Here is a 113,251-nt window from a genome sequence, read left to right as displayed (position 1 = left end):
ATGCACACCGCCGGGGATGGTACCTTCGGCCTGATGAACGCCAAAGAAGTCGCGCACCTCGCGTAGGACCGAATCGAACGGGCGGGTTTTGTACCCGGTGGCCGATTTGATCGTGTTGCCGTGCATCGGATCGCAAACCCAAGTTACCTTGGCACCCTCTTCCTTGACCGCTTTGACCAGACGCGGCAGATGCTCACCCGCCTTGCCTGCGCCGAAGCGGGCGATCAGGGTCAGACGACCCTCTTCGTTTTCGGGGTTCAGCTTGGACATCAGCACCTTGAGGTCCTCGGCCGTTGTGGTCGGGCCACATTTCAGACCGATCGGGTTCTGAACGCCACGGCAGAATTCCACATGCGCGCCGTCGGGCTGACGGGTGCGGTCGCCGATCCAGATCATGTGACCGGAACCTGCCAGCCAGTTGCCCGAAGTCGAATCCAGACGGGTCAACGCCTCTTCATATTCCAGCAACAGACCTTCGTGGCTGGTGTAGAACTCAACGGTCGAGAACTCATGCGTCGTCTCGGCGGTGATGCCCGCAGCACCCATGAAGTCGATCGTGTCCTGAATGCGGTCGGCGATCTCGGAGTATTTCTGAACGTCCTGTTCATCCGTGAAGCCCAGAGTCCAGGAATGCACGCGGCTCATGTCGGCGAAACCACCGGTCGAGAACGCGCGCAGCAGGTTCAGCGTGGCGGCGGCCTGCGTGTAGGCCTGCAACATCTTGGACGGATTCGGAATTCGCGCCTCGGGTGTAAAGTCCAGCTCGTTGATGATGTCACCGCGGTAGCTGGGCAGTTCAACGCCATCCACAACCTCGGTCGGTGCGCTACGCGGTTTGGCAAACTGCCCCGCCATGCGGCCCACTTTGACCACCGGCACCTTGGCGCCGTAGGTCAAAACCATCGCCATTTGCAGCATCACTTTGAACGTGTCACGGATCGCATCCGCGCTGAATTGTTCAAAGCTTTCAGCACAATCCCCGCCCTGCAACAGGAAAGCCTCGCCGCGACCGGCGGCACCCAGATGTTGCTTGAGACGCCGCGCCTCACCGGCAAAGACCAGCGGGGGATACTGCGAAAGCTGCGCCTCGACTTTGGCCAGCGCGGCCGCGTCGGTATAGTCTGGCATCTGAACCCGGGGCTTGTTGCGCCAGTTCGATTTTTGCCATTCGGTCATAGCCTTGATCTCCGCTGATAGTATTCAGGTGGTCTCTATACAAAAAGCCGGGAAGAGAGACCATATCCGATTTGCGGCTCTTGACGTCGTAAACAAGCTTTGATCATGGTATCTGTCAAATCATGCGCGCCCAAGGCGCATCGGCCACCGAATCAAGGACAAAAACCCATGCAAGAACAACGCCAAGTTGTCAAAGTCGACGGTAACGTCGACAAGCCGATCAATTTTGTATTCGTCTTATTGGATGGATTTTCGCTTTTGTCCTTTGCGTCGGCTCTGGACAGCCTGCGCATTGCCAATCGTATGGCTGATAAGCCTGTCTATACGTGGTCTTTGATCGGTGAAGGTGGCGATACAATTACCTGCTCGGCAGGCACGACTTTCAAGCTGGATCAGGACCTGATTGAGCTGCAGCGTGATGACATCGTTCTGATCTGCGGCGGGGTCGAGGTAAAAACCGCAACCACCAAAAAGATCCTGAACTGGATGCGGCGCGAGGCCCGCAAGGGGCTGCGGATCGGTGGTTTGTGTACGGCAGCCTATTCGCTTGCCAAGGCGGGGCTGCTGGAGGGTAAGCGTGCGACGATCCACTGGGAGAACTCGGACAGCTTCATTGAAGAGTTCGACAATGTGGAACTGACCAAATCCGTGTTTCAGGTCGACGGCAACCGGATGACCACCGCGGGGGGCACCTCATCCATCGATCTTATGCTGAAGCTGATCGCGAATGACTATGGCGAGGGTCTGGCCAGCGCGGTGGCCGATCAGATGATCTATTCTTCGATCCGCACAGATCAGGACACACAGCGCTTGTCTACGCCCACCCGAATTGGGGTCCGGCATCCAAAGCTGAGCCAGGTCATTCTGATGATGGAAAAGAACATTGAAGAGCCGATCTCGCCTTCGATTCTGGCCAAGGATGTCGGCATGTCGACCCGTCAACTGGAGCGTCTGTTCCGTCGCTACCTGAGCCGCTCACCCAAGCGGTACTACATGGAGTTGCGTTTGCACAAAGCCCGCAACCTGCTGATGCAGACGGATATGAGCGTGATCAACGTAGCTCTGGCCTGCGGATTTGCCTCTCCGAGCCATTTCTCGAAATGCTACCGGGCGCATTACAACACCACGCCTTACCGTGAGCGTGGGGCTCAATCGGGGCGGCTGTCCGTCTGACGCGGGCTAAAGAGTTTTTGCAAAATAGTGCAGATGGGGCCTGAGCATGGGCTGATCCAGATAGGTCGTCGTCTCAATGGGTTCGGACAGTTCGACAAATCCCAGTTTCGGATACAGGTCCCTCATTTCGACATTCGGAGTAAGTGTGTCAGCCACAAGGCGTTTTAACCCCAGTGTGCGGGCCGCCTCCTCTCGGGCTTGTATCATGGCACGCCCCGCACCTGTGCCGCGCGCGGTTTCGGTCACGAACACGCGTTTCAATTCGCCGGTGTCCTGATCCAGCCGTTTCATCATGCCACAGCCGATGATCTTACCCGTGCTGTCTCGCGTCAGAACCAGGCACCCGTTTGGCGGCAGATAGTCCTCTGAGTGTGCCCAAAACTCGGCCAGCGCGCTTTGCGGCGCAGCCGGATGGATGTCAAACCCCATGGCCGTCATGCGCTCAACGATCAACGCATAATATTGGGACAGGATGCCGTTCAACTCACCCTGATCTGGCAGCCTGTCACACATTTCAATCGAAAAGTCGCACAATGGACCGTACCCTCAGATGGTTTCTTAGCGCAGAATCAAGCTCGGTTTCTGGACATCAGTCAAGGAGGGCGAGCACTGATCTACCTATCCGGGGAAAGCCGGAAAACCGCTCCATTGCCTACGGAAATGAACCAGATCGACCCGTCCGGGGCCTCAACGATGTCCCGGACCCGCTCTGTTTCGGGGCCTTTGATTTGTTCGACCTCGCGCAACGGGTTGCCGTCCAGCCGGGAGATATAGTCAAACTTCAGCGATCCCACGAAGATGTCGCCTTTCCATTCCGGCCAGAGCGCACCGGAATAGACCATCAAGCCCGAGGGCGCGATGGAGGGGTCCCAATAGTGGCGCGGCTGTTCCATCCCTTCTTTGGCAGTGCCTTCGCCTATCGTCTTGCCCGAGTAGTGCTTGCCATAGGAAATGACGGGCCAACCGTAATTTAGCCCCGGTTGCACGAGGTTGACCTCATCCCCTCCGCGTGCGCCATGCTCGGATGTCCAAAGACGCCCTTGCGCGTCCAGATCGGCACCCTGGGGGTTGCGGTGCCCGTAGGACCAGATCTCGGGCCGAATATCCGCCTGCCCGACAAACGGGTTGTCTGCAGGAACCGAGCCATCGCGGTTGATGCGGATAATCGACCCGATAGGGTTTGAGCGGTTCTGAGCCTCCGGTTGATCCCCCCGATCCCCGATGGTGACAAACAAACTGCCGTCCTCGGCCTCGACCACCCGAGAGCCAAAGTGACGCCCGCCCGACCCTCCGGGCGTGGCCTCGAACAGGATGCGCGTGTTGGTCAGGCGTTTGCCGTTCTCTGACAGGCGCGCGACGGCCAGTGCGGTGCCAGCCCCAGTGCTCTGACGTTTCGAGAAGGTCAGAAAAACCTCGCGCGTCTGTGGGAAATCCCTCGCGACGGTCACGTCCAGCAAGCCGCCCTGCCCTCTGGCGGCCACTTTCGGAACCCCCTTCACTTTTTGAGGTTTCCCGTCCGACACATAAAGCACATCGCCATCCCGTTCGGTCACCAAAAACGATCCATCGGGTAGGATGCCTACAGCCCAGGGCGCATCCAGTCCCTCGATCATCGGCTCGATCTGAACCGGACCTTGGGATGTCTCAAGCTCCTCAGCGCAGGCAAGACCTGCGCTGATCATCAAGGCAAGAATCGCAAAGGCTCTGTGCGTCATGGGTCTTCCTTTCGGACTGACAGCGTTATCACCATGAGAACAAATAGGATTATGGAGCGCAAAAACACGATTGCGTTAGGACTTTTCTTTTCCGGATTGCTTGCCTAGGGTCATGCGCAGAACGAATACGTTCACAATAGGGAGTAACCATATGAAAAAGCTGCTGACTGCAACTGCAGCCTCCGCTCTTCTGGCGGGTACCGCAATGGCCGAAGACGTCAAGCTCGGCGTTCTGTTCGGCTTCACCGGCCCGATTGAATCGCTGGCACCTGCCATGGGTTCGGGCGCCGAGATGGCAATGGCCGAGGTCACCGAATCCGGCAAGCTGCTGGACGGAGCAACCGTGACCGCAACTCGCGCAGATACCGGCTGTATCGACAACGGTCTGTCCACGTCGAACGGCGAGCGCATGATCGCTGACGGCGTTGCTGGCATCATCGGCGGTGACTGTTCGGGCGTGACTGGCGCGATCCTGCAGAACGTCGCGATTCCGAATGGCATGGTGATGATCTCGCCATCGGCCACCTCGCCCGGTCTGTCGACCATGGAAGACAATGGCCTGTTCTTCCGCACCGCTCCGTCGGATGCGCGCGAAGGTCAGGTGATGGCAGACATCCTGAACGATCGCGGCATCAGTTCGATCGCTCTGACCTACACCAACAACGACTACGGCAAGGGTCTGGCGGATGCGATCCAGTCCTCGTTCGAGGCTTCGGGTGGTGAAGTGACCATCGTCGCAGCCCACGAAGACGGCAAGGCCGACTACTCGGCTGAAGTTGGCGCGCTGGCCTCGGCCGGTGGCGACATTCTGGTCGTTGCAGGGTATCTGGACCAAGGCGGTCTGGGCATAATCCAGTCGGCTCTGGACAGCGGCGCGTTTGATACGTTCGGTCTGCCCGGCGGCATGATCGGTGACTCGCTGCCTGCAAATGTCGGTCCGGACCTGAACGGCTCGTTCGGTCAGATCGCTGGCTCGGGCGGTGAAGGTGCTGAGAAGTACTTTGCCATGGCCGAAGCGGCGGGTTTTGACGGCTCGTCGCCATACTCGCCCGAGTCGTATGACGCTGCTGCCTTGTTCATGCTGGCCATGCAGGCCGCAGGTTCCACCAACCCGGCGGACTATGGCTCCAAGATCATGGACGTCGCCAACGAACCTGGTGAGAAGATCTATCCGGGTGAACTGGCCAAGGGTCTGGAACTGCTCGCTGCCGGTCAGGAGATCGACTATGTCGGTGCCTCAGGTGTTGAGTTGATCGGCCCCGGTGAAAGCGCGGGATCCTACCGTGAGATCGAAGTCACCGACGGCGAGAACAAAACCGTCAACTTCCGTTGATCCAAGGTTAACAGTCATAAAAACAAGCAGCCCGGGCCTTGTGTCCGGGCTGTTTCAATGACAAAAGCCCGCACCATTCGTACAGGGACGTGGCAACAACGCCGGAAAACGGCGGCTAGGGGAAAAGATGATCGTCGTCGAAGACGTGCATAAGCATTTCGGCGGGTTTCATGCGGTGGACGGGGCATCGCTGGAAATCCAAAAGGGCTCGATCACCGGTCTGATCGGACCGAACGGGGCCGGAAAAACCACTTTGTTCAATGTGATCGCGGGTGTCTTGCCTCCAACCAGCGGCAAGGTGGTGATGGATGGTGAGGATATCACCGGCCTGCCCCCGCATGAGCTGTTTCATAAGGGCCTACTGCGTACCTTCCAGATCGCGCATGAGTTCTCGTCAATGACCTGCCGCGAGAACCTGATGATGGTGCCCGGCGCGCAATCCGGGGAATCGCTTTGGAACACATGGTTCGGTCGCAAACGGATTGCTGATGAGGAACGCGCGCTTCGGGCCAAGGCTGATGAGGTACTGGAGTTCCTGACAATCGAGCATTTGGCTGACCATAAGGCGGGTCAGGTCTCGGGCGGGCAGAAGAAACTGCTGGAGCTTGGTCGCACCATGATGGTCGACGCCAAGATCGTTTTTTTGGACGAGGTCGGCGCGGGTGTGAACCGGACCCTGCTGATGACCATTGGCGACACGATCCTGCGTCTGAACAAGGAACGCGGCTATACTTTCGTCGTCATCGAGCATGACATGGATTTCATCGGAAAGATCTGCGACCCGGTCATCTGTATGGCCGAGGGCAAGGTGCTGGCCGAGGGCACGCTGGACGAGATCAAAGCCAATGAACACGTGATCGAGGCCTATCTGGGCACCGGACTGAAAAACAAAGACAAGCTGGAGGCCGGAGCGTGAGCGATAATCCTTATCACGACGACAAGGGCAACAAGGACGCGTCGATCACGAACACGCATGGCGTCGGCACCATGACCCCGGCCCATCGCAAAAGCGGCGCGACACAAAAGGTCGATGGTGGGCCGTTTCTGATCGGCGACACGATGACAGGTGGCTACGGCAAAGGGCCGGACATTCTGCACGACTGCACCATCGCCGTCGACCGGGGCGAGATTGCGGTCATCGTTGGGCCCAACGGCGCAGGCAAGTCAACTGCGATGAAGGCCGTTTTCGGAATGCTGGATGTGCGCTCGGGCGCTGTTCGGTTGGACGGTGAGGATATCACCGCGCTCACGCCGCAGGATCGGGTAATGCGTGGTATGGGTTTTGTCCCGCAGACCTCGAATATTTTTACCTCGATGACGGTGGAGGAGAACCTTGAGATGGGTGCCTTTATCCGCCGGGATGATTTCTCGGATACGATGGAGCAGGTCTATGAGCTGTTCCCGATCCTGCGCGACAAACGCCATCAGGCGGCCGGAGAGCTGTCGGGTGGCCAGCGCCAGCAGGTCGCCGTGGGCCGCGCGCTGATGACTCAGCCGAAGGTACTGATGCTGGATGAGCCGACCGCCGGTGTCTCGCCCATCGTGATGGATGAACTGTTTGACCGGATCATCGAAGTCTCACGCACCGGGTTGCCGATCCTGATGGTCGAACAGAATGCCCGCCAGGCCTTGGAGATCGCAGACAAGGGGTACGTGCTGGTTCAGGGGCGGAATGCTTATACCGGCACGGGCAAGGAACTGCTGGCCGATCCCGAAGTGCGTAAGAGTTTCTTGGGAGGGTGAGGATGTTCTTTGTTTATGCTGGCAAGGTCATCGCTTGGCTTGCAATTGCTCTCGGGTTGATACGTATTTCAATGGGGCTTTTTGTGGCAACACAATATGACGGGCACGCCGATGCAATCGCTCGCTATCTCGGAAGCGTAGAGACATCGGGTGACGCGATCGACCAAGGTCTCATTACCTTGGTGATTGGTGTTGTAGTCGGTTTGTTGGCGCATATTGCTGGTCGGCGAAAACACTCGCCTCAACCGGAACTTCATACAGCAAGAGAAGACTAATGGACTTTCTCAACGCCCTTGTGGCGCTTTCCAACTTCGTTCTTGTTCCCGCAATCGCCTATGGCAGCCAGTTGGCGCTTGGTGCTTTGGGGGTGACGCTGATCTACGGCATCCTGCGGTTCTCGAACTTTGCGCATGGCGATACGATGGCCTTTGGCGCGATGATCGCCGTTCTGGTCACGTGGGGCTTGCAAGCCGCAGGGGTCAGCTTTGGGCCGTTGCCGACGGCTCTGCTCGCCCTGCCCTTCGCTATTTTGGGCTGTATCGTTCTGGTGCTGATCACCGATCGGCTGGTCTATCGCTTTTACCGCGAACAAAAAGCCAAACCTGTTATTCTGGTGATCGTGTCCATGGGCGTGATGTTCATCATGAACGGTATCGTCCGGTTTATCATCGGGCCGGATGATCAGAGATTCTCGGACGGTGCTCGTTTCCTGATCAAGGCGCGGGACTTCAAGGCCTGGACAGGGCTTAACGAAGGTCTCGCTATCAAGACTTCTCAGGCCATAACGGTCGTTGTCGCAGTGATTGCCGTGGCCGCTCTGTTTTGGTTTTTGAACAAAACCCGGACCGGCAAGTCGATGCGCGCCTATTCGGACAATGAGGATCTGGCGCTGCTGTCCGGCATCAACCCCGAGCGTGTGGTGATGATCACCTGGATCATCGTGGCCGCGCTGGCGACCACGGCGGGCGTCCTTTACGGCCTCGACAAGAGCTTCAAACCCTTCGTCTATTTCCAGCTTCTGCTGCCGATCTTTGCCTCGGCCATTGTCGGCGGTTTGGGCAACCCTCTGGGCGCCATCGCGGGTGGGTTCATCATCGCGTTTTCCGAGGTGACCATCACTTACGCCTGGAAGAAGGTGCTGACCTATCTGGCTCCGGAAAATCTGGAACCGTCGGGATTGGTTCAGTTCCTCTCTACCGATTACAAATTCGCCGTCAGTTTTGCCATCCTGCTGATTGTGCTTCTGTTTAAGCCCACGGGCCTGTTCAAAGGAAAATCGGTATGAGCGAGGTTACCAAGAACACCCTGCTTTTCGTCACAGTTGGCGCGCTGATCCTTTTGACCGGCTTCACCCAAAGCTGGAACGCCGCGATCCTGATCCTGAACATGGGGTTGATCTCGGCCATCATGTCGATCGGTGTGAACCTGCAATGGGGTTTTGCCGGCCTCTTCAACGTCGGCGTCATGGGCTTTGTGGCTTTGGGCGGGCTGGCGGTTGTCCTGATCTCGACCCCGCCAACGCCCGGAGCATGGTCCGAGGGCGGCTATGGCGTCATTCTGGCGCTTCTTTTGGGGGCCGCGACAGTTGTTGCAACCGTCATGGTTGCGCAGAAGATGCCCAAAGGACGCGCGCGGACGCTGGCTATCGTCGGAATCCTCATCGTCGGTTTCTTTGTTTACCGTGCGATCTTTGACCCGAACGTCGCGGCGATCGAGGCAATTGATCCGGCCGTTGCCGGCAATATTGGCGGTCTGAACCTGCCGGTCTTGCTTGCCTGGCCTGCCGGAGGGTTACTGGCCGCAGGGGCCGCATGGCTGATCGGCAAGACGGCTCTGGGTTTGCGTTCGGACTATCTGGCGATTGCGACCCTTGGTATTGCCGAGATCATCATTGCCGTCATGAAGAACGAGGACTGGCTGGCCCGTGGCGTCAAGAACGTCTATGGCATCCCGCGCCCCTCGCCCGTGGTGGGCTATGAAGTTGAGCTGCAGCAAGACCCTTCATTCCTTGCGCGGGCGGACTGGCTGGGGCTTGATCCGGTGATCGCCTCGACCCTTTCGGTCAAGCTGGGCTATTCGCTGCTGTTCCTGATCGTTCTGCTGGTTCTGCTCTGGATGGCGCAGATGGCGCTCAAAAGCCCATGGGGCCGGATGATGCGCGCCATTCGTGACAATGAAGTCGCGGCTGAGGCGATGGGCAAAGATGTCACCCGCCGCCACCTACAGATCTTTGTGCTTGGCTCTGCCATCTGCGGTATCGCCGGTGCGATGATGACCACGCTGGACGGTCAGCTGACGCCGGGCACCTACAACCCCTTGCGCTTTACCTTCCTTGTCTGGGTAATGGTAATTGTCGGTGGGTCGGGCAACAATTTCGGCGCCGTGCTGGGTGCGTTCCTGATCTGGTTCTTGTGGGTCCAGGTCGAACCGATGGGCCTGTGGCTGATGAACCTGATTACCTCGGGCATGCCGGATGGCAGCGCGCTGAAGGCGCATCTGATCGAAAGCGCGGCGCATATGCGGTTGTTCACCATGGGTCTGGTCTTGCTGATTGTTCTCAGATTCAGCCCCCGAGGGCTAATCCCCGAGAAATAGTCGCATCGCGATCACAATCCAGAAGCCGCGCCCCTCAACCGGCGCGGCTTCTTGATTTTTAAAGAGGTTTCTGAGTACACGAGATTACCGCTCGTTGTTCGGACTTTTGGGGTCCGGCCTATGCTCAGAAGAAACCCGACCGATCTCTACGATCATTCGCACTCAATTGATGAGAGTATCAGACTTGACCAAGAAAACACTGATCACCAAAGCCGTTGTCATGCTGCCGGTTCTGGCCGCGCTGACGGCTTGTATTCCGTCGCCCGAAGACCTTGAGACCACTCCTGTTCAGGTCAACACTCCGCAGGGCGTCGTAACCTGTCAGCTTTACCGACATGATCGTGTGACCTGGGACCGAGCAATTGATTTCCCGGCCACAAAGATGTCGGTCAAACAAGCTGATGCCTATTGCCGTCAGGAAGGCCAGCGCCGCCTGAAGTAAGCCGGTTGGCGCCCTGTGCTGGGCGCCTCCGATCAGCGATTTCGGAACAACCCGCCCAGAATACCCCGCACGATGCGACGGCCGGTTGTTCCCTTCAGCTCCTTGATGACGGCCTCACTCATCGCCGTTGCAAATGTGTCTTTCTTACGCACCACCCGAGACGTTGAACGCCCAACCCGGCTACCTGAATACCGGCGCGCCGAGCTGTATTCGCGCTCCATCGGGGATTGTTGTTCGATGATCTCTTCCGCCTCCGCGGCCTCGGCCTCTTGGGCGGCAGCGTCAGCGCGGGCTTGCAAGATCTCAAAGGCCGATTTGCGATCGACCGGCGTGTCATATTTGGTCGCCATGGGTGAGGCTTGCAGGATACCCTGGCGCTCAGATCCCGAAATCGGCCCAAGCTGCGACCCGGGAGGGCGAATCAACGTCCGCTCGACAATCCCCGGCACGCCTTTCTTCTGCAGCATTGAGGTTACGGCCTCACCAACGCCCACCTCTCGGATCGCGGCCTCGGTGTCGAAGGCGGGATTCTCGCGATAGGTTTCCGCCGCCATACGCAGATTCTTGCGGTCACGCGCGGTGAAGGCGCGCAGCGCGTGTTGTACCCGGTTGCCCAACTGTCCCAAAATGTCTTCGGGAATATCGGCGGGGTTCTGCGTAATGAAGTAAACTCCAACCCCTTTGGAACGGATGAGGCGCGCGACCTGCTCGACCTTGTCGACCAGTGCCTTGGGCGCATCATCAAACAGAAGATGCGCTTCGTCGAAAAAGAAGACCAGCTTCGGCTTCTCCGGATCACCAACTTCGGGCAGTTCTTCGAATAGTTCGCTCAGCAGCCACAACAGGAACGTGGCATAGAGCCGAGGCGCGCCCATCAGCTTGTCCGAGGCCAGTATGTTCACCATCCCCTGCCCGTTTTCATCCGTTCGCATCAGATCTGCCAGATCCAGCGCGGGTTCTCCGAACAGCTTGGTGCCGCCTTGGTTTTCCAACACCAGAAGACGGCGCTGGATGGCTCCAATAGAGGCCGTTGAGACATTGCCATAACGCAGAGACAGCTGCGCCCTGTTCTCACCGATCCACACCAGAAGCGCCTGAAGATCCTTGAGATCCAGAAGCGGCATCCCTTCTTCATCGGCGACCCGGAACGCGATATTAAGAATCCCCTCCTGCGCTTCGCTCAGTTCCATAAGGCGCGACAACAGCAGAGGTCCCATTTCGGTCACGGTGGTACGGACCGGGTGCCCCTGTTCACCGAACAGGTCCCAGAACGTGACCGGACATGCGGCGTAGGAGAAATCAGTAAAGCCAATTCGTTCCGCGCGCTCGGTAAACGCCTGATGCAACTTATGGGTTTCGCTGCCTGCCAGAGCCAAGCCGGACAGGTCTCCTTTGACGTCCGACAGGAAAACAGGCACGCCCGCTTGCGAAAAACCTTCGGCCAGGATCTGGAGAGTGACCGTCTTGCCCGTCCCCGTGGCCCCTGCGATCAGCCCGTGGCGGTTCGCATATTTCAGCGTCAAACCTTGCGGCGTTCCGTATCCGTCTCCCGCACCGCCCAGAAAAATCTCTTTACCCATGTAATTGCAGCCTTTTTTCACTGATCCGCAACCAGCATACAAACTTAACCTTTGGCTGCCATAGTCTATTCGTTCCCTTTGTGGCCCCGGGTTGCCAAGGGGACACTTCCTCCCTGTCGACTGGCCGTGCCTTCGGGCACGGTTTTTTTCACGGAAGTGGGCGAATAAAACTGTGCTGATTAGTGCATTAAATTTTTCTGTTAGCGGTTGACCCCTGCTCCCCCCTTTCGTAACGTCTGCGCATAACTAAGTCGGCCAGTCCGACGGGGAGAAAAATTTTGGGAAGAGGGCTGCTCCACCAGCCCTCTTTTCTTTTGCCTGTATTGGTTCTTGAGCGGGGTTTGGCCCAAGAAAACGCTCACATTGATCTCAGCCATTCGGTTAACGACTGACAGCCGCGGCGAAGGATGCTAGATGAGGCAAAACAAACAGCAAACCGAGGCATTCATGTTCAAGAAACTCCTCTCGTTTAATACTCTGGCAGCCGTTCTGATGTGTGGAGCGGTTAGCGCGCAGGATACGACCTCCGAAGGCACGACCACTGAAGGCACTGGGGCCGATGCGGGCGCGGGCCTCGATTTGGGCCAATCCGGCCCGCGTGTAGGTGAGCAATTTGTCAAAGAAGAATCCGGCGATTGGGATGTCTCTTGTATCAAGGCGCCGGAAGGCGAAGATCCTTGTGCGATCGTGCAGGTTCTGAACGGCCCTCAGGGTGATCCGATTGCAGAAGTGTCCATCGGCAAGTTGCCCGAAGGCGGAGCGGCTGTTGCATGGGCTAATGTGATCGTACCGTTGGAGACTCTGCTACAAGCGCAACTGGCCCTGTCGATCGACGGCGCACCGCGCAAGCTCTATAACTACCACCATTGTCTGCCTGTTGGCTGTGTTGCGCAGCTGGGCCTCAGCCAGGGTGATATTGACGCGATGAAAGCGGGCAGCAAAGCGACCTTTTCGCTGGTTCCCGCGCGCTTCCCCGATCAGGTTATAACAATGGATATGTCCCTGTCGGGCTTCACTTCGGGCTTTGACGGGCTGGCCGTTAACGTCAACTAAGTCAGCTGCGAATAAAGATCGCCGCCGCAGCTTTGTGGCGGCGGTTTTCTTGGCAGATCAAACGCTTTTGAGCGCCAAGACCGCATTCAACCCGCCAAACGCAAACGCATTGCTGAGCGCTACGTCGACTTTGGCTTCGCGCGCGACATTTGGCACCACGTCCAGCGCGCATTCCGGGTCGGGTTCTTCATAACCGATGGTGGGCGCGATCACTCCGTCCCGCAGCGCCATGATACAGGCCAGAAGCTCTACCGCTCCGGTGCCTCCGATCAGGTGGCCGTGCATGGATTTGGTCGATGAGATCATCAAATCATCTGCATGCGGTCCAAACACATCAGCTACGGCGGCACATTCCGTTTTGTCATTCGCGGCGGTGCCTGTGCCATGCGCATTGATGTAGCACACATCGCTGGCATTCAGCTTGGCATCCGCCAACGCGCCCGCCATCGCTCGTGCGGCACCCTGCTTGCTGGGCATCACGATATCCGAGGCGTCCGAAGACATGGCGAATCCCACAACCTCACACAGGATATCAGCGCCGCGGGCGCGGGCATGTTCGTATTCCTCGAACACAAAGACACCGGCACCCTCGCCCTGCACCATCCCGTTGCGGTTGGCGCTGAAGGGGCGGCAGGCATCCTTGGACATCACGCGCAGACCTTCCCAGGCCTTCACACCGCCGAAACACAGCATGGATTCCGATCCACCGGTGATCATGACAGGCGCGGCCCCGCTGCGCACCATCTGAAACGCCTGTGCCATGGCATGGTTCGACGACGCGCAGGCCGTCGAAACCGTAAAGCTGGGGCCTTTCAGGTTATGCTCCATTGAGACATGGCTGGCCGCCGCGTTGTTCATCAGCTTGGGCACAACAAAGGGATGCACCCGGTTCTTGCCGTCTTCGTAGACCGAACGGTAATTGTCATCCCAGGTCGAGACACCTCCGCCCGCCGTACCCAGAACCACGCCGGATCGTGCCGCCAGCTCGCCGTGGAACTGAATGCCCGACTGGTCGATCGCCTCCTTCGCGGCTGTCAGAGTGAACTGCGTAAACCGATCGTAGAGAGACATCTGCTGGCGGTTAAAGCGCCCTTCGGCCTCAAACCCCCGCACCTGACCGCCGATCTTGATCGCCAGACGGTCAACATCGCGGAATTCCAGGTCCGAGATACCACAACGCCCTTCGCGCATGGCCTCGAGCGTGTCGGGGACCGAATGACCCAGCGAGTTGATGGTACCCGCCCCGGTAATGACAACCCGTTTCATTGTTTCGGGTCAGACCTTTTCCGACACAAGCTGTTCGATGCCGGCAATGATCGCGGCCACGTTCGAGATGTCGAAATCATTCGCCTCGGGCTCATTGGCGTTGAAGGGAACCGATATGTCGAACTCTTCCTCGATGGCAAAGATGCTTTCGACCAACCCCAGGCTGTCGATGCCCAGATCCGCAAGTGTGCTGTCGGGTGTGACATCCGATGGCTCCAGAACGGCCTGCTCTGCAATGATTGCGATGACGCGGTCGCTGATGCTCATGTTGATCCCCTGGCTATCAATCTGAGGATGATTTAATCGCTCGGAGACTGTTTGAAAACAGCCTTTTTCAATGCCTCGACGTCGCGAGCCATGCGCGGCAAGCGGCGTTGAGCCTTGTAGATCTCGGTATGGGTTTCCATCTTGACGCCAGGATAGCCCATGATCACACGACCAGCTGGCACGTTGGACAGGATCTTGGTGGCGCCCCCCGCGATCACGCCATCCCCGACGAAGATATTGTCGGCCACGCCAGTCTGACCGCCAAGAACCACGTTGTTTCCGACATCGACTGAGCCGGACAATCCACTTTGGCCGCACAGCAGACAATCGCGCCCTATGCGCGTATTGTGCCCCACATGCACAAGGTTATCGAGCTTCGAACCATCGCCAATCCGCGTGTTTCGGATCGTGCCATTGTCGATCGTACAGTTAGAGCCGACCTCGACATCGTCCCCGATTTCCACTGCGCCCAGAGAATGGATGCGCAGCCAGCTTTGCGCTTTTGCATCGCCCTGATCGCCCAACGTCTTGCGCGCGTTTTCAACACCTGAAATCTCAGGAGTAACAAAGCTGAACCCGTCGGAGCCGATACGCGCGCCGGGTTGGGCGATGAAGCGGTCTCCGATTTGCGCACGCGCACCGATGCTGACCATTTCGCGCAGATGGGCTTGCTCACCCAACACCACGTCCATTCCGATTGTACAGTGCGGACCGATCACCGATCCCGCGCCAATCTTCGCCCGCGCGCCGATAACGGCCAACGGACCGATCGAGACACCCTCAGCAATTTCAGCCGTCGGGTCGATCACAGCCGAGGGGTGGACACTTGGCTCAACGCCCTGCCCCCGGTCCAGCAGTCTCGTGATACCAGCCATCGCCATTCGGGGGCGCGTAACAAAGATCGCAGCGCGCAGGCCCATTGCTTGCCAATCCGCGCCTTCCCACAGCATTGCCGCGCGGGCCTCACCGTTCGAAAGCGTTTCGGCATATTTGGGGGACATTGCCATCGCCAGATCGGTTGGTCCGGCATCACCCGGTTCAGCGGCCCGCAGAATTGTCAGGTCTGTTTCACCCTGACACTCGGCCCCAAGGCTTTCGGCGATCTGTTGGATGGTGAACTGCATAGCGGGCGTCCTCTTGGGCAGGATTTACCCTGAGTGCTTACCCCTGAACGTCCGGCAGGGCCACCCCTGCCTTTTGCAGCGCGTCCCAAATTTTGGCATCGCGGTTATAGACGTCGCGGCGATACTGAACTTCGCCTTTCGGGCCTATATAGGCGGTGCGGTAGATCAGGTGGACGGGCACTTTCTTGTCCAACTTCACTGTCGTTTCCTTGCCGGTATTCAATACACGGTGGAAGAACGCCTTGGGGTCCTCTTCCTGTTTGGACAGCAGCGCATAGGCGAACTCGAAAGGTTGCGCCAGGCGGATGCACCCGTGGGAGAACGCACGAACCTCACGTGCAAACAGAGATTTCTGAGGCGTATCATGCAGATAGATGTTGTACTTGTTGGGGAACATGAACTTCACCAGCCCAAGCGCATTGCTTTTGCTGGGCGGCTGACGCATCGCGAACGGGAAGTTGCGTGCGGTGAACTGGGTGAAATCGACGGCCCCTCGATTGACCTGACGACCACTTCGATCTGTGATCTGGATATGGCCCACCGCGTTCGGGTTCGATTTCAGTTTCGGCAGGTATTCCTTGGTGATGATCGAGCGTGGCACATACCAGCTGGGATTGATCACCATATGTTCCATCTCATCCGAGAATTCTGGGCTGCGGCGATCATGTACGTTTTTACCGATCACGGCGCGGGTCTCGAACGTGACCAGCCCGTCATCCACGATCTTTGCCGAGAAGTCGGCCTGATTGACGAGAATATGCCGCTCGCCCCGCTCGCGCGGGAGCCAACGCTCCCGCTCCAAGGCAACATAGACGGACTTTAAACGGTCCGAAGCCGGTCGGTTCAGCTCGGTGATGGTACCTTGTCCGGCCACACCGTCCGATTCCAGTCCGTGTGCTGTTTGGAACGCTTGAACGGCCGCAAGCAGGGCGTCATCAAACTCTGGACTGGCAGTGGGTTTAAGGTAACCCATCGAAACAAGCCGATTGCGCAGTTTGATCACATTCGGACCGGTATCGCCGTATTCCAGTTTAGCCACTGGAACGGTCGGCCCCCACCCGCCCTGGCGGATCAGGTTCTCCAACGCGATCTTTTGCTTCATCAAAGCGCGATATTGGGCGGTCTGCGGGATCAGAGTTTCAAAATATGCTGCACCTTGGGTGTTGAGTGCCTCAAGATGCTGGTTTGCATCACGGCGTTCAACCTCGCGCACAAGGCCATCATCAATACTGGCTGGTCGCAAGGCGCCGGAATAGATGTCATTTGCATAGGTCAGGAAGACACGGGACAGCTCAGCCTCGACCGTACCCAAATCGCGAACAGATCGCGCCTCAGCCATCTGATCGACCAGGGCCTGCACGTCAAATGCTGCAGGCAATCCATGGCGCTCCATCTCGGATAGGGCTTTGACCAACGCCGAACGGCGTTTGGCGTGTTCTGCTGTATCGCCGACCCATAGAGGGGCAAAGCCATTGCTGCGGTAAAATTCGGCAATCTGATCAGAGGGCGAGGTATTCTCGGCAACCGCCATCCGGAACGCAGTGTTCGAACCTTCGCCTGATGACGCGTTCGCCATAGAAGCCGTCGCCAGAAAACAGGCGGTGAAAACAAAACTGTTAATGGTCCGTAACACTGAGAGCATGGGATGGCCTTGGTTCTTCAATAACTTATGCGATGTCTGCCGAAGCTTTATTTTATATATGGTTTTCAGCCATTGGGCTTGTCTATTCACAAATACCTTACCTTTTTTCTTCTCTTGCACCCTGATGCGCGTTTGCATCTACCCGATGCCGAAAACACTCAGTTGCTCAATAAAATGACTCATTTGCATCACCTGCGCAAAAAACTGCCGAAAATTCCCCCTAACAAAGGTGCATTCCAAAGACTTCTTGGCCGACGATTCCAACTGTGCCATACATTCGCCATCTGGGATGGGAAAATATTAATACAGCGCGCGTAACATCGTGCGCAGGCAGGAACAGTACGGGACGAAACAAAAATGACCAAGAGCAGTACTTCGGGTATTACCCGTCGTGCCCTTCTGGGCGCATTCGCGGCAACTGCCGTGGCGGCAGCACCGACCTATTCCAATGCAGCAGGTTTCCTTCGTGGTGGTGGTGATATTCGCCGTATCCGCATGTATTCCGGTCGCACGGGTGAGCGGATTGATATGGTTTATTGGGTCGACGGCAGATACATCAAAGACGCCGTGAAAGAAGTGAACCACTTCATGCGCGACTGGCGCACCGATCAGTCGAAAGCGATGGATTTGCGCACAATCGACATCATGGCGGCGTCTCACAACCTTCTGGACGCCGATGAGCCCTATATGCTCCTGTCGGGGTATCGCTCGCCGCAAACCAACGCCATGCTGCGGTCCAAATCGCGCCGGGTAGCGCGGAACTCGCTCCATATGCAGGGACAGGCGGCTGACCTGCGCCTTGCATCCCGCTCGGTTTCGCAGATGGCCAAAGCGGCCATGTCCTGTCGTGCAGGCGGTGTTGGACAATACTACCGTTCGAACTTCGTCCATATGGATTGCGGAGTTGTTCGCAGTTGGCGCGGTTAATCATACTATCGTTTATTGAGATGGACTTGGCAGGCCATTAGGTCTGCCTGCACGTTGTTGCAAAACTCGAATTTTGCTGAAACGAGCTACGGGCATCGGCGGCTTTTGCCCTTTGAAGAGGCAGTCATTGTGAGTCTCTCTAGCCTACTGTAGCCAAAGGTGTTTTTCTAAATCCATCATCTAGCGGTTTCGAAGACCGCTACGGCTAGGCTGAACAAATCATCGAAATTGTTGGAAGTGGCGCACCTGAGAGGATTCGAACCTCTGGCCTCTGCCTTCGGAGGGCAGCGCTCTATCCAGCTGAGCTACAGGTGCCTTGGCCGTTAGCTAACCTTGTTCCGAGCCGGGTGCAACTGGAAAACGGACCGGCTCGGCCGAGATTTAGGCAAAGAGATCATGCGCCAGTTCAAGCGCGTCGATCAGGGTGTCGACCTCATCCGTGGTGTTATAGAGGCCAAAGCTGGCACGACAGGTGGCCGTCACCCCAAGGTGATCCATCAAAGGACCGGCGCAATGGTGACCGGCGCGAACCGCAACGCCTTTCTTGTCCAGAATCGTCGAAACATCATGCGCATGTCCCGCCCCATCCAGCGTGAAGCTGAAGATCGCGGCTTTGTCCGGTCGTGTCCCCTGAACCTGCAACCAGTTCAGACCGGTGAGACGCTGCATAGCATAATCGCGCAGACCTGCCTCGTGACTGGCAATATTCGCCATCCCCAGATCCATCATGTAGTCCAGCGCGACGCCTAGACCGATGGTTTGGACGATGCCCGGCGTGCCAGCCTCAAACTTCATCGGTGGATCATTGTAGATAACCTGATCCTTGCTGACCTCTTTGATCATGTCGCCGCCGCCTATGAAGGGGCGCATTTCGGCCATACGCTCGGATTTGATAAAGATCGCGCCGGAACCGGAGGGGCCATAGAGTTTGTGCCCAGTGATGGCATAGAAATCGCAACCGATATCCTGCACGTTGACCGGCATGTGAACCGAACCCTGGCTGCCATCAACCAGAACCGGCACACCCTTTGCATGCGCGCCTTCGGTGATGGCCTTCACATCGACCACAGTGCCCAACACGTTCGAACATTGCGTGACCGCGACCAGTTTGGTTTTGGGGCTGATCGCGTCAATCACGGCCTGCGGATCAAGCCCGCCATCTACATCGACATCGACCCACTTCAGTACGACGCCCTGACGCTCACGCAGGAAATGCCAGGGCACGATGTTGGCATGGTGCTCCATCACGCTGAGGACGATCTCATCCCCGGCTTCAAGCCGTGGCATGGCCCAGCCATAGGCGACCAGATTGATCCCCTCGGTCGTGCCTGAATTCAGGACAATCTCATCCTCATCAGCAACACCTAGAAAACGCGCAACGGTGCCGCGCACGGACTCATATTTCTCGGTCGCGAGGTTCGAGAGGTAGTGAAGCCCGCGATGCACGTTGGAGTATTCCTCGGCATAGGCGCGCGTAACGGCATCAATCACGACCTGAGGTTTCTGCGCCGACGCGCCATTGTCCAGATATGTCAGGGGTTTGCCGTTCACCTGCCGCGACAGGATCGGGAAATCAGACCGGATTTTCTGCACATCATACATGAGAGATCTTTCTAGACAGGACCCAACGGGTTGAGAAATAGGACAAAAGGTACGGCCAGCAACGCCGTCAACAAAATGACACCAAAGGATTTGCCCAGAGATCCAAACTTGTGCGCCTCATTCAGAAAATGAAGCGTTATGTAGAGGCTGTAGATGGCCGTTGCCAGGATCAGAGGGGCCATAAAAGCTACCGCGATCAAGCTCAGCGCGAGGGTCGCGACCAGTGCTGCAATTTGCAGAAACTGCAGCCAGATCGTCAGGATCATCAGATCTTCAAAACGCCCCGTTCCGCCCAGAAAACGCCCGACATAGAGAAAGGCCAGAATGCTGAACAACATGGTTCCGGCAGATCGGATCAGAACAACCGGAATCGACTGGGATACAGTTGGGCCACCCGATGCGGCGATCGACATATCTATGCCCATCTGCGCGATGCAATTGAGGACAACGGCCAGAAAGAATGCCAACCACAGAACCTCTCGCCCTGGGTTGAGGGCCAAAATCTGTCGCGCCGCTTCGGCAGGTTTTCTGAGCGTCAGGCTCGCCAGCGGGCCCAGGGGGGGTATAGTCATTCAGCCGACCTTTGTGCTTGTCGCAATCCGGATAACCAGAACCAGACAAAAACGGCAACCCAAATCAATCCGACCAAAGTTTGAGTCGGACCAGGGCCTATGAACCCAGCGACCAGTCCGTTTAGCAAAACCAAAGGCGCCGAGGACAAGAGCGCCCAGAACAATGCCAGTCTGGCGCCATAGGCACTGCCCTGCCCGCCCACCAGTCGCGCGACCCAATGAGACACCAAAGCCAGCGTGTAGAAGAACAGCGGCAGGATGAAGACCGAGCCCAAAAGCGCTCCACCCAGAAGCATGTTCAACTCGACCTGCTCAAGATGCGCGCGGCGGGCTAAGCTGGGCATTTGCGCGATGAACGCCACCACGCAGAAACCCATGACGAAGATCAGCGCCCGGTCTTCGCGCGGCCCCATATCCAGAAGCCGGCGCACAACGCGCCCCGGCCCCCGGTATGTGGCAACGATATCTGATGAGACCGGCATATTAACTGTGACGCGAAAGCCAGCCTTCCAGACGGGTCACGATCTCTTCGGCCAGTGTCTCGTCCTCGATCTCATCCACCGCCTCGGCAAGAAAAGCCAGCGTCAGCATATTGGTGGCGTCCTTCGTCGGGACTCCGCGCGAGCGCAGGTAGAACAAGGCGGTCTCATCAATCGCGCCCGAGGTCGACCCGTGCGAACAGGCGACATCATCGGCGTAGATTTCAAGCTCGGGCTTGGCGAGAAACTGGCTGTCATCGTCCAACAAAAGCGACTGGCTGATCTGGTAGCCATCGGTTTTCTGCGCGCCTTCCTTCACAAGGATCTTGCCTTGGAACACGCCCGTCGCGCCGTTGCGCAGGACCTTTTTGAACACCTGACGACTTTCGCAATTCACAGCGTCATGAGTTACAAAAACGGTGTCGTCGTGGTGAAAATCACCGTCCCCGACGCAAGCACCGGCCACATGGGCCACGGCATCGTCGCCGGTCAGCTCGATCACCTGCTCGTTACGAGTCAGCACGCCATTGGCGGTCAAGGTGAACGACTTGTAGGTCGATTCCTGACCAAGCCGCGTAAACATATGGGTCGCGGCCCGGCGTTCATGATCCCGGCCCTGAGCACGGACGTGGTGCAAGGTCCCGTTGTTGGCGATGTCGATCTCCATGCATTTGTTGAAGCGCGACGCGGCGGGACCATTCTCGAGGATCGTGGCCTCGGCATCGCCTTCAACACGGATCACGTGATGCAGGATCGCGTCCGAGTCTTCCGACTCGTGACGGTACACCAGATTGATCGGTTTCGACGGTTTGCCGGTCACATGGATGGCAACGCCGTCTGTCGCAAACGCTGTGTTCAAAGCGGCCAAAGGACGCTGAACCGGGGTTTGGCCCCGCTCCTCGAGCTTGCCGTAAAGATCCTTGGCCCAGTGGATATCCTTGCAGCAGATATCCTCCAGCCGGTCGATCTTGACACCTTCTAAGCTCAGATCGTCCGAGGCTTCAGCATCGAACACACCATCGACGAATACGATCTGAAGCCGATCGACATCGTTGAACACCATCGGCTCGCCCGAGTCGAAAATGGCAGCCTTGGGCGCATCGGCCGAGACCAGCGTATCCGGACGCGTATATTTCCAGTACTCATCGCGCCGACTTGGCAGCCCCATTTCTCGCACCCGGGCCAAAGCCCCTTGGCGCGCGGCTTTGGTGCAGCCGGGATCAGGCATTGTCAGCGAGGCCAGACGCTCTTCGGTTGCGGTCTGTTTTGCTTGCGGTAAGGCCATCAGTTCACCTCGGCAAGAATGTCGGAGTAACCGTTGTTTTCAACTTCCAGCGCCAACTCAGGACCACCCGATTTCACGATGCGGCCATCGGCCATGATGTGAACGACATCCGGTTTGATGTGGTCCAGCAGGCGCTGGTAGTGGGTGATGACCAAGAAGCCACGGCCCTCATTCCGAAGCGCGTTCACGCCTTCAGAGACCAGCTTCATCGCATCCACGTCGAGGCCCGAGTCGGTTTCGTCCAGAATGCACATTTTGGGTTCCAGCATCGCCATCTGCAGGATTTCATTGCGCTTTTTCTCACCGCCGGAGAAGCCGACATTGACCGGACGCTTCAGCATGTCCGCGTCGATCTTCAGCGATTTCGCCTTTTCGCGAACGAGTTTCAGGAAGTCAGCGGCCGACAGTTCCTCTTCGCCACGTGCTTTGCGTTGCGCGTTCACAGCGGTGCGCAGGAAGGTCATGTTGCCGACGCCAGGGATCTCAACCGGGTATTGGAACGCAAGGAACACACCAGCTGCGGCGCGCTCTTCCGGCTCCATCTCTAGCAGGTCTTCACCGTCCAGAGTGGCCGAGCCTTCGGTGACCTCATAGCCATCGCGCCCTGACAGCACATAGCTGAGCGTGGACTTGCCCGAGCCGTTTGGCCCCATGATCGCATGCACCTTGCCAGCCTCGACCGTCAGGTCGACACCCTTGAGAATTTGCTTGTCTTCTTCTTCAAGCTGCACGTGCAGGTTCTTGATTTCCAGCATGTTTTGTCCTTTTGCGTATCGCAAGAGGGCGCACGGCCCCCGCGTAAATTCTGATTTCAGAGAAGCTTGGGTTTAACCCACAGACCCTTCGAGACTGATGGCCACCAACTGCTGGGCCTCCATCGCAAATTCCATCGGTAGCGCCTGCAGCACGTCCTTGCAGAACCCGTTGACGACAAGCGCCACGGCCTCTTCCTCGTCCATGCCACGTTGACGGCAGTAAAACAGCTGATCGTCGTCCACCTTCGAGGTCGTCGCCTCATGTTCGACGCGACTCGAGTTGTTCTTGACCTCGATATACGGCACTGTGTGCGCCCCGCATTTGTCGCCGATCAGCAAGCTGTCACACTGGGTGTAGTTGCGGCTGTCTTTGGCCTTCGGGTGCATCGAGACCAGACCACGATAGGTGTTCTGCGCCTTGCCCGCGCTGATGCCCTTGGAAACGATGCGTGACTTGGTGTTCTTGCCCAGATGAACCATCTTGGTGCCGGTGTCGGCCTGCTGATAGTTGTTGGCAATCGCGATCGAGTAGAACTCACCCTGGCTTTCTTCTCCACGCAGGATGCAGGACGGGTATTTCCAAGTCACGGCCGAGCCGGTCTCGACCTGCGTCCACATCACCTTGGAGCGATCCCCACGGCAATCGGCACGCTTGGTCACGAAGTTATAAATACCGCCCTTGCCGTTCTCGTCCCCGGGGAACCAGTTCTGAACGGTCGAGTATTTCACCTCGGCGTCTTCTTCGACGATGATCTCGACCACGGCTGCATGCAGCTGCGCGGTGTCGCGCTGAGGCGCGGTGCAGCCTTCCAGATAAGACACGTAGGAGCCTTTGTCAGCGATGATCAAAGTACGCTCGAACTGGCCGGTGTTTTCCGCGTTGATACGGAAATAGGTGCTCAGCTCCATTGGGCAGCGGACACCCGGCGGGATGTAGACGAACGAGCCATCCGAGAACACAGCCGAATTCAGCGTGGCATAGAAGTTGTCCGACACCGGAACCACGGTGCCCAGATATTTCTTCACCAGCTCAGGATGCTCTTTGATCGCTTCCGAGATCGAGCAGAAGATCACGCCGGCCTTCTTCAACTCGGCTTGGAAAGTTGTGCCGACAGAAACCGAGTCAAACACGGCGTCGACAGCCACTTTGCGACCCTCGGCGGGCATATCCTCGGCGCCTTCCACTCCCGCCAGAATCATCTGTTCTTTCAGAGGGATACCGAGCTTTTCGTAAGTAGCCAGAAGCTTGGGGTCGACATCGTCCAGAGATTTGGGTTTCTCTTCCATAGATTTCGGACGGGCATAGTAATACTGGTCCTGAAAGTCGATCTCAGGGTAGTTGACCATCGCCCATTTCGGCTCTTCCATATTGGTCCAGCGTTCGAAGGCCGACAGACGCCATTCGGTCATCCATTCGGGCTCTTCGTTCTTTTCCGAGATCAGTCGAACGATATCTGGATTCACGCCTTTGGGCGCGTATTCCATCTCGATCTCGGTTTCCCAGCCGTATTTATAAGTGCTGACCTCGCGCACCGCATCCACGGTTTCCTGATCGACACCCTCTTTTACCTGGGTCTGGTCCAAAGCGGCCATTGTTTACCCTCCGTCAGATCACGCGGCCCGCGCGCGATGCTTTTTCTCTTTCTCAAGCCACGTTTCGGCGAAACGCAGCACATCTTCCTTGGTAGTCCGAGGTCCCAGCGACACGCGGATTGCGCTGGCTGCCGTCCCCTCATCAAATCCCATCGCAGTCAGAACAGCGCTGGCGCGGACCTTTCCGCTTGAACAGGCCGAGCCCGCACTGACCGCAAAACCAGACAGGTCCATCTGCATGACCTGCGTTTCACCCTTCCAGCCGGGCGACGCGAAACATGACGTGTTTGGCAGGCGAGTCTGGTCTATCCCGACAAAAATAGGTGATCTTTCACCAGCCTCAAGGGCGTTTTCTAGAATATTTCTAAATTCTTCGACCTGCTCCCAAACGCCATTGGCGAGATCTCTGGCAGCTGCTTCAGCAGCGGCCCCGAACCCCACGATTCCAATGACATTTTCGGTGCCCGAGCGCCGCCCCATCTCTTGCCCGCCACCCTTGATCTGAGCAGGCAGATCCGTGCCACGCTTCATCACGACGGCTCCGATCCCTTTTGGGCCACCCAGCTTGTGCGCAGACACAAGCGCCATCTGAACGTCCATCCAGTTGAACGCAATCGGCAGCTTGCCAAAAGCCTGAGTCGCATCGGTCACCGCCAAGCCCTTGGGTAAGGCCTGAACAATACCCGTTTCCGAGTTAGCAACTTGCAGCGTCGCATTCGCTGGATCGCTCACAGTGGCAGTTCCGTCCGAAGAAACCGAGATATCCTCGACAATCCAAGATCGTACTGCGTCATGCTCAATCGACGCACCGTGCAGGTTCCGACCCGCCAAAGCCAAGGCGGCCCCCTCGGTCGAGCCTGAGGTAAACACGATATCCGCGCCATCAGCCCCAAAAGCCGATGCAACCTGCGCCCGTGCGCGTTCGATCAAAGCCTTCGCCGCGCGCCCCTCGGCATGGACCGACGATGGGTTCCCGCAGACATCCATTGCCGCGATCATCGCGTCCCGCGCTTCGGGCCGCAAAGGCGTGGTGGCGTTATGATCGAGATAAACACGATTCATGGAGTCATCTTTTCCCAGATATTTCTGAAACTTGCATTCAGAGGCTACGGATCACTCATCCACAACGGCAAACAGGCTCGGAACCGCCGGACAGGGCGCGAGGTCATTCTTGATCACATCGGACAGGCGGGTCTGATGCAGGAACACATAGACATGTGCGCTGAGGCTTTCCCAAAGCCGGTTCGTCAGGGATTGCGCCCGGCTGCCCGAGGACGCACCCGAGGCCCCGGCCCCCTTGGCCATTGCATCCACCGTCTCATCTACGGCAGACAAAATCTCGACAACGCGGATCTCCGACGGCTGCCGTGCGAGGCGATACCCACCACCCGGACCTCGGGTTGAAGTCACAAGCTCAGCCCGGCGCAGTTTGACGAACAACTGCTCAAGATACGGCAGCGAGATATCCTGCCGTTCCGAAATTTCACCCAGTGTCACGATCTTGTCCGAGGGCTGCAGCGCAATGTCCGCCAGCGCCACCATGGCATACCGGCCCTTTGTCGACAGCTTCATTGTCATTTCCCTTCGGCAAGTTGGACGCGAAATCATTGACGCCGCCGCCGCCAGTGCGTATCTCCGACTGACAGCGCGTTGCGCAGGATATCACATTTAGAACCGTTCTAAGGTGCCCAACGAATACAGTCAAGTATTTCCCGGCGCCCAAGATAAAGACAGGACCAAAGCACACATGCCCGAGGTGATTTTTCCCGGACCCGAAGGCCGCCTGGAAGGCCGCTACCACCCGCAAAAGGAAAAAGACGCACCGATCGCCATCGTGCTTCACCCGCATCCTCAGTTCGGCGGGACCATGAACAACAAGGTGGTCTACAATCTGCACTACGCGTTCTATAACATGGGCTTCACCGTGTTGCGCTTCAACTTCCGCGGCGTAGGCCGCAGCCAGGGCGAATATGACCAGGGTGTGGGCGAGTTGAGCGATGCCGCCTCGGCGCTCGACTATCTGCAGTCGATGAACAACAACTCCAAGCATTGCTGGGTTGCAGGCTTCTCGTTCGGTGCCTGGATCGGAATGCAGTTGCTGATGCGACGCCCGGAAATCACCGGTTTCATCAGTGTGTCGCCCCCAGCGAATATGTACGATTTCTCGTTCCTCGCACCCTGCCCGTCTTCGGGCCTGATCATCAACGGCTCGTCCGACCGCGTGGCACCTCCGGCGGATACAACCGCGCTGGTCAACAAGCTGCATGAGCAGAAGGGCATCACCATCACGCATAATGAGGTCGAAGGCGCGGATCACTTCTTCCAGGATCAGCACATGGATACGCTCATCACCGATGTCAGCGACTATGTGAAACGCCGCCTGACCGAGAACACGCGCTGATGACAGACACCATCAATACCCTCGCTGCCAAACTGGCCGAGGATACATTGAAGGTCATGGATGAAACCGGCGACGATCGGTTTTACATGGAGGTCGGCAACTTGCTGGCGGCCTCCTCCCAATCTCTGGAAGAGGCCTTTCTGACCGAGATCCGCGTGCGCCTGTCCGAACGTCAAGCCCGCCAATTCGTGATCAAACGCCTGACAGATCACCGCTCCAAGCTGAAAGCGATTGAAAAACAATGAATGATCGACTGTCCGCGCAAATCGCGTTTCTGAAACAAGCGGACAAGTTGAAGACGGTGGATCGGGCAAACACCCTGCTAGATCAATCCCGGCCCGAGAATTCCGCAGAACACAGCTGGCATCTGGCTCTTTGGGCGCTGGTCATGGGGCCTCTGGCCGGGCCGGATGTGTCGATTGATCGAGTCATCCGCATGTTGTTGCTGCATGATCTCGTCGAGATCATTGTGGGCGATCATCCAATCCATCTCGAGACCGACTGGCAGAGCGTCGCCAAGGCCGAACACGCCGCGGCTCTGGATTTGTTCGGTCTATTGCCGCCAGACCAGACCCAGGGTTTTCTGGACCTATGGACGGAATTCGAAGCCGACCAGACGCCCGACGCCAAGTTCGCCAAGATGCTCGACCGGTGTCAGCCCCTGTTTCAGGTGCTGTATGCTTCTCCTAGACGGCCAGATCATATCCAGATTGCGCGCGAGAACCTCGCGACCGGGCGCGCGGCTTACCTGAGTGAGGCGCTGCCTCAGGCCTATGAACACGCGGCTGCGCTGTTGGCGGATGCGCCGACCGAGGAAAACAGTTTTACCCAACGGTTGGCGTTTCTGGTTGAGGCGGATCAGTTGAAATCCGTCATGCGCGCGTCGCGCCTGATGGCGGTTGATCGGTTCGAAAACTCGGCTGAGCACTCGTGGCACATCATGCTGTACGCGTGGGTTCTGGCCGAACATTCCCACGCTGAGGTCCAGTTGAACCGCGTCCTGCACATGCTGCTGCTTCACGATATTGTCGAGATCGACGCGGGAGATCACCCGATCCACGGTCAGGTCGATCACGCCGCCCAAGCCGAAAAGGAAGAGGCCGCAGCGCGACGCCTGTTCGGACTATTGCCCCAGGATCAAACGCAGGCGTTTTCGGATCTCTGGCATGAGTTTGAGAGCGCCAACTCGGCAGATGCGCGGTTCGCCAAGGCTGTTGACCGGTTTCAAACCCCAATTGCCAATCTTGAAACGGGCGGCGGCTCGTGGGTAGACTATGCCGTGACCTACCCTCAGATCGAAGCGCGGGTACGGCCCGCCATCGAACGCGGTGCGCCCGGTCTTTGGGATTGGTTGCAACCGTATTTGGCAGATTACTTTACGGTTTCAGCGAGGGGTTAGGCAAAAGAAAAAGGGCCAATAAGGCCCTTTTCCCTGCTTGGATCTTGATTAACGCCAAAACTACAAAACAAAGAAACCAACTAACATTTGGGCTGCATCAGAACTGACGGACCCCCCGTCTGCAAGCCACCCTAGCGCCGCAATAAGAGTCGAAGCAAAAACGACGTATTTAATAAACACAGTCATTGAAAAACTCGAAAACAAATCAACAAATACTGTTCTGTTATTTGCATAAATTGTGATCAGATCGTAGTCAGGTATACCCGACCTTTATCTTGTGGTGTCACGCACCCAAGCAACCGAATGTGCTTGCCGGGGCGGCCTGTTTCATGTTGAGAATTCGCGCGTGATTTGCATGCAAAAGGTTGAGATCATGCCCAAAGCCTACCTGATCCTGCTGATGGCCGTCTTTGCCGAAACCGTAGGCACAACGGCCTTGCAGGCCAGTCAGCAATTCTCGCGCTTCTGGCCTTCGGTTCTGGTCGTAGTTGCTTACGGAGTGGCGTTCTACCTGTTGGGATTGACGTTGAAATACATGCCAGTGGGCATCGTCTATGCGATCTGGTCCGGGCTTGGGATTTTTTTCATCGCAATCATCGGCTTTGTGGTGTTTGGGCAAAAGCTCGACCTTTGGGCGGTTCTGGGGCTGGCCCTGATATTGGCCGGAATCCTGATCATTCATCTGTTTTCAAAGACCGCAGGTCACTGAACGCCGGTTTGGGCTGGTATATTGCGTCAAGCCGCGCTATGCGCCGGGCAACTTCCCGTTCAAAGGCTGACCTCTCATGGACCTGCGCAATATCGCAATCATCGCTCACGTGGACCACGGTAAAACGACCCTGGTGGATGAGCTGCTCAAACAATCCGGCGCGTTCCGGGAAAATCAGGCCGTGGCGGAACGCGCCATGGACAGCAACGATCTGGAACGCGAGCGCGGCATTACCATTCTGGCCAAAGCGACCTCGGTCGAATGGAAAGGCACGCGCATCAATATCGTCGACACCCCCGGCCACGCCGATTTCGGCGGCGAGGTTGAGCGTATCCTCAGCATGGTGGACGGTGTTGTCCTGCTGGTTGACGCGGCTGAAGGTCCGATGCCTCAGACCAAATTCGTGACTTCCAAAGCACTGGCACTGGGCCTACGCCCCATTGTGGTCCTGAACAAGGTCGACAAACCCGATGCCGAACCCGACCGCGCGCTGGATGAGTGTTTCGACCTCTTCGCCAACCTCGGCGCTGATGATGATCAGCTGGACTTCCCGGCAATGTATGCATCGGGCCGTTCGGGCTGGGCGGATATGGAGCTGGACGGGCCGCGCAAGGACCTGACCGCGCTGTTCGATCTGGTCGTCGATCACGTACCTGCGCCGAAACAGGCCGAAAAGAAAGACGAGCCGTTCCGCATGCTGGCAACGACCTTGGGCAGCGACCCCTTCATCGGTCGTATTCTGACGGGTCGTGTGGAAAGCGGTACTCTGAAAGCGGGCGACAGCCTCAAGGCGCTCAGCCGCGATGGCTCGCTGATCGAGAATTTCCGCGCGTCGAAAATTCTGGCCTTCCGCGGTCTGGCCCAACAGCCGATCGATGTGGCCGAGGCCGGTGACATCGTGACCATCGCAGGTATGAGCAAAGCCACCGTCGCGGACTCGCTGGTGGCCCCTCAGGTCGAAGAGCCCCTGCCTGCGCAGCCCATCGACCCGCCGACCATTACCGTGACCTTTGGCATCAACGACTCGCCTCTGGCTGGTCGTGACGGCAAGAAGGTGCAGTCCCGCGTCATCCGCGACCGCCTGATGAAAGAGGCAGAGTCGAACGTCGCGATCCGCATCACTGACACGCCCGGCGGCGAGGCTTTCGAAGTGGCCGGTCGAGGCGAATTGCAGATGGGCGTTCTGATCGAGAACATGCGCCGCGAAGGGTTCGAGCTCAGCATCTCTCGTCCGCAGGTTCTGTTCCGCGAGGAAGACGGTCAACGGCTGGAGCCTGTCGAAGAAGTCACGATCGACGTGGATGACGAATACTCGGGCGCAGTCATTGAAAAGATCACCGGTGCTCGCAAGGGCGAGTTGGTCGAGATGCGCCCCGCCGGTGCCGGCAAGACCCGGATTATCGCGCATGTGCCGTCCCGTGGCCTGATCGGCTATCACGGAGAGTTCCTGACCGATACCCGCGGCACCGGTGTTCTGAACCGCGTGTTCCATGGCTGGGCCGCACATAAAGGTCAGATCCCGGGCCGCCGCGCAGGCGTTCTGATCTCGATGGAGAATGGCCAGGCCGTCGCTTACGCTCTGTGGAACCTCGAAGAGCGTGGCCGCATGTTCGTTGGCCCTCAGACCGATGTGTATCAGGGCATGGTGATTGGCGAGCATTCCCGCGACAACGATCTGGAAGTGAACCCGCTGAAAGGCAAGAAACTGACCAACGTGCGGGCCAGCGGCTCGGACGACGCGGTGCGCCTGACACCCCACATCCAGTTCTCGCTGGAAGAAGCCATTGCCTATATTGATGACGACGAACTGGTCGAGGTGACGCCCAACGCGATCCGTCTTCGCAAGCGATTCCTTGACCCGCATGAGCGGAAACGGATGGCGAAAGCCGGATAAATCGCCGTTCTCGATTGGGAAACAATGCCATTTTTGTGACATTATTTCCTCAATCTTGAAAAATGGCATTCAAGGAGCGGTCAGCCCTCGGCTGGCCTTTCTTATTGGTTTTAAGTGATTTTTGCGATTTTTCCTGTCTTTTGGCAATCTCGCCAAGTGGGCGGCGACTTGTAAGTTCGACCTTAAAAAGGTGTAATCTTGTCCAAAGTGTGACGTCGTTCATACAAGCCCATTTGGTTTTGGTGCATAAGTTCGACGCAGAGATTAACGAGTACCGAGGAGTTCCATCATGGGCATCCATTCCAGCAAACTAAAAGTAATCGCCGCAGCTGTTGCCGTTCAAATGGTAGGCGTTACAGCCGCACAAGCCGCATGTACTGTCTCAACGGCACGTCAGGCTGCAAGCTCGCCCGAGATCCTCTGCGAATGTGACGCCGTCACATCGGGCATGATCCGTTACATTCAGCGTCGCGCCGATTTCGGTAACTTCCTGGCCCGTACGGGTGCGGAATGCCCGCAACTGGCCGCGCTGCTTTCGGACTTGCCGACCGCATCCACAGGGTTCGCTGATCAAAGATCCGGAGATGGCAAACCTGATGGAAATCCCGGTACTACGGGTGGTCCGTCTGGAAATCCTCCGGGTGACGACGGCGGTCCCGATGACAAAGGCGGCGACGACGGCAAAGGTGGCGACGACGGCAAAGGTGGCGACGACGGCAAAGGCGGCGACGACGGCAAAGGCGGCGACGACGGCAAAGGCGGCGACGACGGCAAAGGTGGCGACGACGGCAAAGGTGGCGACGACGGCAAAGGCGGCGACGACGGCAAAGGTGGCGACGACGGCAAAGGCGGCGACGTCACATAACAAAGTTCTGAGGTTTCTGATCCTGCTTAGAACACAATTCCAGCTGCAGGTTTGTTGTACACTGCGAGAATCAAAAAGGGCGCCCAAGCAGGCGCCCCTACCTATTCAGATTGTAGATTTGGTCAACTATTCCCGTAAACCCCGACCCAACGGCGCGGCTGCTTTGGGTCTTGCATCCTCAGAAACAGATACCGAGTCGCTTTCCACGGTTTGATGCTGTTGGTCAAGTTGTCCAGAACCAGATCGCCCTGAGCTGATCGATACACCAACACAGCATGCGCGTTCCGACGCGTATCCAGTACCGTGGCAATCAAAAGCTTGCTAGGATCTATTCCTGCTTTGATCAGATTGCGCTTTTTCAACAAGGCAAAGTCTTCGCAATCACCGCCCCGTGTCGTCGGCAAGGCCCAAAACTCACGCTGTCGGTATTGAGATTGGTCTGTAATTGCACGGGTGGACGCGTTGACTTGCAAGTTCACTTTCTTGACGATCTGCATTTCCTGCTTGCTCGTCAACGACGCCGCTCGTTGGCCTGAACAGGCCCAGCTGTACTGACGGCAAAGTTGTTGTGCTCCAGACGGCGGCGGAGAGGTTGAAATCGCAGTGATGAACGCCCCCTCGGACGCTTGCGCCACAGAAGCAGTGAAGAACGACGTCAGGACCAAAGCGCAAATCCCAACGGAGCGCCCTGAAAATCTGGCGACCGACCGAAGACCCGCCGAAAAACCTACTGCCGAATATTTCATACCCGTTCCTCAATCCATGTTGCCCGCGTGAGTCCGGCCAATCAGGGTGTCGAAGTTTTCCGACTTTAACCGCAACTGGCTTTGGTGACGCAATCAATGTTGAAGATCAGGGGTAAAAAAGGCGGAAATTCGTCACAATCCGCGGCAATTTCGGGCAAGAATTGAGGGCAATCCGCCACATTTATAACTGGGTTAGAGTGTTTAATCGATGTAATGTATTGTTTTTTAATAAACTTTTAACGCAATCGGGACCCCCGAGAAAGAAATGGAAGCCGCGCGGGATTTTATGTGCTGATTTTCGCTGAGTCCGTCAAACCGACCCGGCTGAAACAGCTGATTCTCAGTCGGTGATCTCAACAATGACCAATTCGCGCTCGCTTGCCCCGCGGGCGTGATCGAGCGCTTCTTGGTATGCGGCGGAGTTATAGCACTCGACCGCGGCCTCAACTGAAGGGAAACGTGCGACCACATTGCGCGGACGCTCCTTACCTTCGAGCTGTACGTAACGCGCGGCACGCGCGATGAACTCTCCGCCGTGCTGTGCGATCGCGGGTCCCGCCAGCTCGGCGTATTTTCCATAAGCTTCAGTGTCAGTTACCGTGACATGTGCAATCCAAAGAGCAGCCATCTTACCTCTCCAATACCTGTTCGGCGGCTTTGATTGCCGCATCTGCGTTGGTCGCGTCCTTGCCGCCACCTTGAGCCATATCCGGGCGACCACCGCCGCCCTTGCCGCCCAGCTCAACCACTGCGGCTTTGACCAGATCAACGGCCGAAACCGTATCGGTCAGATCCGCGGTGACCCCAGCCGCGACAGCCGCTTTGCCGCCTGTGTCCGCGATCAACAGAACCGCGCCAGATCCCAGTCGGCTTTTGTGTTCGTCGATCAATGCAGGAAGATCTTTGCCGGACACACCGCTGAGTGTCTGGGCCAGAAACTTGACGCCGTTGACTTCGGTCGCTTCCGCGCCGCCGCCCTGCCCGGCCCCGCCTGCCATAGCGAGATCGCGGCGCAGCTGAGCAACTTCGTTTTGCAGGGCTTTCCGCTCATCCAGCAGAGATTTCACACGTGTGACCACGTCATCCGGCTGTGCTTTCAACTCTAACGCGACCTGTGCCAAGCGGTGATCTTGCGCGGACAGATAGCGGAAGGCTTCATCGCCCGTGAGCGCCTCAATCCGCCGGACACCTGCACTGCTTGCACTGTCGCCCAGTACAACGAACGTGCCGATATCGCCGGTTTGGCGGACATGCGTGCCACCGCAGAGTTCAATCGACCAAGTCTCGCCATCCTGGCCCTTGCCGGTCGGCGCCTTACCCATCGAAACAACGCGAACTTCGTCGCCGTATTTCTCACCAAACAAAGCCTGAGCACCCAGTTCACGTGCGTCGTCCGGCGTCATGATCCGGGTTTCTACGCTCGAGTTCTGGCGGATGAAATCGTTCACCTCACGCTCGACCTTTTGGATTTCCTCCAGAGTCAGAGCCTTGGAATGGCTGAAATCGAACCGCAAACGATCCGAGGCATTCAAAGAACCCCGCTGAGCTACGTGATTGCCCAAAGTCTCTCGTAGAGCTTCGTGCAAAAGGTGCGTGGCAGAATGATTGGAACGAATGGCCGAACGGCGCGCATGATCCACTTCTAGCTCAACCGCGTCACCTTTGGATAGGGTGCCATGATCCACGGTCACCTTGTGTGCATAGACTTTGCCATCGGCGAATTTCTTGGTGTCTTCAATGCGCGCAATTTCTTCGCGCGCATCGAGGCGGCGTAGCTCACCACTGTCGCCGACCTGACCACCAGCCTCGCCATAGAACGGTGTTTGGTTCACGACGACCCAGCCACTGCCACCCTGTTCGATCTTGTCGACCAGAGCGCCATCGACGATCAGCGCCGCGACCTGAGCCTCGGCTTTTTCGGTGTCATAGCCCAGGAAATCGGTCGCGCCAGCGCTGTCGGCCACGTCAAACCAAACCGCCTGATCCGCAGCCTCGCCGGAACCGGCCCATGCCGCGCGGGCCTTGGCTTTCTGCTCTGCCATGGCCGCATCGAACCCGTCAGTATCGACGGTCCGGCCTTTTTCCCGCAGGGCATCCTGGGTCAAATCGAGTGGGAACCCATAGGTGTCATAGAGCTTGAACGCCGCATCACCGGACAAAGCAGCACCGTCGGGCAGGCCCGCGACCTCGTCATCCAGCAGCTTCAGGCCGCGATCCAGCGTTTGCTTGAACCGTGTTTCTTCCAGCAGCAGAGTCTCTTCGATCAACGCCTGCGCCTGCCCCAGTTCCGAGTATTGCGCGCCCATCAGTTGTACGAGCGAGGGCACCAGCCGGTGCATCACCGGATCCTTGGCGCCCAAAAGGTGTGCGTGACGCATGGCGCGGCGCATGATCCGGCGCAGAACATAGCCACGTCCGTCATTGCTGGGCATCACGCCGTCAGCAATCAGGAACGAGGTTGAGCGCAGGTGGTCCGCGATCACGCGGTGGTGAACGTTCTGATCGCCATAAGGATCAACGCCGGTCGCCTCCGCCGAAGCCTCGATCAGTGTCTTGAACAGGTCGGTGTCGTAGTTGTCATGGCTACCTTGCAGCAGCGCGCCGATCCGCTCCAGCCCCATGCCAGTGTCGATCGACTGCATGTCAAGCTCCACCATCGAGCCGTCCTCGAACTGCTCGTTCTGCATGAAAACGATGTTCCAAATTTCGATGAACCGGTCGCCATCTTCCTCAGCCGATCCCGGAGGGCCGCCCCAGATGTGATCGCCGTGGTCATAAAAAATCTCGGTGCAGGGACCGCAGGGTCCGGTCGGCCCCATCTGCCAGAAATTGTCGCTGGTAGCGATACGGATGATGCGATCCTCGGGAACGCCGACTTTCTTCCAGATTTCAAAGGCTTCGTCGTCGGTGTGATAGACCGTGGTCAGCAGACGGTTTTTGTCGATGCCGAATTCCTTGGTGATCAACTCCCATGCGAAGGGAATCGCGTCGTGCTTGAAATAGTCACCGAAGGAGAAGTTCCCCAGCATCTCAAAGAAAGTGTGGTGGCGCGCGGTATAACCCACATTGTCGAGGTCATTGTGCTTGCCGCCTGCCCGCACACATTTTTGCGCGGTGGTCGCGCGCTGGTAGTCGCGCGTTTCAACACCGGTGAACAGGTTCTTGAACTGCACCATGCCCGAGTTCACGAACATCAAAGTCGGATCGTTGCGCGGCACCAGAGGGCTGGACGCCACCACTTCGTGCCCCTGCTTGGCAAAGTAGTTCAGAAAGGTCGATCGGATGTCGTTCAACGTTGGCATGGGGCTCTCTCAGCGCGCAATCATAATGGTCTGCGCAGGTTTATCGCCGTGCCTGCAGAGTGTCCACAGCATTGACCTTCCAAACGAAACAAGGCGGCCCCGACGGACCGCCCTGTTTAAGTTATTCTCAGCACTGTCGGAGCGCTGGGAGATTTCTGGTGTTCCCTCTCGCGCGTTCCTTAGGCCTCGAGGATATCGTCATCCTCGGCCACTCCGGGCGGCATGTCGAAGTCCAGACCATGGGCCGCGCGGATCTTGTCCTCGATATCCAAAGCGATCCGAGAGTGATCGCGCAGATACTGCTTGGCGTTTTCGCGACCCTGCCCGATCCGTTCGTCCCCGTAGCTGAACCACGAACCCGACTTCTCGACCACACCGGCCTTGACGCCAAGATCCAGCAGCTCACCCATTTTCGAGATGCCTTCGCCGTACATGATGTCAAATTCCACCTGTTTGAACGGAGGGGCCACCTTGTTCTTAACGACTTTGACACGGGTCTGGTTACCGACCACTTCATCTCGATCTTTGATTGCGCCGATACGGCGGATGTCCAGACGAACCGAGCTGTAGAACTTCAGCGCGTTGCCACCGGTCGTGGTTTCCGGGCTGCCAAACATCACGCCGATCTTCATCCGAATCTGGTTGATGAAGATTACCATGCAATTCGAACGGCTGATCGAGCCGGTCAGTTTGCGCATCGCCTGACTCATCAGACGGGCCTGAACGCCGACGTTGCTGTCGCCCATGTCGCCTTCCAATTCGGATTTCGGCGTCAGCGCCGCCACCGAGTCGACCACGACCATGTTCACCGCGCCAGACCGAACCAGTGTGTCGGTGATTTCCAGCGCTTGTTCGCCGGTGTCAGGCTGCGAGATCAGCAGTTCGTCCAGATCAACGCCCAGCTTGCGGGCATATTGCGGGTCAAGCGCATGTTCTGCGTCGACAAACGCGCAGACACCGCCGCGCTTTTGCTGTTCGGCAATACAATGCAGGGTCAGCGTTGTTTTGCCTGAGCTCTCAGGCCCGTAAATCTCAACAATCCGGCCCATCGGCAGACCGCCGATTCCCAGCGCGATATCAAGACCCAGAGACCCGGTCGAGCTTGCCTCGATATCCTGCTTGGCATCCTCGCCCAGCTTCATGATCGAGCCTTTGCCGAATTGCCGTTCGATCTGGGCCAGCGCGCTATCGAGCGCCTTTTGCTTGTCCGCGTTTTTCTTGTCGCTCATCGTCAGAAGATCCGCCATTGTCCTGTCGCCTTCCCTTTTGTCACACCCTTTGCCGGGCGGCAATCGCTGCTTTGTTCGCCTCTTGTTCCTTATGGGACCAAAAAGAGAACATTTCAACTAAAACTTACAGAACTTACTCTTGGCCAATTGTGTTAAAGATCCGTTTACGCCAATCTGTTATCCGAACTATCATCGACGTGGGAACACTAAATGCTTGTTTTCTATAAGGAACGCCTTGCGTTTTTATCTGTTCCCAAAACCGGCAGCACCGCATATAACTCCGCGTTGCGCGCCCGAGCCGATCTTGTGATCACCCACCCGCCGGAGCTTAAACATGCGCCGGTGCGCCGATATGACCGTTTTATTCAGAACATGTTCCGCAAAATGTACGACACCGAGATGGAGATCATGGCCGTTGTCCGTGAACCCATTGATTGGCTGGGCAGCTGGTACAGGTTTCGTCGGCGCGAAGATCGCATAGGTCATCCGCATTCTACGCGCGATGTTAGCTTCGACGCCTTCGTGCAGGCCTATATGCAGACCCCTCAGCCCGAATTTGCCAATGTCGGCAGTCAGAGTCAGTTCTTCCGCCCCCGAAACAACGGCGTTGGGGCCAGTTATGTTTTCAAATACGACCATCAGGACAGAATCGTGGAATTCCTGCAAAGCCGATTGAACTACGACTTCACTTTGCAGCGCGAGAACGTCTCGCCACCCGCAGAGACAATTCTGTCTTCTGAAACCGAAGCGGCATACCGCAAGCATTCTAGGGCCGATTTTGCGGTCTATGACGCGGCGCAATAGGCGTCAGTTCATCTGCTGAAAAACGGCCTCAGTCAGTTGCGTCAAAGAGAATGGTTTGGGCAGAAAGGTCGAGTTCGGAACCTGGGGGCCCGAGTCGCCAAACGCGCCCTCGGTATAGCCCGAGACAAATACGACCCGGACATCGGGCCTTGTCTCCATGGCTTTGGCAACCCAGGTCGGGCCGTCCATTCCGGGCATGACCACATCCGTTACGAACACGTCGACATTCAGGTCGGAATCTTCCAGCAAGGTCAAAGCATCCTCGGCGGATTCCGCCTCGAGCACCGTATAGCCCTTCAGGCGCAACGCGCGGGTTGCGAAGGCGCGCACCGGCGCCTCGTCTTCGACCAAAAGAACAACGCCCTCGCCCTGACGCGCGGTTTTGGAATCTGGAACATCTTCGGGCTGAACCTCGACGGGTTTCGCTTCGACACAAACCGGCAGGAGCAGTGAAAACTCGGTACCGCGACCGACAGCGCTGTCGACAAAGATGAATCCGCCCGTCTGTTTGACGATCCCGTAAACAGTGGAAAGGCCAAGCCCGGTGCCCTCGCCCGTGCGTTTGGTGGTGTAGAACGGCTCAAACACCTTTTGCAGCTTGTCGGCGGGAATACCGACGCCGCTGTCGATCACCTTGACGGTCATGTAATCACCAGGCGGAACCGTGGCCCGGTCTTGGCTTAAGGGCTCGGTCAGGCTCAGCACCTCGGTTTCGATGCGAATCTCACCGCCTTCAGGCATTGCATCGCGCGCATTAACGACGAGATTCATCAACACCTGCTCCAACTGCCGTTTATCAGCACGCACAGGCTTAAGGACAGGATCATGGCTGAGCGTCAATTGAACTTTCTCACCGACCAATCGATTCAATAGGTGGATGAGGTCCGAGATGGTGTCGCGCACGTCCAGAACCTCAGGCCGCAAGGTCTGTTTGCGCGAAAAGGCCAGAAGCTGGCTGACCAGAGCCGCCGCGCGATTGGCATTCTGATTGATTTGAACGAGGTCACCATAGTTGGGATCGTTTTGATCATGGCGCAGCAGCAGCAGATCGCAATGACCTGATATCGCGGTCAATAGATTGTTAAAATCATGCGCAACCCCACCGGCCAACTGGCCGACAGCCTGCATCTTCTGTCCCTGAACAAATTGCGCCTCGAGTGTTTTCAACTCGGTCGCGTCGTTCAGAACCGCGATGAGGTGGGTTTTCCCGTCGATCTGAACACGGTCCAGAGTGACCTGCACAAACAGTTCTTTGTCGTCGCGGGTCAGTCGCTGGAATTCGGATCGGGCGGAATCCTCGCCCGATGCCGTTTGCGCCAGCCACTCGAGAATTGGATGGTTCAGCCCCTGCAGGATCTGGTCAATATTGGTCTCGTTTAGGCAGAGATCACCCAAGAGAGCCAACGCCATCTGGTTTGCCTGCAGTATGGTCCCCTCGGGCGTCATGCAAATGATCGGGACGGGCAGTTCGGCAAGTGAGGATCCATGCTCGGGTTGGACAGGCTGAGAAACCGGCATCAAAACAAGGTGCCGTTCCGCCCCCGACGCCGATACGCCAGTGACCGCGACGCGTCTTTCCCCCTCATAAGCAGGGACCGAGCAGATTTGACCATCATGTGGCAATTCGTTCGGAAAGATATTGTCAATCGAACCCGGTGCCGCGCCGAAAAAGGCCCTTGCGGCGGTATTAAGGTGTAACAGGCGCCCGCCCCGGCCGATGGTCAGCACGGGAAGGGTGATCTTGTCCCATTGCCCTTGGTGGCCAAGCTTAATCCGCCAGCCGAACAGGTGGTCTGCCAATCGAACAACCGAAACCGGGACATTCTCGCCAACTGTGATGATGTCCTCATCCGCTGAGCCATTTGCTTGGGCCAGTGTCTGCAACCTCAGTAGAAGGCTCGACGGGTTGGCGAAGACCGAGCGCAGGACCTCGGGCAGCGTTGCCTCCGGCTCGGCTTTCAACTGTTCGCGCGCAATTGGATTGGCGACCAGAACAGTGCCCTCTTCATCGGCAATAACGCTTGCGCAATCGTCCTGATCCACAAAAACTGCCAGCATATCAAGGGTTTGATGAGCGGCCTTGTCGGCAAAGAGGCCATCGATCAGAATCCAGAGTGTCGCAAAAAGGACCGAGACTCCGACGACGATCATGCCTTGCGTCCAGTCCGCCGGCACCCGACCCGTATATGGCGCGACATATAAAAGGGCGGCCAGTCCAACCAGCGCTAAAACACGTGCAACAGATGGCGTTCTCCGCGAACGGGGATAGGAGAACGAATATGTTGAATCGGACATGAACGACCCGGGTAGCTTTTTTGAGAGCAATAACGATCCAAAATGGTTAATGCCCGCTTAACAAAGTTAAGGGACTAAGAAAACTACCTGAGGTTGTTTTAATGGGTTCCTATCTTATCAGATGCGCCGTGAAAAACCCGTCGACGCCATCCGTAACACGCCAATTCCGTTGAAGCTTCGCCGTCCAATCGGGGTTCTCCGACACAAAGCTTCCAATAACCTGTGTGTTTTCGTCCTGAAGCATCGAACAGGTCGCATAGGCGAGAAGACCTTTGGGATGAACCAGTGGCGCGACCTCACCCAGGATCGTGCGTTGCAGCTGGCTCAATTCAATCAAGCGCTCTTCACTCAGAGCCCATTTTCCGGCCGGAGCGCGCCTCCACGAGCCACTTCCCGAGCAAGGTGCATCGACCAGCACGATGTCAAAGGGCGCGAAACGGGCTAGTTCCGGTGTCTCAAGGCAGGTCACTTTTACGCCCGCACGGTCAGCACGGTTCGGCAGGTCCTGCATGCGTTTGGGGTTGATGTCATGTGCAAACACCTCGACTCCTTGATGGGCCGCGAGGGCCAGTGATTTCCCACCACCGCCGGCACAATAATCAAGAACGCGCAAACCGGGTTTCAGGAGCAAAGCCGCCACAACCGCCTGACTGGCCGCATCCTGTAGCTCGACCAGACCCTCCAGATAAGCCCGGCTTTGCGCAACCTTGCGTGCGCCCTCAATCACAGCAAGAGCCGTCTCGCAGGCGGGATGGAGTTCAGTTTGAACCCCGTCAGCCTCTAAAGCACGGGTCGCGCCTTCCACGTCTGTTTTGTGCAAATTGACCCGAAGATGCACCGGAGCGCGGCTTTGCAGCGCCGCTGCGGCCTCAGTCGCCGCATCCCCAAAAGACGCGGAAAACCGGGGCCAGAGCCAGTCTGGAATATCAAACTGCTCGGCCAGTGACACGAAACCTCGACCCAGCTCAGAGGCTTCAATCGGCGCAGGCGCGTGGCGTTCGCCAGTGAAGAGAGTGCCAGGCGCCTGCCCCGCAGCACGCATCGCTCCGATCATCAGGCCGCGACCCGTCTCAGCCCCCCCAAGCGCCGCAAAGGACCGTTTGCAGCGCAAGGCCGTAAAAACGTGATCCCGCACCGCTGCGCGATCCTTGGAGCCAGCGAACCGGCTGCGCCGCGCCCACCCAGTCAGGGCTTTTTCAACGGGCGCGCCGTCCAGAATTTGGTCAAGGATCTCGATCGAGGCCTGAACACGGGCTGCCGGTGTCATCTTTCCCTCCGTCGGCTTTCCAAGAACGCAAAACGGCGCCCGCGTCGGGGCGCCGCCTGCAACAGATCACCAGATCACATAACCCGGTAGTTCGGGCTTTCGCGCGTGATCTGCACGTCATGCACGTGGCTTTCCTTCAGACCCGCCCCGGTGATTTTGACGAAATTGCAGTTCTTGCGCATCTCTTCGACTGTGGCACAGCCGGTATAGCCCATGGCCGCGCGCAAACCGCCGACCAGCTGGTGAACAACCGCTCCTGCAGAGCCTTTATAGGGCACCTGACCTTCGATCCCCTCCGGCACCAGCTTGTCATTGGCGGCATCCTTCTGGAAATAGCGATCCGCCGAACCGCGCGCCATTGCACCCAAGCTGCCCATGCCGCGATAGGATTTGAAAGAGCGGCCCTGATACAGGATCACCTCACCCGGGCTTTCATCCGTACCCGCGATCATCGAGCCGACCATGGCGCAGGACGCACCCGCCGCGATGGCCTTGGCGAAATCGCCCGAAAACTTGATACCACCATCCGCGATCACCGGCACATCTCCGGCAGCTGAGGCGCAGTCCATGATCGCCGTCAGCTGAGGTACCCCGACACCGGCCACCATCCGAGTGGTACAGATCGAGCCCGGCCCGATACCAACCTTGATCGCATCCGCGCCCGCATCAATCAGCGCTTTGGTGGCGTCAGCCGTTGCGACGTTACCTGCAATGATCTGAACTTCGTTCGAAAGCGTTTTGGCGCGTTTGACCGCCTCCAGAACACCTTCGGAATGGCCGTGAGCGGTATCGACGACGATAATATCGACCCCCGAGTCGACCAACAGTTCCGAGCGCTCAAACCCTGCATCCCCGACCGAGGTCGCGGCGGCGACGCGCAGACGGCCCAGGTGGTCCTTGCAGGCCGTCGGGTTCAGAACGGCTTGTTCAGTGTCTTTCAGGGTCAGCAGACCGGTCAGCTTGCCCTCGCCATCAACGACCAGAAGCTTTTCGATCCGACGGGCGCGCATCAGGGATTTGGCCTCTTCCAGATCGGCAGGCTCTTGCAGCATCGCCAAATTGTCCGAGGTCATCATGGCCTTGATCGGCGTGTCGTCCGACGTGGCAAATCGCATGTCCCGGTTGGTCACGATGCCGACAACGCGGCCCTGCTCGTCCACAACCGGGAAACCCGTGAAGTTGTAGCGCTGCACCAGCGCCTGCGCGTCTGCCAACGTCTGATCGGCGCGCAGCGTCACTGGGTTGTAAACGATGCCCGATTCGAACCGTTTCACCCGGCGTACCTCGCGGGCCTGTTCCTCAACCGATAGGTTCTTGTGGATCACACCGATCCCACCGGCCTGCGCCATGGCGATGGCCATACGCGCCTCGGTCACCGTATCCATGGCCGAGCTGAGCAGCGGGATGTTCATGGAAATCTGACGCGTCACGCGCGTCGTCGTATCCGCTGTTGCCGGCAGCACTGAAGATGCGCCCGGAACAAGAAGTACGTCGTCAAAGGTAAGTGCCTCACGAATCTGCATCATCAAACCCCATGCAAAAGCCCGTTTGGCGGTGACCCTATTGCATGGATTGACCCGAAGGAAAAGCCCCAGAACCCAAGTTGTTTGCCCTTGGGTAGGAATAGCACGTCACAAAACGACGCTCGTTGTACAAAACGTGCCGCTGACAGGGCTTTCCCTTTGTGAATAAACTCATATCTTCCCCGGCATACGCGCGAACACAATTTAGGCAGGCCGACCATGACCACCGATCCCCTTGTCGTCTTTACCCCCTCGGGCAAACGCGGGCACTTTCCCGTTGGCACCCCGATTCTGACCGCCGCCCGACAGCTGGGCGTCGATCTGGATTCGGTTTGCGGAGGGCGCGGCATCTGCTCGAAATGTCAGATCACGCCCAGCTACGGCGAGTTTCCCAAGCACGGCGTTACCGTCTCGGAAGACGCGTTGAGTGAATGGAACGCGGTGGAGCAGCGCTATGATGACAAGCGTGGCCTGAAGCCCGGTCGTCGTTTGGGCTGTCAGGCCTCGGTTCAGGGCGATGTGGTGATCGATGTGCCGCCCGAAAGCCAAGTTCACCGTCAGGTAGTCCGTAAGGCCGCGGCGGTGCGCGCCATCACCATGGACCCGGCCACGCGGCTGTATTTCGTGGTCGTCGAAGAGCCCGACATGCACTCGCCCACCGGCGATCTGGAGCGTCTGGAACGTGCCCTGCGCGAGCAGTGGAAGATCGAGGCTGTTACCGCCGATCTTTCCCTGATGTCCAAGCTGCAACCGGTGCTGCGCAAAGGCAAATGGGAAGTCACTGTCGCCGTTCACAAAGGCCATAAGGACTCGGCGGCCCGCATCGTCGAAATCTGGCCCGGCCTGCACGAAGGGGGCCTTTATGGTCTGGCCATCGACCTCGGCTCGACCACGGTTGCGGCGCATCTGACCGATCTGGAGACGGGTGAGGTCAAGGCCTCATCCGGTCTGATGAACCCTCAGATTCGCTTCGGCGAAGACCTCATGAGCCGAGTTTCCTACGCCATGATGAACCCCGGCGGCGATCAGGAGATGACCAAAGCCGTGCGTGAGGCGATCAATGACCTGACCACCTCGATCGCTGAAGAAGCGGGCATTGACGCCAGCCTAATCGTTGAGACGGTGTTTGTTTGTAACCCGGTCATGCACCACTTGCTGCTGGGTCTGGACCCGGTCGAACTGGGGCAAGCTCCGTTTGCGCTGGCGACTTCGGAAAGCATGTCTCTGCCCGCGCGTGAGATGGACCTGACCACGATGAACCCGCGCGCGCAGATCTACATCCTGCCCTGTATCGCCGGTCACGTGGGTGCCGACTGTGCCGCCGTTGCCCTGTCGGAAGAACCCGGCAAATCCGAAGACCTCGTGCTAATCGTGGACGTGGGCACCAATGCCGAAATCCTGCTGGGCAACACCAGCCGCGTTCTGGCTTGCTCGTCGCCTACTGGGCCCGCATTCGAAGGCGCGCAGATCAGTTCTGGCCAACGCGCCGCCCCCGGCGCGATTGAGCGGATCGAGATTGACCCCGTCACCAAGGAACCCCGCTTCCGCGTGATCGGATCCGAGAAATGGTCCGATGAGGACGGCTTTGATCAGGACATCGCCACCACTGGCATCACCGGCATCTGCGGCTCTGGCATCATCGAGGCGGTGGCCGAGATGCGCATCGCTGGCCTGCTGGACGAAAGCGGCCTGATCGGATCGGCCGAGCAAACCGGCACGCCCCGCTGCGTTCCTGAAGGGCGCACACACGCCTATCTGATCCATGATTCCAGCGCGGAAGGTGGCCCTCGGATCACGGTCACCCAAGGCGATATCCGGGCCATCCAGCTGGCGAAATCGGCACTTTATGCGGGTGCGCGCCTATTGATGGACGAGATGGAGGTCGACCGCGTGGATCGCGTGGTTCTGGCCGGGGCCTTCGGTGCGCATATCTCGACCAAGCACGCGATGGTTCTGGGCATGATCCCGGATGCACCGCTCGATAAGGTCTCTAGCGCGGGCAACGCGGCTGGTACCGGCGCCCGGATTGCACTGTGCAACATCGGCTCGCGCGCCGAGATCGAGCGTGTCGTCCGCGAGATCACCAAGATCGAAACCGCCATCGAGCCGAAGTTCCAGGACCACTTCGTTGCCGCCAACGCGATCCCGCACAAAACGGACCCATTCCCGGAACTCGCACAGGTCGTCACCCTGCCCGCACCGTCCTTCAACACCGGTGGCGGCGATGAGGAAAAGACTGGCCGCCGTCGCCGCCGGAGGTCATAGTTCCCCTCAAAAGGGGGCTGCGATGCTGAACATCAACGGGGATCAGGAAGAGTTCTGGGGCAAGTCTGAAATGGGTACCCGCTGGCTGACCTTTGAAGATCAGCTGGACACCTTGTTTCAGCCCGTCCTGGAACTGGTCCTGAAACGATCTGGCTTGTCACGGGGCATGCGGATTCTTGATATCGGCTGTGGCACTGGCGCATCTGCGCTGGCCGCTGCGCAGCTTGTTGGGGCTGAGGGTGCGGTGCGCGGCATCGACATATCGGAACAGTTTCTAGAGCGCGCGCGCCAGCGGGCCAGCAATGCTGGTCTGGGCAATCTTTCGTTTCAATATGCCGACGCTCAGACCACAGAGCTTTCGCGGGGCGATATTGACGCGATGATCTCAAGGTTCGGCGTCATGTTCTTTGCCGACCCGACCGTCGCCTTCGCCAACATGGCTCGCGCCCTGAAGCCCGGTGCGCAGATGACCTTTGCCGCTTGGGGCGGTCTGTCTGACAACCCTTGGTTCAAAACCCCGCATATCGCTGCCACAGCGCGGTTGGGTCAGCCGCCTAAAGTTGACCGGAATGCCCCTGGGCCGCTCGCCTTCCATGACAAGGACAGAGTCGCTGGCCTGATGCGCGATGCGGGGCTGGTTGATGTTCAGGTCACGACGGTTTCGCTGGTGCTAAACGGACCACTATCGGTCGAAGACGCAGCCCTGCTATGCACCCGTGTGGGACCTGCTGCGCGTGTGATCGCGCATTTCAACGGCACCGAAGAGGATGTGCGCGCGATCGTCGATACTGTTGTGCTACAGTTCGAGGAGTACCTCACTTCGGAAGGAACGCGAGTCCCGGCCGTTATCAACCTGCTGCAAGCGCGCCGTTCACAATAGACATTGAAGTTGGAGCGGGTAGCGGGAATCGAACCCGCGCGTTCAGCTTGGGAAGCTGACAGGCTACCATTACATCATACCCGCCGCGAAATTTGAGATACCATCGCCACCTGAGGAACTGCAAGCGCCTTTCGGTGAGGTTTATGGATTACTCTGTCCTCGCCCGCAGAGAGTCGATCAATGATTGGTCAACATCCAATGCCTCGCAAGCTGCGTCCAAAGTTCGTTTGTCCAAATGCTGTGGGTTTAGATCTATGTCCTTTGAGAACGCATCAACGATGGTTTGCATTGCCTTGATTCTCGCAGATTTTTTGTTGTTAGCCGGAATAACGTGCCACGGTGCAATCGCCGTTGACGTACGCGCCAGCATCTCATCGACGGCGATCCCGGCTTCGTCCCAACGCTCGCGATTGCGGAAATCCTCATAAGTTAGCTTCCAGCGTTTCAACGGGTTGCGCAGGCGTTCTGTGAAACGTGCCATCTGTTCGTCTTGTGAAATATGAAAGAACAGCTTTACGATCCGGGTGCCGTCATCAACGAGCATGCGCTCGAAATCGTTGATCTCTCGATATCCCGCCCGCCACCGTTTCTCCGGTGTGAATTTCTCGATCCGTTCCACCAGAACACGCCCGTACCAACTTCGGTCAAAGGCCGAGATTGCACCTTCTGGCGGCAAACGTTCCCAAAACCGCAGCAGATAGTGGCGATTGAGATAGTAGTTGCGCGGTGCGCCGATCGGCCAGACTTTGAAGCTGCGCGGATCAAGCGCCTGGCTGATACGGCGGATCGTGCCACCTTTGCCAGCGGCATCCCAGCCTTCAAAGACGATTACGCCCTTGGTTCCATGGAATAGAAAAGCTTGCTGAATACGCGCCAGTTTCGCCTGCAGATCGATCAGCTTGTCGAAATAGTCCTTCTTGCCCAACTTCTCACTCAGGTCCGCGTCGGCCAGTTTTGGTGGGTGATGTTTGGACATGAAAGCACCTGATCGTTGCGGAAAAGACCACCCCAGTCTCTACGATATCACGCTTGATGCATTGATCAGGGTCAAACGAAAAAGGCCGGGCGCAGGGCCCGGCCTTTGATCTGATAGTTCAGATAATCAAGCGCGACGGCGACGGCCACCGCCGCGACGACCGCCTGCTCCCCCGGCCGCAGCCGCTTCTTCAGGCGATTTGTTGAACTTAATCCATGCGCCGCCGTGCGGGTCGTTGTTGGTCAGAAGGTTGGCGGCACGGATGGCCTCCATCTCCTTGCCGGCACGCGGCTGGGTCGAGCCCAGACCGAACATCTGAACAAAGGCCTCATCGTCCATGCCTTCGGGCAGGATGATACCAGCTGCGGCAACGGCTTCTTTCTTCTCAGCGATTTTCTTCTGCGTCGTCGGCAGAGCAACCGGGTTCATGATCGCGGACGTCATGCCCGCACCCATTGCCATCGGCAGGAACGCGTTGTTGATGCCGTGGCGGTTCGGCAGACCGAACGAGATGTTGGATGCACCACACGTGGTGTTCACGCCCAGTTCCTCACGCAGACGACGGACCAGAGCGAAGACCTGTTGGCCAGCAGTTGCCATCGCGCCGATCGGCATAACCAGCGGGTCAACCACGATGTCATGCGCTGGGATGCCGAAATCGGCAGCGCGCTCAACGATTTTCTTGGCCACGTCGAAACGCACATCGGGGTCTTCCGAGATGCCGGTATCGTCGTTCGAGATCGCAACAACCGGAACGTTGTATTTCTTGACCAGCGGCAGAACCAGCTCCAGTCGCTCTTCTTCGCCGGTGACCGAGTTCAGCAGCGGACGGCCTTCAGCCGCCTCGAGACCGGCCTCCAGCGCACCGGGAACCGACGAGTCGATGCAGAGCGGGACGTCAACCAGACCCTGAACCAGCTCAACGATTTGGCGCATCAGCGGCGGCTCGGTCTCGTTCGGGTTGGGGTTCGAATTGTAGACAACGCCTGCGTTGATATCCAGAACGGTCGCGCCAGCGGCGACCTGCGCCAGGGCGTCTTTCTCAACGGTTGAAAAGTCGCCTGCCTCAAGCTCAGCGGCCAGTTTCTTGCGGCCCGTGGGGTTGATCCGCTCGCCAATCACGCAGAACGGTTCGTCAAAGCCAAGAACGGCGGTTTTTGTTTTTGATTCTACGACTGTACGGGTCATGTCCGTTCCTTAAGCGTTGGCCGGCTTCGCCGAAGCGCCGCCGTTGTTGATGGCCCAGTTGGCGTTGGTCTTGATGCCGCCAAGGGGGAAGAAGTGTACATTGGTGATGTTGAAATCCGGGTTTGCCGCTTTGTATTCGGCCAGCTCGGTGATCACATCGTTCGGCTCGTAAGGCAGCAGCAGCTTGGAGACATCCATGGCGCGTTTTTGCAGAACTTTCAGTGATGGGCCAACACCACAGGCGATGGCGAACTTGATCAGGGTCTGCAACTTGGCAGGGCCTGCGATACCGATATGAACCGGGATGTCGATCCCCGCCTCTTTCAGCCCGTTCGCCCATTCGATGATCGGTTTTGCGTCGAACGCAAACTGAGTGGCCAGCGCCATCTCGGCGTCGGTGGTTTCGCTGAATTTCTGTTTCCAGCGCAGCGCGTCGTCTACGTTCTTGGTCGAGCCGTCCGGGTCAATGTCCTTGTTACCCTCGGGGTGACCGGCAACGTGCAGGCGCTTGAAACCGGCTTTGTCGAACAGGCCAGACTCCAACAGTTGCATCGAGCTGTCGAAATCACCGTACGGCTTGGCCACGCCACCAGCCAGCAGCAGCGCCTGATCAACGCCCGCTTCGCCCTGATACATCGAGATCCAGTTCTCCAGCGTCGCGGCATCCTTGATGATACGCGCGGGGAAGTGCGGCATGACCGGGTAACCTTCGGCGGCGATGCGCTTGGCGGTTTTCACCATATCTTCGATCGGCGTGCCCTCGATATGGGCGATGTAGACACGGGTGCCTTCGGGCAGCAACGCGCGGAAATCTTCGACCTTTTCGGCGGTGCGCGGCATTACCTCGATCGAGTAGCCCTGCAGAAAGGCTTCGACGGTCGGATTTACAGGGCCGTTTTCGGCGGCATCACGTTTCTTGAAGTTCAGCAAAGCCATTGCGGCCTCCCATATAGATTTCGGGCTCATGCCCAACCGTCATTCGCGATCAGTGCCTTGATGCGGTCCTGATCGTATTCCGTTTCCAGACGCACAGCCTGCGCTTCGGCAATCTCGGACGGGTCGCCCTCAACCGCGAAAGGCTCGGCCTTACGCCATTCGGCCAGGTAGGCATCACTGTCCTTGGCATTCACCTTCATGGCGGCGCGGTCGATGGCCTGTTCAAACCGTTCTTCCAACTGCCGCTTTGCGCCACGACGGCCTTTGCCGACGATGACCTGAGCGGGAATGTCGCGCCAGTACACGATGGTGACGTCAGGCATAGCTGTGATTCCTCCTAACCAATGGGGCGGTTCTAAACGTCTATATTGGGCTAAGGAGGTCGGTTTTCGACACCCAGCGCCTTCCAAGCGACCTTTTTGCCTATGACGGTGTACAGTCGTTTTAGCCGGGTTTCACACAAAACCAGATATCAAAACTTTCAACGCTTGTATGAGGATGGCTCAACACAAGCAAAAACCCCGGGCGGGAATACCGTCCGGGGCTTGTTTTTAAGGCGTTTTTGGCCTTAGCCGACCAAACCACCATCGTCGCGCGTGACCGCGATGATAGCCGAGCGTGGCACGGCATCGCCGCCTTCGGGCCAGTGGCTGTTGCCGTCCTCACCGGGGTGCTGGACGCCCACGAACATGGTGCGGCGATCCGGCGACCAGCTGAGGCCGGTGATCTCACACTCATTCGGGCCGACCAGGAAGCGGCGGATTTCGCCGGTGACCGGGTCACCTGCCAGCATCTGGTTGTTGCCCTGACCTTCGAAATCACCTTCGTTGCCATAGTTGCCGTCGGTCTGGATCCACAGCAGGCCGTTGCTGTCGAATTTCAGACCATCGGGTGAGTTGAACATGTTCTCGGCATTTACGTTGTCCGACCCGCCATAGGTGTCCTGATGGACATTCGGGTTGCCCGCCAGCACATACAGATCCCAGGCAAAGCCGGACGCGGTATGATCGCCACCTTCGGGGCGCCAGCGTACGATCTGGCCATAGTTGTTGGCCTCGCGAGGGTTCGGACCGTTGACCGAGGTGTCATCCCCACCGGCATTCGGCTTGACGCCCCGGTTCTTGTTGTTGGTCAGACAGCAATAGACCTCGGCTACGTTCGGGTTGGCAGCCACCCACTCGGGGCGGTCCATGGTGGTCGCGCCCACAGCAGACGCGCCCTGGCGGGTGTGGATGCTGACTTCGGCCTGTGAGGCCAAACCGGTTGTCTCGGGCGTCAGGTCCAGCCATTCACCGGTACCGTCATCGTTGAATTTTGCAACCGACAGCGTGCCGTTTTCCAGCAGCGCGTTGGTATCGACGCCAGCCGCATAGACACCGTCCGACACGAAGCGGTACAAGAACTCGCCGCGCTCATCATCGCCCATGTAGACAACAACGCGACCGTCATTATTGACCACAGATTCGGCATTTTCGTGCTTGAAACGGCCCAGAGCGGTCAGTTTGCGCGGGGTCGAGGTCGGGTCGGTAGGGTCGATCTCAACCACGTAACCGGCGCGGTTCGGTTCATTGGGGTTCTTCGAGACGTCAAAACGCTCGTCGATCTTGGCCCAGCCATAGCCCCAATCCTTGGATGAGACGCCATAGCGTTTAAGCTCGGCGCTGACTTCGTGGGCTTCGTCTTCCGCCGAGAAGTAGCCGTTGAAGTTTTCTTCACAGGCCAGATAGGTGCCCCAAGGCGTCATACCGTTGCCGCAGTTGTTCCACGTCCCTTTGGAGGTCGTGCCGGTCGGATCAGCGGCGGTTTTCATCAGGTCGTGGCCCGCAGCGGGCCCGGTGATGGTCATATCGGTCTGCGGCGTGATGCGGCGGTTATACGGGCTATCCTTGACGATGCCCCATTTGCCGTCGGTATTGGCAATCTCGACCACTGTCACACCATGGGCCATCATGCCCTTGGCAACATCATCGTCCGAAGCCGCTTTGGCGTCCGGATTGTTGCCCCAAAGGATATCGCGGTTGGTATATTCGTTGTTGACGACCAGCAGAACGTGACCGTCATGGAAGAAAACGTCCTGACCGTCGGTGTTGTCGCCAAAGGCGCGTTCCTGGCTGGCGGCAGTGCCACGGGTCGCAGGATCGAATTCAGGCGCGTCGGACCACAGCGGGTCCCCCCAGCGTACCATGACTTCGGCCTTGTAGCCTGCGGGCACGACCACCTCATCGGCAGTTGAAACCGGAATCGCCTCGAACGAGAACCGATCAGCTGACGCGCGCGCACCCGTAGGCAGAAGCGAGCCGCCTACTGCGGTAAAGCTGCCCATGGCCAAAACGCCCCCAAGAAAGCCACGTCGCGACAAGGCGCGCTCGACCACGCGGTCGAATTCACATTCTTCGGGGCGCGGATTTACGACTTCATCAAATTCGTCGAAGGACAGGGTGCGCTCATCTTTCATGGCAGTCTCCGTATCTGGCTGTAAGCTTGTAGAGAATCCCGAAATGGGGATCGGCACGGGAATTGCATTTCAGTATGAACGCTGTGTGACACTCACGTTAAATTCAAAATTGAAATCACTTGCGCGTCGGCGAGACCCCGCCTAGGGTCAACTTAACTCGAAAATCGGAGGGCGTTACGAATGGCGCCCAAGCGTCCCAAAGGTGCGGGCGCGTTCCCGAAGGCGGTCGAAAGCCCCGCGCCGGCAAGACCCGATCCAGATGCACTCTATGCGGCGTTGGATCTGGGGACAAATAGCTGCCGCATGTTGATAGCCCAACCCAAGGGGAGTGGGTTCCATGTGGTAGACAGTTTCTCCAAATCCGTGCAGTTGGGCGCGGGTTTGGAACGCACGGGACGGTTGTCTCGGGCATCAATGTCGCGCACCGTTCAGGCGCTGCGAATCTGTCAGCAGAAACTGAAGCGAAACAAGGTCAAACGGATGCGTCTGGTCGCAACCGAGGCCTGTCGGCGCGCTAAGAACTCACGCGATTTCATCCGGCAGGTGCGGCGTGAAACCGGCCTGAACCTTGAGATCATCCAGCCCGAGGAAGAGGCCCGTCTGGCCGTCATCTCCTGCGCGCCGCTGGTGTCGACCAAGACCGAGCAGTTGCTGGTCGTGGATATTGGCGGCGGCTCGACCGAACTGGTCTGGATTGACATCTCATCGGTTCCGCGCCGCGATCGGCCAGCGGCGATCATGCGCCTGCATAACGGCTTTCACACCGCCGACAGCCCCTTCCCGGCCGCCAAGGTCGTGGACTGGATCAGCGTCCCGCTGGGCGTCGCAACCTTGCGTGACCAGTTTCATGACGTCGAGGATGACTCGGCCCGGTTTGCCCTCATGAGCTGGTTTTTCGAGGAAAATCTCGCCGATTTCGCCCCCTACAAGGACGAACAGACCCGAGCGGGTTTCCAGATCGTCGGCACCAGCGGTACCGTAACAACCGTTGCGGCCTCCCATCTGGGCCTGAAGCGCTATGACCGGACCAAGGTGGACGGTTTGCGCATGACCAGCGATCAGATTGACAAAGTCATACGCGGGTATTTAGAACTCGGCCCTCACGGGCGACGCCGGGACCCTCGGATTGGGGATGACCGGCAGGCCCTGATCATGTCCGGCTCGGCCATTTTGCAGGCCCTTTTGCGTTGCTGGCCCACCGACCGCCTGTCTGTGGCGGACCGGGGGCTGCGTGAAGGTCTGCTCTATGCGCAGATGAGTGCGGACGGCGTATTGGAAGACGGACCGTTCTGATGGCGAAGACACCGAGTGGAAAAAACACTTCAGGCCGCGGGCAACGCGACCTGAAGGTCAAGGTGAAGACGGCGCGTGGGCGCAAGCTCAGCTCGACCCGGTGGCTCGAGCGGCAGCTGAACGACCCTTATGTCAAACGCGCGAATGCGGAAGGGTATCGCGGGCGGGCGGCATTCAAGATCCTCGAACTGGATGACAAGTTCCGCTTTCTGGTCCCCGGTGCGCGCGTCGTCGATCTGGGCTGTGCCCCCGGTGGCTGGCTGCAGGTCGCCGTCAAGCGTGTGAATGCACTGGGCGAGAAAAGCGGCAAGCGTATCGGCACTGTTCTGGGTGTTGACCTGCAAGAGGTTGAACCGGTTGCAGGCGCGACGGCCCATGTGCTGGATTTCATGGAAGATGACGCGGACCTCAAGGTCAAAGAATGGCTGGGCGGTAAGGCAGACGTTGTGATGTCGGACATGGCCGCCGCGTCCTCGGGTCACAAGCAGACCGACCATTTGCGGATCATGGCCCTGTGCGAAACCGCCGCTTACTTTGCCTTCGATGTGCTGGAGGACGGCGGCACCTTTGTGGCCAAGGTTCTGGCAGGCGGCGCCGAGGGCGATTTGCAAAAGCTGCTCAAGCAGAAGTTCGAAAAAGTGGCAAACGTCAAACCGCCTGCATCGCGTTCGGACAGTTCCGAGAAGTTCGTGGTTGCGACCGGATTCCGAGGCGGCGCCTAGTCCTCAAGTACGATCTGACCAGCCAACCGCTGTTCTCGCAGCGACGCGGCTGCGATGCCTTGCAGCATCAGCCCCTCACCATGATTCAGGTCAACCGGCTTGCGTTCCCGAAGCTCCGCGATCCGCAGATCCGATGAGACCTGCCTGCCCCGTAACGCAAGCTGTTTCAAAACATGTTCCGACATGTGACACCTATTACGACCCGTTGGCCTGACACCCTCGGACACAGGTCTAGCGGTCAAATCTGCCGGGATGATGGCGCGAAACGGGCGCGCAAGGGCCGTTCTTATGGCCCGAGTTGCCGGGACAGCTCTTGCAGGTTCGGATCATTGGGAATGCGCTGCAAGCCCTCCTGCACGACCTCACGCGCGGCCTGCGGCCCGCGATTGATCTGCGCCAGCTGCACCAGCATCGGCCAGGCTTCCAAACGCTGAGGGTCGAGGGTCACAACCTCGCGAAAGGCACGCTCGGCTGCTGGAGCGTTGCGGAAGGTCAGTGCCATTCCGCCTAGCACCATATGGGTTTCAGGGAAATCCAGACGGTTTGCGATTGCCCCTTGCCACTCGGCGGTGGCTTGCCCTGCCAAGATCCGCTGTTTCTCGGTCATCGCCTCGGGCGGGATTGTCAGGACCTCTTTTGCCGCCGAAATCCGAACGTTGCGCAGCGGGTCCGAAAGCAATGGTTCCAACCGCTGCACCTGATCGCGGGGAGAGGCCTGGCGCTGCAACGTCACAGCGTTGGCCCGAACCAGCGGGTCGGTATCCGTCAGCAACTCCGCCGTGGCGTCGGCCACCTGACGCGAGCCGTAGGGCTGCAGGAGATACGCCGCTGTTGCGCGCACGATCCCGGCCTGAGACGGATCGTTGGCAATCGCCAGCAGCCCTTCGGGACTGTCCGCCTGCCCCGCCATTGCCGGAGCGAACACCGAACCGAAATGCGGGCCGCGATGGGTTGAGGTCGGAAACCAGCCCTCGATCTGCACCGCGGCCCATGGCTGGTCTTTGTCGGTGTGGCAATCGGTGCAGGCATCCTGCCCAAGCCCCAGATCAGGGCGCGGCACACGAAAACTGTGATCCCGCCGACCGTCGACGCCCATGTAGACACGCTCGATCATGTGGCAGGTCTTGCATTGCGCACCTGCGCTGTATTCGGGGTGGTGGTGATGATCAGGGGTGTCATAGTCCTTGCGGGCCAGAGTTGGGAAATCCGGATTGCCCGCCGGAGAATGGCATTGCGTACAGACCCCGTTGCCCTCAGCCCTCAGCGTTGCGCTATGGGGTTCGTGGCAGTTCATGCAGCCCACGCCCTGTGCATACATCTTGGATTGCAGGAAGGACCCGTAAACATAGACCTCATCAAGAATCTGGCCGTCGGGGTGATAGGCCCCCGGTCGCAGCAGCGCGAGATTAAAAGCGTCGTGATAGGGCGTTCCGGGCAGAGGGTTGCCCTGCGCATGCGCCTCGCGCCGGGAATGGCAGCCAGCGCATTGCTGAATTTCTGCCTCGGTCTGGCCTTTGCCCCATGACATCGCGAAACCGGCCTCGCCTACCCCTTCGGGCAATATACGGCCATTGACCCAGTCGATATGCGCCGAACCGGGGCCGTGGCAGGCCTCACACCCGACGCCGATCTCAGCCTGGCGAGACTGGTAGCTGCGGGTTTGCGCGTCGTAGTTTTTTTCAAAGCCGGTTGCGTGGCATTCGGCGCAGCGGGCGTTCCAGTTCTTGTAGGGCCCGGTCCAGTGCAGCCCGTCATCGGGCGGCAAATCCTGATCCGGATAGAGGTGATACCAGCGTTCGTTTTCCGTGTCCCAGACCACGTCGAAACTCTGCAATCGACCGGGATCGGTTTCGAACAGGTATTGCTGCAAGGGTTCTATGCCGACGACAGAGTGGACGTCATATTCGGTCATCACACCGTCTTTTTCAGTGACCTGAGCGGTTGGGACCTCGCCGCTATGGTCGAACAGGACCGACATGCCGTCATGCTGAAAACGGGTCCCATCAAAATCGGCAACCATCTTTCCTGCCCCGACCTCGGTCCAGGCCAGCGCGTGGTGAGAGGTTGCCCAGGCCTCGGCCTCCTCCACGTGACAGTCAGTGCATTGATCCGAACCGACATAGGACTGCGCGTTGGCGGCCCCGGCCAATGCAACAAAGAGCAAAACCCACCTCATGCCGAAGCGCTTTCTTGGTCGCGCTGCAAATCCATCAGGGCTCCGTTATACTCGGCACCCAGGATCAGGATCGCCGCGCACAGGTATAGAAAAATCAACGCCGCCATGGCTCCTGCCAACCCGGCATAGGTGGCGCTGTAGCTGGCGAACTGGCCGATATAGATGGAAAACCCCCACCCTCCGGCCCCCAGCAGAACAAGGGTCAGCACAACGCCGGGCAAGATCTGCGTCACCCGATGGCGACCGGTCGGAAGGATCAGATGCGCCAGCAGGATCGTGCCCGCCGGAACCGCAATGGTGAAGGTCCAGCGCAGGCGGTCCACCGACAACCAGTTCGAGACATCTACATCCGTATGCTCGGACACGAGCTGAGTATAGACGGGCAAGACAACCTCGACCGCAGCAATGATCAGGATCGCGGCACCGCCCAGAATAACCAGGCCAATGCACAGCAGCCGCGTTTTCCAGAACGGCCAGCTGTCCTGATCATGATAGGCCTGATTCATTGCCGCCCGCACCGCCGCGACTCCGTTTGAGGCGAAATAGACCGCCAGCAGACCACCGATGGTAATCACGCCCGAGCTGGAGCTTTGCAACACCGCGCGCAACTCGGAGACGATCGGTTCAGCCACATCTTGTGGCCATGCGCCGAAAATCAGCTCGATCAATTCGTCGTTCACATAGCCCTGAGACAAGGCGCCCGCCAGCGCCACGGTAAACAGAACAAAGGGAAAAAGCGCCATCATCATCGACATGGCGACATGGCTGCTCATGACAAAGCCGTTCTTCTCGCCAAAGCGCCGAACGGCCAGGAAAAACGCCTTTATCAAACGGCTTGATATGGGATTCGCAGCACTGGACATAGGGAACTCTACCCTGCGCATCTTACGGGTAGAAGCCACCCAAGCGGAAAATCAATCATATAAATAATTGAGCGCATTGCATAAACTCTTTGCCCTGTGCAGGATCGCATCAAGCACCTTGTCCCAATTAGGTTTGCACATGCCTCTGGACCCGAACACAACCACGGACGTACCCCGCGCCACACTGCCTGTGGTGCGTGACACCTGTATTGTCGCAACCCTTTTGGTTTTGGGGCTATACGCCGGGGCCGCGTTCCTGATCCCGCTGACCATGGCCCTTCTGGTCAACGTGCTGATCATCGCGCTGAGCGACCGGATCGCAGCCCTGACACGTGTCCCCGTCTGGCTCGCCAACGTAGCCGGTGTCACCGTGGTTCTGGCTGGCCTGTTCATGATCATGTATATCCTCGGCAGTCAGGCCACCCAGTTTGCCCGCACCGTCGGCACCTATGAGGAGCAATTCGACAATGCCGTGAACCGCGTCGCCGGATTGGTGGGCAGCGACGTTACTCGCTTTATCCGGGACAATCTGGTCAGCATCGACATGTCCTACGTCGCCCGCATCCTGCTGGGCAGCGCGACATCCCTGTTAAACCAGTTCTTCCTGATCAGCCTCTATGTAGCGTTTCTGATGGCCGAGCGTTTAGCGTTTCGAAAGAAAATCCAGATGGCCGCCGGCAACCCACAAACTGGTCGAGAATTCGCGGCCATGCTGGATGCGATCTCGATCAGTCTGCAACGTTATGTCGGCGTCAAAACCCTGATCAGCCTAATCACGGCTGGCATCAGCTACAGCATTTTTCGCTTGCTGGGCCTTGAGTATGCCGAGACATGGGCGGTGCTGACCTTTGCGCTGAACTTCATCCCCTCGATCGGGTCGATCATTGCCGTCATCTTCCCGGCGATGATCGCTCTGGTTCAATTTGAAAGCATCGCGCCGTTTCTGGTGGTGGTCCTGGGCTGCGGCACCATCCAGTTCCTGATCGGCAATTTCCTCGATCCGGCGTTGCTGGGCCGGTCGCTGAACATGTCGACTTTTCTGGTCATCCTTGCCCTGATGTTCTGGACCACCGTATGGGGCTTGATCGGAGCCTTCCTGAGCGTTCCCCTAACGGTCTGTATCCTAATCGTCTTCAGCCACATCCCCGCGCTGAGGCCCGTCGCGATCCTCATGTCTCTGGATGGCAGGCTTGGGGATGCCAGTAGCGACGCGGTTTCCAGCTAATTCCGGCGACCCGCGAAAACAATCAAATATAAGGAAGTCGGAATTCCTGTTGGTCTGCGTGGTATCGCGCTGATAACATGTTCTCATTACTTGAAAATCCCGAATCCGGGTCCCTGCAGGTACTAGGCTGCACGGCCTGCCTTTCGGGCCGGAACGGGATATTTTTATGAGCGCACTCAATCAGATCATGGATCTCAGATCCCGCATGGCGCAGTCGATCATTGGACAGACCGAGGTGATTAATCGCCTGTTGATCGGTCTTCTGGCCAACGGCAACCTGCTGATCGAAGGGTTGCCGGGACTGGCAAAAACGCGCGCGGTCAAGGCCATGGCCAAGAACATGGACGCTCAGTTCAGCCGTATCCAGTTTACGCCGGACCTGCTACCTTCGGACGTGACCGGGACCGAGATTTATCAGCAAACGGACAAAGGCAGCGAATTCAAATTCGAACCCGGCCCGATATTCGCCAACATCGTCCTCGCCGACGAAATCAACCGTGCACCCGCCAAAGTGCAAGCCGCTCTGCTTGAGGCGATGGAAGAACGCCAGGTCACAGTTTCCGGCACAACCCACAAGATGGAGCCGCTGTTCATCGTCATGGCCACCCAGAACCCGATCGAGCAAGAGGGCACTTACCCTCTGCCCGAGGCGCAGATGGACCGGTTTCTGATGCATGTGCAGATCACCTACCCTCCGGTCGAGGATGAGGTTGAGGTCATCCGTCTGGTGCGCGGTGAGGACATCGCCGCAGGCAAAGCTGCACCCGAGGAGCGTCCGCCAGCGATCCCGCAGGATGCCATCTTTGACGCCCGTACCGAGATCGGACAGATTCACGTCTCAGACGCGATGGATCGCTATATGGCCGATATCGTGCAGGCTACCCGCACGCCCGAGGCGCTCAGTCCCGAGCTGGCCAGTTGGATCGAGATCGGCGCCAGCCCCCGCGCCTCGCTTGCGTTGGACAAATGCGGGCGCACGCATGCGTGGATGAACGAACGCGATTATGTCGACCCCGCAGATATCCGCGCCATTGCCCATGATGTGCTGCGCCATCGCGTGACCCTCAGCTTCGAGGCGCAAGGATCCGGCAAATCCGCAGATGACGTGATCGCCGAGCTGTTACGTTTGGTTGCATTGCCCTGACCCTTAAGGATACCGGCTGCATGAGTCAGACTGCGCCATATTCCAAAGACCCGCGCATCCATGTGGATGCCGACCAGCTTGTGCGTCTTGGCCCGCGCGCCCGAGCGCTCAGCCTGTTGCCCCGTCAACCTGCGCGGTCGATCCTGAATGGCCGCCATGCCTCGCGACTGCGCGGACGTGGCCTGAACTTTGAAGAACTGCGCGGCTATCTGCCCGGTGACGACATCCGGACCATCGACTGGAAGGTTACCGCCCGCACCGGAAACCCCCATGTTAGGGTCTACACCGAAGAGCGCGACCGCCCGGCCCTTTTGCTGGTCGATCAGCGTGTTTCGATGTTCTTTGGGACCGTCGCTTACATGAAATCCGTCATCGCCGCCGAGGCCGCAGCAATTGCAGCGCATCGCGTATTGGGCCAGGGAGACCGTGTAGGCGGCCTCGTCTTCAGCGATACCAGCGTTGCCGAGCATCGCCCTCAGCGCCGCGCGACCGCACTGACCCGGCTTTTGTCTTCCATAGCGGCTGCCAACTCCGCCCTACATGCGGGTCTGACGCCAGAACCAACCGTATCCTTAAACGATATGCTGACCGAGGCCGCGCGTGTCTGCCAAACCAGCGGTTTGATCTGCCTTTTCTCCGACTGCGACGGTCTGGATGACCGGTCGGAGGCCCTGCTCCGCCGTCTTGCGGCGTCGAACGACCTGATTGTGTTCAACGTCGCCGATCCGACATCGCACAGCTTGGCGCCTGACCTCAAACTGACCGTCTCGGACGGGGACGCGCAGATTGAAATTGACAGCTCCGATCCCGAGCTTTCCGCGAAAATCCGCGTCTCAATGGAGGACCGCCTTTCGCAGCTCCACAAGTGGTCGCGCCGATACGGGTTCCCTGTGGTACCTCTAACAACCTCGGAGCCGGCGCTGGACCAGTTGCTGCGCTTGTTCGGACATGGCGGAGCACGGCGATGAGCATCGACACCACCGGGAAATCTCTTGTCGACTTACTGAACATGCTCGAACCCGCGCCCAAGCCTTCGCCTATTTCAATGACGCCTCAGACATGGGGATGGGCTGCTTTGGCAATCCTGCTGTCGATCGTCTTGTTCGCCGCGGTCTCGATAATTCGCAAACACAGACGCGCCAACGCTTATCGACGGGCTGCTCTGGCAGAGCTGTCGGTGCCAGACATCCCGGCAGCAAAGATTGCCGAGGTGTTACGGCGGACTGCTTTGGCCGCATACCCGAGGGACCAGGTCGCAGGTCTATATGGTGGGGATTGGATTAAGTTTCTGAACCAGTCCTCTGATATACAGACATTAAATCAAGAGTTAAGTCATGCGTTGACCGAAGCGCCATACAAGGCAACACCCTCGAACGAAGACCTGAGGCAAATGGCCCGGCACTGGGTCAAGTCTCATAAACCGTATCGGAGCGCATGATGTTTTCCTTCGCTGCTCCCTGGGTCTTTCTCCTGCTGCCGTTGCCCGCAGCCGTGTATTTCCTCGCCCCACCTCGGCGTGTGAAGACGGCCTCAGTCCGCATTCCCTTTTTTCGCCGAGTCGCGCAAGCCGCTGGTGTTGAACCAAAATCCGGCTCCGTGATCCGAAAGCGCGCCAGACTGCAAACAGCCAGTATCATCACTATCTGGGTGCTTCTGGTTTTGGCCCTCGCCAGACCGGAGCGTTTGGGCGAGCCAATTGTGATCGAGAAATCCGCGCGGGATGTTGTTCTTGCCTTGGATATCTCAGGCTCGATGGATCAGCGCGACTTTCAGACTGACTCTGGCGCGCCGATGCAACGACTGGATGCCGTTAAAGGCGTTCTAAAGCAGTTTATTGCCGAACGAGATGGCGACCGGATGGCCCTGATCATCTTTGGAACCCGCGCATTCATTCAAGCCCCGTTCACCGAAGACCTCAATAGTTTGAATGGGTTCTTGGATCAAACGCAAGTCGGCATGGCTGGTCCAAACACGGCGCTTGGCGATGCTATTGGCCTTGGAATACGCACGTTCGAGTCAAGCGAGGTTGACCAGCGCCTGATGATCGTTCTCAGCGATGGGGCCGATACGTCAAGCCGCATGACGCCGGTAAACGCCTCAGGCATTGCTGCCGAGAAAAACGTGGTCATCTACACGATTGGCGTCGGAGACCCGAACGCCTCTGGCGAAGATCGCGTCGACCTGCAGGCCCTGCAAAACATAGCCGACCGGACGGGCGGAGAGTATTTCTTTGCCGACGATACAACAGCTTTGGCGCAGACCTACGCGCGCATTGATGAGTTGAACCCACGAACCGTTGAAACCCAAAGCTATCGACCCCGTCAAAGCTTGTCCCATATTCCTTTGCTGCTGGCGCTGATGACCATTCTGATCAGCACAGCCGGGTTCCATTTCTCCCACCGAAAAAAGGGAGTTATCTGACAATGGACCTTACGGATTTCCATTTTATTCGAGTGTATTACCTGTTGCTCCTCATCCCCATGGCGTTCCTGTGGTGGAGGATCAGACCCAAGCCCACCCGTCAATCTGCTCAGGCGGTCGGGATCGCACCACATCTTGCTGCCGCCCTGCAATTGGGCGCGGAGGAGAACCGTCGAATTCACCCCATCGACGTCGCCATGATCATCGCCACGCTTGTCACTCTCGCGGCGGCGGGGCCAACGTGGTCGCGCGCGCCCAACCCGTTGATCGCGGATACCGCGCCGTTGGTGATCGCCCTCAAAGTCACCGAAAGTATGGAGACCACCGATCTTGCGCCTTCGCGCCTGGACCGGGCCAAGTTTAAAGTCGCCGACCTGATCACCAAACGCGCTGGAGCACGCACCGCCCTGATCGCTTATGCAGGTAGCCCACACCGCGTCGCGCCTTTGACCGAGGATGCCAACATCCTTCGCCCACTGCTTGAGGGTCTGACGCCAGCCGTAATGCCCAAACAAGGTGACGCCGCCGCTGATGCCCTAGCGCTAGCACAATCCATCTTGGACGAAAGCGAGAGCCCGGGCGCAGTTTTGTTTGTTCTGGACGATCTCGATCCGTCTCAGGTTCCTGCTCTAAGCAACTCAACCCATGATCTTTTCTTCCTGACCATGCTGCCCGACGGCGACCGGATTGCGCAGTTGGGAAATGTCCAAGGCGCTTCGACTGTCGCGTTCACGGATGACGACCGGGATATCTCTCGGTTGCAACGCCAAATTCAGTCGGCCTATACCGCAGCGCTGGACGATGATGATCGGCTGGATTGGCAAGATAAGGGTTGGATGCTGGCGTGGCCCGCTGCGCTGCTGTCACTATTGTGGTTCCGAAAGGGTTGGGTGATCCGCTGGGCTCTTTTGGCGATGTTCGTCCTTCCGCCCTCGGGCTTGCGTGCTGAGGGATGGCGGGATTGGTTCCTGACACCGGATCAGCAGGGGCAAATTGCGATGAACCAGAAGCGGTTTGGAGACGCGGCCGAGCTGTTTGAGGACCCATATCACAAGGGCTATGCCTATCTAAAAGACGGTCAATATGAACAGGCCTCTGAGATTTTCGCCGGTTTGAATACGGCCGAGGCCGCTTTTGCCGAAGGTATGGCCCGTATCCGAAATCGCGAATACCGCCCGGCAATCGCGGCGTTCGAAACCGCTCTGGAACGTCGCCCGGATTGGCCAGAGGCGCAACATAACCTTGAGGTCTCCAAGGGCATCTTGGACTATGTCGAAACGACCCGGGAACAGTCGGACACGGGCGAGGAATCTGGCATCGGCGCGGACGATACGGTGTTCGACAATGACGACGCGCGCGGTAGCGAAACCACGGTCCAAGCACCCAAGGACGGACCGCACACGCTGAATGCGGAACAATGGATCAGCACCATTGATACCGACATGCAGGATTTCCTACGCCATCGCTTCCTGTTGGAAAATCAGGAGCGAACAGAATGAGATACGCGCTCCTCTTCATTCTTATCTTCCCCATTTCCGTCTTCGCGCAAGGCAACGAAACAACCGCCCCGCAGATCACTGTGGAGGCGCCGGAAGAACCCGTAATCGTCGGCCAGCCAGCCATTGTTCGGATTAAGGTTCTGGTTCCGACCTTCATGCCACAACCGCCGGAATTTCCCTCTCTGGAGCAGCAGAACCTTTTGGTGCGCCTGCCCGAACGCGCCTCAGGGCCGGTTAGCGAGACCGTGAACGGCGAGACATGGTCGGGTGTTCAGCGTAGCTATCGAGTGTATCCTCTGATCGCCGGCGACATCACCTTCGATGCGCAGAAGGTTGCCGTGACCTATGCCGATCCCGCCACAAACGCCCCTGTTCAAGCTACGGTCGACCTGCCTCCGGTAAAGATCACAGCCGAAATACCTGGTGGAGCCGAAGGCCTTGATCCGTTGATCATCGCAACCGGGCTTTCCCTTGAGCAGAAACTCGAAGGCCCAACCGACATGCAGGCTGGTGACGCCATCACGCGCGAATTGACTGCCCGCATCTCTGGTACAACGCCGCTGTTGATCCCGGTTCTGACACCGCAGCAGCAAAGCCCACTGCTGCGCGCCTATCACAAAGAACCCCGGATTTCTGAATCCGAGGAACGTGGAGTGTTGTCCGGTCAACGTCAGGAAGAGGTCGTTTATATCGCACAGCAAGAAGGTGACGCGCAGTTGCCCGAGGTTTCCATCGACTGGTTCAACCTGCAGACCAACCAGATCGAAACCGCCTCAGTTCCCGCGACAGACCTGACGCTTGCGCCACCAAAATGGCAGCCGCCAAGTCTGGACGCAGTTCTAAAGTTCGTTGCCTTTACCGCAATCGCCCTTTTTGCGACTGGTGCTTTGTGGCGTTTTCTTTCCCCACGCATCCGCGCTCTGAGAGAGGCACACCGTGATCAGTATCTCGCGTCGCGGAGATATGCTGAAGACGCTTTGAAGACCGCCGTACAAGCTCATGATTTAAATGCGACTTATACCGCGTTGGAGCTTTGGAGATCGCGTGGCGAGAACTCCAAAAATGCAGAAAAGCTGGAGGACTGCCTGACCCGTATCGGTGCTGCTCGTTACTCCGGTTGCGATCAATCGGAAGACTGGAGTTCCGCCTTGCAAAGCCTAACCTCCCTGCGAGACGCGGCAGCGCGCGACAAGGATGCTTTGCCGCCGCTCAACCCCTAGATCAACTCTGGCAATTGGCAATCAGTTTGCTGCGGTCGATCAAGCGCAGGCGCCCATAGCCGAGCTCGACCAGACCCAGATCCACCAAACGATGCAGGTTGCGATGCAAGGTCGGCTGAGAAACCGCGACCATCGCGGCCAGCTCCTCTTGCGATACGATGATCCATCCGTCGGCTTTCGCAGCACCCTCGTCCAGATGCAACAGACGCAAAACAAGGCGTTTCTCGGTGCCCGTGACGGCCAGATTGGCCATGATGCGCAGGGATGTTTTCATGTTCTCGCGCGTCAATGCGTAGAAATCGCGTATGTATTCCGGGTTGTCCTGAACCAGCCTCTCGACCCGAGAGGTGGGAAAGAACAAGGCCCGGGTTTTCTGGGTCGCCATCACACTAATGAGGCGTCGCGCTTCGGCGAACAGCGCCAAATCACCAACCCAAAATCCACGTCCATCGCGATGAACGACAAATTCCTGCCCGTCATCAGCCGGTGCGGTGATTTGCACGGCGCCGCTGAGAACCGCGTGAATTCCATTTGCCTCATCGCCGTAGAGATAAAGCGTTTCCCCCGCATCAAAGGTTTTTCGCACGGCGCAGGTCATAAGATCGCTCTGAAATTTGTGGCCGCGCGCGCCAAACCAATCCGACTGGGTCAGCGTTCGGATATCCTCATCAACATCAAACATTAGTATCTTTCAAAGCGATCATATGATAAGTTTTCGATACGTTTCATAGCCTAATCTAGTTCTGTTCGATTCTCGGACCAATAGATAGTTTTTTGTCTGACAATCAACACCTTGCTCGCGGTCTTTTCCTTAAGTCGGCCGCTGCCATTAACGATAAAATTACCGGGCCATTAATTCCCGTTTACTGAGGAGTACTACATGTCACCTCCACGAATGTTTGCTAACAATTGGCGCAGTGCAGTGCGCAGGGTCGCTGTTGCCACTGTAGCCGTTGCCCTTGCCCTGCCGGCTTGGGCGCAGGATCAAAAGCCCAATATTCTTGTGATATGGGGCGATGACATTGGTCAGTCGAATATCTCGGCCTACACGATGGGCCTGATGGGATATCAGACACCCAATATCGACCGCGTCGCCAAAGAAGGCATGATCTTCACCGACTATTACGGTGAGCAATCCTGTACCGCGGGCCGGTCCTCCTACATCATGGGTCAGTCCGTGTTCAGGACCGGTCTGTCCAAGGTTGGCCTTCCCGGTGCTGATCTGGGGATGCAGGTCGAGGATCCGACCATTCCCGGCCTACTGAAAGACCACGGCTATGTGACCGGTCAGTTCGGCAAGAACCACCTGGGTGACAAGGATGAGCACCTACCGACAAACCATGGATTTGATGAGTTTTTCGGGAATCTTTATCACCTGAATGCCGAGGAAGAGCCGGAAAACGAAGACTATCCCGGTGATCGCGTGTTGGCCGATGGCCGCACCTTCCGCGAAGCGTACGGCCCGCGTGGCGTGATCAAATCCAAATCAGATGGCACGATCGAGGACACCGGCCCTCTGACCCGCAAGCGCATGGAAACCGTAGACGATGAGACCGTGGCCGCCGCCATCGACTTCATCACCCGCGCACATGAGCAGGGTCAGCCCTTCTACGTCTGGTGGAACGGTACGCGTATGCACTTCCGGACCCACGTCAAAGACGAAATGCGCACCAAGGCCAACGAAATCTCGGGTCGTGTAGCCGATGAATACACGGCAGGCATGATCGAACATGACATGCATGTGGGGCAACTGCTCGATTTGCTGGACGAGCTTGGCATCGCCGACAATACGATCGTTCACTACTCCACCGACAACGGCCCGCATATGAACACATGGCCGGATGCCGCCGCGACGCCGTTCTGGGGTGAGAAGAACACCAATTGGGAAGGCGGATGGCGTGTGCCTTCGATGGTGCGCTGGCCGGGCCAGATTGAGGCCGGTTCTGTCACCAATGAGATCGTCCACCATATGGATTGGCTGCCCACTTACCTTGCGGTTGCCGGCGATCCGGATATCAAGGAAAAGCTGAAAGCGGGCTATAGTTCGTCCGGTATGGGCCGTGACTACAAGGTGCATCTGGATGGCTACAATATCCTGCCGCTTCTGACCGGTGAATCCACCGAAAGCCCCCGGAAAGAGATCTTCTACTTCTCGGATGATGGCGACCTGACGGCGCTTCGTTTTGAAGACTGGAAGCTGATCTTCCTAGAGCAGAAAGCATGGGCAACCCTGCGCGCCTGGATCGAACCCTGGACCGAGCTGCGCATCCCGTTGATCATCAACCTGCGCCGCGACCCGTATGAGCGCGCCTATCGCACCTCAAACACCTACTATGACTGGCTATTGGATCGGGCCTATTTCCTGGTTCCCGCCCAGCAATATGTCGGTACGTTCCTGAGCACGTTTGAGGAATTCCCACCGCGCCAGAAAGCGGCAAGCTTCAACCTAGATCAGGTTATGGAGAAGCTGACAACGCCGACCAACAACTAATACCGGCGTTCAAATATACCGGGCCGCCCGTCATGGGCGGCCCTTTTCCATTCAAAAACCACCGAGAATTTCATGAAACACGCTGTTCTTAGCGCCCTTTTGTCTGTTGCCCCCTTTGCGTCGCTGGCGGACCCCCTGCCCAGCTGGACGCAAAGTGACTCGAAAGCCGCGATTGTAGAGTTTGTCCAGGCCGTGACCGACCCTGACGGCCCGGATTATGTCACCCCTGCAGATCGGGTCGCGGTCTTTGACAATGATGGCACGCTTTGGGCGGAACAGCCTGTCTATTTCCAGTTCATCTTTGCGATGGACCGGCTGGCCGAGATGGCTGAGCAGGACCCAAGCATCCTGACGACTCCGACCTTGAAAGCTGCCGCAGAGGGTGATCTTACTACCATCCTGGAAGGCGGTCACGACGCGTTGATCGAGGTCGTCAACGCCTCGCATTCCGGCGTCAGCGTCGAGGCGTTTCAGGCGGCGGTAGCCGACTGGCTGGAAAATACGCAGCACCCTGATACCGGTTTACCCTTTGATCAGATGGCCTACCAACCAATGGTCGAGCTGCTGCGTTATCTGCGTGATGAGGGGTTCACGACCTACATCGTCTCAGGCGGCGGTCTTCATTTCATGCGCGTCTTTGCCGAACAGGCCTATGGTATCCCGCCTGAACAGATCCTCGGCACGTATGACACCACCAGCTATGCGCAGGTCGATGGTGTTCCAACCATCGTCAAGGAACCGGGGATCGCCTTTATCGACGACAAGGAGGGCAAGCCGATCAACATCGAACGCACACTCGGCAAACGCCCCATTCTGGCCGGAGGGAACTCGGACGGCGACTTCGCCATGATGGAGTGGACCACGGCCGGTGATGGTCCGCGTCTTGGGGTCCTTGTCCACCACACGGATGCGGAACGGGAATGGGCCTATGACCGCGAAAGCGAAATTGGCCGCTTGGTTGATGGGTTGGATAAGGGCCCCGACATGGGCTGGGTCATTGTGGATATGGCGCAGGACTGGTCTCGCATCTACACTGGCGCTAACTAACCTGCGCCGGAGGCCCTAAGCCCATGTGGACATTGCTTGTTTCTGCCCTCGTTTTTTGTCTCTACGTGACAGCAGGCGTGTTCTCGCTACGCGCGGCGCAAACTGCGCGCACCCCTCAGGGGGCAGTGGGCTGGGTGGTCTTCCTGATCTCGGCGCCCTTCTTTGCGGTACCGATGTATCTGTTTCTGGGCCACCATCGCTTTCGCGGCTACCGCATCGCGCGACAGGAAAGCGAGCGCGTCGTCGAAGGCATCAAGACCTTTGCCGACTATTCGAAACCCGATCCCTCGACTATGACACTCAACCCACGTCCGTTTGAGGTTCTAGCCCACCTGCCCGTCTCACGCGGGAACGGGGCTGAGTTGCTGGTCGATGGGAAGGCCACGTTTGATTCGATTTTCAAGGCGATTGATGCCGCTAAAAACTACATCCTGATCCAGTTCTACATCGTCCGGGATGATACACTTGGGCAAGAGCTGCAGAAAAAGCTGATCGCCGCGGCCAAGCGCGGGGTACACGTTCGGTTCATGACGGATGCCGTCGGCAGCTACGGTCTTCCTCCAACATATCTCGAAACGATGCGCGAGGCTGGGATAGATGTAGCCGACCCCAAAGAACAACGTGGCCCGAACTTCCGGTTTCAGCTGAACTATCGCAATCACCGCAAAACGGTAATCATTGATGGCGAAACCGGATTCATCGGCGGCCACAATGTAGGGGTCGAGTATCTGGGCCAAAGCGAGCGTTTCGGCCATTGGCGAGATACCCACCTGAAGATGACCGGCCACATCGTGCGGCAGCTACAGCTGATTTTCTGCGAAGACTGGCACTGGGCGCGCGATGAGGATCTGATTGACCACCTTGATTGGGCAGGAAGCGAGGCCGAGCAGGACATGAACGCCCTATTGGTGGCAACCGGGCCGGGAGATGACACCGAAACCGGTGCCATGCTGTTCTTTGCTGCGATCGCAGAGGCCAAGGAAAGGCTGTGGATCGCCTCGCCCTATTTCGTGCCGGATATCGACATCATGACCGCCCTGCAGCACGCGGCCATGCGCGGGGTCGACGTCCGTATTCTTTTACCAGACGTGATCGACCACCGCCTGCCCTGGCTGGCTGCCTTCGCCTATTTCGATGAAATTCGAGACTGTGGCGTGCGCGTGTTCCGCTACACTGACGGCTTCATGCATCAAAAAGCGTTTGTGGTCGACGATACCCTGGCTGCGGTTGGAACGACAAATCTGGACAACCGCTCATTCCGGCTGAATTTTGAGGCGATGGCGCTGTTCTTCGACCCACGCGCGGCGGAAGCCGTCAGTGAGATGCTGTCAGCCGATTTCGAGAACTGCTACGAGCTAACGCGATCCATGCCCCAGCAACCAGCCCATATCCGTTTTGGTGCCCCTCTGGCGCGGCTCTTTGCCCCTATTCTTTAAGAGAAAATTCGGTCCTGAAATACGCGCGTCATCATGGCAACCATGTATGCGGTCGACAGGCCAAAGGCCAACAGCCCCGCCACGGAAGCGAAAGACCCGAAAATCCGAAGTGCCTCACCCAGAACAATGTCGCCGTAGCCCAGGGTCGTGAAGGTCACCAAGGAGAAGTAAATCGCGGTGTTCCAATCCGGCAGAACGTCGAGCAACACCCAGACAATCGCCCAAATCCAAACCTGAATTGTGTGGATCGCGACAATGAAAACGAGAGCCACCGCAATCGGCATCGCCGTGCCCATAAACACGCCTCTCTTTTCCAGATTGGTTTCCATCTTCATGATCACCACGGTACACCATGTCAAAAGCAGGATTTCGACCAGAAAACAAAGGCCCAGAAACGTGCTTCCCCAGACAATCTGATGTAGCAAGGTCATGTTTTTACGTCCTGAATCAAGCTGCGGTAAGGTCGTCTCAGCATGACCTTTGCGGCCCGCAAGCACAAGGGCACAGGCCGATGTCAGGTATCAAGACCCAGTCGGCACTGGACAGCGGGTCAAACAGTTGCACATCTAGGACGAAAAGCGAGGCGGATCATGCTGTTGTCGATTGAACATGTTCACAAGACCTATCCCGGTGGACGGCCTGTGCTGCAGGATGTATCGCTGTCGCTGGACCACGGCCAAACCTTGGCGCTAACCGGTGAAAGCGGCAGTGGCAAATCCACCCTGCTGAACCTTTCGGCTGCGCTGGATCATTTTGATGCCGGAGAGATCACGCTGGACGGTATTGCTCTGTCACATCTGGATGATGCCGGGCGCGCCGGGCTACGACGGAAACACGTCTCGCTGGTATTTCAGCAGTTCAACCTGATCCCATCGCTGACGGTCGCCCAGAACCTGTCCTTCCACGCGCGGTTGGCTGAGTGCCACGACCCCGAATGGGAGGTTCATCTAGCTGATCGCCTCGGCCTAAGTGATCTTCTGTCCCGCTTCCCTGAGCGACTGTCCGGCGGTCAACAACAACGCGTCGCCATAGGGCGCGCGATGGCCGTCAGACCCAACCTACTGCTCGCGGATGAGCCAACGGGAAATCTGGATGAAACCGCCAGTGCGGCCGTTCTGGATCTGATGCTGTCCATCGTGACTGAGTCAGGTGCCGCGCTGCTATTGGTGACGCATTCGCAAGATATCGCAGGCCAACTGGATCGCAGAGTTCATCTGGCAGGCGGGCGTATTCAATGACGGCTGCCATAATACAGGCGCTGTTATCTCATTGGCGAAGCCATTGGTTGCAGCTTGCAACGCTTCTAATTGGGATCGCGTTAGCAACCGGGCTTTGGTCGGCGGTTCAGGCGATCAATGCTGAGGCCCGCGCCAGCTACGCCCGTGCCAATGCGCAGCTTGCCCTCGGCCAGTTTGATGAGCTGCGCGATCCTTCGGGCGGGATCCCTTTGGCCCGCTATGCCGACCTGCGCCGCGCCGGTTGGCAGGTCGCAGCGGTGCTCGAGGGGCCCTATCGCATCCACGGCCGAACGCTGCGCGTGTTAGGCGTCGACATGGTCGCCTATCCGGCCCTCCCTGCGATCACCGAGGCTGAGGCCGAAACAGATCCCGCTGATATCCTGACGGCGCCAGGTCGCTTGCTGGCCTCGGCTGAGTTGGCCACCCTATTGCAGGCACAAGACGATCTGCCGCAGGTCCTGATCACAACCGAACTTCCACCCGATGTCATACTGACCGACATTGGAGTTGCCGAAACCTTGCTCGAGGCGCCCGGCCAGATCTCTCGCCTTGTGGTTCTGCCGAACCAGCCCCGCTCGGTTCCTCCACTTTCGGAAATCGCACCCGAGTTGGAGCGGGTCAACCCCGCCTCACAAGTCGATACCGCGCAGCTGACCGACAGTTTCCACCTGAACCTGACGGCGTTTGGAATGCTGTCCTTTGCCGTGGGGCTGTTTATCGTCAACGGCACGGTCGGTTTGGCCTTTGCGCAGCGTCGCGGCATGATCCGAACACTGCGCGCGCTTGGTGTCTCGATGCGTCGGCTGGTGTGGTTGATCCTGGCTGAACTTACCCTGCTGGCCCTGATCGGAGGCATCATCGGCCTGATCCTGGGATTCTTCCTCGCCGGAGCACTTTTGCCAGATGTGGCCGCCACATTGCGCGGTCTCTATGGCGCACCTGTTACCGGGCAATTGACGCTCCAACCCGCATGGGCGTTGGCCGGACTAGGAATGGCGCTCGGAGGCACCCTGATCGCCAGCGCGCAAACCCTTTGGCGCCTGTCACGCATGCCACTGTTGGCGGGTCCAGGCGTGCAGGCTTGGCGCGGCAGCGGGCAAGGCCAACGGCTGGCGGCCTACTGCGGCTTGGCGCTGCTTGTCTTCGGGGGCCTCGCCTACACCACGGTCGGAGGCCTCCTCGGCGGTTTCACACTCTTGGCCGGTCTGTTGACCGGTGCAGCCTTGCTGTTACCACTTTGCCTGTCCATTGCACTCAACCTCTGCGCCCGTCGCGCCCGCGGCCCGGTTGCACAGTGGGTCTGGGCCGACATGCGCGCGCAACTGCCCGGTCTGTCGCTCGCTCTGATGGCGCTGCTGCTGGCCTTGGCGGCGAATATCGGCGTGGGAACCATGGTCTCCAGCTTCCGCCTCACCTTTGTCGGCTGGCTGGATCAACGATTGACCTCCGAGCTATACCTGACGGCTGAAAGCGACCAACAAGGGCGTGAGATCACCCAGTGGCTAGAGCCGCAAGTCACCGCAATCCTCCCCATTCGCAACGTAGAACTGGCGCATGAAACCGGGCCGTTGTTCCTGTATGGCGTGGTCGACGACCCGACCTACCGCCAGTATTGGCCCCTGATCGCGCGCGCAGATGATAGTTGGGATCGGGTCATGTCGGGGGATGCAGTGTTGATCAACGAACAGCTTGCGCGACGCGCGGACCTCTGGCCCGGTCACGTGCTGCGGCTTGGTCCGAACCACCAACTGCCAGTCGCAGGGGTTTACTCGGACTATGGCAACCCGACCGGACAAGCGATCGTTTCGATGGAGCAACTGGACTTGATCGCACCGGGACAAGAGGCGCGCCGGTTCGGCATTCGTCTCGACCCAAACCGCGCAACCGAATTGGCGCAGACCCTGCGCGAGCGGTTCGATCTTGCGCCTCAAACCGTTGTTCAACAAGCCGCGATGAAGGCCCAATCCCGCGCGATTTTTGAGAAGACATTTGTGGTGACCTCGGCCCTCAATGTCCTGACGCTTGGGGTTGCCGGGTTTGCCATCCTCACCAGCCTCCTGACGCTCTGGACGCAGCGTCTGCCCCAGATCGCTCCGGTTTGGGCGCTTGGACTAGACCGAGCACAATTGGCACGGCTGGAGCTGTCGCGCAGTGCCATTCTGGCCGCGATGACGGCTTGCCTTGCGCTGCCACTCGGGTTGATCCTCGCCTGGGTGCTGCTGGCCGTAATCAATGTCGAGGCCTTCGGCTGGCGGCTGCCCATGTATGTCTTCCCATGGGACTGGCTGGTTCTCTTCCTGCTGACCCTCGTTGCCGCGCTGGCCGCGGCCGCCCTGCCCGCCCTGCGTCTGCTACGGCTGCCACCCGCCGACTTGCTGAGAGTATTTGCCAATGAACGCTAAGGCCATTTTTATAACCCTGTTGCTTCTTTTTCCCCTCGGTGCCTTGGCTCAGGGGTATGCAGGGCTTGGCGGTTCCGCCGAAGGATTCGAAGTCCCTCAGCGCGGCTACATGTTCGAATTCCCCGCAGATCATGGCCCTCATCCCGCGTATCGGATCGAATGGTGGTATTTGACGGCTAATCTGAAAGGCGACGACGGGAAGGACTATGGCATTCAATGGACCTTGTTCCGATCAGCCCTGAAACCCTTTGAAACCGAAGGCTGGCAGAGCCCTCAGATCTGGATGGGCCATGCGGCCGTCACCACGCCCGAACGCCATTTCTTTGCGGAACGCCTGTCGCGCGGTGGCGTAGGTCAAGCCGGTGTCATCGCCGAACCATTCGCGGCGTGGATTGACGAATGGCGGATGAGTGGACCTGACTTTGATACTCTGTCCCTGACGGCCAATGGCGCAGATTTTGGCTATGCCCTTGCGCTAAAAGCCCAAGGGCCGTTGGTCTTTCATGGGGACGATGGCTATTCGATAAAATCCGCCGACGGACAGGCGAGCTACTACTACTCGCAACCGTTCTACACAGTCGAGGGCACATTACACCTGCCGGACCGGGACGTCACGGTCACCGGTCAGGCGTGGTTGGATCGTGAGTGGTCCTCGCAACCGCTGGCCGAGGACCAGAGTGGTTGGGATTGGTTCTCGCTCAGCTTCGACACCGGCGAGAAGCTGATGGGTTTTCGCCTGCGCGGCGATCGTCAGGACTATACGGCCGCCACCTGGATCAATGCGGATGGCACTACGCGGGCGTTGCCCGACGGGTCCGCCGCGTTCACGCCGCTGGAAACGACGCCGGTTGCGGGGCGCGACGTGCCGATACGCTGGAACGTCTCACTGCCCGACCATGAACTGGACGTTGAGGTCGCAGCCCTGATCCCCGATGCGTGGATGGGAACGCGATTTGAGTACTGGGAAGGCCCGGTCACCGTCTCAGGCAGCCACGCCGGGCGCGGCTATCTGGAGATGACCGGATACTGATCTACCGCACAACGTAGACCGAGACGTTCGCATGCCGTACCACACGGGCGGCATTCGGCCCCAGAAGATAGTCTTTCAGGTCCGGCTTGTGCGCCCCGATTACGATCAGGTCCGACCCTGCACTTTCCGCCGTTTTCAATATCTCCTGATAGGCGGTCCCGGTGGCGACGACATGTCGGACGGAGGCATTACGCTCAGCACCCAAGGTCGCCACGCACAGCTCGGTCAACTCAGCCTGTGCCTGTTCCAACGCCTTTTCGTGATGGTCGGCCTCGAAGAACCCCGAGACCCAGCTTTCACCGTAGTCCGGCAGAACGGTCACCACATCCAACTGCGCGCCGTCCATATCTGCCAGTGCGACCGCTTTCTTCAGCACAGGGCTGTCCAGATCACCATTGCTGATGTCTACGGCGCAGAGAACCGATTGTGTCATGCCGCCACCTCTTCTTGTCTGGCGGCCCGGCCGCGTTGCAGGAAGGCGATCAGGCCCAACAAGAGCATCGCCGGGATATAGATCAGCTGCTTCGGAGGCTGACCTGACGGCAGGCTGACCGAGCTAAGACGCACCGCGTCATCGCCGTAATAGTCGAAAATGCCCAGCTCATCCGCGACGGGCGACCCGAACAGCGGCTCTTCGAGCTTGACCAGACCGTCCTCTTCCATCAGCAGCAGGCCCATGGCGTCAACGCGCGCGGCACCGCCCTCTTCATCGCCGACAGTCACGACAACGGTGGTGTCGGTCATCTCGAGCGTGTCGAAGTCGGGACCACTGACAACAACGCGGACCTCGGTGCCCGGAGGCGTTTCTCCGATGGTTTCCACGAAGGCGGCTGGCTCGACCGAGCTAAAGGGTGGCGATATCCGGTCCATGAAGAAGTCTGGCCGGAACAGGGCAAAAGCCACCGCGATCAGAGCAACGCTTTCGTAGATGCGGTTGTGAGTCAGGAAATAACCCATGGTACCCGCCGTGAAGACCAAAATCGCAATCGTAGCGAATATGGCGACGGTAATCCCTTCGACCCATGTCACGTCGATCAGCAGCAGGTCTGTGTTGAAGATGAACACAAACGGTAGCGCAACGGTCCGCAGGCTGTAGAAGAAGGCCGTGAAGCCCGTGCGGATCGCATCACCACCAGACACGGCCGCAGCCGCAAAGCTCGCCAACCCGACCGGAGGCGTCACATCCGCCATGATCCCGAAGTAGAACACGAACAGATGTACGGCGATCAGCGGCACGATCAGCCCGCTCTGCGCACCAAGTTCAACAACCACTCCGGCCATCAGCGAGCTCACCACAATGTAGTTCGCCGTTGTCGGCAGGCCCATGCCAAGAATCAGGCTGAGGATACCAACCATCACCAGCATCAGGATCAGGTTGCCGCCCGACAGGAACTCGACCAGATCGGCCATCACCTGGCCCACACCGGTCAGCGTCACGGTGCCAACGATCACGCCCGCCGTGGCCGTGGCCAGTGCGATCCCGATCATGTTGCGAGCGCCGTCGATCAAGCCTTGCCACAGATCTGCAACTCCGTCGATGAAGCGGTTGTAGACCTCGCTCTCGCCCCGGAACATCGCCTTGAGCGGCTTCTGCGTCAGCAGGATCACGAACAGCAGCGCCGTTGCCCAGAAGGCGGACAGACCGGGCGATTTCTGCTCGATCATCAGGAAGTAGACCAGCACGATGATCGGCAGCAGATAGTGCAAACCGGCTTTGTAGATGTCCGCGATGACGGGCAGTTCCACCTCTTTGGCATTTGGATCATCCGGCTCAAGGTCGGGGACCTGCGCAGCCAGATACAGCAGCGCCACATAGACCGCACAGACGATCAGGCTCAGCACCATGCCAGCGGCAGTTGGCACCATGCTGGTGACCGCCTCGACAGGGTATTGCGAGCCATAGCATAGGCCAGCAAAGACGATGAAGAAGGACAGCATTCCAACCACGGTCCGCGCGAGGTGAACCTCACGGTTGCCCAGCGTCGGCATGTTCCGCTTCACGGCTTCCAGATGCACGATATAGACCAGCGCGATGTAAGAGATCGCAGCCGGCAGGAAGGCATGAGTGATGACCTCAACGTAGGAAATACCCACATACTCCACCATCAGGAAGGCCGCGGCCCCCATGACGGGCGGCATGATCTGGCCGTTCACCGATGAGGCAACCTCGACCGAGCCCGCTTGTTCGCTTGAGAAACCGACGCGCTTCATTAGCGGAATGGTGAAAGTACCGGTAGTCACAACGTTTGCAATCGACGAGCCAGAGATCAGACCGGTCGCCGCAGACCCCACAACGGCCGCCTTGGCCGGGCCACCGCGCAGGTGGCCGAGGGCGCCGAAGGCCATCTTGATAAAGTAATTCCCTGCCCCGGCCTTGTCGAGCAAGGCGCCGAACAGCACGAACAGGAAGACGAATTTCGTTGAGACTCCAAGCGCGATGCCGAACACGCCTTCGGACGTAATCCACATGTGGCTCATGGCCTTTTTCAGGCTCGCGCCTTTCCAGCGGATCACCTCAGGTACCCATTCGGACGAGCCAAAGAAGACATAGGCAAGGAAGATCGTCGCGATGATCGCCATGGCCGGGCCTAGCGCACGACGCGCGGCCTCAAACAGCAGCAGCAACCCACCCAGCGCGACCCATTTATCGGTGTCGTCCGCCAGACCGCCTGCATTCACGATCTTGTCGTAGAAAAAGTAGCCGTAGAGCGCCACAAACGCGCCCAGCAGCCCCATAATCCAGTCCTGCACGGGGATATAGTTCCGAGGGCTGGATTTCAGCGCCGGATAGGCCGCAAAAGCCAAGAACATCGCAAAGGCCAGGTGGATCTGGCGCGAGTTGTTGACCACGCTGCCAGGCAAAACGACGTTTGATACTGGCGAGGCCAAAACGACCTGAAACACCGACCAAAGCGCGGCGACAATCGCCAGAAAGATCCCGACACTACCGACCGGGTTACGACCGCCGGCATCGGAGGAGGCAACAAGCTCCTGCAGCTCTTCTTCGGATAGCGGTCGGTTGGATTGCGTGTCGGAACTCATATAAATGTCTCCCCGTCATGTGGCCTTTTTGGCCTTATTTTTGCCCGTTCGATCCGGGCTTGGGTTGCAGGGCGCCCTTGGGCACCCTGCTTCAGGTCTGGTTTACTGAACCCAGCCTTTTTCTTTGTAGTACTTTTCAGCACCCGGATGCAGCGGAGCTGACAGGCCGTCCGCGATCATCTCTTCCGGCTTCAGGTTTGCAAATGCAGGGTGCAGCTTTTTGAAGTCGTCGAAGTTCTCGAAGACCGAGCTGACAACTGCATACACAGCATCTTCCGACACATCTGCCGAAGTTACGAAGGTCGCGCCCACACCAAATGTGGTGGTGTCACCATCTGAGCCACGGTACATGCCACCCGGAATGGTCGCGGTACGGTAGTACGAGTTGCCGTCGATGAGGCCGTCAATCGCGTCGCCAGTGACGTTCACCAGAACGGAATCACATGCGGTGGTCGCTTCCTGGATCGAACCCGACGGGTGACCAACAGTGTAGATCATCGCGTCGATCTGGTTGTCGCACAGAGCAGCCGACTGCTCGGCCGCTTTAAGCTCAGATGCCAGTTCGAAGTCGTCCAGAGTCCAGCCCATGGCTTCCAAAACAACGTCCATAGTGCCGCGCTGACCGGAACCTGGGTTGCCGATGTTTACGCGCTTGCCTTTTAGGTCTTCAAAGCTGGCAATGCCGGAATCTGCACGGGCCACAACGGTGAAGGGCTCGGGGTGTACCGAGAACACGGCGCGCAGGTTTTCGAAGGGGCCAGCCTCTTCGAATTTCGATGTGCCGTTATATGCGTGGTACTGCCAGTCGGACTGGGCCACACCAAACTCCAGCTCACCCTCGCGGATGGTGTTGATGTTGTAGACCGAGCCGCCGGTCGATTCGACCGAGCAACGTACGCCGTGTTCCTTGCGGCCTTTGTTGACCAGACGGCAGATCGCACCACCGGTGGGATAGTACACGCCGGTTACGCCACCTGTACCGATGGTGATGAACTCTTCCGCATAGGCGGCAGGTGCCATCATTGCAGCGGTCACAAACGCGCCGAGGCTAAGCTTGCTGCTGTTTTTCATTTAAGAACTCCCATTATTATGACTTGGGCGGGAAAAGGCTGACGCCTCCCTTCCGGGACCCGCATTGGGGATTGTGCCGATAGGTCAGATCAATCCGCATTGCAACAGGGCCAGCTGTATAGATTTTCCGATATCTCCCAACAGGTCCGAGGTTTCATTCAGATACGCTGAAAGTCAAGGCCAGCCCTTCAACAGAACGGCCCACGCATCAGATATGAGGTTGTTTTCAAATCTTTCCCCTTCGAGCGGCGGTTTCTGAGCCATTTGACCCGTAGCGAGGTAAAACGCATTTTATTCAGAGGATCGCGGGTTAAATGCCCAATAAGGGTGCACATGCGTAGCAAGACATCACCTGAAAAAGAAAAAACAGAGAACAGGTTCCCCTAACTCTCTGTTTTTACTTTGGTACCCAAGGCCGGACTCGAACCGGCACGGTATCACTACCGGGGGATTTTGAATCCCCTGCGTCTACCATTCCGCCACTTGGGCCACGGACATTGGATTAGCGTCCCTGACTGGGAAGGTCCAGAGGCAAAAACACACTGCCCCGTCGATTGTTGGCCGCGCGGCAGTTGACCCTTCCGCACGCCCGTGGTTTGCCTGTCACGACCTGAGACGCGACTGTGAGAGTGTGATGCTGCGATCCCTGTACGACTGGACCATTCGGTTGGCCGAGCACCCTCATGCCCTATGGGCTCTTGCAGTCGTGGCTTTTATCGAAAGCTCATTCTTTCCAATCCCACCCGATGTCCTGATGATCCCGATGATTCTGGCGCGCCCCTCGAAGGCGTGGCTGATTGCAGGCGTGGCCCTGGTGGCCTCGGTTCTGGGCGGTATGCTGGGCTATGCGATTGGCGCCTTTGCCTATGAAAGCATCGGACAACCCATTCTCGAATCCATGGGCAAGGCAGACGCGATGGAAGAGTTCAACACCCGCTTCAACGATTTCGGCTTCTGGGCCGTGCTGGCCGCCGGTGTGACCCCCTTCCCCTACAAGGTGATCACCATCATGTCCGGCTGGACCGGCATGCCGCTGGGTACCTTCATTGCGACCTCGATTCTGGCGCGCGCGTTGCGGTTCTTCCTTGTGGCAGGCCTGCTGTGGAAGTTCGGAGAGCCAATCCGGGATTTCATCGAAAAGCGCCTCGGGCTTATGTTCACCCTGTTCATCATCCTGCTGTTTGGTGGGTTTCTGGCGGTTAAATATCTATGACAAAACGATCAACTTACGTGATCCTGGCAGCCGGAGGGTCGGCGGCCCTGTTGTTGGGTGCATGGGGGTTTCAGTATCTTGGCGGTCTCGCCCCCTGCAAAATGTGCATTTGGCAACGCTATCCCCATGTTGCTGCAGTCGTGATCGGCGCTCTGGCCTTGGTGCTGCCAAAACTCAACCCGCTGCCGCTGATCGGAGCCTTGGCCGCGATGATCACAGCCGGAATTGGCTTTTTCCACGCGGGTGTCGAGCAAGGATGGTGGGAAGGCCCCTCAACCTGCACCTCCGGCGACATCGGAGGGTTGTCGGCAGAAGAGCTGATGAACCAGATCATGGCCGCTCCGCTGGTGCGCTGCGATGAGATTCCGTGGGACATGTTCGGCCTGTCGATGGCCGGTTGGAACGCAGCCCTTTCTGCGGTTCTTGTTCTGCTCTGGCTGGCCGCGTGGCGGGCGAAGGCTTAAGCCTCGTCCAGTTCCGCGTCCCAATAGAGGAAGTCGATCCAGCTGTCATGCAGGTGGTTCGGCGGGAATTTCCGTCCAATATTGCGCAAGGCCTCCGCATCGGGCTGACGCGGTGGTTTGCGCAGGCTCATGCCTGCCTGACGCAGCGACTTGGAACCTTTGCGCAGGTTACATGGGCTGCACGCGGCAACCACGTTCTGCCAGCTCGTCACCCCTCCGGCGGCACGCGGCACAACGTGGTCAAAGGTCAGGTTGTCCCGGCTTCCGCAATACTGGCAGCGGAATTCATCCCTAAGAAATAAATTAAAGCGCGTGAAGGCCACGCGCTTTCTGGGTTTTACATAGTCTTTGAGGACAACCACCGACGGTATTCGGATCTCGGTACTCGGGCTGCGGACCACTTCGTCATATTCAGCCACGATGTCGACCCTGTCCAACCAGGCCGCCTTGACCGCCTCCTGCCACGGCCACAGAGACAAGGGGTAGTAGGATAAAGGGCGGTAATCGGCATTCAAAACCAAGGCCGGATGCTGTTTGAGCATACCCGGTTCTCTTACAAAATCGGTCCTGAAGTCTCCGTCCATCACAGAATCGCTCCTCGCTCTCAGCTGCCCGTTTGTGACACCAGAGCGGGGAGCACCCGCCCCGGCCTTAAGATAACTATATATCGTGTTAAAACTCTGACAAGCCCTGAGTTTCCACAATATGTCGCAGACTGGGTAAGCCGAATCCGTAACAGACAGATGACAGTTATCCACAGGTTGCACACAGCGTGTTTTGCAGGCTATGGCGGAGTTATGAGCTGGTTCATTCGATTCAACAAACCCTTTGACGTGCTGCCGCAGTTCACCGACCGCGCAAACGCCGAGTCGCCGCGCAGCACCCTGTCGGATTTCATCGATCTGCCCGGCGTCTATCCCGCCGGTCGGTTGGACCGTGACAGCGAAGGGCTGATGTTGTTGACCGACAATGGCAAGCTGCAGGCGCAGATATCAGACCCGAAACACAAGATGGCCAAAACCTATTGGGTGCAGGTCGAAGGCGAGCCGGATATGGCGGCCCTCAAGGCTCTGCGCGATGGGGTCGAGTTGAAGGATGGCCTGACCCGCCCCGCCAAGGTGCGGGAAATTGACGAGCCCGAAGACCTCTGGCCTCGCACCCCTCCGATCCGCGAACGCAAGACCGTGCCGGACAGCTGGATTGAATTGACTATTCGCGAGGGTAAAAACCGGCAGGTGCGCCGGATGACAGCGGCGGTTGGTCTGCCGACCCTGCGCCTGATCCGCTGTCGCATCGGAGACTGGACGCTTGAAGGGCTAGAGACGGGCAAATGGGACAGCCTGCCGATGCCGCAGATACAGGCCACGGCTCAGCGCAAACGGGATCGACGCCCCCGACGGTGACAGACCACACGGGCCGGGCTAAACTGAACCGCATGAAGGTGACACCCGAGATACCGGCCCCCTCTGCCATCTTGGAAGCGGCGCTATATGTCCATGATCTGGACGCCGCCGAACGGTTCTACGGTGAGGTTCTGGGGCTGGAAAAGATACAGCGCATTGAGGACCGCCACGTGTTTTATCGGGTCGGAGCCTCTGTTCTGCTGATATTCAATCCTGAAAAGACCCAGCAGCCGCCGCTAGACCCGGACCTGCCTGTCCCTCCGCACGGCGCGCTTGGGCCGGGGCATGTGTGCCTCGTCCTGACGCGGGATGAGATGGCTGCAATGCGAAAGCATCTGCTGGATTGGAACATCTCCCTGGATGCCGAGTTCGATTGGCCAAACGGCGCGCGATCCCTCTATGTGCGCGATCCTTCTGGCAACTCAGTTGAATTTGCCGAAGGGCACCTTTGGGCCTGAAACCGTCAGCGCAAGGGCTGCTTTTCCCCACCCACAACGCGATAGATCTCGCTTGAGATCACACCGACTTCAGCCAATATGGCTTGGAACGTCGCCATATGTGGGGTGGCAAAATGCCCCTCTAACGCGGTCTGATCCTGCCATTCTTCATAAACCCGGAAGAGGTTCGCATGGCCGAGAACCTGGCTGAACTCATAGATCAGGCAGCCTGGCTCTTTCACCGTTTCTGCGACCATCAACTTTGCAGCCTCGGCCGCCTTTTCCACATGATCGGCCGAGACTTCGACGGTTCCAGTGACAATCAACATGCGCTGCCCTTTCCAAGATGAAAGCGTTTCGAAATTCGATTGACCGGTGTTCCGTCCCGTAATGGGCGGCCATAGTCCACAGAATAGTCTACGAACCCCATTTTTCCGTAGTAGCTAAGGCCCGGCGAATTGTCAGCGCGTATGGTGGCATTGATCGCCTTGAGCCCCAAGGCCGCCGCAGTTTTCGAGGTTTCTTGAAACAATGTACGCCCTGCGCCGCGCAACGGAGGATCGCGCCGTGTGAAGGTGGCGATATCCGCACAATCCTCAGGCAATGCATCATGAGTACCCAACCACTGAAATCCGGCCACCGCGCCTTGGTCGTCCAAAGCGACATGGCAGCAAATCATGTCGGCCCCGGTCAGATAGCTCTGTGTGAACAACGCCTCCGAAAACGGAATTTCATGTGCGGTTGTCCCACCTGCGGCGATGATATCGTTGAGGATGCGGCAGGCGTCGGCCACATCCTCGGGCATCATGGGGCGAACCGCAATCACGCCTAGAGGCTCAGCTTGTCGCGCATGAAGGCCAGCGCAACGCTCAGGCCATCAGGCGCGATGCCGTGGCCGGTGCCTTTCATGACATGGGCGTAGACCTCTTTGAAATCCGCCGCTTGCAGGGCCTCGGCCGCCTCGGGCAGGGATTGCGGAGGCACCACGTCATCCGCATCCCCATGGACCAGCAGGATCGGCATCCGGCTGACGGTTTCGTCAGGCAACAAATCAGGTTCCAGCAAACGGCCCGAGAACGCGACGATCCCAGCCACAGGGTCCTCACGGCGCGGGGCGACGTACAGGCTCATCATCGTGCCCTGACTGAACCCGAACAATACGACCTGCTCGGGCAGTACGTCTTCGTCCACCATCAGCGCGTCGAGGAAGGCGTTGAAGTCGTCGCTTGCCATCTCCATGCCGCGTCGCGCTTCTTCCTCTGACGAGCCGTCGATCCACGGGATTGGGAACCATTGAAACCCGTTTGGCATTCCGGGGATCTGTTCCGGCGCATCGGGGGCGACGAACAGCGTATCGGGCAAATGCTCGCCCAATGGGTCGGCAAGGCCCAACAGATCGGCCCCGTTCGCCCCATAGCCGTGTACGAACACCACGACCGAGCGTGTGTCGCCCGAAACCGGCTCTTTCCTGAGCGCGTTCAAAACCCGTGTCATCTGATCCCTTCTCTTTGCTTGGCCACCCGGTAATAGGCCCACAAAACCCGCGCCGCAACCGACCGCCATGGCGACCATGCCTCGGCCATCTGCCGCAGCTCTTTGTCCGTTGGACGTTTGGGTAAGACGTAGAGAACCCGCGCCGCCTCTTGCAGGGCCAGATCACCCGGAGCAATCACATCGGCGCGGCCCAGCGAGAACATGGCGTAAATCTCGGCGGTCCAGACACCGATGCCGGACACCTCGGTCAGGGTCGAGATGACCTCTGCATCAGGCGCGTCCCGTAACGCCTTGTAATCAATACGGGCTTCGGCCAGAGCACGGGCATAGCGGATCTTCTGTCGGCTTAGCCCGACGGCCCGCAAATCCTCATCTGTCGCCCACATGATCTTGCGCGGGCCGGTCAATTTCGCGCCCTGCATCCGTTTCCAGATCGCATTGGCCGAGGCCACGCTGACCTGCTGACTGACGATTGCGCTCAACAACTGCGCAAAACCATCCGGTTTACGACGCAGAGGCAGCGGCCCCGTCTGTTCCATCGCATAGGCCATACGTGGACAAGATTGGGCCAGCCACTCGGCCCCTTCGGACACACAGGCGTTGGTTTCGATGATGCGTCCGACGGACATGTGCGCTCCGGTGTTCTTAGTCACTTGCACGTTAGGGCGCTTTGCCGCGTATGCAACCCGCTTGTGCAAGCCGCAGATCGCCGATACGCATGGCGTCATGACTGTGATTTCAGAGACCCCGAACGACTATCAGGCCAAGCGCAACGTTGCAGTCCTTGTGGCAGCACAAGCTGTTCTGGGTGCGCAAATGCCGATGATGTTCATTGTCGGAGGGCTGGCCGGGCAATCGCTGGCCACAAACGCCTGCCTTGCGACGCTGCCCATTTCGCTGATCGTTTTGGGATCGATGCTGGCGGCCACGCCTATCTCTGCGATCATGCAACGCTGGGGCCGCCGCGCCGGGTTTCTGGTCGGAACAACCGCCGGTGCACTTGGCGGTTTGATCGGTGCATATGGTCTGTATCTGGGCTCTTTCCCGGTCTTCCTGATCGGCAGCCTGTTGACCGGCATCTACATGAGCGCGCACGGATTTTACCGTTTTGCGGCGGCGGATACGGCATCGGACGCGTTTCGGCCCAAGGCTATTTCTTACGTGATGGCGGGCGGGCTGGCGGCTGCCATTATTGGCCCGCAGATCGTCAAGTTGACATCGACGGCCTATGTCATTCCGTTCTTGGGCACTTATCTGGCTGTGATCGGAATCAATGTCGTTGGGTCGGCGTTGTTCTTATTTCTCGACATCCCCACGCCGCCACGCGCGAGCGAAGACAGCCCCAAAGGCCGGTCGCGGATCGAGATGTTGAAGACCCCTCGGATCGCCGTCGCCATTATTTGCGCCATGGTGTCCTACGCGCTGATGAACCTCGTGATGACCTCGACCCCTCTGGCTGTGGTCGGGTGCGGATACACGGCCAATGATGCCGCAGATGTAGTGACCGGCCACGTGCTTGCCATGTATATCCCCAGCTTTTTCACCGGCCACCTGATCGCCCGTTTCGGCGTTGAAAAGATCGTAGCGCTCGGCCTTGCCATTCTCGGCGCCGCAGGCGTTGTCGCCCTCCAAGGGGTAGAGCTTGGCAACTTTTTCATCGCGCTGATCCTGCTTGGGATCGGCTGGAACTTCGGCTTCATTGGTGCGACTTCGATGCTGGCCGATTCTCATGACGTCAGCGAGCGTGGCCGGATGCAGGGCATGAACGACCTTCTGTTGTTTGGCGGCGTGACCTTTGCCTCACTGGCCTCGGGCGGGTTGATGAACTGTTCGGGTGGGTCCCCGGTCGAGGGATGGACGGCAGTGAACCTTGCCATGGTTCCCCTGCTCACATTGGCAGGAGGCGCACTGTTGTGGCTGGTCATGCGCCCGGCCGAGCCGGACACCGCCTGATCACCAACGGCCAGTGCTGGCCGTCCACATCAGAGAGATCCTGCGCCCGAGTTCCCCCTGCGCCAGATCCCCGCACGCGACCCGTGCGGGATTGGCCAGAACCTTCCGCAAAATCCACTCGGCCTGCCATCCGGCATAGAGCGCCGGGCGAGCGGCGCTGGATACCTCAGATCGCCTGCTGCGCGCCGATTTCAACCGCCTCAGCGCAGTGTCCGCCAACGCGCGTACTCCGTCTTCAGTGCCGTCAAGCAAGGGAATCCGCCCTCGGGTCTCCAGTTCCGGAATGGCCCGAAACCAATTTGCGACGCCGACTGCGTAGCCGAAATCGCGTAAAACGCCCTCATCCGCAGCCCCGAGGGATTGGGCCGCGACCAGCAATAGCGTGCCCGCGCTTTGGTCGATGTAATTCTCGAAATGCGCGGTATCTTCAAACGGATCTCGATAGATATCCCACCGCCTGACAGCCACATATTCATCCAGCAAACCGGCCAGATGTGGCGACAACACCCTGGACAGAGGGGTCACCACCTCATGCCGCCGCACCTGTTGCCCTTCGGAAATCTCCTGCAGCGCATCGCGCCACCATTGCAGGCGCATTTCGGCAATCATCGCCTCTTGCGTAACCCACGGTGCGCGCGCGATTTCGGCATTCAGCGCATAGATCGGAAACAGAACGGCCCGCGCTTCGACGGGGGACGCCATGGTGGCAAGAAACCGGTCCGGATCGGCCTTTTGTACAAGGGCCGCGCAAGCCTTTACGTCGTCGTCAAAGACGGCAGTCACTCGGCCGCCGCTTTCCGATGCCCACTATCGCGGACTAGTTTCCACTGGATCGCCTCCAGCAGCGCCTCGAACGAGGCGTCAACTATGTTGGCACTTACACCTACGGTCGACCAATGCCGCCCCTGCCCGTCTTCGCTGTCGATGATGACGCGCGTGACTGCCTCGGTCCCGCCTTGGGTGATCCGCACCTTGAAATCGACCAGACGCATATCCGACAGCACCTGCGAATACTGCCCCAGGTCCTTAGCCAGCGCCTTGGAGAGCGCGTTCACCGGCCCTCGGTCGCTGCCTTGATCATCCACCGATTCACTGACCGAGAGCTTCTTTTCACCGTCCACTTTCACCACAACCACGGCCTCGGACAGGCTGACCATTTTGTTGTATTTGTTCTTGCGGCGTTCAACGGTGACCTTGTAGCGCTTGACCTCAAAGAACTCGGGCATCTGCCCCAGCTCATCACGCGCCAGCAGCTCAAAACTCGCCTGAGCGGTGTCGTAGGAATACCCCTCAGCCTCGCGCTGTTTGATCCGGTCGAGGATACGGCCAAGGGCGGGATCGCCCTTTTCAACCATCAGGCCTGCGTCGGTCAGCCGTTTGAGCAGGTTCGATTGCCCGGCCTGGTTCGACATCGGGATGATCCGCGTGTTCCCTACCGTCGCCGGGTCGATATGTTCGTAGGTCGATGGGTCCTTGAGAATCGCACTCGCATGAAGCCCCGCCTTGTGCGCAAAAGCCGAGGCCCCTACGTAAGCCGCTTGCTTGCTCGGCACCCGGTTCAGGATATCGTCCAACATCCTGCTCACCCGCGTCAAACCGGCCAGCGCGTTCGGGTTCACACCGATCTCGAACCCCGAGGCATAGGGTTCCTTCAACAGCAATGTCGGGATCAGAGCGGTCAGGTTGGCATTGCCACATCGCTCTCCCAAACCGTTCAGAGTGCCCTGAATCTGGCGCGCGCCCGCATCGACAGCCGCCAGTGAACACGCGACGGCGTTTTCGGTGTCGTTGTGGGTGTGAATACCCAGCCGATCCCCCGGCAGACCTGCGGAGATCAACTCGGACACAATGCGCCCGACCTCGGATGGCAAAGCGCCACCATTCGTGTCACACAACACTACCCAACGCGCGCCCGCATCCAAAGCGGCCCGGCAGACCTCGGTCGCATAGGCCGGGTTGTCTTTGTAGCCGTCAAAGAAATGCTCGGCATCGAACAGCGCCTCACGCCCCTGCGCCACAAGATACGCGACCGAGGCGCGGACGTTCTCGAGATTCTCCTCCAGCGAAATGCCAAGCGCATGGGTCACGTGGTAGTCATGCGATTTGCCCACCAGACAGACGGCCTGCGTCCCGGCATTCATAACGGCGGCCAGCACTTCATCGTTCTCGGCCGACCGACCAGAGCGCTTGGTCATGCCAAAAGCCGTCAACCGGGCCGAGGTCTTCGGAGCGACCTCGAAAAACGCGCTGTCCGTGGGGTTTGCACCGGGCCAACCACCTTCGATATAGTCCACCCCCAGCGTGTCCAAAGCTTGCGCGATCTGAGCTTTCTCCGCCGTCGAGAACTGCACACCCTGCGTCTGCTGCCCGTCACGCAGGGTCGTGTCATAAAGATAGAGGCGTTCCTTGGTCATGGCTTGCTCCCGCTGGCCCAGAGTAGTCGATCTTTCCACGTGGCGCGCGGATTTCCTTCAAACATCTTCCAGTTTCGACGCATCAAATCCCGCAGCCGGAACCAGTTCAACGCCTTCTTTGCTCATGCGCACTTCCAGACCTGCGGCAACAAAAGCGGATTTCAAACGGTCCACTTCCGAGAAGTCCTTGCTTTGCATCGCTTCGGCCCGTGCTTCAGCCAACCGGGCAGCGAAAGTGCTCAGATCCGCCGCTTCGGCCCAAGCGCCCATATCGTCGCCCAAAAGCCCGAGAACCCGCGCGCTGGCCAGCAGAGCAGCCGCATCTCCTTCCGCAGCCAAACGGTGCAGTTCGGCGATGGCACCCGCCGTGTTCAGGTCATCCGCCAGCGCCTCAATGACCGAGGGGGCCGCGCTGGCTGCGGGCTCTATGCCCGCTGTCAGCGCCCGCCACTTTCGCAAGGTGGCTTCAGCTTCACGTGCCTTCTTCTCGGTCCAGTCCATCGGTTTGCGATAATGGGTCTGCAGGAAAACAAAGCGGATCACCTCACCGGGGACACCCTGTTCCAGCAAATCATGCACGGTGAAGAAATTGCCTAGAGACTTGGACATCTTTTTGCCTTCGACCTGCAGCATCTCGTTGTGCAACCAGACACGCGCAAACTCACCCTCTGGATGGGCGCAGCAGCTCTGAGCGATCTCGTTTTCATGGTGCGGGAACATCAGATCATTACCGCCGCCGTGAATGTCAAAACTTGCCCCAAGCAGTTCGTAGCTCATGGCCGAGCATTCGATATGCCACCCCGGACGGCCCCGACCCCAAGGCGAATCCCACCCCGGAAGCTCATCGGTCGAGGGCTTCCACAGCACAAAATCCATCGGGTTCTTTTTGTAAGGCGCAACCTCAACTCGCGCTCCGGCAATCATGTCATCGACCGAGCGACCGGAAAGCTTGCCATACCCCGATTTCCAGCTATCGACAGCAAACAGCACATGACCTTCCGCGGCGTAGGCATGGCCCTTCGCGATCAGCCCCTCGATCATTTCGATCATCTGCGCGATATACTCGGTCGCGCGCGGCATCGCGTTCGGCTCCAACGCCCCAAGCGCGCCCATGTCATGCAGATACCAGCCGATAGTCTCATCAGATCGTTCCTGCACCAACTGCTCCAAGGACCCCTCGGCGCCAGCCTGTTTGCGGGCCAGAGCGGTGGCGTTGATCTTGTCATCCACGTCGGTGAAATTGCGTACATAAGTAACCTGATCCGCACCGTAGACATGGCGCAGCAACCGGTACAGGACATCGAAAACCACCACGGGCCTAGCATTTCCCAGATGGGCCCGGTCATAGACAGTGGGCCCGCAGACATACATCCGCACGTTGTCGGAATCGATCGGAACGAAGTCTTCCTTCGTCCGCGTCCGTGTATTGTGCAGCTTGATTGTCGTCATCACTCGGGCTCCTAAAGCTTGCGCGTTGGCGCGGGCTTAGCAACTTGTCTCAGGGATGAAAACGAAAGAAACCGGCCCGCTTGAGAATTCAGCAGGTAATGCAGCAGATAATGGTGCAGATCATCCGGTCCATCCGCTGGGCATAACATGCGTCACGCGCCAAGCCAAGGCTTGAGTTCGCGCGTCTTCTCCAGCACTCTGCGCGCATGAGCCGGGATTTCGTCAACTCTATTTGTCGCGACCTGCCGGGGGCCGAATGGTCGGACCCCTGGGGCGGCGGGCATGATGCGTGGAAGGTCGGCGATAAGATGTTCGCCTGTATCGGGACCGCCAATGATGGCGTGTCGGTCAAAACACCCGATATCGAAACCGCGCAGATGCTGATTGATGCGGGTGTCGGTGTGAAAGCCCCATATTTCCACCGCAGCTGGGTTCGCCTGCCCTTTGACGCGGAGGAGGATGAAATGCGCTACCGCCTTGCCGCCTCTTACGATCTGGTGCGTGCATCGCTCACGAAAAAGGTTCAGGCCACCCTTCCTGCGCGAAGCTGATTGACAAATTCGGATCGCTCTGCCCCTGTCGCCACAAAGACAAACCGAGGCAAGATCATGAAACTGTCAGATCGCATCACGCAGATCACTGGAGGCGGCAGCGACGGATGGGAAGTGTTCTATCGCGCGCGCCGCATGGTCGCCGAAGGCCACGCTGTAACGCAGCTGACAATTGGCGAACATGACATCGGCACCGATGCCTCGATTCTGGATGCGATGAACCGATCGGCCCGCGATGGCCACACCGGTTACGCCATGGTGCCCGGCACCGATCTGCTGCGCGACACGGTCGCCGCGCGGGTTCAGACCCGGACCGGAGTATCAACCACTCGAAACAATGTCCTGATCACTCCGGGCGGACAGGCGGGGTTGTTTGCGGCTCATATGGCTGTGTGCAACCCCGGCGATGTCGGGCTGTTCCTTGACCCCTACTACGCCACCTATCCCGGCACCATTCGCGGAACCGGCGCTGTGGCGCGGGCGGTTCAGACCTCGGCTGAAGATGCCTTTCAACCGCGTGCCGAACAGATCGAGGCCAAGGCCGATGGCGCTGTGTCATTGCTGATCAACACGCCGAACAACCCGACCGGAGTGGTTTATTCACCCGAGACACTGAAGGACATCGCTGAGCTGTGCCAGAAGCGCGAGCTGTGGCTGATCTCAGATGAGGTCTACGACACGCAGATATGGAACGGCGCGCATCTGTCTCCGCGTGCTCTGCCCGGTATGGCCGATCGCACGCTGGTCGTCGGTTCTATGTCCAAATCGCATGCCATGACCGGATCACGTTGCGGCTGGATTATTGGCCCGGAAGAGGTCATCAGCCACCTCATCAATCTCGCCACCCACACCACCTATGGCGTCCCAGGCTTCATTCAGGATGCCGCAAGCTTTGCCCTGAACGCGGGCACAACGCTCGAAGATGAAATTGCAGCCCCCTTCCGTCGTCGTCGGGCCCGCGCGCTAGAGGTGCTGGCCGAACAGAATACCATCGGCCTCGTCCCTGCGGATGGCGCGATGTACCTGATGTTGGATATCCGTGCGACCGGACTGTCCGGTGAGGGATTTGCAAATGCCCTTCTCGACAAACACGCGATTGCCGTTATGCCCGGCGAGAGCTTCGGTACAGCCGCTGCAGGACACGTCCGCGTTGCCATGACTGTCGATGACGCGTGTTTCGAAACGGCTCTGAAGACGATCTGTGCCTTCGCATCCGAAATGGCAGGTCAGCAAGCCGCCGAGTGAAGGAGCCTAAAACCGGAACGTTGTGCGAAGATTGAAGATATTCGTGTCCAACCCACCACCCGAGCGGGTGACATCGTCAAAATCCTGCCGCAACGCCTCGCCACTTATGACGAAGTTGTCGCCGATGGGATAAGCTATTCCTATGCCATAAACTGCCGCCGTGTCATTCTCTTCCGAGGTTTCAACACGCGCAGCGCCGACCACGATATAACCCATTGCCGCGCCAAAATCATACCCGCCGCGAAACTTCAGCCGGGTTATACTATCGACGCTGCCCTGATCCTGACCAAGGTTGAGGGACAGACGGTTATACTCCAGCTCACCGCCCAGAACGAAGGCACCGAAATCGCGGTCATACCCGACATGAGGTCCGAAAACGGTATCGTTGCCACCCGCGCCACCAGCCCCGTCCGCATCCGCATAGCCAAAGCTGAACCCGGCATAGGCCCCGGTCCAGTCCTCGGCCGAGGCCGGGCTGGTCATCGCAATCGTCGCAGCGATAATAAGGGCCGAGAGGGGCTTCATACACGTCTCCAAATTTGGCGCATCGCCGGTTTTTTGCGGACCAAACACCCGCGTATTTGAGTGTTTAACGTAGGAACACCACTGCTAAATTCAAATCTGCATCAACGATAAGTGAATGCAGTATAACAGATTTCCCCTATAACGGGTTAAAATCTCTTTAAGATACGTTCAAAAACCCAGCGCGGGCCTTTTCACCATAAAAAACGCCCCGACCACCTGAGTGATCGGAGCGTTGAATAAGCACTTGCATGGTTCTTAAAGATAGTCAGACCGCTGCAGACCGTATTTGGCCATCTTTTCGTTCAGAGTCCGGCGCGGCAGGCAAAGCTCATCCATCACCGACGCGATTGAGCCCTTGTGGCGACGCATGGTGTTGTCGATCAACATCCGCTCGAACGCTTCAACATATTCCTTCAGGGGTTTGCCCTCGGTGGTCATGACCGGCTGCATTTCCTCGTGATCTGACATCAGCAAGGACGCAATCGTCCCCGAGCCACGCCGCGATTGCAGCACCGCGCGTTCGGCGATGTTGATCAACTGCCGCACATTGCCGGGCCACGGCGCCTGCAACAGCTGCGCCGCTTCCTGCGCACTGACCTGAGGGGCGTCGCAGCCATATTCCTCTGCGAACTGCTCACTAAGGCGTGTGAACAGCGTCAGGATATCCTCACCTCGCTGTCGCAGAGGCGGCATGGTTATGCGGAGAGCGGCCAGACGGTAGAACAGATCCGGGCGCAGAACGTCCTCGGAGGTCTTGCCGGCTTCTTGCAGGTTCGAGATCGCGACGATCCGCGTTTCCGCTGGGGTGCCCTGCTCGTTCATCACGCTCAGCAAGCGGGCCTGCAACGTGTCGCTCAACGCCTCGACATCTTCCAGAACCAGAGTCCCGCCGCGAGCTTCCTCAATCGCGGGAAGCTGCGCATCCTCTGGCATCATCGGGCCGAACAGACGCTTCGACAGCACTTCCTCTTCCAGTGCCGCACAAGATACCAGGACGAATTTCTTGCCCGCGCGACTACCGACGGCGTGCAGAGCGTGCGCCACAAGCGTCTTGCCGGTACCCGTCTCTCCGTCGATCAGAACATGGCCGTCCGCCTGCCCCAGATCGAGGATATCTTCGCGCAAACGCTCCATCACCGGGCTGGCGCCGATCAGTTTGTTCATGATCTGCGTACCACCCGATAGCTCGCGCCGCAGGGCGCGATTGTCCAGCGTCAGACGCCGCGCGTTGCTGGCGCGTTTGGCCAGTTCCGACATGCGGTCTGGGTTGAAAGGTTTTTCGAGGAAATCAAACGCGCCAACGCGCATCGCCTCAACCGCCATCGGCACATCGCCGTGACCGGTGATCATGATCACCGGAAGTGTACTATCGGCCCCCATCAGTTTTTTCAGCAATTGAATGCCATCCATACCCGGCATTTTAATGTCCGAGATCACGATCCCAGGATAATCCGGCCCCAGAACCTTGAGCGCGTCTTCGGCGCTAGCAAAGGTTTCGGTGTCATATCCCGACAGTGCCAGCCATTGGCTGATCGACTGGCGCATGTCCTGTTCGTCATCGACAATGGCGATTTTCATGGCCTGTGCCATAGTATTCCCTCGTATTATTCAGCGGCCTGAAGGCCGTCGCTTCCCAGTGGCAGTTGCATCTCGAAGACCGCGCCACCCTTCTGGCCGTTGCGTGCGGTTAACCGTCCGCCATGGTCGTTCACGATCCCCGACGAGATAGCAAGCCCCAGCCCGACCCCGTCACCTGGCTGCTTGGTGGTGTAGAAGGGCTCAAACAGGCTCTCGATATCCTTAATACCATACCCGTTGTCGCGTACGGTCAGCACCGCCATGTCGCCCGCTGCCAGGATTATCTCGACATCCGGCTCTGCTACAGATTTGGTGGCGTCCAGCGCGTTGCGCAAGAGGTTGACCATCACCTGCTCGATCCGCATCCGGTCGCCCATAACAATGACAGGGTCTTCGGGCAGGATCTGAGTAATCTTCACATGGCGCTGCCGCAGTTGAGGTTCCATCATCGACAGTGAAGAGGCCAGCGCTTCTCCAAGGTTTACAGGCGAAAACGCATCTGCCCCCTTCCGCGCGTAAGACTTCAGCTGCCGGGTAATCGCGCCCATCCGCTCGATAAGACCATCAATGCGACCAAAGCTGGCGAGGGCCTCTTCCGGTCGGTTTCTGCGTAGCAGCAGACGCGCCCCGGCAAGGTAGGTTTTCATTGCAGCCAGAGGTTGATTAAGCTCGTGGCTTACCGCCGCCGACATCTCACCCAAGGCGGCCAATTTCGAGCTTTGTGCAAGCGTCTGTTCCGCCAAATCCAAAGTCTTTTCAACCCGTTCGCGCTCAGCGATTTCCCGCTGTAGCCTTGCGTTTAATGCGCGAAGCTCTGCCGACTCGCGCTGGAACAGAACCACGCGCGAAGCGGCGCGACGGCTAAGCAGATAGAACGCCGCCGCGAGGAGAATCGCAAAGCCCATGATTTCCAGCGCCAGCACGCTGTTCACCTTTTCGCGGATCGAGTCGTAGGTGGTAAACGAGGCCATTTGCCAACCGCGGAACGGTATGCGGGTCTCAAGCCTTATGACGGCCTCACCTTCCAGATAGCCATCCGGCGGCAACGCAGACCAGTCGGCCGTTGCCCGCAGTGCGCGTTGGATCGCGCTTTCCGGCGTCTGCCGCAGCATGGCCGAGCTTTCGTCCAGCCCCCGCCATTGCGGCTCGGTCGACAGGATGATGTTACCGGTGCTGTCCCGGACAAGCACGGCGTCGGAAATCCCGGCCCAGGCGCGTTCGAATTTCTGTAGGTCAACCTCAACCACGATCACGCCGAGGATCTCGGAATTCGCCTCAATCCTGCGGGAATAGATAAAGCTGTAGTCACCGGTTTCGCGCGGGCTGACCGTAAATATCGTCGCGTTCGAGCGGATTGCGTCCACAAAATATGGCGCATTGCGATGCCCTTCGAGAAGGCGGTTACGATCAGTCGCCGCCACCGTCACGCCATCCCCGTCCATCAGCATCAAGGACGCGGCCCCAATCTCTTCTACGAAAGAGATCAGACGCTGGCTGGACAACAGGTAGTCACTGGATTGCAGTGCCGAGATCAGCGTCGGGTCCCGTGACAGAAGCTGCGGCACAATCGCGTTGCGCCGCAATTCGCTAAGGAGGTTGCCAGAATAGAGGGCAAGGCGCAGCTCAGCACGGTTGCGGGTCGACTCGGTGAACCGGTCGGTCAGCAACCGGTTCGTCACCCAGATCGTCGCAACGGCGGTCAAAAGGACGAGAATAACAGCCACACGCAGCCGCCACCCCAAAGGGGCGCCGCGAAATGGACGGGTCATTTTGCCCTTGATCGAGTGAAGGCCTGAACTCATTCCCGAAAGTTACGCGGGCTGAGCGGCGACCTCAAGTCACGCCGGGGCCAGAACGCCGGACAATGCGCGGAACAATGCCGTCCCGTCGGTTCCGCCATGCCCCTCATCCGCTGCACGTTCGGGGTGCGGCATCATGCCAAGAACGCGACGGTTTGCCGACAGGATGCCCGCGATATCCCCGACCGAGCCGTTTGGATTCTCGGTATAGGTGAACGCGATACGGTCCTGATCTTTCAGCGCGGACAGGGTGGCGTCATCCGCGAAATAGTTTCCGTCATGGTGGGCAATCGGAATGCCGATCACGTCGCCTGCATTGTAGCCCTGGGTAAAAGCGCTGTCGCTGGTTTCGACCTTCAGGCCAACCGTTTTGCAGATGTATTTCAGACCGGCATTGCGCAGCAGCGCGCCGGGCAGGATTCCGGTCTCGGTCAGGATCTGGAACCCGTTGCAGATACCGACGGCATAGCCGCCCCGCTCGGTGTGATCGACCACAGCCTTGCAGATCGGCGATTGCGCCGCGATGGCCCCGCAGCGCAGGTAGTCGCCATACGAGAAGCCTCCGGGAACGCCGACAATGTCGACGCCTTCGGGCAGCGCGGCATCCTTGTGCCAGACCATGTCAACGGCGAACCCGGCCTGTTCAAAGGCGACGGTAAGGTCCCGGTCGCAGTTCGATCCGGGGAATACGATGACGGCTGCGCGCATGGCGGACCCTCCTAGCAAGTAAAATCAGTGACAACCGCCACACCCGGAGGTGCAGGAGCGTCGAAAGCGGCAAGTTCTTCACTCACCTGGTTCAGAGATACCTGTCGTGTCACGAGCGGGCTGAGATCGAGATTCGAACCCGTGATCAACGACAGAAGCGACGGATAGCGCCAACTGGGCATCCCTCGTGTTCCATATACAGAAAGCTGGCCGGAATAGAGCACATCCATCGGCAGCGTCATAGCTGCATGATCGCCCGCAGGCATGCCGATCTGAACCATCCGGCCTAGTTTGCGCAGGGATCGCATCGACGCCACGGTCGTGGCTTCAATCCCCAGCGCCTCAATCGCCACATGGGCACCACCATCGGTGATATCTTTCACCGCCTCAGACGCGTCACATGTCGCCGCGTTCACGACAGCATCCGCGCCCAGAGATTTCGCGTAGCTCAACTTGTCTTCCGAAATATCGACGACCACCACCCGTGCGCCAAGCGCCTTGCCCAACAACAGGGTCGAGATCCCTACTCCGCCCCCGCCGAACACGGCCAGCCATTCTCCGCCTTGCAGCTGCGCACGTCCAACCAGCGCCTGCCACGCGGTCGTGACCCGACATCCCAGCGCCGCCGCGATCTCTGGCGCGAGTGTCTCGGGCAGTTCCGTCAGATTGGCATCCGCATGCGCAACCGCGATGTATTCGGCGAAAGCTCCGTCACAGGTAAACCCCGGCACGACCTGGTCGGCGCAGGTGGTTTGATTGCCTTGGGCACAGTCCTGGCAATGACCACAGGCCAGAATGAAAGGCGCAATCACCCGATCACCGGTTTTCCAACGGCGGACGCGGCTGCCCACCGCAACAACCTCGCCGCAATATTCATGGCCGGGTGTCATCGGGAGGATCACATCCGGGTCCGACCCCGACCACGCATGCCAATCTGACCGGCAGACGCCGCAGGCCAACACTCGGACGACAACGCCATCCTCGGCCGGTTCAGGGTCGGGAATGGTGGTCAGCTCCAGCGGCCGGCGATAGGTGATCAGACGCGCTGCCCGCATCCAATCAGACCAGTTCGATCTCGTAGCGTTCGATGACGGTGTTGGCCAACAGCTTTTCGCACATCTCGGTCACGTCCGCCTCAGTCGCGCCTTCGGCGAGCTCCAGATCAATGACCTTGCCCTGGCGCACACCTTCGACCTGATCAAAGCCCATGGCACCCAATGCGTGGCGGACCGCCTCACCCTGAGGGTCCAGCACCCCATTCTTGAGCATCACATGCACCCGTGCCTTCATCTTCGCAACTCCACCTGAGGGCCACGATCGCCGGCCCATTTCGTTGCGCGGGGGATAGCGCGGTTGTGCCTTTGGGACAACCCTGTTTGCGGCGAAGATTGAAAAGCTACGAAAGGGCGTGCCTCAAATCGGTCCGCGCGGGTGATGCGGGTCGAACGGCATACCCTGCTCTCGCACGAAAAACGCCACCCAGATCGGGGCGGCGCTTTGCAAATCTTTTAGGCAGAGGCCGAGATCAGTTGATCAGCGTCGGCTTGGTCACGTTGCTTTGCGGCAGAACACCCAAGCGGCGCGCGACCTCGGAGTAAGCGTCGGTCAGGTTGCCGAGATCACGGCGGAAGACATCCTTATCAAGCTTCTGGCCGGTTTCGATATCCCACAAGCGGCAGCTGTCGGGGCTGATCTCATCAGCGACGATCAGACGCTGGTAATCACCGTCGAATACGCGGCCGATCTCGATTTTGAAATCAACCAAGCGAATGCCCACGGCCAGCATCACACCGCTCATGAAGTCATTAACGCGCAGCGCGAGGCTGAGGATATCGTCCATGTCCTGCTGACTGGCCCAGCCAAAGGCCGCGATATGCTCTTCGGTGACCAGCGGATCACCCAGAGAGTCGTCCTTGTAGCAGTATTCGACAATCGGACGCGGCAGCTGCGTGCCCTCGGCAATGCCCAGACGTTTGGACATCGTACCGGCGGCATAGTTGCGTACGATCACCTCCAAAGGGACAATCTCGCAGTTCCGCACCAACTGCTCGCGCATGTTCAAGCGGCGGATGAAGTGGTTCGGAACACCGATCTGGGTCAGGCCGTTCATAAAGAACTCGGACAGGCGGTTGTTCAGCACGCCTTTACCGTCGATCACGTCTTTCTTTTCGGCATTGAACGCGGTGGCGTCATCCTTGAAGTACTGCACAATCGTGCCAGGCTCGGGGCCTTCATACAGAATCTTGGCTTTGCCTTCGTAGATTTTCTTGCGACGCGCCATCGGGGCCCCTTCCATATCGGCAATACGCGCAGATCGCGCGGCTGCGGCCCTCATAGAGCAGCCCGCCCCAACCCGCAAGTTGTCTGGTTGCTTTCCATCAGACCATGCGCTTTCGAAAGGTTCCTCATAGGTATTGCGCACCCTCAGAACCTGTCCACATGTCCCGCGTGCAGCAACACAGCGCATTTGGTCGCGCAAAGCCCATTTTCGCTATACATTCCGAAATTCGTTTCTTATCTAGATGAGGAATGTCCACGCTATGAGGTCCCAATACAATGACCACGTTCGACGAACGCGAAAACGCCTTTGAAGCCAAGTTTGCCCATGACGAAGAAATGCAGTTCAAGGCACAGGCCCGCTGCAACAAATTGCTGGGCCTTTGGGCGGCGGCAAAGTTGGGGAAAACCGGCTCTGACGCGGACGACTACGCCAAAACTGTCGTGATCGCCGATATGGAAGAGGCAGGCCACGAAGACGTCGTGCGCAAGGTCTCTGCCGATCTGGGCGGCCTGTCCTCGGATGACGAAATCCGCGCGAAAATGGCCGAGCTTCTGCCCGAAGCCAAAGCGCAGGTCATGAGCGAGACGGACTAAGCCACCGGTCCCCTCATGATCTTCATGAGTAATATGAATTTGATTTGACGCCCCGGTCATGAGACACGGGGCGTCTCATATTCATACGGGCGCTTTGCGCCAAACACGTCGGACCAAGCCCATGACAAACGCGCTGACCCAGCTTCTCGAGACCAAAGAGGCCATTCTGGCCGATGGTGCTACCGGAACCAATCTCTTCAACATGGGTCTGCAATCCGGCGATGCGCCTGAGCTTTGGAATGTGGATGCGCCAGATAGGATCCGCGCGCTTTATCAAGGCTCGGTCGATGCGGGCAGCGATCTGTTTCTGACCAACACCTTCGGCGGCACCTCGGCCCGGCTCAAGCTGCATGACGCGCAAAACCGCGTGGGTGAGCTGAACCGCATTGGCGCTGAACTCGGGCGTGAGGTCGCGGACAAATCCAGACGCACCATCGTGGTTGCCGGCTCGGTCGGCCCCACCGGTGAGATCATGGAGCCGGTCGGAAGCCTGTCGCATTCCGAGGCGGTCGAGATGTTCCACGAACAGGCTGAGGCCCTCAAAGACGGCGGCGTAGATGTTCTGTGGGTCGAAACAATCAGCGCCCCCGAGGAATTCCGCGCCGCAGCCGAGGCCTTCGCATTGGCGGATATGCCCTGGTGCGGCACCATGAGCTTTGACACTGCCGGGCGCACCATGATGGGCGTCACCTCGGCTGATCTGGCCCTACTGGTGGAAACGCTGCCCAACCCTCCGATTGCGTTTGGAGCGAATTGCGGTACCGGAGCGTCGGACATCCTGCGCACTGTACTTGGGTTCACCGCACAAGGGACCGAGCGGCCTTTGATCTCGAAAGGCAATGCGGGGATCCCCAAATATGTCGACGGTCACATCCACTATGACGGCACGCCCGATCTGATGGCCGACTATGCCGTAATGGCCCGCGACGCAGGTGCAAAGATCATCGGTGGTTGCTGTGGCACCATGCCCGCGCATCTTGAGAAAATGCGTGTAGCTCTGGACAGCACAGAACGTGGCGCGCGCCCGACGCTTGATCAGATCACCGATGCGCTTGGACCGTTCTCATCCGCCTCGGATGGCACCGGCGACGATGCCGCGCCTGGGCGCCGCGCCCGACGCCGCCGCCGCGCCTGAGTTAGCGCCCCTCGAATTTCGGGGGGCGTTTTTCCATGAAGGCCACCACGCCTTCGGCAAAATCGCGCGAGCGACCACATTCACCTTGCAAATGCGCCTCGGTCGCCAATTGCTGCGGCAAGGTCTTCTCATAAGTACCGCGGAGCGCCTGCTTGATCGCGCCATAAGCCGCCGTTGGACCTTGGGCCAAATGTGCGGCCCGACTACGCCAATGGGCATCAAACGCATCATCGGCGACCGCTTCCCAGATCAGCCCCCAATCATCGGCCTGACGCGCGGTGATCTTGTCAGCAAACAACGCGGCCCCCATGGCCTTGGCCAGCCCCATCTGGCGCGGCATGAACCATGTACCGCCAGCGTCCGGAAGCAAGCCGATGCGGGAAAAGGCCTGCAGGAAATAGGCGCTCTCGGTCGCGATCACCACATCGGCACAGAGCGCAAGGTTGGCCCCCGCCCCGGCTGCAGGTCCGTTGACGGCGGCAATCGTGGGCACCGGGCTGTCATGGATGGTCTCGAGCATCGGCTCATATTCATCACGCAGCGAGCGTTCCAGGTCGATCTTTCCGGTCGAGGACGCATCACCCAGATCCTGCCCGGAACAAAAGGCCGGTCCGGCCCCGGTCAACACGATGCACCGCGCATTTCGGGCCGCGTGTTTCATCGCATGGGTGATCTCGGCCCGCATTTGCGTAGTGAGCGCGTTCATCTTGTCGGGGCGGTTCAGCGTCAGCACCGCAAGCCCGTCCCTGATGTCCAGCAGGATCGTTTCGTAGTCCATTAAAGCTCTCCCTCGCGCCTGTGCGTGAGCGGACACTGCCGTATTCACAAGCCGAGGAAAAGCAGAACCACGCGTCAGTCCTTCAGAATTTGGCTCAGGCGCTCTTTTTCGGCGTCGCTCAGCCCGTCGCTTTCACCCAACGCTTGCGCCTTGGCCCGGTTGCGCAGAAAGACCAAGCCAACACCGGCGGCAATAAGCAACATGATTGGCCCGGCAAGCCACAGCATCAGGTTCGAACCTGTAACCGTAGGCTTCAGCAACACATATTCTCCATAGCGATCGACGATGAAGGCAATTGCCTCTTCATCCGTATCCCCTGCCACCAGCCTTTCGCGTACCAGCAAGCGCAGGTCGCGCGCTAGATCGGCGTTGCTTTCATCGATACTCTCGTTTCGACATACAAGACAGCGCAACCCGGTGCTGAGGTCGCGGGCCCGTTGTTCCAGCACCGGATCGTCCAGCACTTCATCCGGTTGCACAGCAAATCCCGGTGCCGCCAAAAGCATAAGGATCAGGATCAGACGTTTCATTCTGCGGGTACTCCGGCAGAGGGGGCTTTGCGTGCGCCAGCCGCAACTCGGAAACGTCGGTCGCAGAGGCTGAGGACGCCGCCCAACGCCATCATGAGACATCCGGCCCAGATCCAGTTGGCGAAGGGTTTGATATAGGTCCGCAAGACCCAGCCCCCATCCGCTTGTTGATCCCCGATCACCACATAGAGATCGCGCATGATCCGGTAGTCAATCGCGGCCTCGGTGGTGGGCATACGCGCAACCGGATAGTCGCGTTTTTCGGGATGCAGCGTCCCGATCATGCGCCCGTTGGTCTCCACCTTCACATTCGCCATGGTCGAGAAATAATTCGGCCCTTGCACACGATTGACATCCTCAAGCGTCAGGGTGAATTGACCAACCTCAAAAGGCTGCCCCGGCTGGGCGACGCGGATATCCTCAACCTCCCACGCGGTCAGACCGGCGATGGCGAAGATGGTCACACCCAGCCCCGTATGGGCAACCGCCTTGCCCCAATCGGCCCCTGGCAGGCGGAACAGGCGTTTCAGGCTGCCGTTTCGCCCTGTCCGGCTCCATAAATCTAGAACGGCGCCGAAGGTGATCCATGCGCCCAGAAACAGACCCACAGGTCCCAAAGCACTGCGTCCCGTCTGCATGGCCCAGACCAGCACGCCAAGGGCGACGGCCAGCACAAACGCATAGCGCAGCGACCACGCTGTCTTGCCCAGCTTTCCGCGCTTCCACGGCAACATTGCGCCAACCGGTAGAACCAGCCCCAACAGTACCATGAACGGCGTGAAGGCCGCGTTAAAGAACGGAGGTCCGACCGAGAGTTTCCTGTCAAACATCATCTCGGCCACCATCGGCCACATGGTACCGACGAATACAACAAAGCAACTAACAGCCAGAAGCACATTGTTCACGACCAGCGCGCTCTCACGGCTGACCATGCCAAAGACGCCCTTCGCCTCCATCGCCTGCGCCCGCGCCGCAAACAGGGTCAGCGCGCCACCGATAAAGAACACAAGGATCAACAGAATGAAAACGCCCCGCTCAGGATCTGTTGCGAAGGCATGAACCGAGGTCAGAAGCCCCGAGCGCACAATGAATGTCCCGATCAACGAGAACCCAAAGGCAATGATCGCCAGCAAGATTGTCCAGCTCTTCAGCGCCTCGCGCTTTTCCACGACAATGGCCGAGTGCAATAGCGCCGCCGCCAGCAGCCATGGCATGAACGAGGCATTCTCGACCGGATCCCAGAACCAGAAACCGCCCCAGCCAAGCTCATAATAGGCCCACCACGACCCCAGAGCGATCCCGATGGTCAGAAACACCCAAGCGGCCAGCGTCCACGGACGTACCCATCGGCCCCAGGCCGCATCAATACGGCCCTCGATCAACGCGGCCACGGCAAAGCTGAACGCCATGCTCAGGCCGACATAGCCCAGATAAAGAAACGGCGGGTGGAACGCCAAGCCCGGATCTTGCAGTAGCGGGTTCAGGTCGCGCCCATCGAACGGAGCAATCGCTAAACGATCAAACGGGTTCGAGGTAAACAGGATAAAGGCAAAAAACGCCACGGCCACAGCCGACTGCACAGCCAACACGCGCGCTTTCAGCGTCGGCGGCAGGCCGGCGCCAAAAAACGCGGCCATTGCGCCGAACAGGGTCACAATCAGCACCCACAACAGCATCGAGCCTTCGTGGTTCCCCCATGTCCCACTGATCTTGTAGATCATCGGCTTCGCCGAATGGCTGTTCTCAACCACGATCCTCAGCGAGAAATCAGACGTGGTGAACGCCCAAACCAGCGCTCCGAAGGAGAATGCAGTCAGCAGGAATTGGGAGATTGCCGCCGGTTCCGCAAACGCCATCCATCCAGCCCAGCGTTTCGACGCCCCGATCAGGGGCACCACGCTTTGCACGATAGCGACGAAAAAGGCGAGGATTAGCGCGAAGTGACCTAGCTCTGTAACCATAGGGCAGGATATATGCCGGAGGCACGGTAATCGCCAACCACTTTCGTTTGATTTCGGGGCACATAGTGTCGCAACTCAGCCCCTTTCGCGTCGCCAATCCTCTAAAGCCGGGTTCGCGTCGGCCAGCAGGCTCTCTTGTGACAAGCGCGCATCCGGCCCCGTATCTGCCGCACCGGGTCGGTCGCTGCGCATATTTCCAAGCGCATCAAGGTTGGCCAGAACTGTCGGAGTCCGCGCCATCACGGCCGAGATCTCGCGTTGCAAATCCAGCGATTTCGCCTGATGCCGTGCCCCAAAATAGAACGAGACAATAACGCCCAACAACCACCACAAAGGTTCTGGCACCAGCGCAATCCCCTGCATTCGCGCCGAAAACCAGATCGGATCGATCATGGCGGCAGCAAACAAGCCCAACGTTCCCAACGCCAAGGCCGGACGCGGAAGACGGTTCAACCCGTCCATAAACCGGTCGAACATGCCTTTGGGCGGCCTTTGAAACTCGGCTCCGAACTGCGTCATGGCCTGAGTTTGCGCCACCAACCGACGCTGGGCACCCGCATCGGCGTTCTCCCGAAAAACCTCTGCGGTTTCGCGCACCACGTTGCGCCCGCCACCGAACAAGAACCCCAAAACGCCCGAGATCAATCCCATCCCGAAACCCTCCTCTGAAACGCCTCATTGCTCAGGTGATAGCGATCCGACAGGAATTCTTCCGCCCGCCTGATCCAACCGCCTTTCCCGCCTGCACGGGTACGGGCATACTTTCGCGATGCAGGCCGCCGATCTGCGAGCCGAAAGTAATAATTCCGCCGCGCCACCCCATAGGCGTCCCGCAACTGAACCGGATTCGGGCGCGCCGCGTCCTGACTGGCGCCGATGGTCTGCGGGCCGATAACCCCGTCCACCACAACAGAAAAACCCATCTTCACCAAAAGCGATTGCAAAATGCGCACCGCCTGCGCGCCCGCGTTTACATACATGTCGAACACACTGGCCTGCAGCGCCTCGGGCAAAGCGGCGATCCCCGGTTTCTCAAAATAATGCTGCACAAAGATATCAACCGCCTGCGCGCTGCTGAGCGCTCGAACATCGGCGACATCAACCACCCCGTCCCGTGTCAAATCCAGCCCCAAACGCCGCATCGTGTGAATGGTCACGCCGAAATTGGTGGCTCCTCCCGGATCATCCGGATCATCCACAAACCCGCCTTCCCGACGCACAATCTCTTCGGCAATCTGTTGAACAGTCTGCATCACGACCCCCACCTGCATCAGTCGAGGGAACGATCCTGCAAACTCCTTAACAACCCCAAACGAAACAGAGCGCCGCCTGCCATCCGCACGCAACGCCCCTTCTTCTTCTGTTCAAAAATACCTCCGCCAGAGGCACGCAGCGCAGCTGCGTTCAGCTTTCGCCGGGATCTTTGTAAACGCCCTGTTCCTTCAAGGCGTCCATGACCTCTTTCGGCATATAGGTCTCATCGTGTTTTGCAAGAATTTCAGTCGCTTCAAACACACCGTTCACATAGCGACCCGTCCCAACCATACCCTCATTTTCCGAAAACAGATCCGGCAGAACCCCGGTAAACGCCACCGGAACGCTCTCTCCGCCATCAGTGACCACAAAGCGCACCGTTTCACCCTGCCCCCGGACGATCGAGCCCTCTTCGACCAGACCACCAATACGAAACACCTCGGTCGGCGAAGGCGGCTCGGCGATCACTTGGCTGGGCGAGCGGAAGAAGTTGATGCCATCGCGCATTGCATACCCAATCAACGCCGTCGACACCGCCAGGGCCGCCACGGCCACCAAAATGATCTGAACTCGACGACGTTTCTTGAGCGTTTTCATACCGTCCTCACGGGAACAAGGGGGCCATCATCAGCCCTCGGGTTTCATCCTCACCTAACATCAGGTTGGCATTCTGCAAGGCCTGCCCGCTGCTACCTTTTGTCAGGTTATCCAAAGCGGCGATCACAATCGCGCGCCGTTCAATCCGGTCCGCAACAACACCTATGTGGCAGAAATTCGATCCCCGCACATGGTGGGTCGAGGGCGCCTCGCCCGTCGGCAGAACCTCAATAAAAGGCTCGTCAGCATAGGCTTTTGCCAGCGTATCAAAAACGCTCTGCGGGTCGCCCTTCACGTAGGAGGTCGCCAGAATACCCCTGTTTGCCGGGATCAGGTGCGGCGTGAATTGGATATGCACCGTACGACCGGCCAGTTTAGAAAACTCCTGATCGAACTCACCCAAATGGCGGTGCGTACCACCGATGGCATAGGCATTTGCGCCTTCGCTCAGCTCGGCATGCAGCAGGTTTTCTTTCAACGACCGGCCAGCGCCCGACACGGCGCATTTCAGGTCGAGGATGATGTCGTCCAGATCAATAACCCCAGCCGAAATCAGCGGCCGCAGCACATATTGTCCGGTTGCCGCGTTGCAGCCCGTACCGGCCACAAGCCGTGCGGTCCGAATGTCGTCACGATAGAACTCGGTAAGGCCATAAACCGCCTCTTCCTGCTGCTCCAACGCGCTATGCGGGTTGCCGTACCATTTTTCATACTCATCGGCGTCCTGCAGCCGGAAATCAGCAGACAAATCAATGATCTTCAGATTCTTCGGCAGGTCCCGGATTACTTCCTGACTGGTTTTATGCGGCAAAGCGCAGAAACACAGGTCGATCTGGGAAAAGTCGATTTCAGAAATCTTACACAGATCCGGCAGGTTCATGTGGCGCAGATGCGGGAAGACCTGAGCCATCGACAGGCCCGCCTTACGTTCCGCCGCCAGCGCAACGATCTCCAAGTTCGGGTGCTCGGCGATCAGCCGCACCAGTTCAGCGCCAGTATAGCCTGAGGCGCCCAGAATTGCGATTTTATGGGTCATGTCAGACCTCTTCTTTGCATGTGTCACATATCATGACCGCCACTGTGACGGTCTTGGATTTAGAAAATCGGAGGGGTGGCGTCCTTGACCTAAATCAGGCCGCCTCAAACGAGATTTGTCGTCGGAGGAACTGTGTCGCCCGATCACTGACAAAACCGGGCTTGCCGGTGGTCAGATAGCCGCCTTCTCCCTCACCGAGCATGGTCGGGTGGCGTTGCAGATAGTCGGCCAGGCTTTCAGCCACCAGATCGCCCTGGCTGAACACCTGAACATCCGCGCCCAGAGCAGCCTGAAACGTCTCGGCCATCAAGGGGTAATGCGTGCAGCCCAGAATCGCCGCCTGAGGTTCGGGCATCTTGCGCTTCAACGCATCCACATGGCTGCGCACCAGAGCTTCGGCCAGAATCAAATCACCGTCTTCAATGGCATCCACCACGCCGCCGCAGGCCTGTGCCTCGACATCCACACCAATCGCGCGAAACGCCAGTTCCCGCTGGAAGGCGCGGCTGGAGACTGTGGCGGGCGTTGCAAACAAGGCCACATGCTTGACCGCCACTTCCCGCGGAGGCGAGTTGTCGCCCCATTGCCGCTCGGTCAGCGCCTCGATCAGAGGGACAAAGACCCCAAGAACCCGTTTGCCTTCGGGCACGCCTTCTTCCTGCATCCGGCGCAGGGCAGCCGCGCTGGCGGTATTGCAGGCCAGAATCACCAGATTGCAGCCGCGATCCCACAAGTCGTAGACCGCCTTGCGGGTTAGCTGATAGATATCCTCGGCATCGCGCACGCCATACGGCGCATGCGCACTGTCCGCGTAATACAGGAAATCCACGTCGGGCAGCCGTTGCTGCGCGGCGTTCAGGACGGTCAAACCGCCCAAACCGGAATCAAAGATACCTACTGCCATTAACCCTTCAGGCGCGATGCCGTTCCTCAAATTCATAGCCGTAGTCAAAAGACTTCAGCGGTGTCGGAGACAGCTCATACGTGGCTTTGCGCAGGAAATCCATCATCTTGCGCGTATCCTTGCTGAGTGGGTCCAGAACATCACGGCCAATTGGCTCGCCGATCACAACTCTCACAGGTGTATCGACGCGTTTCTTGAACTCCTTGATCAGCAATCCCATCCGCAGGGTGTTGTGCAAATGGCTGGCGATCTGGAACAAACGAGACGTGTGGCCGTCAAAGAAAACCGGCACCACTGTGGCATGGGATTTGGCGACCATCCGAGCGGTGAATCCGCGCCAGCCGGGGTCCATCGGGTGGTCGAACGGCGTGAGAGCCGTGCTGACGGTTCCACCCGGAAAAATTCCGATCGCCCCACCATCGCCAAGATAGTTCAACGCGGTTTTGCGGGTTTCAAGGTTCAGCTTCATTGCCTCTTTCGTCTCTTCAAAAGAGATCGGCAGGATGATGCGGTTCAGATCTTCTGCCTTACGGAACACGCGATGGGCCAGAATCCGGAAATCGCCGCGCGTTTCAGACAGGATATGCCCCATCATCAACCCGTCCAGAATGCCGTAAGGGTGGTTGGCAATCAGGATCAGAGGGCCGTCCTTCGGGATATTCGACAGCGCCCCGCCCACAACATCCAGCGTCAAACCGTAGCGTTCGACCATGACATCCCAGAAGTCGCGCCCCTTGGCGACGTCTTGTTCATACCCGTCCGCACGCTTAATCAGGCGCATGCGGCCTGTCGTGTTTTCCATCAGCTTGATGACCATCCGACCGCCCTTGGTTTCGGCGGAATGGGCATAAGAAATGTCTCGAACGACATGACGGCGCGAGGGCATCTGAGGACTCCGGAACTAACTGCCTGCATTATACGTTAAGCGGAGATTTTGCCTAGCGAAGGTGACAGGTTTGTGACGCCTCATTCCGCCGCAGCGCGCATCTCCGGTCCTCCGCTGCGGATCGCGGCCAGCAGTTCCTCGCGCCGTTTCGCAGCTTTGGCTTCGTTTTGCATCAAAACGGGGCCAAACCCACGTATGTCGAGCGGCAAACGGGCCAGTGCAACAATCGCATCCTGCGTGTCTTCCGTTATCAGAGGCAGTACCTCTTTCATGTCCTGTTCGTACTGTTTGATCAGCGCGCGTTCCATCCGCCGCTCGGCTGAGTAGCCGAAGATATCCAAAGGCGTGCCGCGCAAACTCTTCAACTTGGCCAACAGCTTTAAAGGCCCAAGCATCCATTCCCCAAAGGCGCGCTTTCGCGGTCTGCCATTGCTGCCCTCCCCACCAAAAATCGGCGGGGCCAGGTGGAAGGTCATGTTGAAATCACCGTCGAACTCGGCTGCGGCCTTGTCCCGGCTGGTCAGTAAAAGGCGCGCGACTTCGTATTCATCCTTGTAGGACAACAGCTTGTGATAGCCTTTTGCTACAGCCTCGCGCAGCGTTTCATCTGCTATACCGTCCACCAGCTTGCGGTAGCGTTTCGCCAATCGGGCCGACTGGTAGTCGGTCAGGTGCTGCGCCCGGAAGTCGATCATTTGGTCCAGGGTCTTGGGCAATTCCGAGACGGAAGGTGCCAGTATCGCCTGTGCCTCCTCCGGGTGTAGAACAGCCCAGCGACCCACGTCAAAAGCCCGTTTGTTGCGTTCCACGGCGGTTCCGTTCAGCTCAATCGCGGTCATGATCGCCTCACGACTGACAGGCAGAGTACCGCGCTGCCATGCCGCGCCGAAGACCATCATGTTGGAGTAGATCGAATCGCCCATCACGATCTTGGCCAGATCGGTCGCATCGAACAGGCTCACCCCTTTCTTCAGCCGCGCTTGCAGCGCCAGCTCCAACTGCTCGCCCGGAATACGGAATTCTGTATCGCGGGTAAAATCGCCGGTCACCGTGTTGTGGTTGTTGACCACCGCGCCGGTCTGTCCGGCCCGTGTCAGGCCCAGAGTTTTTGCCCCGGCCGAGACCACGAGGTCGCCGCCGATCAGCGCATGCGCCTCGCCGGTTGCGACGCGAATGGCGCTAATATCTTCCGGTCTGTTCGCCAGACGGCAATGAATATGCACCGCGCCGCCTTTTTGGGCGAGGCCGGCCATCTCCATCATACCCGCGCCCTTACCGTCGATTTGCGCCGCTTGCGCCAGAATCGCCCCGAGGGTCACAACACCTGTGCCACCAATTCCGGTGATAACCACGTTATGCGTACCATCGATCTGCGGCAGATCGGGCATGGGCAGATCGGGCAGATCAAGCTGTTTGGTCGCCTCTTTCCGAATCTTTGCCCCTTCCAGAGTGACAAAGGACGGACAGAAGCCGTTCAGGCACGAGAAATCCTTGTTACAGCTGGATTGATCAATCGCGCGTTTGCGGCCCAGTTCGGTCTCCTTGGGCACGATCGAGACGCAGTTCGACTGCACCCCGCAATCACCGCATCCTTCGCAAATATCAGTATTGATGAAGACGCGCTTGTCCGGATCCGGGAACTCACCACGCTTGCGGCGACGGCGTTTTTCGGCCGCGCAGGTCTGGACATAGACGATGACCGAGACGCCCTCGATCTCGCGGAACCGGTCCTGCACTTTCATCAACTCGGCACGTTCAAAGCTTTCCACCCCCGAAGGTAGAGCCCCAAGGTTCACGTCTTCCTTTTCATCATAGACCAGAGCCACATGCTGCACGCCCATGGCCTTCACCTCGGCCACGATCCGTTCAGCCGTCAGATCGCCTTCGTTCCCCTGCCCGCCGGTCATGGCAACCGCATCGTTGAACAGGATTTTAAAGGTGATGTTTGTGCCCGCCGACAGCGCCGCACGGATCGCCTGCACACCCGAGTGGTTATACGTCCCGTCGCCCAGGTTCTGGAACACGTGCTTGGTAGTCGAGAACGGAGCCTCACCAATCCAGTTCGCGCCCTCGCCGCCCATCTGGGTGAAGCCAGTCGTCTCACGGTCCATCCACTGCACCATGTAGTGGCACCCGATACCTGCATAGGCGCGGCTGCCTTCGGGCACTTTGGTTGAGCTGTTATGCGGACAGCCCGAACAGAAATACGGCAAACGCGTCGCGATTTCTTGTGCGTTGTCTGCGCGCCGCGCCTCAGACAGTTTGGCGAGGCCTGCGCGGACACTATCCGTATCGCGTCCCTCTTCAATCAGGATGTCACCCAGCTTTTCGGCAATCATGATAGGGTCCAATGCGCCGCGTGTGGGGAACAACTCCTCACGATGCAGCGTTCCGGCGCCGCCCTTGTACCAGCCATAAACGCGGCGACCCCGGCGGTCGTCAAAAATTGCCTCTTTGACCTGCACCTCGATCAGCTTGCGTTTTTCTTCAACGATCACAATCAGGTCCAGTCCTTCAGCCCAATCATGGAACCCGGCCATATCCAGGGGGAACGTCTGCCCGATCTTGTAAGTCGTGATGCCCAGCCGTTCCGCCTCGGCCTCATCAATGTTCAGCAAAGACAGCGCGTGGGTCAGGTCCAGCCAGTTTTTACCCGCCGCAACGAACCCGATCTTGGCCCCCGGCTTGCCCCAGACACGTTTGTCCAGCTTGTTGGCATGCGAGAACGTCTCGGCCGCGAAACGCTTGTAGTCGATCACGCGGGCCTCTTGCAGATGCGGCGTATCGCCAAGACGGATGTTCAAGCCACCTTCGGGCATGTCGAATTCGGGGATCACGACGCCCATCCGGTCGGGCCTGCCATCGACGACCGAGGTCACCTCAATCGTGTCCTTCATTGTTTTCAGACCAACCCAGACACCGGCAAACCGGCTGAGCGCAAAGCCGTAAATGCCATAGTCCAAAATCTCCTGCACGCCTGCAGGGCTGACCACGGGCATATACATATCGACCAGAGACCACTCCGACTGGTGCAACACGGTCGAGCTTTCGCCTGTATGGTCATCCCCCATTGCCATCAGCACACCGCCATGTTGCGCGGTGCCCGCCATATTGGCGTGACGCATCACATCGCCCGACCGGTCAACCCCCGGCCCCTTGCCGTACCAAAGACCAAAGACGCCGTCATACCGGCCATCGCCGCGCAGGCCCGCCTGCTGGCTGCCCCAAAGCGCGGTGGCCGCCAGATCCTCGTTCAAGCCGTATTGAAAGGTCACATCGCTTTCAGCCAGATAGCGCTGGGCGCGCATCATCTGCTGATCCACCGCACCCAGAGGTGAACCGCGATAACCCGTCACTAGCCCAGCGGTATTGAGCCCGGCCTTTTGATCGCGGGCCTTCTGCATCAGCATCAGACGCACAAGCGCCTGTGTTCCGTTCAAAAGAACGGGTGATTTTTCAAGATCGAAGCGGTCGTTCAGCGTTATGTGTGGCTGACTCATCAGACGTCTCCCCTCGTCAGATCAGTGTGCTTTATATTCACGCATTTTAGGTCACAATTATTGACCTGTATAGCCATTATCCCCTGAATCCCAAGGATTTCATGGTTTGATTGTGGAACTTGTTACCTATTTCATATAGGGCTTCACGAGGATAACGAAAGTTGCGGCGATGGATTGGGACAAGCTTAGAATATTTCACGCGGTGGCCGATGCGGGCAGCCTGACCCATGCGGGGGATAGGCTCAATTTATCTCAATCCGCCGTGAGCCGTCAGATCCGCGCGCTTGAAGAATCGCTCGACGCAACCCTTTTCCACCGCCACGCCCGCGGCCTGATTCTGACCGAACAGGGTGAATTGCTGTTTGATGCGACCTCGGCCATGTCCAAACGTCTGGACGCCGCCGCGGCGCGCATCCGCGACAGCGAAGAGGAAGTCTTCGGCGTCCTACGCGTGACCACCACGTTCGGCTTCGGCACCCTGTGGCTGGCCCCCCGCTTGCCTAAACTCTACGAACAGTACCCAGATCTGAACATCGACTTGATGCTGGAAGAGCGTGTTCTGGACCTGCCCATGCGTGAAGCCGACGTTGCCATCCGCATGAAAGAGCCCAGCCAGGCCGATCTGATCCGCAAACGCCTGATGACCGTCCAGATGAAGCTCTATGCCACGCAGGAGTATCTGGAATCCCATGGCGGAATGCTGAAATCGCTGGAAGAGATCAAGGAACACCGTCTGATCAGCCAGACACCGTCGGCCCCGCAGGTGGGCGCAAGTGCGGCGATGGTGCGTCATCTGATGACCTTCAATCCGGGGTCCCTGCTGACAGTAAACAACTATTTCGGCGTGCTTCAGGGCGTGTTGCACAACCTGGGAATTGGCGTCCTGCCCGACTACGTGACACAGGACTTCCCGCACCTCGTTCCGATCTTGTCGGAAATCGAAAACGCGGACGTTCCCGTTTACCTCGCTTATCCGGAAGAATTGCGCCATTCCAAGCGGGTCGGAGCATTCCGCGACTTCGTTCAGGACGAGATCATCGCGCAACGCAAACAGCTGAAAATGATGGGTAAACTCTAGCTATGCACTCGCGGCATAGCAGCAATGCTGAACGATCAGATTAAAACTTCTTGAACGTTCACAAACCGACCCCTAAATGAGCACTCGAAGGCGGTGATGCTGAAACGCTCATCATCTTCATACCTCCCTGTTGGACTATGGCCGAGCTTAGTGCTCGGCCTTTTTTTTGGCTTCTTCAAAAATCATTTTTTAGTTTTCCCCAATCTCACCGCCCAGAGCGATGAAATTTCTGGGAAAATCTCCGACACCTGCCTATGATCCGAAAAAACGTTTAAAAATTCGTGTTCGAGGACAGAACCATGATAAGCCCCCTCCGCCTTCTGGCGGCGATTTTTTCACTATTTTTACTGGTTGGACCCCTGCATGCCCAAGTCGCGGGCACGTCGACCTCCAGTGCGCCTGCCCCTGTTAGCATTCCCGAAGACCTGACGCCCGAGCAGGTTGATGACTTGGTTGCACGGATGTCGGATGATCAGGTCCGCTCTATCCTGTTGGAGCGTCTGGACGCGGTGGCCGAGAAAAACGCAGCCGCTGCAGAGGATCGCGAGGATCCGATTACCGAGTTGAATGAAGTCTGGAGCGAAATGGTCGCCTCTTGGACGCATGTCATAACGACCGTCCCCAATCTCTTCAGCGCGCAAGCCACCGCCATCAAGAATTTTGCAACCACCTTCACCTCATTCGGTGCTTTGGTTCTGATGGGGCTGGTTGCAAGTGTTCTGGTTGTGGGCTTCATCGCCGAAAAACTATTCGAGATTCTGACCCGCCGCTGGCATGTCCAGACCGAGGCCGAGGCCGAGGGCGATCTCTGGGGCGCTGCCCGGTATCTTTTCGGTCGTTTCTGTCGGGAAATCGCTGGGCTTGTAGTATTTTACGTGGTCATCCGCGCGGTTGGGCGTGGCCTGCTGACGCCCGAGCAAATCACCTATGCCGGGCCGTTTGTGTTCTACCTGATCTGGATACCACGGCTGGGTGCCGCCGCCTCACGCTTTGTGCTGGCACCGAACAAACCCCACTACCGTCTGGTAAATATCGACGATCACTGGGCCAAATACCTGCACCGCAACCTGATCGGGTTGCTGATCCTGATCGGTTTCACCCTGTTCCTGCTGCACTTCAACAGCCTGAACGGCATCACGGGGGATGATACGCGTATCGGCTTCTGGCTGAACGCAGGCATCCACATCTACATCGGCCTGATCGCATGGAATGCGCGTGAAGGTCTGTCGCAGATGATGTTGGGAACGGACCCGGACCACACCAAGTTCGACGAGGAAGTGGCACATTATTACCCCTACTTCGCCATTGCGGTCTCGGCTGCGACTTGGCTTCTGGTCGAGTTTCTGGTGGCGCAGCGTAACCCGGCATCGCTGGCTCTGCTGGTTCAGGGGGCGCATTTCACCACCATGTTCTGGCTGTTGATCGCCCCGGCGCTCGACACTCTTATCCGAGGACTTGTCCGTCATCTGCAACCTCCGATGCAGGGCGAAGGTTCGGTGGCCGAACGCGCCTATAAGTCAACCAAGCGCAGCTACATCCGTATCGGTCGGGTTCTGGCCGGTATTCTGGTCATCCTGATGATCGCCAACGCATGGGATCTCGATCTGCAGGAAATCGCTGGTGGGGATGCGGATTCAGGTAGCAAACTGGTGCAGTTCTTCATCATCATCGCCGTTGGCTACATCCTCAATGAGGTCGTCTCGCTCTGG

General features: G+C 58.5%; 106 protein-coding genes and 3 tRNA genes (2 of these 109 only partly in view). 45 read left to right on the top strand and 64 right to left on the bottom strand.

Annotation, left to right across the window (positions count from 1 at the left end):
- Positions 1-1,176, bottom strand: the 5' portion of a protein-coding gene (locus ACR0I8_RS00830; RefSeq protein ID WP_170373710.1) for a class II 3-deoxy-7-phosphoheptulonate synthase. 195 nt of this gene lie to the left of the window's left edge; only the first 1,176 of its 1,371 coding nucleotides appear in the window; it begins with the start codon at positions 1,174-1,176; the stop codon falls past the left edge of the window.
- Between the two features lie 168 nt (positions 1,177-1,344).
- Between ACR0I8_RS00830 and ACR0I8_RS00825 the strand changes: the two genes are divergently transcribed.
- Positions 1,345-2,349 carry a GlxA family transcriptional regulator gene (locus ACR0I8_RS00825; protein ID WP_170548735.1) on the top strand — a complete coding sequence of 335 codons (1,005 nt, stop codon included), beginning with the start codon at positions 1,345-1,347 and terminating at the stop codon, positions 2,347-2,349.
- A 6-nt stretch (positions 2,350-2,355) separates the two neighbouring features.
- Here the strand turns inward: ACR0I8_RS00825 and ACR0I8_RS00820 are convergent, their stop codons facing one another.
- The gene (locus ACR0I8_RS00820; RefSeq protein ID WP_480693426.1) at positions 2,356-2,883 is read right to left on the bottom strand and encodes a GNAT family N-acetyltransferase; all 528 of its coding nucleotides are present in this window, start codon (positions 2,881-2,883) and stop codon (positions 2,356-2,358) included.
- A gap of 80 nt (positions 2,884-2,963) precedes the next feature.
- Positions 2,964-4,064: a PQQ-dependent sugar dehydrogenase gene (locus ACR0I8_RS00815; protein WP_170688657.1), complete on the bottom strand. Its 1,101-nt coding sequence runs from the start codon at positions 4,062-4,064 to the stop codon at positions 2,964-2,966.
- 151 nt (positions 4,065-4,215) lie between these two features.
- Between ACR0I8_RS00815 and ACR0I8_RS00810 the strand changes: the two genes are divergently transcribed.
- The 7 genes from ACR0I8_RS00810 to ACR0I8_RS00780 all read left to right on the top strand — a co-directional run bounded on the left by ACR0I8_RS00810 (position 4,216) and on the right by ACR0I8_RS00780 (position 10,177).
- Positions 4,216-5,397 carry an ABC transporter substrate-binding protein gene (locus tag ACR0I8_RS00810; protein WP_170458188.1) on the top strand — a complete coding sequence of 394 codons (1,182 nt, stop codon included), beginning with the start codon at positions 4,216-4,218 and terminating at the stop codon, positions 5,395-5,397.
- A 127-nt stretch (positions 5,398-5,524) separates the two neighbouring features.
- Complete coding sequence (locus ACR0I8_RS00805; RefSeq protein WP_170458187.1) at positions 5,525-6,313, top strand: ABC transporter ATP-binding protein; 789 nt, start codon at positions 5,525-5,527, stop codon at positions 6,311-6,313.
- Positions 6,310-7,140, top strand: a complete 831-nt coding sequence (locus ACR0I8_RS00800; RefSeq protein WP_170466965.1) for an ABC transporter ATP-binding protein — start codon at positions 6,310-6,312, stop codon at positions 7,138-7,140. The genes ACR0I8_RS00805 and ACR0I8_RS00800 overlap by 4 nt, the downstream gene beginning before the upstream one ends.
- A 2-nt stretch (positions 7,141-7,142) precedes the next feature.
- Entirely contained in the window at positions 7,143-7,415 is a 273-nt protein-coding gene (locus ACR0I8_RS00795) for a hypothetical protein (protein ID WP_170688656.1), read from the top strand.
- Positions 7,415-8,425 (top strand): branched-chain amino acid ABC transporter permease, encoded by a 1,011-nt coding sequence (locus tag ACR0I8_RS00790; RefSeq protein ID WP_170458185.1) that lies wholly within the window; start codon positions 7,415-7,417, stop codon positions 8,423-8,425. Before ACR0I8_RS00795 ends, ACR0I8_RS00790 begins: the two co-directional genes overlap by 1 nt.
- Entirely contained in the window at positions 8,422-9,735 is a 1,314-nt protein-coding gene (locus ACR0I8_RS00785) for a branched-chain amino acid ABC transporter permease (protein WP_170548748.1), read from the top strand. The genes ACR0I8_RS00790 and ACR0I8_RS00785 overlap by 4 nt, the downstream gene beginning before the upstream one ends.
- Positions 9,736-9,919: 184 nt before the next feature.
- Positions 9,920-10,177, top strand: coding sequence for a hypothetical protein (locus tag ACR0I8_RS00780; protein ID WP_425082780.1), 258 nt, complete (start codon positions 9,920-9,922; stop codon positions 10,175-10,177).
- A gap of 32 nt (positions 10,178-10,209) precedes the next feature.
- Here ACR0I8_RS00780 and ACR0I8_RS00775 read toward each other — a convergent pair whose 3' ends face one another.
- Positions 10,210-11,757, bottom strand: a complete 1,548-nt coding sequence (locus ACR0I8_RS00775; protein WP_170688655.1) for a helicase HerA-like domain-containing protein — start codon at positions 11,755-11,757, stop codon at positions 10,210-10,212.
- A gap of 447 nt (positions 11,758-12,204) precedes the next feature.
- On the opposite strand from ACR0I8_RS00775, the gene ACR0I8_RS00770 reads away from it, so the two are divergent.
- Positions 12,205-12,810, top strand: coding sequence for an invasion associated locus B family protein (locus tag ACR0I8_RS00770; protein WP_170688976.1), 606 nt, complete (start codon positions 12,205-12,207; stop codon positions 12,808-12,810).
- A gap of 57 nt (positions 12,811-12,867) precedes the next feature.
- Here the strand turns inward: ACR0I8_RS00770 and ACR0I8_RS00765 are convergent, their stop codons facing one another.
- Genes ACR0I8_RS00765 through ACR0I8_RS00750 form a run of 4 tightly spaced genes read right to left on the bottom strand, consistent with a single transcriptional unit; the run spans position 12,868 to position 17,043 of the window.
- Positions 12,868-14,076, bottom strand: coding sequence for a beta-ketoacyl-[acyl-carrier-protein] synthase family protein (locus ACR0I8_RS00765; protein ID WP_170548757.1), 1,209 nt, complete (start codon positions 14,074-14,076; stop codon positions 12,868-12,870).
- A gap of 9 nt (positions 14,077-14,085) precedes the next feature.
- On the bottom strand, positions 14,086-14,343 hold the full coding sequence (locus ACR0I8_RS00760) for an acyl carrier protein (protein ID WP_170373697.1): 258 nt from the start codon (positions 14,341-14,343) through the stop codon (positions 14,086-14,088).
- Positions 14,344-14,375: 32 nt separating this feature from the next.
- Positions 14,376-15,467, bottom strand: coding sequence for a UDP-3-O-(3-hydroxymyristoyl)glucosamine N-acyltransferase (gene lpxD / locus ACR0I8_RS00755; protein WP_170688654.1), 1,092 nt, complete (start codon positions 15,465-15,467; stop codon positions 14,376-14,378).
- A gap of 37 nt (positions 15,468-15,504) precedes the next feature.
- Positions 15,505-17,043 carry a L,D-transpeptidase family protein gene (locus ACR0I8_RS00750; protein WP_480702629.1) on the bottom strand — a complete coding sequence of 513 codons (1,539 nt, stop codon included), beginning with the start codon at positions 17,041-17,043 and terminating at the stop codon, positions 15,505-15,507.
- 423 nt (positions 17,044-17,466) lie between these two features.
- Here ACR0I8_RS00750 and mepK point away from each other — a divergent pair, with 423 nt between their 5' ends.
- On the top strand, positions 17,467-18,036 hold the full coding sequence (mepK, locus tag ACR0I8_RS00745; protein ID WP_170688652.1) for a peptidoglycan L,D-endopeptidase MepK: 570 nt from the start codon (positions 17,467-17,469) through the stop codon (positions 18,034-18,036).
- A 238-nt stretch (positions 18,037-18,274) separates the two neighbouring features.
- Here the strand turns inward: mepK and ACR0I8_RS00740 are convergent.
- The 9 genes from ACR0I8_RS00740 to iscR form a co-directional block, all read right to left on the bottom strand.
- Positions 18,275-18,351: transfer RNA gene (locus tag ACR0I8_RS00740), tRNA-Arg, on the bottom strand.
- A gap of 66 nt (positions 18,352-18,417) precedes the next feature.
- Entirely contained in the window at positions 18,418-19,638 is a 1,221-nt protein-coding gene (locus ACR0I8_RS00735) for a cysteine desulfurase (RefSeq protein WP_170688651.1), read from the bottom strand.
- An 11-nt stretch (positions 19,639-19,649) separates the two neighbouring features.
- Complete coding sequence (locus ACR0I8_RS00730) at positions 19,650-20,210, bottom strand: Yip1 family protein (protein ID WP_170688650.1); 561 nt, start codon at positions 20,208-20,210, stop codon at positions 19,650-19,652.
- Positions 20,207-20,692 carry a YIP1 family protein gene (locus ACR0I8_RS00725; protein ID WP_170688649.1) on the bottom strand — a complete coding sequence of 162 codons (486 nt, stop codon included), beginning with the start codon at positions 20,690-20,692 and terminating at the stop codon, positions 20,207-20,209. Before ACR0I8_RS00725 ends, ACR0I8_RS00730 begins: the two co-directional genes overlap by 4 nt.
- Before the next feature lies 1 nt (position 20,693).
- Positions 20,694-21,974 (bottom strand): Fe-S cluster assembly protein SufD, encoded by a 1,281-nt coding sequence (sufD, locus tag ACR0I8_RS00720; protein ID WP_170688648.1) that lies wholly within the window; start codon positions 21,972-21,974, stop codon positions 20,694-20,696.
- Positions 21,974-22,729 carry a Fe-S cluster assembly ATPase SufC gene (gene sufC, locus ACR0I8_RS00715; protein ID WP_170688647.1) on the bottom strand — a complete coding sequence of 252 codons (756 nt, stop codon included), beginning with the start codon at positions 22,727-22,729 and terminating at the stop codon, positions 21,974-21,976. Before sufC ends, sufD begins: the two co-directional genes overlap by 1 nt.
- Positions 22,730-22,801: 72 nt before the next feature.
- A complete protein-coding gene (gene sufB, locus ACR0I8_RS00710; protein WP_170688646.1) occupies positions 22,802-24,322 on the bottom strand; it encodes a Fe-S cluster assembly protein SufB in 1,521 nt (506 codons plus the stop codon).
- Positions 24,323-24,340: 18 nt separating this feature from the next.
- Positions 24,341-25,384: a cysteine desulfurase family protein gene (locus ACR0I8_RS00705; RefSeq protein WP_170688645.1), complete on the bottom strand. Its 1,044-nt coding sequence runs from the start codon at positions 25,382-25,384 to the stop codon at positions 24,341-24,343.
- A 51-nt stretch (positions 25,385-25,435) separates the two neighbouring features.
- Positions 25,436-25,894, bottom strand: coding sequence for a Fe-S cluster assembly transcriptional regulator IscR (gene iscR / locus ACR0I8_RS00700; protein WP_170688644.1), 459 nt, complete (start codon positions 25,892-25,894; stop codon positions 25,436-25,438).
- Between the two features lie 175 nt (positions 25,895-26,069).
- Here iscR and ACR0I8_RS00695 point away from each other — a divergent pair, with 175 nt between their 5' ends.
- The 6 genes from ACR0I8_RS00695 to ACR0I8_RS00670 all read left to right on the top strand — a co-directional run bounded on the left by ACR0I8_RS00695 (position 26,070) and on the right by ACR0I8_RS00670 (position 31,590).
- On the top strand, positions 26,070-26,723 hold the full coding sequence (locus ACR0I8_RS00695; RefSeq protein WP_170373685.1) for an alpha/beta hydrolase: 654 nt from the start codon (positions 26,070-26,072) through the stop codon (positions 26,721-26,723).
- A complete protein-coding gene (locus ACR0I8_RS00690) occupies positions 26,723-26,968 on the top strand; it encodes a hypothetical protein (RefSeq protein ID WP_170373684.1) in 246 nt (81 codons plus the stop codon). The genes ACR0I8_RS00695 and ACR0I8_RS00690 overlap by 1 nt, the downstream gene beginning before the upstream one ends.
- Complete coding sequence (locus ACR0I8_RS00685) at positions 26,965-28,122, top strand: HD domain-containing protein (RefSeq protein WP_170688643.1); 1,158 nt, start codon at positions 26,965-26,967, stop codon at positions 28,120-28,122. The genes ACR0I8_RS00690 and ACR0I8_RS00685 overlap by 4 nt, the downstream gene beginning before the upstream one ends.
- A gap of 373 nt (positions 28,123-28,495) precedes the next feature.
- On the top strand, positions 28,496-28,831 hold the full coding sequence (locus tag ACR0I8_RS00680) for a DMT family transporter (protein WP_170373682.1): 336 nt from the start codon (positions 28,496-28,498) through the stop codon (positions 28,829-28,831).
- Between the two features lie 76 nt (positions 28,832-28,907).
- The gene (typA, locus tag ACR0I8_RS00675; RefSeq protein WP_170641564.1) at positions 28,908-30,725 is read left to right on the top strand and encodes a translational GTPase TypA; all 1,818 of its coding nucleotides are present in this window, start codon (positions 28,908-28,910) and stop codon (positions 30,723-30,725) included.
- 289 nt (positions 30,726-31,014) lie between these two features.
- The gene (locus tag ACR0I8_RS00670; RefSeq protein ID WP_480702625.1) at positions 31,015-31,590 is read left to right on the top strand and encodes a hypothetical protein; all 576 of its coding nucleotides are present in this window, start codon (positions 31,015-31,017) and stop codon (positions 31,588-31,590) included.
- 122 nt (positions 31,591-31,712) lie between these two features.
- Here the strand turns inward: ACR0I8_RS00670 and ACR0I8_RS00665 are convergent, their stop codons facing one another.
- From ACR0I8_RS00665 to recA, 4 genes are all read right to left on the bottom strand, one after another.
- On the bottom strand, positions 31,713-32,336 hold the full coding sequence (locus tag ACR0I8_RS00665; protein ID WP_170688642.1) for a transglutaminase-like cysteine peptidase: 624 nt from the start codon (positions 32,334-32,336) through the stop codon (positions 31,713-31,715).
- Between the two features lie 340 nt (positions 32,337-32,676).
- On the bottom strand, positions 32,677-32,964 hold the full coding sequence (locus tag ACR0I8_RS00660; protein ID WP_170688641.1) for a DUF1330 domain-containing protein: 288 nt from the start codon (positions 32,962-32,964) through the stop codon (positions 32,677-32,679).
- 1 nt (position 32,965) lies between these two features.
- On the bottom strand, positions 32,966-35,638 hold the full coding sequence (gene alaS / locus ACR0I8_RS00655; protein WP_170688640.1) for an alanine--tRNA ligase: 2,673 nt from the start codon (positions 35,636-35,638) through the stop codon (positions 32,966-32,968).
- Between the two features lie 179 nt (positions 35,639-35,817).
- Entirely contained in the window at positions 35,818-36,885 is a 1,068-nt protein-coding gene (gene recA, locus ACR0I8_RS00650) for a recombinase RecA (protein WP_170548797.1), read from the bottom strand.
- Positions 36,886-37,077: 192 nt separating this feature from the next.
- On the opposite strand from recA, the gene ACR0I8_RS00645 reads away from it, so the two are divergent.
- Complete coding sequence (locus ACR0I8_RS00645; protein ID WP_170688639.1) at positions 37,078-37,671, top strand: sulfotransferase family 2 domain-containing protein; 594 nt, start codon at positions 37,078-37,080, stop codon at positions 37,669-37,671.
- 3 nt (positions 37,672-37,674) lie between these two features.
- On the opposite strand, the gene ACR0I8_RS00640 is transcribed toward ACR0I8_RS00645, so the two are convergent.
- From ACR0I8_RS00640 to guaB, 3 genes are all read right to left on the bottom strand, one after another.
- Positions 37,675-39,966, bottom strand: a complete 2,292-nt coding sequence (locus ACR0I8_RS00640; protein ID WP_170688638.1) for an ATP-binding protein — start codon at positions 39,964-39,966, stop codon at positions 37,675-37,677.
- A 109-nt stretch (positions 39,967-40,075) separates the two neighbouring features.
- Positions 40,076-41,233 (bottom strand): RsmB/NOP family class I SAM-dependent RNA methyltransferase, encoded by a 1,158-nt coding sequence (locus ACR0I8_RS00635; RefSeq protein WP_170688637.1) that lies wholly within the window; start codon positions 41,231-41,233, stop codon positions 40,076-40,078.
- 74 nt (positions 41,234-41,307) lie between these two features.
- A complete protein-coding gene (gene guaB / locus ACR0I8_RS00630; protein ID WP_170374314.1) occupies positions 41,308-42,756 on the bottom strand; it encodes an IMP dehydrogenase in 1,449 nt (482 codons plus the stop codon).
- A 219-nt stretch (positions 42,757-42,975) separates the two neighbouring features.
- Between guaB and ACR0I8_RS00625 the strand changes: the two genes are divergently transcribed.
- Both ACR0I8_RS00625 and ACR0I8_RS00620 read left to right on the top strand, forming a co-directional pair.
- Positions 42,976-45,021 (top strand): ASKHA domain-containing protein, encoded by a 2,046-nt coding sequence (locus ACR0I8_RS00625; protein WP_170688636.1) that lies wholly within the window; start codon positions 42,976-42,978, stop codon positions 45,019-45,021.
- Positions 44,981-45,901, top strand: coding sequence for a class I SAM-dependent methyltransferase (locus ACR0I8_RS00620; RefSeq protein ID WP_480702622.1), 921 nt, complete (start codon positions 44,981-44,983; stop codon positions 45,899-45,901). The genes ACR0I8_RS00625 and ACR0I8_RS00620 overlap by 41 nt, the downstream gene beginning before the upstream one ends.
- 10 nt (positions 45,902-45,911) lie before the next feature.
- Here the strand turns inward: ACR0I8_RS00620 and ACR0I8_RS00615 are convergent.
- The 6 genes from ACR0I8_RS00615 to ACR0I8_RS00590 form a co-directional block, all read right to left on the bottom strand.
- Positions 45,912-45,985: transfer RNA gene (locus ACR0I8_RS00615), tRNA-Gly, on the bottom strand.
- A 64-nt stretch (positions 45,986-46,049) separates the two neighbouring features.
- Positions 46,050-46,877, bottom strand: coding sequence for a polyphosphate kinase (locus tag ACR0I8_RS00610; RefSeq protein ID WP_170373671.1), 828 nt, complete (start codon positions 46,875-46,877; stop codon positions 46,050-46,052).
- Positions 46,878-47,003: 126 nt separating this feature from the next.
- Positions 47,004-48,065: a methyltetrahydrofolate cobalamin methyltransferase gene (locus tag ACR0I8_RS00605; protein ID WP_170373670.1), complete on the bottom strand. Its 1,062-nt coding sequence runs from the start codon at positions 48,063-48,065 to the stop codon at positions 47,004-47,006.
- Positions 48,066-48,074: 9 nt separating this feature from the next.
- Complete coding sequence (locus ACR0I8_RS00600) at positions 48,075-49,001, bottom strand: methylenetetrahydrofolate reductase (RefSeq protein ID WP_170641542.1); 927 nt, start codon at positions 48,999-49,001, stop codon at positions 48,075-48,077.
- Between the two features lie 26 nt (positions 49,002-49,027).
- Complete coding sequence (locus tag ACR0I8_RS00595) at positions 49,028-49,324, bottom strand: virulence factor (protein WP_170373668.1); 297 nt, start codon at positions 49,322-49,324, stop codon at positions 49,028-49,030.
- Positions 49,325-49,569: 245 nt separating this feature from the next.
- Positions 49,570-51,456 carry a PhoX family protein gene (locus ACR0I8_RS00590; RefSeq protein ID WP_170548817.1) on the bottom strand — a complete coding sequence of 629 codons (1,887 nt, stop codon included), beginning with the start codon at positions 51,454-51,456 and terminating at the stop codon, positions 49,570-49,572.
- A 180-nt stretch (positions 51,457-51,636) separates the two neighbouring features.
- Here ACR0I8_RS00590 and ACR0I8_RS00585 point away from each other — a divergent pair, with 180 nt between their 5' ends.
- Positions 51,637-52,749: a Ppx/GppA phosphatase family protein gene (locus ACR0I8_RS00585; protein ID WP_170373666.1), complete on the top strand. Its 1,113-nt coding sequence runs from the start codon at positions 51,637-51,639 to the stop codon at positions 52,747-52,749.
- Positions 52,749-53,471, top strand: coding sequence for an RlmE family RNA methyltransferase (locus ACR0I8_RS00580; RefSeq protein ID WP_170373665.1), 723 nt, complete (start codon positions 52,749-52,751; stop codon positions 53,469-53,471). The genes ACR0I8_RS00585 and ACR0I8_RS00580 overlap by 1 nt, the downstream gene beginning before the upstream one ends.
- Here ACR0I8_RS00580 and ACR0I8_RS00575 read toward each other — a convergent pair.
- The 3 genes from ACR0I8_RS00575 to ACR0I8_RS00565 form a co-directional block, all read right to left on the bottom strand.
- The gene (locus ACR0I8_RS00575) at positions 53,468-53,656 is read right to left on the bottom strand and encodes a hypothetical protein (RefSeq protein WP_170688634.1); all 189 of its coding nucleotides are present in this window, start codon (positions 53,654-53,656) and stop codon (positions 53,468-53,470) included. The genes ACR0I8_RS00580 and ACR0I8_RS00575 overlap by 4 nt on opposite strands.
- A 101-nt stretch (positions 53,657-53,757) precedes the next feature.
- Positions 53,758-55,647: a cytochrome c3 family protein gene (locus ACR0I8_RS00570; protein ID WP_170688633.1), complete on the bottom strand. Its 1,890-nt coding sequence runs from the start codon at positions 55,645-55,647 to the stop codon at positions 53,758-53,760.
- A complete protein-coding gene (locus ACR0I8_RS00565; protein ID WP_170688632.1) occupies positions 55,644-56,510 on the bottom strand; it encodes a YihY/virulence factor BrkB family protein in 867 nt (288 codons plus the stop codon). Before ACR0I8_RS00565 ends, ACR0I8_RS00570 begins: the two co-directional genes overlap by 4 nt.
- Positions 56,511-56,649: 139 nt before the next feature.
- On the opposite strand from ACR0I8_RS00565, the gene ACR0I8_RS00560 reads away from it, so the two are divergent.
- From ACR0I8_RS00560 to ACR0I8_RS00530, 7 genes are all read left to right on the top strand, one after another.
- The gene (locus ACR0I8_RS00560; protein ID WP_170638744.1) at positions 56,650-57,735 is read left to right on the top strand and encodes an AI-2E family transporter; all 1,086 of its coding nucleotides are present in this window, start codon (positions 56,650-56,652) and stop codon (positions 57,733-57,735) included.
- A gap of 166 nt (positions 57,736-57,901) precedes the next feature.
- Positions 57,902-58,879 carry an AAA family ATPase gene (locus ACR0I8_RS00555; RefSeq protein WP_170688631.1) on the top strand — a complete coding sequence of 326 codons (978 nt, stop codon included), beginning with the start codon at positions 57,902-57,904 and terminating at the stop codon, positions 58,877-58,879.
- A gap of 20 nt (positions 58,880-58,899) precedes the next feature.
- On the top strand, positions 58,900-59,847 hold the full coding sequence (locus ACR0I8_RS00550; protein WP_170688630.1) for a DUF58 domain-containing protein: 948 nt from the start codon (positions 58,900-58,902) through the stop codon (positions 59,845-59,847).
- The gene (locus tag ACR0I8_RS00545; protein ID WP_170688629.1) at positions 59,844-60,317 is read left to right on the top strand and encodes a DUF4381 domain-containing protein; all 474 of its coding nucleotides are present in this window, start codon (positions 59,844-59,846) and stop codon (positions 60,315-60,317) included. Before ACR0I8_RS00550 ends, ACR0I8_RS00545 begins: the two co-directional genes overlap by 4 nt.
- A complete protein-coding gene (locus ACR0I8_RS00540; protein WP_170688628.1) occupies positions 60,317-61,300 on the top strand; it encodes a vWA domain-containing protein in 984 nt (327 codons plus the stop codon). Before ACR0I8_RS00545 ends, ACR0I8_RS00540 begins: the two co-directional genes overlap by 1 nt.
- Positions 61,301-61,302: 2 nt before the next feature.
- The gene (locus tag ACR0I8_RS00535) at positions 61,303-62,799 is read left to right on the top strand and encodes a VWA domain-containing protein (protein ID WP_170688627.1); all 1,497 of its coding nucleotides are present in this window, start codon (positions 61,303-61,305) and stop codon (positions 62,797-62,799) included.
- Positions 62,796-64,019, top strand: a complete 1,224-nt coding sequence (locus tag ACR0I8_RS00530) for a BatD family protein (RefSeq protein ID WP_170688626.1) — start codon at positions 62,796-62,798, stop codon at positions 64,017-64,019. Before ACR0I8_RS00535 ends, ACR0I8_RS00530 begins: the two co-directional genes overlap by 4 nt.
- 1 nt (position 64,020) lies before the next feature.
- On the opposite strand, the gene ACR0I8_RS00525 is transcribed toward ACR0I8_RS00530, so the two are convergent.
- Positions 64,021-64,701, bottom strand: coding sequence for a Crp/Fnr family transcriptional regulator (locus ACR0I8_RS00525; protein ID WP_170373655.1), 681 nt, complete (start codon positions 64,699-64,701; stop codon positions 64,021-64,023).
- Positions 64,702-64,899: 198 nt separating this feature from the next.
- Between ACR0I8_RS00525 and ACR0I8_RS00520 the strand changes: the two genes are divergently transcribed.
- The 3 genes from ACR0I8_RS00520 (at position 64,900) to cls (ending at position 68,993) form a co-directional block, all read left to right on the top strand.
- Positions 64,900-66,510, top strand: coding sequence for an arylsulfatase (locus tag ACR0I8_RS00520; protein WP_480523739.1), 1,611 nt, complete (start codon positions 64,900-64,902; stop codon positions 66,508-66,510).
- A 72-nt stretch (positions 66,511-66,582) separates the two neighbouring features.
- Positions 66,583-67,557, top strand: a complete 975-nt coding sequence (locus ACR0I8_RS00515) for an HAD family hydrolase (protein ID WP_480702618.1) — start codon at positions 66,583-66,585, stop codon at positions 67,555-67,557.
- 23 nt (positions 67,558-67,580) lie between these two features.
- The gene (gene cls, locus ACR0I8_RS00510; protein ID WP_170467043.1) at positions 67,581-68,993 is read left to right on the top strand and encodes a cardiolipin synthase; all 1,413 of its coding nucleotides are present in this window, start codon (positions 67,581-67,583) and stop codon (positions 68,991-68,993) included.
- Here cls and ACR0I8_RS00505 read toward each other — a convergent pair.
- Complete coding sequence (locus ACR0I8_RS00505; protein WP_170373652.1) at positions 68,990-69,424, bottom strand: potassium channel family protein; 435 nt, start codon at positions 69,422-69,424, stop codon at positions 68,990-68,992. The genes cls and ACR0I8_RS00505 overlap by 4 nt on opposite strands.
- A gap of 159 nt (positions 69,425-69,583) precedes the next feature.
- On the opposite strand from ACR0I8_RS00505, the gene ACR0I8_RS00500 reads away from it, so the two are divergent.
- Genes ACR0I8_RS00500 through ACR0I8_RS00490 form a run of 3 tightly spaced genes read left to right on the top strand, consistent with a single transcriptional unit; the run spans position 69,584 to position 73,663 of the window.
- Positions 69,584-70,231 (top strand): ABC transporter ATP-binding protein, encoded by a 648-nt coding sequence (locus tag ACR0I8_RS00500; RefSeq protein ID WP_170688624.1) that lies wholly within the window; start codon positions 69,584-69,586, stop codon positions 70,229-70,231.
- On the top strand, positions 70,228-72,633 hold the full coding sequence (locus ACR0I8_RS00495; protein WP_170688623.1) for an FtsX-like permease family protein: 2,406 nt from the start codon (positions 70,228-70,230) through the stop codon (positions 72,631-72,633). The genes ACR0I8_RS00500 and ACR0I8_RS00495 overlap by 4 nt, the downstream gene beginning before the upstream one ends.
- Positions 72,623-73,663: a lipocalin-like domain-containing protein gene (locus tag ACR0I8_RS00490; RefSeq protein ID WP_170467048.1), complete on the top strand. Its 1,041-nt coding sequence runs from the start codon at positions 72,623-72,625 to the stop codon at positions 73,661-73,663. The genes ACR0I8_RS00495 and ACR0I8_RS00490 overlap by 11 nt, the downstream gene beginning before the upstream one ends.
- Before the next feature lies 1 nt (position 73,664).
- On the opposite strand, the gene ACR0I8_RS00485 is transcribed toward ACR0I8_RS00490, so the two are convergent.
- The 4 genes from ACR0I8_RS00485 to ACR0I8_RS00470 form a co-directional block, all read right to left on the bottom strand.
- Positions 73,665-74,096: a universal stress protein gene (locus tag ACR0I8_RS00485; RefSeq protein WP_170467050.1), complete on the bottom strand. Its 432-nt coding sequence runs from the start codon at positions 74,094-74,096 to the stop codon at positions 73,665-73,667.
- On the bottom strand, positions 74,093-76,705 hold the full coding sequence (locus tag ACR0I8_RS00480; RefSeq protein WP_170688622.1) for a TRAP transporter permease: 2,613 nt from the start codon (positions 76,703-76,705) through the stop codon (positions 74,093-74,095). Before ACR0I8_RS00480 ends, ACR0I8_RS00485 begins: the two co-directional genes overlap by 4 nt.
- A 102-nt stretch (positions 76,706-76,807) precedes the next feature.
- On the bottom strand, positions 76,808-77,776 hold the full coding sequence (locus ACR0I8_RS00475) for a TAXI family TRAP transporter solute-binding subunit (RefSeq protein ID WP_170373646.1): 969 nt from the start codon (positions 77,774-77,776) through the stop codon (positions 76,808-76,810).
- Positions 77,777-78,179: 403 nt separating this feature from the next.
- Positions 78,180-78,265 (bottom strand) — tRNA-Leu (locus tag ACR0I8_RS00470).
- Positions 78,266-78,410: 145 nt separating this feature from the next.
- On the opposite strand from ACR0I8_RS00470, the gene ACR0I8_RS00465 reads away from it, so the two are divergent.
- Positions 78,411-78,989, top strand: a complete 579-nt coding sequence (locus ACR0I8_RS00465; protein ID WP_170373645.1) for a YqaA family protein — start codon at positions 78,411-78,413, stop codon at positions 78,987-78,989.
- The gene (locus ACR0I8_RS00460) at positions 78,986-79,453 is read left to right on the top strand and encodes a disulfide bond formation protein B (RefSeq protein ID WP_170688621.1); all 468 of its coding nucleotides are present in this window, start codon (positions 78,986-78,988) and stop codon (positions 79,451-79,453) included. The genes ACR0I8_RS00465 and ACR0I8_RS00460 overlap by 4 nt, the downstream gene beginning before the upstream one ends.
- Here ACR0I8_RS00460 and ACR0I8_RS00455 read toward each other — a convergent pair.
- Entirely contained in the window at positions 79,450-80,037 is a 588-nt protein-coding gene (locus tag ACR0I8_RS00455; RefSeq protein ID WP_170373643.1) for an HNH endonuclease, read from the bottom strand. The two genes, ACR0I8_RS00460 and ACR0I8_RS00455, sit on opposite strands and share 4 nt — an antisense overlap.
- A gap of 213 nt (positions 80,038-80,250) precedes the next feature.
- Between ACR0I8_RS00455 and ACR0I8_RS00450 the strand changes: the two genes are divergently transcribed.
- Both ACR0I8_RS00450 and ACR0I8_RS00445 read left to right on the top strand, forming a co-directional pair.
- On the top strand, positions 80,251-80,856 hold the full coding sequence (locus ACR0I8_RS00450) for an rRNA large subunit pseudouridine synthase E (protein ID WP_170548882.1): 606 nt from the start codon (positions 80,251-80,253) through the stop codon (positions 80,854-80,856).
- Positions 80,857-80,888: 32 nt separating this feature from the next.
- Entirely contained in the window at positions 80,889-81,314 is a 426-nt protein-coding gene (locus ACR0I8_RS00445; protein ID WP_170688975.1) for a VOC family protein, read from the top strand.
- A gap of 5 nt (positions 81,315-81,319) precedes the next feature.
- Here the strand turns inward: ACR0I8_RS00445 and ACR0I8_RS00440 are convergent, their stop codons facing one another.
- The 4 genes from ACR0I8_RS00440 to ACR0I8_RS00425 are packed head-to-tail and all read right to left on the bottom strand — an operon-like array spanning position 81,320 to position 83,416.
- Complete coding sequence (locus ACR0I8_RS00440) at positions 81,320-81,622, bottom strand: putative quinol monooxygenase (protein WP_170548885.1); 303 nt, start codon at positions 81,620-81,622, stop codon at positions 81,320-81,322.
- The gene (locus ACR0I8_RS00435) at positions 81,616-82,119 is read right to left on the bottom strand and encodes an N-acetyltransferase family protein (RefSeq protein WP_480702615.1); all 504 of its coding nucleotides are present in this window, start codon (positions 82,117-82,119) and stop codon (positions 81,616-81,618) included. The genes ACR0I8_RS00440 and ACR0I8_RS00435 overlap by 7 nt, the downstream gene beginning before the upstream one ends.
- A 2-nt stretch (positions 82,120-82,121) precedes the next feature.
- Positions 82,122-82,787: an alpha/beta fold hydrolase gene (locus ACR0I8_RS00430; RefSeq protein ID WP_170688620.1), complete on the bottom strand. Its 666-nt coding sequence runs from the start codon at positions 82,785-82,787 to the stop codon at positions 82,122-82,124.
- Positions 82,784-83,416, bottom strand: a complete 633-nt coding sequence (locus ACR0I8_RS00425) for a DNA glycosylase family protein (RefSeq protein WP_170688619.1) — start codon at positions 83,414-83,416, stop codon at positions 82,784-82,786. Before ACR0I8_RS00425 ends, ACR0I8_RS00430 begins: the two co-directional genes overlap by 4 nt.
- A gap of 97 nt (positions 83,417-83,513) precedes the next feature.
- On the opposite strand from ACR0I8_RS00425, the gene ACR0I8_RS00420 reads away from it, so the two are divergent.
- Positions 83,514-84,740, top strand: a complete 1,227-nt coding sequence (locus ACR0I8_RS00420) for an MFS transporter (RefSeq protein WP_170688618.1) — start codon at positions 83,514-83,516, stop codon at positions 84,738-84,740.
- On the opposite strand, the gene ACR0I8_RS00415 is transcribed toward ACR0I8_RS00420, so the two are convergent.
- The 3 genes from ACR0I8_RS00415 to cysS are packed head-to-tail and all read right to left on the bottom strand — an operon-like array spanning position 84,741 to position 88,603.
- Positions 84,741-85,523, bottom strand: a complete 783-nt coding sequence (locus tag ACR0I8_RS00415; RefSeq protein WP_170688617.1) for a squalene/phytoene synthase family protein — start codon at positions 85,521-85,523, stop codon at positions 84,741-84,743.
- Positions 85,520-87,154 carry a citramalate synthase gene (gene cimA, locus ACR0I8_RS00410; RefSeq protein WP_170688616.1) on the bottom strand — a complete coding sequence of 545 codons (1,635 nt, stop codon included), beginning with the start codon at positions 87,152-87,154 and terminating at the stop codon, positions 85,520-85,522. Before cimA ends, ACR0I8_RS00415 begins: the two co-directional genes overlap by 4 nt.
- A gap of 57 nt (positions 87,155-87,211) precedes the next feature.
- Positions 87,212-88,603 (bottom strand): cysteine--tRNA ligase, encoded by a 1,392-nt coding sequence (gene cysS, locus ACR0I8_RS00405; protein WP_170688615.1) that lies wholly within the window; start codon positions 88,601-88,603, stop codon positions 87,212-87,214.
- 206 nt (positions 88,604-88,809) lie between these two features.
- On the opposite strand from cysS, the gene ACR0I8_RS00400 reads away from it, so the two are divergent.
- Both ACR0I8_RS00400 and ACR0I8_RS00395 read left to right on the top strand, forming a co-directional pair.
- Entirely contained in the window at positions 88,810-89,154 is a 345-nt protein-coding gene (locus ACR0I8_RS00400; RefSeq protein WP_170688614.1) for an MmcQ/YjbR family DNA-binding protein, read from the top strand.
- 57 nt (positions 89,155-89,211) lie between these two features.
- Positions 89,212-90,399 (top strand): pyridoxal phosphate-dependent aminotransferase, encoded by a 1,188-nt coding sequence (locus ACR0I8_RS00395; protein WP_170688613.1) that lies wholly within the window; start codon positions 89,212-89,214, stop codon positions 90,397-90,399.
- Between the two features lie 6 nt (positions 90,400-90,405).
- Here the strand turns inward: ACR0I8_RS00395 and ACR0I8_RS00390 are convergent, their stop codons facing one another.
- The 7 genes from ACR0I8_RS00390 to purC all read right to left on the bottom strand — a co-directional run bounded on the left by ACR0I8_RS00390 (position 90,406) and on the right by purC (position 97,290).
- The gene (locus ACR0I8_RS00390; protein WP_170688612.1) at positions 90,406-90,924 is read right to left on the bottom strand and encodes an outer membrane beta-barrel protein; all 519 of its coding nucleotides are present in this window, start codon (positions 90,922-90,924) and stop codon (positions 90,406-90,408) included.
- A gap of 255 nt (positions 90,925-91,179) precedes the next feature.
- Entirely contained in the window at positions 91,180-92,514 is a 1,335-nt protein-coding gene (locus tag ACR0I8_RS00385; protein ID WP_170373631.1) for a sigma-54-dependent transcriptional regulator, read from the bottom strand.
- A gap of 14 nt (positions 92,515-92,528) precedes the next feature.
- A complete protein-coding gene (locus tag ACR0I8_RS00380; protein WP_170373630.1) occupies positions 92,529-94,271 on the bottom strand; it encodes a sensor histidine kinase in 1,743 nt (580 codons plus the stop codon).
- Positions 94,272-94,340: 69 nt separating this feature from the next.
- Positions 94,341-95,009, bottom strand: coding sequence for a phosphoribosylformylglycinamidine synthase subunit PurQ (gene purQ / locus ACR0I8_RS00375; protein WP_170688611.1), 669 nt, complete (start codon positions 95,007-95,009; stop codon positions 94,341-94,343).
- An 11-nt stretch (positions 95,010-95,020) separates the two neighbouring features.
- Positions 95,021-96,064, bottom strand: a complete 1,044-nt coding sequence (locus ACR0I8_RS00370; protein WP_170688610.1) for a zinc-dependent alcohol dehydrogenase family protein — start codon at positions 96,062-96,064, stop codon at positions 95,021-95,023.
- A gap of 4 nt (positions 96,065-96,068) precedes the next feature.
- Complete coding sequence (purS, locus tag ACR0I8_RS00365; protein ID WP_170374301.1) at positions 96,069-96,299, bottom strand: phosphoribosylformylglycinamidine synthase subunit PurS; 231 nt, start codon at positions 96,297-96,299, stop codon at positions 96,069-96,071.
- A 235-nt stretch (positions 96,300-96,534) separates the two neighbouring features.
- The gene (gene purC / locus ACR0I8_RS00360; RefSeq protein ID WP_170467720.1) at positions 96,535-97,290 is read right to left on the bottom strand and encodes a phosphoribosylaminoimidazolesuccinocarboxamide synthase; all 756 of its coding nucleotides are present in this window, start codon (positions 97,288-97,290) and stop codon (positions 96,535-96,537) included.
- Positions 97,291-97,565: 275 nt separating this feature from the next.
- On the opposite strand from purC, the gene ACR0I8_RS00355 reads away from it, so the two are divergent.
- Both ACR0I8_RS00355 and bmt read left to right on the top strand, forming a co-directional pair.
- Complete coding sequence (locus ACR0I8_RS00355) at positions 97,566-97,883, top strand: DUF1476 domain-containing protein (protein WP_170373627.1); 318 nt, start codon at positions 97,566-97,568, stop codon at positions 97,881-97,883.
- Positions 97,884-98,004: 121 nt separating this feature from the next.
- Positions 98,005-99,018 (top strand): betaine--homocysteine S-methyltransferase, encoded by a 1,014-nt coding sequence (gene bmt, locus ACR0I8_RS00350; RefSeq protein WP_170688609.1) that lies wholly within the window; start codon positions 98,005-98,007, stop codon positions 99,016-99,018.
- Position 99,019: 1 nt separating this feature from the next.
- On the opposite strand, the gene ACR0I8_RS00345 is transcribed toward bmt, so the two are convergent.
- The 10 genes from ACR0I8_RS00345 to ACR0I8_RS00300 all read right to left on the bottom strand — a co-directional run bounded on the left by ACR0I8_RS00345 (position 99,020) and on the right by ACR0I8_RS00300 (position 110,464).
- Positions 99,020-99,796, bottom strand: a complete 777-nt coding sequence (locus ACR0I8_RS00345; RefSeq protein ID WP_170688608.1) for an enoyl-CoA hydratase-related protein — start codon at positions 99,794-99,796, stop codon at positions 99,020-99,022.
- A gap of 74 nt (positions 99,797-99,870) precedes the next feature.
- Entirely contained in the window at positions 99,871-100,326 is a 456-nt protein-coding gene (locus ACR0I8_RS00340) for a cytochrome c-type biogenesis protein (protein WP_170641474.1), read from the bottom strand.
- A complete protein-coding gene (locus ACR0I8_RS00335; RefSeq protein ID WP_170688607.1) occupies positions 100,323-102,287 on the bottom strand; it encodes a heme lyase CcmF/NrfE family subunit in 1,965 nt (654 codons plus the stop codon). The genes ACR0I8_RS00340 and ACR0I8_RS00335 overlap by 4 nt, the downstream gene beginning before the upstream one ends.
- Before the next feature lie 75 nt (positions 102,288-102,362).
- The gene (locus ACR0I8_RS00330) at positions 102,363-102,938 is read right to left on the bottom strand and encodes a holin family protein (protein ID WP_170688606.1); all 576 of its coding nucleotides are present in this window, start codon (positions 102,936-102,938) and stop codon (positions 102,363-102,365) included.
- A complete protein-coding gene (locus tag ACR0I8_RS00325; protein WP_170688605.1) occupies positions 102,929-103,540 on the bottom strand; it encodes a holin-associated N-acetylmuramidase in 612 nt (203 codons plus the stop codon). The genes ACR0I8_RS00330 and ACR0I8_RS00325 overlap by 10 nt, the downstream gene beginning before the upstream one ends.
- A 151-nt stretch (positions 103,541-103,691) precedes the next feature.
- Positions 103,692-104,138, bottom strand: coding sequence for a cytochrome c maturation protein CcmE (gene ccmE, locus ACR0I8_RS00320; protein WP_170458116.1), 447 nt, complete (start codon positions 104,136-104,138; stop codon positions 103,692-103,694).
- A 7-nt stretch (positions 104,139-104,145) separates the two neighbouring features.
- Positions 104,146-105,174, bottom strand: a complete 1,029-nt coding sequence (gene argC / locus ACR0I8_RS00315) for an N-acetyl-gamma-glutamyl-phosphate reductase (RefSeq protein WP_170688604.1) — start codon at positions 105,172-105,174, stop codon at positions 104,146-104,148.
- 94 nt (positions 105,175-105,268) lie between these two features.
- A complete protein-coding gene (locus ACR0I8_RS00310; protein ID WP_170373618.1) occupies positions 105,269-106,078 on the bottom strand; it encodes a glutamate racemase in 810 nt (269 codons plus the stop codon).
- A gap of 7 nt (positions 106,079-106,085) precedes the next feature.
- Complete coding sequence (locus ACR0I8_RS00305; RefSeq protein WP_170688603.1) at positions 106,086-106,964, bottom strand: lysophospholipid acyltransferase family protein; 879 nt, start codon at positions 106,962-106,964, stop codon at positions 106,086-106,088.
- 80 nt (positions 106,965-107,044) lie between these two features.
- Positions 107,045-110,464, bottom strand: a complete 3,420-nt coding sequence (locus ACR0I8_RS00300) for an indolepyruvate ferredoxin oxidoreductase family protein (protein WP_170688602.1) — start codon at positions 110,462-110,464, stop codon at positions 107,045-107,047.
- Between the two features lie 169 nt (positions 110,465-110,633).
- On the opposite strand from ACR0I8_RS00300, the gene ACR0I8_RS00295 reads away from it, so the two are divergent.
- Both ACR0I8_RS00295 and ACR0I8_RS00290 read left to right on the top strand, forming a co-directional pair.
- Positions 110,634-111,542: a LysR family transcriptional regulator gene (locus tag ACR0I8_RS00295; RefSeq protein WP_170373615.1), complete on the top strand. Its 909-nt coding sequence runs from the start codon at positions 110,634-110,636 to the stop codon at positions 111,540-111,542.
- 299 nt (positions 111,543-111,841) lie between these two features.
- Positions 111,842-113,251 carry the 5' portion of a mechanosensitive ion channel family protein gene (locus tag ACR0I8_RS00290; RefSeq protein ID WP_170688601.1) on the top strand. It continues 852 nt past the right edge of the window, so only the first 1,410 of its 2,262 coding nucleotides appear in the window; it begins with the start codon at positions 111,842-111,844; its stop codon lies beyond the right edge, outside the window.

Source organism: Ruegeria sp. BG9 (assembly GCF_056538305.1).
Note: the sequence above shows the minus strand (reverse complement) of the source record. Positions and strands in the feature narration are given on the sequence as shown.

Excerpts from the sequence above, each read along its gene's own strand:
- alaS (WP_170688640.1), bottom strand. The coding sequence starts at position 35,638 with ATGCCAACGTTGAACGACATCCGATCGACCTTTCTGAACTACTTTGCC.
- ACR0I8_RS00460 (WP_170688621.1), top strand. The coding sequence starts at position 78,986 with ATGACAAAACGATCAACTTACGTGATCCTGGCAGCCGGAGGGTCGGCG.
- cls (WP_170467043.1), top strand. The coding sequence starts at position 67,581 with ATGTGGACATTGCTTGTTTCTGCCCTCGTTTTTTGTCTCTACGTGACA.
- ACR0I8_RS00570 (WP_170688633.1), bottom strand. The coding sequence starts at position 55,647 with ATGAGGTGGGTTTTGCTCTTTGTTGCATTGGCCGGGGCCGCCAACGCG.
- ACR0I8_RS00465 (WP_170373645.1), top strand. The coding sequence starts at position 78,411 with ATGCTGCGATCCCTGTACGACTGGACCATTCGGTTGGCCGAGCACCCT.
- sufD (WP_170688648.1), bottom strand. The coding sequence starts at position 21,974 with ATGGCCTTACCGCAAGCAAAACAGACCGCAACCGAAGAGCGTCTGGCC.
- ACR0I8_RS00525 (WP_170373655.1), bottom strand. The coding sequence starts at position 64,701 with ATGTTTGATGTTGATGAGGATATCCGAACGCTGACCCAGTCGGATTGG.
- ACR0I8_RS00490 (WP_170467048.1), top strand. The coding sequence starts at position 72,623 with ATGAACGCTAAGGCCATTTTTATAACCCTGTTGCTTCTTTTTCCCCTC.
- ACR0I8_RS00480 (WP_170688622.1), bottom strand. The coding sequence starts at position 76,705 with ATGAGTTCCGACACGCAATCCAACCGACCGCTATCCGAAGAAGAGCTG.
- ACR0I8_RS00805 (WP_170458187.1), top strand. The coding sequence starts at position 5,525 with ATGATCGTCGTCGAAGACGTGCATAAGCATTTCGGCGGGTTTCATGCG.
- ACR0I8_RS00665 (WP_170688642.1), bottom strand. The coding sequence starts at position 32,336 with ATGAAATATTCGGCAGTAGGTTTTTCGGCGGGTCTTCGGTCGGTCGCC.
- ACR0I8_RS00495 (WP_170688623.1), top strand. The coding sequence starts at position 70,228 with ATGACGGCTGCCATAATACAGGCGCTGTTATCTCATTGGCGAAGCCAT.
- ACR0I8_RS00345 (WP_170688608.1), bottom strand. The coding sequence starts at position 99,796 with ATGGACTACGAAACGATCCTGCTGGACATCAGGGACGGGCTTGCGGTG.
- ACR0I8_RS00795 (WP_170688656.1), top strand. The coding sequence starts at position 7,143 with ATGTTCTTTGTTTATGCTGGCAAGGTCATCGCTTGGCTTGCAATTGCT.
- ACR0I8_RS00445 (WP_170688975.1), top strand. The coding sequence starts at position 80,889 with ATGAAGGTGACACCCGAGATACCGGCCCCCTCTGCCATCTTGGAAGCG.
- ACR0I8_RS00425 (WP_170688619.1), bottom strand. The coding sequence starts at position 83,416 with ATGTCCGTCGGACGCATCATCGAAACCAACGCCTGTGTGTCCGAAGGG.
- ACR0I8_RS00660 (WP_170688641.1), bottom strand. The coding sequence starts at position 32,964 with ATGGCTGCTCTTTGGATTGCACATGTCACGGTAACTGACACTGAAGCT.
- ACR0I8_RS00725 (WP_170688649.1), bottom strand. The coding sequence starts at position 20,692 with ATGCCGGTCTCATCAGATATCGTTGCCACATACCGGGGGCCGGGGCGC.
- iscR (WP_170688644.1), bottom strand. The coding sequence starts at position 25,894 with ATGAAGCTGTCGACAAAGGGCCGGTATGCCATGGTGGCGCTGGCGGAC.
- ACR0I8_RS00685 (WP_170688643.1), top strand. The coding sequence starts at position 26,965 with ATGAATGATCGACTGTCCGCGCAAATCGCGTTTCTGAAACAAGCGGAC.
- ACR0I8_RS00515 (WP_480702618.1), top strand. The coding sequence starts at position 66,583 with ATGAAACACGCTGTTCTTAGCGCCCTTTTGTCTGTTGCCCCCTTTGCG.
- ACR0I8_RS00625 (WP_170688636.1), top strand. The coding sequence starts at position 42,976 with ATGACCACCGATCCCCTTGTCGTCTTTACCCCCTCGGGCAAACGCGGG.
- ACR0I8_RS00825 (WP_170548735.1), top strand. The coding sequence starts at position 1,345 with ATGCAAGAACAACGCCAAGTTGTCAAAGTCGACGGTAACGTCGACAAG.
- ACR0I8_RS00605 (WP_170373670.1), bottom strand. The coding sequence starts at position 48,065 with ATGACCCGTACAGTCGTAGAATCAAAAACAAAAACCGCCGTTCTTGGC.
- mepK (WP_170688652.1), top strand. The coding sequence starts at position 17,467 with ATGACCAAGAGCAGTACTTCGGGTATTACCCGTCGTGCCCTTCTGGGC.
- purS (WP_170374301.1), bottom strand. The coding sequence starts at position 96,299 with ATGAAGGCACGGGTGCATGTGATGCTCAAGAATGGGGTGCTGGACCCT.
- bmt (WP_170688609.1), top strand. The coding sequence starts at position 98,005 with ATGACAAACGCGCTGACCCAGCTTCTCGAGACCAAAGAGGCCATTCTG.
- ACR0I8_RS00420 (WP_170688618.1), top strand. The coding sequence starts at position 83,514 with ATGACTGTGATTTCAGAGACCCCGAACGACTATCAGGCCAAGCGCAAC.
- ACR0I8_RS00585 (WP_170373666.1), top strand. The coding sequence starts at position 51,637 with ATGGCGCCCAAGCGTCCCAAAGGTGCGGGCGCGTTCCCGAAGGCGGTC.
- ACR0I8_RS00620 (WP_480702622.1), top strand. The coding sequence starts at position 44,981 with ATGAGGAAAAGACTGGCCGCCGTCGCCGCCGGAGGTCATAGTTCCCCT.
- ACR0I8_RS00770 (WP_170688976.1), top strand. The coding sequence starts at position 12,205 with ATGTTCAAGAAACTCCTCTCGTTTAATACTCTGGCAGCCGTTCTGATG.
- ACR0I8_RS00760 (WP_170373697.1), bottom strand. The coding sequence starts at position 14,343 with ATGAGCATCAGCGACCGCGTCATCGCAATCATTGCAGAGCAGGCCGTT.
- ACR0I8_RS00330 (WP_170688606.1), bottom strand. The coding sequence starts at position 102,938 with ATGGGATTGATCTCGGGCGTTTTGGGGTTCTTGTTCGGTGGCGGGCGC.
- ACR0I8_RS00670 (WP_480702625.1), top strand. The coding sequence starts at position 31,015 with ATGGGCATCCATTCCAGCAAACTAAAAGTAATCGCCGCAGCTGTTGCC.
- argC (WP_170688604.1), bottom strand. The coding sequence starts at position 105,174 with ATGACCCATAAAATCGCAATTCTGGGCGCCTCAGGCTATACTGGCGCT.
- ACR0I8_RS00395 (WP_170688613.1), top strand. The coding sequence starts at position 89,212 with ATGAAACTGTCAGATCGCATCACGCAGATCACTGGAGGCGGCAGCGAC.
- ACR0I8_RS00645 (WP_170688639.1), top strand. The coding sequence starts at position 37,078 with ATGCTTGTTTTCTATAAGGAACGCCTTGCGTTTTTATCTGTTCCCAAA.
- ACR0I8_RS00750 (WP_480702629.1), bottom strand. The coding sequence starts at position 17,043 with ATGGCGAACGCGTCATCAGGCGAAGGTTCGAACACTGCGTTCCGGATG.
- ACR0I8_RS00695 (WP_170373685.1), top strand. The coding sequence starts at position 26,070 with ATGCCCGAGGTGATTTTTCCCGGACCCGAAGGCCGCCTGGAAGGCCGC.
- typA (WP_170641564.1), top strand. The coding sequence starts at position 28,908 with ATGGACCTGCGCAATATCGCAATCATCGCTCACGTGGACCACGGTAAA.
- ACR0I8_RS00550 (WP_170688630.1), top strand. The coding sequence starts at position 58,900 with ATGAGTCAGACTGCGCCATATTCCAAAGACCCGCGCATCCATGTGGAT.
- ACR0I8_RS00475 (WP_170373646.1), bottom strand. The coding sequence starts at position 77,776 with ATGAAAAACAGCAGCAAGCTTAGCCTCGGCGCGTTTGTGACCGCTGCA.
- ACR0I8_RS00730 (WP_170688650.1), bottom strand. The coding sequence starts at position 20,210 with ATGACTATACCCCCCCTGGGCCCGCTGGCGAGCCTGACGCTCAGAAAA.
- ACR0I8_RS00690 (WP_170373684.1), top strand. The coding sequence starts at position 26,723 with ATGACAGACACCATCAATACCCTCGCTGCCAAACTGGCCGAGGATACA.
- ACR0I8_RS00430 (WP_170688620.1), bottom strand. The coding sequence starts at position 82,787 with ATGACACGGGTTTTGAACGCGCTCAGGAAAGAGCCGGTTTCGGGCGAC.
- ACR0I8_RS00705 (WP_170688645.1), bottom strand. The coding sequence starts at position 25,384 with ATGAATCGTGTTTATCTCGATCATAACGCCACCACGCCTTTGCGGCCC.
- recA (WP_170548797.1), bottom strand. The coding sequence starts at position 36,885 with ATGGCGGATCTTCTGACGATGAGCGACAAGAAAAACGCGGACAAGCAA.
- cimA (WP_170688616.1), bottom strand. The coding sequence starts at position 87,154 with ATGACCAAGGAACGCCTCTATCTTTATGACACGACCCTGCGTGACGGG.
- ACR0I8_RS00590 (WP_170548817.1), bottom strand. The coding sequence starts at position 51,456 with ATGAAAGATGAGCGCACCCTGTCCTTCGACGAATTTGATGAAGTCGTA.
- ACR0I8_RS00340 (WP_170641474.1), bottom strand. The coding sequence starts at position 100,326 with ATGAAACGTCTGATCCTGATCCTTATGCTTTTGGCGGCACCGGGATTT.
- ACR0I8_RS00580 (WP_170373665.1), top strand. The coding sequence starts at position 52,749 with ATGGCGAAGACACCGAGTGGAAAAAACACTTCAGGCCGCGGGCAACGC.
- ACR0I8_RS00595 (WP_170373668.1), bottom strand. The coding sequence starts at position 49,324 with ATGCCTGACGTCACCATCGTGTACTGGCGCGACATTCCCGCTCAGGTC.
- ACR0I8_RS00310 (WP_170373618.1), bottom strand. The coding sequence starts at position 106,078 with ATGGCAGTAGGTATCTTTGATTCCGGTTTGGGCGGTTTGACCGTCCTG.
- ccmE (WP_170458116.1), bottom strand. The coding sequence starts at position 104,138 with ATGAAAACGCTCAAGAAACGTCGTCGAGTTCAGATCATTTTGGTGGCC.
- ACR0I8_RS00575 (WP_170688634.1), bottom strand. The coding sequence starts at position 53,656 with ATGTCGGAACATGTTTTGAAACAGCTTGCGTTACGGGGCAGGCAGGTC.
- ACR0I8_RS00555 (WP_170688631.1), top strand. The coding sequence starts at position 57,902 with ATGAGCGCACTCAATCAGATCATGGATCTCAGATCCCGCATGGCGCAG.
- ACR0I8_RS00815 (WP_170688657.1), bottom strand. The coding sequence starts at position 4,064 with ATGACGCACAGAGCCTTTGCGATTCTTGCCTTGATGATCAGCGCAGGT.
- ACR0I8_RS00565 (WP_170688632.1), bottom strand. The coding sequence starts at position 56,510 with ATGTCCAGTGCTGCGAATCCCATATCAAGCCGTTTGATAAAGGCGTTT.
- purC (WP_170467720.1), bottom strand. The coding sequence starts at position 97,290 with ATGGCGCGTCGCAAGAAAATCTACGAAGGCAAAGCCAAGATTCTGTAT.
- ACR0I8_RS00775 (WP_170688655.1), bottom strand. The coding sequence starts at position 11,757 with ATGGGTAAAGAGATTTTTCTGGGCGGTGCGGGAGACGGATACGGAACG.
- ACR0I8_RS00600 (WP_170641542.1), bottom strand. The coding sequence starts at position 49,001 with ATGGCTTTGCTGAACTTCAAGAAACGTGATGCCGCCGAAAACGGCCCT.
- ACR0I8_RS00765 (WP_170548757.1), bottom strand. The coding sequence starts at position 14,076 with ATGAAACGGGTTGTCATTACCGGGGCGGGTACCATCAACTCGCTGGGT.
- guaB (WP_170374314.1), bottom strand. The coding sequence starts at position 42,756 with ATGCAGATTCGTGAGGCACTTACCTTTGACGACGTACTTCTTGTTCCG.
- ACR0I8_RS00440 (WP_170548885.1), bottom strand. The coding sequence starts at position 81,622 with ATGTTGATTGTCACTGGAACCGTCGAAGTCTCGGCCGATCATGTGGAA.
- ACR0I8_RS00535 (WP_170688627.1), top strand. The coding sequence starts at position 61,303 with ATGGACCTTACGGATTTCCATTTTATTCGAGTGTATTACCTGTTGCTC.
- ACR0I8_RS00500 (WP_170688624.1), top strand. The coding sequence starts at position 69,584 with ATGCTGTTGTCGATTGAACATGTTCACAAGACCTATCCCGGTGGACGG.
- ACR0I8_RS00455 (WP_170373643.1), bottom strand. The coding sequence starts at position 80,037 with ATGGACGGAGACTTCAGGACCGATTTTGTAAGAGAACCGGGTATGCTC.
- ACR0I8_RS00610 (WP_170373671.1), bottom strand. The coding sequence starts at position 46,877 with ATGTCCAAACATCACCCACCAAAACTGGCCGACGCGGACCTGAGTGAG.
- ACR0I8_RS00385 (WP_170373631.1), bottom strand. The coding sequence starts at position 92,514 with ATGGCACAGGCCATGAAAATCGCCATTGTCGATGACGAACAGGACATG.
- ACR0I8_RS00560 (WP_170638744.1), top strand. The coding sequence starts at position 56,650 with ATGCCTCTGGACCCGAACACAACCACGGACGTACCCCGCGCCACACTG.
- ACR0I8_RS00370 (WP_170688610.1), bottom strand. The coding sequence starts at position 96,064 with ATGCGGGCAGCGCGTCTGATCACCTATCGCCGGCCGCTGGAGCTGACC.
- sufB (WP_170688646.1), bottom strand. The coding sequence starts at position 24,322 with ATGGCCGCTTTGGACCAGACCCAGGTAAAAGAGGGTGTCGATCAGGAA.
- ACR0I8_RS00335 (WP_170688607.1), bottom strand. The coding sequence starts at position 102,287 with ATGGTTACAGAGCTAGGTCACTTCGCGCTAATCCTCGCCTTTTTCGTC.
- ACR0I8_RS00505 (WP_170373652.1), bottom strand. The coding sequence starts at position 69,424 with ATGACCTTGCTACATCAGATTGTCTGGGGAAGCACGTTTCTGGGCCTT.
- sufC (WP_170688647.1), bottom strand. The coding sequence starts at position 22,729 with ATGCTGGAAATCAAGAACCTGCACGTGCAGCTTGAAGAAGAAGACAAG.
- ACR0I8_RS00530 (WP_170688626.1), top strand. The coding sequence starts at position 62,796 with ATGAGATACGCGCTCCTCTTCATTCTTATCTTCCCCATTTCCGTCTTC.
- purQ (WP_170688611.1), bottom strand. The coding sequence starts at position 95,009 with ATGCGCGCAGCCGTCATCGTATTCCCCGGATCGAACTGCGACCGGGAC.
- ACR0I8_RS00355 (WP_170373627.1), top strand. The coding sequence starts at position 97,566 with ATGACCACGTTCGACGAACGCGAAAACGCCTTTGAAGCCAAGTTTGCC.
- ACR0I8_RS00810 (WP_170458188.1), top strand. The coding sequence starts at position 4,216 with ATGAAAAAGCTGCTGACTGCAACTGCAGCCTCCGCTCTTCTGGCGGGT.
- ACR0I8_RS00540 (WP_170688628.1), top strand. The coding sequence starts at position 60,317 with ATGTTTTCCTTCGCTGCTCCCTGGGTCTTTCTCCTGCTGCCGTTGCCC.
- ACR0I8_RS00485 (WP_170467050.1), bottom strand. The coding sequence starts at position 74,096 with ATGACACAATCGGTTCTCTGCGCCGTAGACATCAGCAATGGTGATCTG.
- ACR0I8_RS00325 (WP_170688605.1), bottom strand. The coding sequence starts at position 103,540 with ATGCAGACTGTTCAACAGATTGCCGAAGAGATTGTGCGTCGGGAAGGC.
- ACR0I8_RS00400 (WP_170688614.1), top strand. The coding sequence starts at position 88,810 with ATGAGCCGGGATTTCGTCAACTCTATTTGTCGCGACCTGCCGGGGGCC.
- ACR0I8_RS00640 (WP_170688638.1), bottom strand. The coding sequence starts at position 39,966 with ATGTCCGATTCAACATATTCGTTCTCCTATCCCCGTTCGCGGAGAACG.
- ACR0I8_RS00295 (WP_170373615.1), top strand. The coding sequence starts at position 110,634 with ATGGATTGGGACAAGCTTAGAATATTTCACGCGGTGGCCGATGCGGGC.
- ACR0I8_RS00390 (WP_170688612.1), bottom strand. The coding sequence starts at position 90,924 with ATGAAGCCCCTCTCGGCCCTTATTATCGCTGCGACGATTGCGATGACC.
- ACR0I8_RS00300 (WP_170688602.1), bottom strand. The coding sequence starts at position 110,464 with ATGAGTCAGCCACACATAACGCTGAACGACCGCTTCGATCTTGAAAAA.
- lpxD (WP_170688654.1), bottom strand. The coding sequence starts at position 15,467 with ATGCAGTTCACCATCCAACAGATCGCCGAAAGCCTTGGGGCCGAGTGT.
- ACR0I8_RS00450 (WP_170548882.1), top strand. The coding sequence starts at position 80,251 with ATGAGCTGGTTCATTCGATTCAACAAACCCTTTGACGTGCTGCCGCAG.
- ACR0I8_RS00520 (WP_480523739.1), top strand. The coding sequence starts at position 64,900 with ATGTCACCTCCACGAATGTTTGCTAACAATTGGCGCAGTGCAGTGCGC.
- ACR0I8_RS00680 (WP_170373682.1), top strand. The coding sequence starts at position 28,496 with ATGCCCAAAGCCTACCTGATCCTGCTGATGGCCGTCTTTGCCGAAACC.
- ACR0I8_RS00785 (WP_170548748.1), top strand. The coding sequence starts at position 8,422 with ATGAGCGAGGTTACCAAGAACACCCTGCTTTTCGTCACAGTTGGCGCG.
- ACR0I8_RS00790 (WP_170458185.1), top strand. The coding sequence starts at position 7,415 with ATGGACTTTCTCAACGCCCTTGTGGCGCTTTCCAACTTCGTTCTTGTT.
- ACR0I8_RS00735 (WP_170688651.1), bottom strand. The coding sequence starts at position 19,638 with ATGTATGATGTGCAGAAAATCCGGTCTGATTTCCCGATCCTGTCGCGG.
- ACR0I8_RS00380 (WP_170373630.1), bottom strand. The coding sequence starts at position 94,271 with ATGACCCGTCCATTTCGCGGCGCCCCTTTGGGGTGGCGGCTGCGTGTG.
- ACR0I8_RS00305 (WP_170688603.1), bottom strand. The coding sequence starts at position 106,964 with ATGCCCTCGCGCCGTCATGTCGTTCGAGACATTTCTTATGCCCATTCC.
- ACR0I8_RS00635 (WP_170688637.1), bottom strand. The coding sequence starts at position 41,233 with ATGACACCGGCAGCCCGTGTTCAGGCCTCGATCGAGATCCTTGACCAA.
- ACR0I8_RS00545 (WP_170688629.1), top strand. The coding sequence starts at position 59,844 with ATGAGCATCGACACCACCGGGAAATCTCTTGTCGACTTACTGAACATG.
- cysS (WP_170688615.1), bottom strand. The coding sequence starts at position 88,603 with ATGACGACAATCAAGCTGCACAATACACGGACGCGGACGAAGGAAGAC.